At 72.0% G+C, this 115,343-nt stretch carries 89 protein-coding genes, 2 tRNA genes, 1 rRNA gene and 4 pseudogenes (1 of these 96 running past the window's edge); 39 read left to right on the forward strand and 57 right to left on the reverse strand.

What is annotated here, in order from left to right; genetic code table 11:
* Nucleotides 1–84: ribosomal RNA gene (gene rrf / locus ACFVTF_RS23070) — 5S ribosomal RNA — on the forward strand; the annotation flags it as partial.
* 78 nt (nt 85–162) lie between these two features.
* Here the strand turns inward: rrf and ACFVTF_RS23075 are convergent.
* Both ACFVTF_RS23075 and ACFVTF_RS23080 read right to left on the reverse strand, forming a co-directional pair.
* Nucleotides 163–615 (reverse strand): GNAT family N-acetyltransferase, encoded by a 453-nt coding sequence (locus ACFVTF_RS23075; RefSeq protein ID WP_387816099.1) that lies wholly within the window; start codon nt 613–615, stop codon nt 163–165.
* A gap of 101 nt (nt 616–716) precedes the next feature.
* Complete coding sequence (locus ACFVTF_RS23080) at nt 717–1,508, reverse strand: VOC family protein (protein ID WP_371519071.1); 792 nt, start codon at nt 1,506–1,508, stop codon at nt 717–719.
* Between the two features lie 222 nt (nt 1,509–1,730).
* Between ACFVTF_RS23080 and ACFVTF_RS23085 the strand changes: the two genes are divergently transcribed.
* From ACFVTF_RS23085 to ACFVTF_RS23095, 3 genes are all read left to right on the forward strand, one after another.
* A complete protein-coding gene (locus ACFVTF_RS23085) occupies nt 1,731–3,965 on the forward strand; it encodes an ATP-dependent RecD-like DNA helicase (RefSeq protein ID WP_380377808.1) in 2,235 nt (744 codons plus the stop codon).
* Nucleotides 3,966–4,190: 225 nt separating this feature from the next.
* Nucleotides 4,191–5,480: a citrate synthase gene (locus ACFVTF_RS23090; RefSeq protein ID WP_063349392.1), complete on the forward strand. Its 1,290-nt coding sequence runs from the start codon at nt 4,191–4,193 to the stop codon at nt 5,478–5,480.
* 536 nt (nt 5,481–6,016) lie between these two features.
* On the forward strand, nt 6,017–6,736 hold the full coding sequence (locus ACFVTF_RS23095; RefSeq protein WP_350885419.1) for an SDR family oxidoreductase: 720 nt from the start codon (nt 6,017–6,019) through the stop codon (nt 6,734–6,736).
* Between the two features lie 79 nt (nt 6,737–6,815).
* On the opposite strand, the gene ACFVTF_RS23100 is transcribed toward ACFVTF_RS23095, so the two are convergent.
* The 3 genes from ACFVTF_RS23100 to ACFVTF_RS23110 form a co-directional block, all read right to left on the reverse strand.
* Nucleotides 6,816–9,116, reverse strand: coding sequence for a heavy metal translocating P-type ATPase (locus tag ACFVTF_RS23100; protein WP_387816103.1), 2,301 nt, complete (start codon nt 9,114–9,116; stop codon nt 6,816–6,818).
* A gap of 86 nt (nt 9,117–9,202) precedes the next feature.
* The gene (locus ACFVTF_RS23105) at nt 9,203–9,532 is read right to left on the reverse strand and encodes a heavy-metal-associated domain-containing protein (RefSeq protein WP_387816105.1); all 330 of its coding nucleotides are present in this window, start codon (nt 9,530–9,532) and stop codon (nt 9,203–9,205) included.
* A 38-nt stretch (nt 9,533–9,570) separates the two neighbouring features.
* Nucleotides 9,571–10,509, reverse strand: coding sequence for a PrsW family intramembrane metalloprotease (locus ACFVTF_RS23110; protein WP_387816107.1), 939 nt, complete (start codon nt 10,507–10,509; stop codon nt 9,571–9,573).
* Between the two features lie 160 nt (nt 10,510–10,669).
* Between ACFVTF_RS23110 and ACFVTF_RS23115 the strand changes: the two genes are divergently transcribed.
* Nucleotides 10,670–11,842, forward strand: a complete 1,173-nt coding sequence (locus tag ACFVTF_RS23115; protein WP_371519082.1) for a PP2C family protein-serine/threonine phosphatase — start codon at nt 10,670–10,672, stop codon at nt 11,840–11,842.
* Between the two features lie 83 nt (nt 11,843–11,925).
* On the opposite strand, the gene ACFVTF_RS23120 is transcribed toward ACFVTF_RS23115, so the two are convergent.
* Both ACFVTF_RS23120 and dhaK read right to left on the reverse strand, forming a co-directional pair.
* On the reverse strand, nt 11,926–12,621 hold the full coding sequence (locus tag ACFVTF_RS23120; protein WP_387816109.1) for a DAK2 domain-containing protein: 696 nt from the start codon (nt 12,619–12,621) through the stop codon (nt 11,926–11,928).
* Nucleotides 12,622–12,634: 13 nt separating this feature from the next.
* Complete coding sequence (dhaK, locus tag ACFVTF_RS23125; RefSeq protein ID WP_387816111.1) at nt 12,635–13,630, reverse strand: dihydroxyacetone kinase subunit DhaK; 996 nt, start codon at nt 13,628–13,630, stop codon at nt 12,635–12,637.
* Nucleotides 13,631–13,787: 157 nt separating this feature from the next.
* Between dhaK and dhaM the strand changes: the two genes are divergently transcribed.
* Nucleotides 13,788–14,180, forward strand: coding sequence for a dihydroxyacetone kinase phosphoryl donor subunit DhaM (gene dhaM, locus ACFVTF_RS23130; protein WP_371519087.1), 393 nt, complete (start codon nt 13,788–13,790; stop codon nt 14,178–14,180).
* 25 nt (nt 14,181–14,205) lie between these two features.
* Here dhaM and ACFVTF_RS23135 read toward each other — a convergent pair whose 3' ends face one another.
* Nucleotides 14,206–15,933, reverse strand: a complete 1,728-nt coding sequence (locus tag ACFVTF_RS23135) for a bifunctional 3'-5' exonuclease/DNA polymerase (RefSeq protein WP_387816113.1) — start codon at nt 15,931–15,933, stop codon at nt 14,206–14,208.
* Between the two features lie 155 nt (nt 15,934–16,088).
* Here ACFVTF_RS23135 and ACFVTF_RS23140 point away from each other — a divergent pair, with 155 nt between their 5' ends.
* Nucleotides 16,089–18,113, forward strand: a complete 2,025-nt coding sequence (locus tag ACFVTF_RS23140; RefSeq protein ID WP_387816115.1) for a M3 family metallopeptidase — start codon at nt 16,089–16,091, stop codon at nt 18,111–18,113.
* A 27-nt stretch (nt 18,114–18,140) separates the two neighbouring features.
* Here the strand turns inward: ACFVTF_RS23140 and ACFVTF_RS23145 are convergent, their stop codons facing one another.
* Together ACFVTF_RS23145 and ACFVTF_RS23150 are read right to left on the reverse strand one after the other, a co-directional pair.
* A complete protein-coding gene (locus ACFVTF_RS23145; RefSeq protein ID WP_387816117.1) occupies nt 18,141–19,601 on the reverse strand; it encodes a cellulase family glycosylhydrolase in 1,461 nt (486 codons plus the stop codon).
* An 85-nt stretch (nt 19,602–19,686) separates the two neighbouring features.
* Nucleotides 19,687–20,307, reverse strand: a complete 621-nt coding sequence (locus ACFVTF_RS23150) for a TetR family transcriptional regulator (protein WP_387816119.1) — start codon at nt 20,305–20,307, stop codon at nt 19,687–19,689.
* A 127-nt stretch (nt 20,308–20,434) separates the two neighbouring features.
* Between ACFVTF_RS23150 and ACFVTF_RS23155 the strand changes: the two genes are divergently transcribed.
* On the forward strand, nt 20,435–21,661 hold the full coding sequence (locus ACFVTF_RS23155; RefSeq protein ID WP_363588595.1) for an acyl-CoA dehydrogenase family protein: 1,227 nt from the start codon (nt 20,435–20,437) through the stop codon (nt 21,659–21,661).
* Nucleotides 21,662–21,752: 91 nt separating this feature from the next.
* On the opposite strand, the gene ACFVTF_RS23160 is transcribed toward ACFVTF_RS23155, so the two are convergent.
* From ACFVTF_RS23160 to ACFVTF_RS23170, 3 genes are all read right to left on the reverse strand, one after another.
* The gene (locus ACFVTF_RS23160) at nt 21,753–22,355 is read right to left on the reverse strand and encodes a hypothetical protein (protein ID WP_387816121.1); all 603 of its coding nucleotides are present in this window, start codon (nt 22,353–22,355) and stop codon (nt 21,753–21,755) included.
* 208 nt (nt 22,356–22,563) lie between these two features.
* Nucleotides 22,564–23,373: an enoyl-CoA hydratase/isomerase family protein gene (locus ACFVTF_RS23165; protein ID WP_387816123.1), complete on the reverse strand. Its 810-nt coding sequence runs from the start codon at nt 23,371–23,373 to the stop codon at nt 22,564–22,566.
* Nucleotides 23,374–23,408: 35 nt separating this feature from the next.
* The gene (locus ACFVTF_RS23170; RefSeq protein ID WP_387816125.1) at nt 23,409–24,098 is read right to left on the reverse strand and encodes a TetR/AcrR family transcriptional regulator; all 690 of its coding nucleotides are present in this window, start codon (nt 24,096–24,098) and stop codon (nt 23,409–23,411) included.
* Nucleotides 24,099–24,273: 175 nt separating this feature from the next.
* On the opposite strand from ACFVTF_RS23170, the gene ACFVTF_RS23175 reads away from it, so the two are divergent.
* On the forward strand, nt 24,274–25,740 hold the full coding sequence (locus tag ACFVTF_RS23175; RefSeq protein ID WP_387816127.1) for an MFS transporter: 1,467 nt from the start codon (nt 24,274–24,276) through the stop codon (nt 25,738–25,740).
* Nucleotides 25,741–25,889: 149 nt separating this feature from the next.
* Here ACFVTF_RS23175 and ACFVTF_RS23180 read toward each other — a convergent pair whose 3' ends face one another.
* Entirely contained in the window at nt 25,890–26,438 is a 549-nt protein-coding gene (locus ACFVTF_RS23180) for a GNAT family N-acetyltransferase (protein ID WP_387816129.1), read from the reverse strand.
* 118 nt (nt 26,439–26,556) lie between these two features.
* Between ACFVTF_RS23180 and ACFVTF_RS23185 the strand changes: the two genes are divergently transcribed.
* Entirely contained in the window at nt 26,557–27,174 is a 618-nt protein-coding gene (locus tag ACFVTF_RS23185) for a TetR/AcrR family transcriptional regulator (protein WP_387816131.1), read from the forward strand.
* Between the two features lie 365 nt (nt 27,175–27,539).
* Here the strand turns inward: ACFVTF_RS23185 and ACFVTF_RS23190 are convergent.
* Nucleotides 27,540–27,615, reverse strand: a tRNA-Arg gene (locus ACFVTF_RS23190).
* Between the two features lie 643 nt (nt 27,616–28,258).
* On the opposite strand from ACFVTF_RS23190, the gene ACFVTF_RS23195 reads away from it, so the two are divergent.
* The 5 genes from ACFVTF_RS23195 (at nt 28,259) to ACFVTF_RS23215 (ending at nt 33,862) form a co-directional block, all read left to right on the forward strand.
* Nucleotides 28,259–28,858 carry a single-stranded DNA-binding protein gene (locus tag ACFVTF_RS23195; RefSeq protein ID WP_387816323.1) on the forward strand — a complete coding sequence of 200 codons (600 nt, stop codon included), beginning with the start codon at nt 28,259–28,261 and terminating at the stop codon, nt 28,856–28,858.
* 353 nt (nt 28,859–29,211) lie between these two features.
* Nucleotides 29,212–30,705 carry a Cys-Gln thioester bond-forming surface protein gene (locus tag ACFVTF_RS23200; RefSeq protein ID WP_387816133.1) on the forward strand — a complete coding sequence of 498 codons (1,494 nt, stop codon included), beginning with the start codon at nt 29,212–29,214 and terminating at the stop codon, nt 30,703–30,705.
* 213 nt (nt 30,706–30,918) lie between these two features.
* Nucleotides 30,919–32,583 (forward strand): energy-dependent translational throttle protein EttA, encoded by a 1,665-nt coding sequence (ettA, locus tag ACFVTF_RS23205; RefSeq protein WP_079135893.1) that lies wholly within the window; start codon nt 30,919–30,921, stop codon nt 32,581–32,583.
* A 109-nt stretch (nt 32,584–32,692) separates the two neighbouring features.
* Nucleotides 32,693–33,136 carry a thioesterase family protein gene (locus ACFVTF_RS23210; RefSeq protein WP_063349408.1) on the forward strand — a complete coding sequence of 148 codons (444 nt, stop codon included), beginning with the start codon at nt 32,693–32,695 and terminating at the stop codon, nt 33,134–33,136.
* A gap of 33 nt (nt 33,137–33,169) precedes the next feature.
* Nucleotides 33,170–33,862: a hypothetical protein gene (locus ACFVTF_RS23215; RefSeq protein WP_387816135.1), complete on the forward strand. Its 693-nt coding sequence runs from the start codon at nt 33,170–33,172 to the stop codon at nt 33,860–33,862.
* A 35-nt stretch (nt 33,863–33,897) separates the two neighbouring features.
* Here ACFVTF_RS23215 and ACFVTF_RS23220 read toward each other — a convergent pair whose 3' ends face one another.
* The 10 genes from ACFVTF_RS23220 to ACFVTF_RS23265 form a co-directional block, all read right to left on the reverse strand.
* Nucleotides 33,898–34,302: a globin gene (locus ACFVTF_RS23220; protein ID WP_387816137.1), complete on the reverse strand. Its 405-nt coding sequence runs from the start codon at nt 34,300–34,302 to the stop codon at nt 33,898–33,900.
* Between the two features lie 98 nt (nt 34,303–34,400).
* On the reverse strand, nt 34,401–35,549 hold the full coding sequence (locus ACFVTF_RS23225) for an ABC transporter permease (protein WP_387816139.1): 1,149 nt from the start codon (nt 35,547–35,549) through the stop codon (nt 34,401–34,403).
* On the reverse strand, nt 35,546–36,463 hold the full coding sequence (locus ACFVTF_RS23230) for an ABC transporter ATP-binding protein (RefSeq protein WP_387816140.1): 918 nt from the start codon (nt 36,461–36,463) through the stop codon (nt 35,546–35,548). The genes ACFVTF_RS23225 and ACFVTF_RS23230 overlap by 4 nt, the downstream gene beginning before the upstream one ends.
* Nucleotides 36,464–36,606: 143 nt before the next feature.
* Nucleotides 36,607–37,701: an FHA domain-containing protein gene (locus ACFVTF_RS23235; RefSeq protein ID WP_387816142.1), complete on the reverse strand. Its 1,095-nt coding sequence runs from the start codon at nt 37,699–37,701 to the stop codon at nt 36,607–36,609.
* A 229-nt stretch (nt 37,702–37,930) separates the two neighbouring features.
* Nucleotides 37,931–39,289, reverse strand: coding sequence for a VWA domain-containing protein (locus ACFVTF_RS23240; protein ID WP_387816144.1), 1,359 nt, complete (start codon nt 39,287–39,289; stop codon nt 37,931–37,933).
* Nucleotides 39,290–39,411: 122 nt separating this feature from the next.
* Nucleotides 39,412–40,740, reverse strand: coding sequence for a protein phosphatase 2C domain-containing protein (locus ACFVTF_RS23245; protein ID WP_387816146.1), 1,329 nt, complete (start codon nt 40,738–40,740; stop codon nt 39,412–39,414).
* A 3-nt stretch (nt 40,741–40,743) separates the two neighbouring features.
* Nucleotides 40,744–43,377 (reverse strand): tetratricopeptide repeat protein, encoded by a 2,634-nt coding sequence (locus ACFVTF_RS23250; RefSeq protein ID WP_387816148.1) that lies wholly within the window; start codon nt 43,375–43,377, stop codon nt 40,744–40,746.
* A gap of 5 nt (nt 43,378–43,382) precedes the next feature.
* Nucleotides 43,383–44,738, reverse strand: a complete 1,356-nt coding sequence (locus tag ACFVTF_RS23255; RefSeq protein WP_387816150.1) for a hypothetical protein — start codon at nt 44,736–44,738, stop codon at nt 43,383–43,385.
* Nucleotides 44,739–44,930: 192 nt separating this feature from the next.
* Nucleotides 44,931–45,893: a transporter substrate-binding domain-containing protein gene (locus ACFVTF_RS23260; protein WP_387816152.1), complete on the reverse strand. Its 963-nt coding sequence runs from the start codon at nt 45,891–45,893 to the stop codon at nt 44,931–44,933.
* Nucleotides 45,894–45,908: 15 nt separating this feature from the next.
* Complete coding sequence (locus ACFVTF_RS23265; RefSeq protein ID WP_387816154.1) at nt 45,909–47,402, reverse strand: hypothetical protein; 1,494 nt, start codon at nt 47,400–47,402, stop codon at nt 45,909–45,911.
* A gap of 372 nt (nt 47,403–47,774) precedes the next feature.
* On the opposite strand from ACFVTF_RS23265, the gene ACFVTF_RS23270 reads away from it, so the two are divergent.
* Complete coding sequence (locus ACFVTF_RS23270; protein ID WP_387816156.1) at nt 47,775–48,350, forward strand: nucleosidase; 576 nt, start codon at nt 47,775–47,777, stop codon at nt 48,348–48,350.
* A 160-nt stretch (nt 48,351–48,510) separates the two neighbouring features.
* Here ACFVTF_RS23270 and ACFVTF_RS23275 read toward each other — a convergent pair whose 3' ends face one another.
* Entirely contained in the window at nt 48,511–49,431 is a 921-nt protein-coding gene (locus ACFVTF_RS23275) for a sigma factor (RefSeq protein ID WP_387816157.1), read from the reverse strand.
* A 164-nt stretch (nt 49,432–49,595) separates the two neighbouring features.
* Between ACFVTF_RS23275 and ACFVTF_RS23280 the strand changes: the two genes are divergently transcribed.
* Together ACFVTF_RS23280 and ACFVTF_RS23285 are read left to right on the forward strand one after the other, a co-directional pair.
* Nucleotides 49,596–50,126, forward strand: coding sequence for a hypothetical protein (locus ACFVTF_RS23280; RefSeq protein ID WP_387816159.1), 531 nt, complete (start codon nt 49,596–49,598; stop codon nt 50,124–50,126).
* 158 nt (nt 50,127–50,284) lie between these two features.
* On the forward strand, nt 50,285–51,082 hold the full coding sequence (locus ACFVTF_RS23285) for an SDR family NAD(P)-dependent oxidoreductase (RefSeq protein WP_387816161.1): 798 nt from the start codon (nt 50,285–50,287) through the stop codon (nt 51,080–51,082).
* Between the two features lie 126 nt (nt 51,083–51,208).
* On the opposite strand, the gene ACFVTF_RS23290 is transcribed toward ACFVTF_RS23285, so the two are convergent.
* Nucleotides 51,209–51,727: a hypothetical protein gene (locus tag ACFVTF_RS23290; protein WP_387816163.1), complete on the reverse strand. Its 519-nt coding sequence runs from the start codon at nt 51,725–51,727 to the stop codon at nt 51,209–51,211.
* 288 nt (nt 51,728–52,015) lie between these two features.
* Between ACFVTF_RS23290 and ACFVTF_RS23295 the strand changes: the two genes are divergently transcribed.
* Nucleotides 52,016–52,477, forward strand: a complete 462-nt coding sequence (locus ACFVTF_RS23295) for a nuclear transport factor 2 family protein (RefSeq protein ID WP_387816165.1) — start codon at nt 52,016–52,018, stop codon at nt 52,475–52,477.
* Nucleotides 52,478–52,640: 163 nt separating this feature from the next.
* On the opposite strand, the gene ACFVTF_RS23300 is transcribed toward ACFVTF_RS23295, so the two are convergent.
* On the reverse strand, nt 52,641–53,216 hold the full coding sequence (locus ACFVTF_RS23300) for a hypothetical protein (protein WP_387816167.1): 576 nt from the start codon (nt 53,214–53,216) through the stop codon (nt 52,641–52,643).
* 14 nt (nt 53,217–53,230) lie between these two features.
* On the reverse strand, nt 53,231–53,689 hold the full coding sequence (locus ACFVTF_RS23305) for an ATP-binding protein (protein WP_387816169.1): 459 nt from the start codon (nt 53,687–53,689) through the stop codon (nt 53,231–53,233).
* Nucleotides 53,690–53,851: 162 nt separating this feature from the next.
* Between ACFVTF_RS23305 and ACFVTF_RS23310 the strand changes: the two are divergent.
* The 7 genes and pseudogenes from ACFVTF_RS23310 to ACFVTF_RS23340 all read left to right on the forward strand — a co-directional run.
* Nucleotides 53,852–54,601: pseudogene (locus tag ACFVTF_RS23310) on the forward strand (helix-turn-helix domain-containing protein); the annotation flags it as partial.
* Between the two features lie 82 nt (nt 54,602–54,683).
* Nucleotides 54,684–54,893, forward strand: a complete 210-nt coding sequence (locus ACFVTF_RS23315) for a DUF397 domain-containing protein (protein WP_387816171.1) — start codon at nt 54,684–54,686, stop codon at nt 54,891–54,893.
* Nucleotides 54,894–54,911: 18 nt separating this feature from the next.
* Nucleotides 54,912–54,983 (forward strand): annotated as a pseudogene (locus ACFVTF_RS23320) (DUF397 domain-containing protein); the annotation flags it as partial.
* A 138-nt stretch (nt 54,984–55,121) separates the two neighbouring features.
* On the forward strand, nt 55,122–55,361 hold the full coding sequence (locus ACFVTF_RS23325) for a DUF397 domain-containing protein (RefSeq protein ID WP_387816325.1): 240 nt from the start codon (nt 55,122–55,124) through the stop codon (nt 55,359–55,361).
* Nucleotides 55,362–55,382: 21 nt separating this feature from the next.
* Nucleotides 55,383–55,637 (forward strand): DUF397 domain-containing protein, encoded by a 255-nt coding sequence (locus tag ACFVTF_RS23330; RefSeq protein WP_387816173.1) that lies wholly within the window; start codon nt 55,383–55,385, stop codon nt 55,635–55,637.
* Nucleotides 55,638–55,732: 95 nt separating this feature from the next.
* Nucleotides 55,733–55,930, forward strand: a complete 198-nt coding sequence (locus tag ACFVTF_RS23335; protein WP_387816175.1) for a hypothetical protein — start codon at nt 55,733–55,735, stop codon at nt 55,928–55,930.
* A gap of 23 nt (nt 55,931–55,953) precedes the next feature.
* Nucleotides 55,954–56,343, forward strand: coding sequence for a type II toxin-antitoxin system VapC family toxin (locus ACFVTF_RS23340; protein WP_387816327.1), 390 nt, complete (start codon nt 55,954–55,956; stop codon nt 56,341–56,343).
* Between the two features lie 187 nt (nt 56,344–56,530).
* Here ACFVTF_RS23340 and ACFVTF_RS23345 read toward each other — a convergent pair whose 3' ends face one another.
* Nucleotides 56,531–57,073 (reverse strand): hypothetical protein, encoded by a 543-nt coding sequence (locus tag ACFVTF_RS23345; RefSeq protein WP_387816177.1) that lies wholly within the window; start codon nt 57,071–57,073, stop codon nt 56,531–56,533.
* Nucleotides 57,074–57,287: 214 nt separating this feature from the next.
* On the opposite strand from ACFVTF_RS23345, the gene ACFVTF_RS23350 reads away from it, so the two are divergent.
* The gene (locus ACFVTF_RS23350; protein WP_387816179.1) at nt 57,288–58,616 is read left to right on the forward strand and encodes a hypothetical protein; all 1,329 of its coding nucleotides are present in this window, start codon (nt 57,288–57,290) and stop codon (nt 58,614–58,616) included.
* 62 nt (nt 58,617–58,678) lie between these two features.
* Nucleotides 58,679–58,762 (forward strand) — tRNA-Leu (locus ACFVTF_RS23355).
* 229 nt (nt 58,763–58,991) lie between these two features.
* Here the strand turns inward: ACFVTF_RS23355 and ACFVTF_RS23360 are convergent.
* From ACFVTF_RS23360 to ACFVTF_RS23395, 8 genes are all read right to left on the reverse strand, one after another.
* Nucleotides 58,992–59,567: a hypothetical protein gene (locus ACFVTF_RS23360; protein WP_387816181.1), complete on the reverse strand. Its 576-nt coding sequence runs from the start codon at nt 59,565–59,567 to the stop codon at nt 58,992–58,994.
* A gap of 164 nt (nt 59,568–59,731) precedes the next feature.
* Nucleotides 59,732–63,379 carry a hypothetical protein gene (locus ACFVTF_RS23365; protein WP_387816183.1) on the reverse strand — a complete coding sequence of 1,216 codons (3,648 nt, stop codon included), beginning with the start codon at nt 63,377–63,379 and terminating at the stop codon, nt 59,732–59,734.
* Between the two features lie 301 nt (nt 63,380–63,680).
* Nucleotides 63,681–65,348 carry a hypothetical protein gene (locus ACFVTF_RS23370; RefSeq protein ID WP_387816185.1) on the reverse strand — a complete coding sequence of 556 codons (1,668 nt, stop codon included), beginning with the start codon at nt 65,346–65,348 and terminating at the stop codon, nt 63,681–63,683.
* Nucleotides 65,345–66,421: a polyprenyl synthetase family protein gene (locus tag ACFVTF_RS23375; RefSeq protein WP_387816187.1), complete on the reverse strand. Its 1,077-nt coding sequence runs from the start codon at nt 66,419–66,421 to the stop codon at nt 65,345–65,347. The genes ACFVTF_RS23370 and ACFVTF_RS23375 overlap by 4 nt, the downstream gene beginning before the upstream one ends.
* Nucleotides 66,418–67,656 (reverse strand): hypothetical protein, encoded by a 1,239-nt coding sequence (locus ACFVTF_RS23380; RefSeq protein ID WP_387816189.1) that lies wholly within the window; start codon nt 67,654–67,656, stop codon nt 66,418–66,420. The genes ACFVTF_RS23375 and ACFVTF_RS23380 overlap by 4 nt, the downstream gene beginning before the upstream one ends.
* Before the next feature lie 353 nt (nt 67,657–68,009).
* Nucleotides 68,010–69,245, reverse strand: coding sequence for a hypothetical protein (locus ACFVTF_RS23385; RefSeq protein WP_387816191.1), 1,236 nt, complete (start codon nt 69,243–69,245; stop codon nt 68,010–68,012).
* A 314-nt stretch (nt 69,246–69,559) separates the two neighbouring features.
* Nucleotides 69,560–70,114, reverse strand: a complete 555-nt coding sequence (locus ACFVTF_RS23390; RefSeq protein ID WP_387816193.1) for a hypothetical protein — start codon at nt 70,112–70,114, stop codon at nt 69,560–69,562.
* A 692-nt stretch (nt 70,115–70,806) separates the two neighbouring features.
* Complete coding sequence (locus ACFVTF_RS23395; protein ID WP_387816195.1) at nt 70,807–71,229, reverse strand: hypothetical protein; 423 nt, start codon at nt 71,227–71,229, stop codon at nt 70,807–70,809.
* A 368-nt stretch (nt 71,230–71,597) separates the two neighbouring features.
* On the opposite strand from ACFVTF_RS23395, the gene ACFVTF_RS23400 reads away from it, so the two are divergent.
* Nucleotides 71,598–71,792: a hypothetical protein gene (locus ACFVTF_RS23400; RefSeq protein WP_387816197.1), complete on the forward strand. Its 195-nt coding sequence runs from the start codon at nt 71,598–71,600 to the stop codon at nt 71,790–71,792.
* Nucleotides 71,793–71,877: 85 nt separating this feature from the next.
* Here ACFVTF_RS23400 and ACFVTF_RS23405 read toward each other — a convergent pair whose 3' ends face one another.
* The gene (locus tag ACFVTF_RS23405) at nt 71,878–72,519 is read right to left on the reverse strand and encodes a TetR/AcrR family transcriptional regulator (protein WP_387816199.1); all 642 of its coding nucleotides are present in this window, start codon (nt 72,517–72,519) and stop codon (nt 71,878–71,880) included.
* A 114-nt stretch (nt 72,520–72,633) separates the two neighbouring features.
* Between ACFVTF_RS23405 and ACFVTF_RS23410 the strand changes: the two genes are divergently transcribed.
* Nucleotides 72,634–73,686 (forward strand): alpha/beta hydrolase, encoded by a 1,053-nt coding sequence (locus tag ACFVTF_RS23410; protein ID WP_387816201.1) that lies wholly within the window; start codon nt 72,634–72,636, stop codon nt 73,684–73,686.
* A 128-nt stretch (nt 73,687–73,814) separates the two neighbouring features.
* On the opposite strand, the gene ACFVTF_RS23415 is transcribed toward ACFVTF_RS23410, so the two are convergent.
* The 6 genes and pseudogenes from ACFVTF_RS23415 to ACFVTF_RS23440 form a co-directional block, all read right to left on the reverse strand.
* Nucleotides 73,815–74,129, reverse strand: coding sequence for a hypothetical protein (locus tag ACFVTF_RS23415; protein WP_387816203.1), 315 nt, complete (start codon nt 74,127–74,129; stop codon nt 73,815–73,817).
* A gap of 181 nt (nt 74,130–74,310) precedes the next feature.
* On the reverse strand, nt 74,311–74,601 hold the full coding sequence (locus ACFVTF_RS23420) for a hypothetical protein (protein ID WP_371519152.1): 291 nt from the start codon (nt 74,599–74,601) through the stop codon (nt 74,311–74,313).
* Between the two features lie 190 nt (nt 74,602–74,791).
* On the reverse strand, nt 74,792–75,940 hold the full coding sequence (locus tag ACFVTF_RS23425; protein WP_387816205.1) for an alpha/beta hydrolase family protein: 1,149 nt from the start codon (nt 75,938–75,940) through the stop codon (nt 74,792–74,794).
* Nucleotides 75,941–76,199: 259 nt separating this feature from the next.
* Nucleotides 76,200–76,745 (reverse strand): annotated as a pseudogene (locus ACFVTF_RS23430) (IS630 family transposase); the annotation flags it as partial.
* A 386-nt stretch (nt 76,746–77,131) separates the two neighbouring features.
* A complete protein-coding gene (locus ACFVTF_RS23435; protein WP_387816207.1) occupies nt 77,132–77,563 on the reverse strand; it encodes an SUKH-3 domain-containing protein in 432 nt (143 codons plus the stop codon).
* A gap of 21 nt (nt 77,564–77,584) precedes the next feature.
* Nucleotides 77,585–84,745 carry a polymorphic toxin-type HINT domain-containing protein gene (locus ACFVTF_RS23440; protein WP_387816209.1) on the reverse strand — a complete coding sequence of 2,387 codons (7,161 nt, stop codon included), beginning with the start codon at nt 84,743–84,745 and terminating at the stop codon, nt 77,585–77,587.
* A 378-nt stretch (nt 84,746–85,123) separates the two neighbouring features.
* Here ACFVTF_RS23440 and ACFVTF_RS23445 point away from each other — a divergent pair, with 378 nt between their 5' ends.
* The 3 genes from ACFVTF_RS23445 to ACFVTF_RS23455 all read left to right on the forward strand — a co-directional run bounded on the left by ACFVTF_RS23445 (nt 85,124) and on the right by ACFVTF_RS23455 (nt 91,808).
* Nucleotides 85,124–88,921, forward strand: a complete 3,798-nt coding sequence (locus tag ACFVTF_RS23445) for a ricin-type beta-trefoil lectin domain protein (RefSeq protein ID WP_387816211.1) — start codon at nt 85,124–85,126, stop codon at nt 88,919–88,921.
* Nucleotides 88,922–89,137: 216 nt separating this feature from the next.
* Nucleotides 89,138–90,208: an RNA ligase family protein gene (locus ACFVTF_RS23450; protein ID WP_387816213.1), complete on the forward strand. Its 1,071-nt coding sequence runs from the start codon at nt 89,138–89,140 to the stop codon at nt 90,206–90,208.
* A 547-nt stretch (nt 90,209–90,755) separates the two neighbouring features.
* The gene (locus ACFVTF_RS23455) at nt 90,756–91,808 is read left to right on the forward strand and encodes an alpha/beta hydrolase (RefSeq protein ID WP_387816215.1); all 1,053 of its coding nucleotides are present in this window, start codon (nt 90,756–90,758) and stop codon (nt 91,806–91,808) included.
* A 95-nt stretch (nt 91,809–91,903) separates the two neighbouring features.
* Here the strand turns inward: ACFVTF_RS23455 and ACFVTF_RS23460 are convergent, their stop codons facing one another.
* Entirely contained in the window at nt 91,904–92,635 is a 732-nt protein-coding gene (locus tag ACFVTF_RS23460) for a tyrosine-protein phosphatase (RefSeq protein WP_387816217.1), read from the reverse strand.
* A gap of 187 nt (nt 92,636–92,822) precedes the next feature.
* Between ACFVTF_RS23460 and ACFVTF_RS23465 the strand changes: the two genes are divergently transcribed.
* The 3 genes and pseudogenes from ACFVTF_RS23465 (at nt 92,823) to ACFVTF_RS23475 (ending at nt 96,859) form a co-directional block, all read left to right on the forward strand.
* Entirely contained in the window at nt 92,823–93,752 is a 930-nt protein-coding gene (locus tag ACFVTF_RS23465; protein ID WP_387816219.1) for a diiron oxygenase, read from the forward strand.
* A gap of 108 nt (nt 93,753–93,860) precedes the next feature.
* A pseudogene (locus tag ACFVTF_RS23470) lies at nt 93,861–95,465 on the forward strand (FAD-dependent oxidoreductase); the annotation flags it as partial.
* Nucleotides 95,466–95,917: 452 nt separating this feature from the next.
* On the forward strand, nt 95,918–96,859 hold the full coding sequence (locus tag ACFVTF_RS23475; RefSeq protein WP_387816221.1) for a restriction endonuclease: 942 nt from the start codon (nt 95,918–95,920) through the stop codon (nt 96,857–96,859).
* A 54-nt stretch (nt 96,860–96,913) separates the two neighbouring features.
* Here the strand turns inward: ACFVTF_RS23475 and ACFVTF_RS23480 are convergent, their stop codons facing one another.
* The 5 genes from ACFVTF_RS23480 to ACFVTF_RS23500 form a co-directional block, all read right to left on the reverse strand.
* The gene (locus ACFVTF_RS23480) at nt 96,914–101,758 is read right to left on the reverse strand and encodes a DNA repair ATPase (RefSeq protein WP_387816223.1); all 4,845 of its coding nucleotides are present in this window, start codon (nt 101,756–101,758) and stop codon (nt 96,914–96,916) included.
* A 92-nt stretch (nt 101,759–101,850) separates the two neighbouring features.
* On the reverse strand, nt 101,851–103,869 hold the full coding sequence (locus ACFVTF_RS23485; protein WP_387816225.1) for a flotillin family protein: 2,019 nt from the start codon (nt 103,867–103,869) through the stop codon (nt 101,851–101,853).
* Between the two features lie 109 nt (nt 103,870–103,978).
* Nucleotides 103,979–104,704: a hypothetical protein gene (locus ACFVTF_RS23490; protein ID WP_387816227.1), complete on the reverse strand. Its 726-nt coding sequence runs from the start codon at nt 104,702–104,704 to the stop codon at nt 103,979–103,981.
* 156 nt (nt 104,705–104,860) lie between these two features.
* Complete coding sequence (locus tag ACFVTF_RS23495; RefSeq protein WP_387816229.1) at nt 104,861–105,976, reverse strand: PucR family transcriptional regulator; 1,116 nt, start codon at nt 105,974–105,976, stop codon at nt 104,861–104,863.
* A gap of 99 nt (nt 105,977–106,075) precedes the next feature.
* Entirely contained in the window at nt 106,076–106,879 is an 804-nt protein-coding gene (locus ACFVTF_RS23500; RefSeq protein WP_387816231.1) for a GntR family transcriptional regulator, read from the reverse strand.
* Nucleotides 106,880–107,111: 232 nt separating this feature from the next.
* On the opposite strand from ACFVTF_RS23500, the gene ACFVTF_RS23505 reads away from it, so the two are divergent.
* Complete coding sequence (locus tag ACFVTF_RS23505; protein ID WP_387816233.1) at nt 107,112–107,870, forward strand: tyrosine-protein phosphatase; 759 nt, start codon at nt 107,112–107,114, stop codon at nt 107,868–107,870.
* A 19-nt stretch (nt 107,871–107,889) separates the two neighbouring features.
* Here ACFVTF_RS23505 and ACFVTF_RS23510 read toward each other — a convergent pair whose 3' ends face one another.
* Complete coding sequence (locus ACFVTF_RS23510) at nt 107,890–108,753, reverse strand: ABC transporter permease (protein WP_387816235.1); 864 nt, start codon at nt 108,751–108,753, stop codon at nt 107,890–107,892.
* Nucleotides 108,750–109,664 carry an ABC transporter ATP-binding protein gene (locus ACFVTF_RS23515; RefSeq protein ID WP_387816237.1) on the reverse strand — a complete coding sequence of 305 codons (915 nt, stop codon included), beginning with the start codon at nt 109,662–109,664 and terminating at the stop codon, nt 108,750–108,752. The genes ACFVTF_RS23510 and ACFVTF_RS23515 overlap by 4 nt, the downstream gene beginning before the upstream one ends.
* 134 nt (nt 109,665–109,798) lie before the next feature.
* Between ACFVTF_RS23515 and ACFVTF_RS23520 the strand changes: the two genes are divergently transcribed.
* Nucleotides 109,799–110,974 (forward strand): sensor histidine kinase, encoded by a 1,176-nt coding sequence (locus tag ACFVTF_RS23520; protein ID WP_387816239.1) that lies wholly within the window; start codon nt 109,799–109,801, stop codon nt 110,972–110,974.
* A complete protein-coding gene (locus ACFVTF_RS23525) occupies nt 110,971–111,630 on the forward strand; it encodes a response regulator (protein ID WP_387816241.1) in 660 nt (219 codons plus the stop codon). The genes ACFVTF_RS23520 and ACFVTF_RS23525 overlap by 4 nt, the downstream gene beginning before the upstream one ends.
* 66 nt (nt 111,631–111,696) lie before the next feature.
* Here the strand turns inward: ACFVTF_RS23525 and ACFVTF_RS23530 are convergent, their stop codons facing one another.
* From ACFVTF_RS23530 to ACFVTF_RS23545, 4 genes are all read right to left on the reverse strand, one after another.
* On the reverse strand, nt 111,697–112,272 hold the full coding sequence (locus tag ACFVTF_RS23530) for a hypothetical protein (RefSeq protein ID WP_387816243.1): 576 nt from the start codon (nt 112,270–112,272) through the stop codon (nt 111,697–111,699).
* A gap of 129 nt (nt 112,273–112,401) precedes the next feature.
* The gene (locus ACFVTF_RS23535; protein ID WP_387816245.1) at nt 112,402–113,421 is read right to left on the reverse strand and encodes an N-acetylglucosamine kinase; all 1,020 of its coding nucleotides are present in this window, start codon (nt 113,419–113,421) and stop codon (nt 112,402–112,404) included.
* Between the two features lie 153 nt (nt 113,422–113,574).
* Nucleotides 113,575–114,864, reverse strand: coding sequence for a 6-phospho-beta-glucosidase (locus ACFVTF_RS23540; protein WP_371519192.1), 1,290 nt, complete (start codon nt 114,862–114,864; stop codon nt 113,575–113,577).
* Nucleotides 114,864–115,343, reverse strand: the 3' portion of a protein-coding gene (locus ACFVTF_RS23545; protein ID WP_371519194.1) for a carbohydrate ABC transporter permease. 429 nt of this gene lie beyond the right edge of the window; only the last 480 of its 909 coding nucleotides appear in the window; the start codon falls outside the window, past its right edge — the gene reads right to left on this strand; it ends in the stop codon at nt 114,864–114,866. Before ACFVTF_RS23545 ends, ACFVTF_RS23540 begins: the two co-directional genes overlap by 1 nt.

The following is a 115,343-nucleotide window of genomic DNA, read 5'->3' on the forward strand; positions in this document are numbered from 1 at the left end:
TACATTCCGAACCCGGAAGCTAAGCCTTACAGCGCCGATGGTACTGCAGGGGGGACCCTGTGGGAGAGTAGGACGCCGCCGAACAATCATTCACAAAGAACCCCCATCCGGGAAACCGGATGGGGGTTCTTTGCGTTTCCGGGGCTTTGGAACTTCAAGGTTTCAGAGCTGGAGCTTGAATCCGACGTGGGAGGGGACGAAGCCGAGCTTCTCGTAGAAGCGGTGGGCGTCGGTGCGGGTCGCGTCGGAGGTGAGCTGGACGAGGTCGGCACCGAGTTCGCGGGAATGCTCGATCGCCCACTGGATCAGTTCGGTGCCGAGGCCGCTGCCCCGCTCGTCGGCGTGGACGCGGACGGCCTCGATGATGGTCCGGGTGGAGCCCTTCCGGGAGATGCCGGGGATCACGGTCAGCTGCAGGGTGCCGACGGTTCGGCCGGCGCGCTCGGCGGCGACCAGGTGCTGGTGCGGGTCACCGTCGACGCGGGCGAAGGCGGCACGGTACGGCGTGAGGTCGTCGGGGCTCTCGCGGGTGGCGCCCAGGGCGTCGTCGGCGAGCAGGGCCACCAGCGCCGGCAGGTCCTCTGCGGTGGCCCGGCGGATCGTCAGGTCAGTCATGATCAGAGGATAGGCGCGCCCTGCTTCCCCGCACCTCCGCTGCCACTGCCCGTAGCACCCCCTCAGGCCCCTTCTCGGGGGTGATCGGGAGTGATGCGCTGTCACTCCCCGGGCTTGGCACTGGTGATGACGGCGAAGACGGCGCCGTGCGGGTCGTGGAACTGGGCGAGGCGGCCCACGCCGTGGACGTCCATGGCGGGGATCCGCACGGTGGCCCCGAGCTTGTCGGCGATGGCGAGGCTGGCGTCCACGTTGGGGACCTCGAAGTAGGGGAGCCAGTGCGAGGTGGTGCCGCGGGCGGTCTGCTCGGGGCCGAGCTGCATGATGCCGCCGTGGGCGTCGTCGCTGCCGGCGCCCGCGGGGGTGAGGACGGTGTAGGAGGTGCCTTCGAGTGGCACGTCCTGTTCCTGCCAGCTGAAGACGGTCCGGTAGAAGGTCTTGGCGCGTTCGGCGTCGACGCTGTAGCACTCGGTCCAGCAGAGGCTGCCCTCCTCGTTGACGACCTCCAGGCCGCGGGTGTCGTGCGGCTGCCAGACGGCGAACTCGGCGCCGGTCGGGTCGGTGTAGCCGGCCATCCGGCCCGCGGTGAAGACGTCGAAGGGGGTGAACCGGACGTGGCCGCCGGCCTGTTCGACGAGTTCGGTGGTGCGGTCGGCGTCGAGGGTGGCGAAGTACAGCGTCCAGGCGGGCAGGGAGCCCTCCTCCGCGAGCGGGCCGAGGGCGGCGACCGTCCGGCCGTCGAGCTGGAAGAAGCCGTACCCGCCGGCTTCGGGGCCGGCCGGGTCGAAGGTCCAGCCGAACAGGGCGGTGTAGAAGTCGACGGAGGCCCGGGTGTCGGGGCTGCCCAGGTCGAGCCAGTCGGGGGAGCCGGGGCGGTAGGCGGTGTTGAGCATGGACGCTGCTCCTCGGACGGGGCCCGTGCGGGCGCGATCGTGCCCCCCTGCCGGGTCCCAGCCTGGCACCTCGGCGGGGGCGCTGCACGGCGGGGCGCTGCTCGGCAGGGGCCAGGGGGCGGTCCTGCCGCGGGGGTGGTCCGGCGCGGGTGCGGGCTTGTCGTGGCCGGGCGGTACGGTGCGTAACGAAAGGTCCACCCGTACCGGTCGAAGGGGGTCCCGGTGGCCAGGCAGGCGCAGTCGGGGCAGGAGGCGCCGCGCCAGCTCGCGCAGGTCGAGGGCGTGCTGGAGCGGATCACGTACGCCAACGAGGACACCGGGTACACGGTGGCCCGGGTGGACACCGGCCGGGGCGGGAACGACCTGCTGACGGTGGTGGGCGCGCTGCTGGGAGCCCAGGTGGGGGAGTCGCTGCGGCTGCACGGGCGGTGGGGCTCGCATCCGCAGTACGGGCGGCAGTTCACGGTGGAGAACTACACGACGGTGCTGCCGGCGACGGTGCAGGGCATCCAGCGGTACCTGGGTTCGGGGCTGATCAAGGGGATCGGGCCGCGGTTCGCCGAGCGGATCGTGGAGCGCTTCGGGGTGGACACCCTGGAGGTGATCGAGAACGAGCCGGGCCGGTTGATCGAGGTGCCGGGGCTGGGGCCGAAGCGGACGAAGAAGATCGCGGCGGCCTGGGAGGAGCAGAAGGCCATCAAGGAGGTGATGGTCTTCCTCCAGGGGGTGGGGGTGTCGACCTCGCTCGCGGTGCGGATCTACAAGCAGTACGGGGACGCCTCGATCGGGGTGGTGAGGAACGAGCCGTACCGGCTGGCGTCGGACGTGTGGGGGATCGGCTTCCTGACGGCGGACCGGATCGCCCAGGCGGTGGGGATCCCGCACGACAGCCCGGAGCGGGTGAAGGCGGGGCTGCAGTACGCGCTGTCGCAGAGCAGCGACCAGGGGCACTGCTACCTGCCGGAGGAGCGGCTGATCGCGGACGGCGTGAAGCTGCTGCAGGTGGACGTGGGCCTGGTGATCGACTGCCTGGCGGAGTTGGTCGCGGCGGAGGGGGTGGTGCGGGAGTCGGTGCCGGGGGAGGCGGGCGAGGCGATCACCGCGGTGTACCTGGTGCCGTTCCACCGGGCGGAGATCTCGCTGGCCAACCAGCTGCTGCGGTTGCTGCGTTCGGATTCCGACCGGATGCCGTGGTTCGGCGGGGTGGACTGGCCGGTGGCGCTGGAGTGGCTGGCGAAGCGCACCGGGGCCGATCTCGCGCCGGAGCAGGAGCAGGCGGTGCGGCTGGCGCTGACCGAGCGGGTCGCGGTGCTGACGGGTGGTCCGGGCTGCGGCAAGTCGTTCACGGTGAAGTCGATCGTGACGCTGGCGCTGGCCAAGCGGGCGAAGGTGGTGCTGGCGGCGCCGACCGGGCGGGCGGCGAAGCGGTTGGCGGAGCTGACCGGGGCGGAGGCCTCGACGGTGCACCGGCTGCTGGAGCTGAAACCGGGCGGGGACGCCGCGTACGACCGGGACCGGCCGCTGGACGCCGATCTGGTGGTGGTGGACGAGGCCTCGATGCTGGATCTGATCCTGGCGAACAAGCTGGTCAAGGCGGTGCCGCCGGGGGCGCACCTGTTGTTCGTGGGGGACGTGGACCAGCTGCCGTCGGTGGGCGCCGGCGAGGTGCTGCGGGACCTGCTGGCGGAGGGCGGCCCGATCCCGTCGGTGCGGCTGACCAGGATCTTCCGGCAGGCGCAGCAGTCGGGGGTGGTGACGAACGCGCACCGGATCAACGAGGGGAGGCCGCCGCTGACGGACGGTCTGCCGGACTTCTTCCTGTTCGCGGAGGACGACGCGGAGCTGGCGGCCGGCCTGACGGTGGACGTGGTGGCGCGGCGGATCCCGCAGCGGTTCGGGTTCGACCCACGGCGGGACGTCCAGGTGCTGGCGCCGATGCACCGGGGGCCGGCCGGGGCGGGGAACCTGAACACGCTGCTCCAGGGGGCGGTGACGCCGGCCCGGGAGGGGTTGGCGGAGCGGCGGTTCGGCGGGCGCACGTTCCGGGTGGGGGACAAGGTCACGCAGGTGCGCAACAACTACGACAAGGGGCGCAACGGGGTCTTCAACGGCACAGTGGGAGTGGTGACCGCCCTCAGCGTGGACGACCAGCGGTTGACGGTGCTCACCGACGAGGACGAGGAGGTGCCGTACGACTTCGACGAACTGGACGAGTTGGCGCACGCGTACGCGGTCACGATCCACCGCTCGCAGGGGAGCGAGTACCCAGTGGTGGTGATTCCGGTCACCATGTCCGCTTGGACGATGCTCCAGCGAAACCTGCTCTACACCGCTGTGACCAGGGCAAGGAAACTGGTGGTACTGGTGGGGTCACGGAAGGCGATCGCGCAGGCCGTGCGGACCGTCAGTGCAGGTCGACGGCATGCGGCGCTAGATCATCGACTGGCAACTGGATGATTATCCAACAGGATGGTTGCCTCTAATGTTCTCTTGACGTGAAGAGATTTACGGCAGAGCCTAGGGTGGTGCCGATCTTGTCCGGTTCGTACCGGCTGCGGCAGCAGGTTTTGTAGGGGCGGGCCCTTTCGGGCCACCCCGGGTGCGCGGCTGTCCTCCAGATGGGGGATGGTAGAGACAGTCAGGGCACCTTGGAAGAGGATTCATTTCGTCGGTGAGGAAGACGTGAGCGACAACTCGGTAGTACTGCGGTACCAGGACGGCGAGTACGAGTACCCCGTCGTCGAGAGCACTGCGGGCAACGCCGGCTTCGACATCTCGAAGCTGCTCCCGCAGACCGGCCTGGTCACCCTGGACAACGGCTTCGGTAACACCGCCGCGTACAAGTCCGCGATCACCTTCGTGGACGGTGACAACGGCATCCTGCGGTACCGCGGCTACCCGATCGAGCAGCTCGCAGGGCAGGGCGGCTTCATCGAGACCGCGTACCTCCTGATCAACGGTGAGCTGCCCAACGCGGACCAGCTGGCCGAGTTCAACCGCGAGATCACCCAGCACACCCTGCTGCACGAGGACGTCAAGCGCTTCTTCCAGGGCTTCCCGCGGGACGCCCACCCGATGGCCATGCTGTCCTCGGTGGTCGGCGCCCTCTCCACGTTCTACCCGGAGAGCCACAACCCGTTCGACGCCGGCCAGCGCCACCTGTCGACCGTCCGCCTGCTCGCCAAGCTGCCGACGATCGCCGCCTACGCGTACAAGAAGGCGATGGGCCAGCCCTTCGTCTACCCGCGCAACGACCTGAGCTACGTCGAGAACCTCCTGCGGATGACCTTCGCCGTCCCCGCCGAGGACTACGAGCTCAACCCGGTGATCGTCAACGCCCTGGACAAGCTGCTCATCCTGCACGCGGACCACGAGCAGAACTGCTCGACCTCCACCGTGCGCCTGGTCGGCTCCAGCCACGCCAACCTGTTCGCCTCGATCTCGGCGGGCATCTCGGCGCTCTGGGGCCCGCTGCACGGCGGCGCCAACCAGGCCGTGCTGGAGATGCTGGAGAGCATCCAGAAGGACGGCGGCGACGTCGACGCGTTCATCACGAAGGTGAAGAACAAGGAAGCCGGCGTCAAGCTGATGGGCTTCGGCCACCGCGTCTACAAGGCCTTCGACCCGCGCGCCGCGCAGGTCAAGCTGCTCGCGCACGAGGTCCTCGGCCAGCTCGGCAAGAACGACGAGCTGCTGAACATCGCGCTCAAGCTGGAGGAGCACGCCCTCAAGGACGACTTCTTCATCTCGCGCAAGCTCTACCCGAACGTGGACTTCTACACCGGCCTGATCTACCGCGCCATGGGCTTCCCGACCAGCATGTTCACCGTGCTGTTCGCCCTCGGCCGGCTGCCGGGCTGGATCGCCCACTGGCACGAGATGATCAACGACCCGACCAGCCGGATCGGCCGTCCGCGCCAGATCTACACCGGCGTCGAGATCCGCGACTACGTCGCCCTCGGCGACCGCTGACGCTGCACCCGGAAGGGCCCGGTCGCCATCTGGCGGCCGGGCCCTTCCGCGTCCCCGTGCGGTGGGCCCGGGTGGGCGCCCGCGCGGGGACGGAACCGTACGGCGCACGACTCCGGGGCCGGGCCGAAGCCGGGGACGGCCGCTCAAAGCGTCCCTGACCCGCCGCAACCCCGGCGTCGTGCGCGAAGGCCGTCAAGGTCGACGACCGTCCCGGGGCCCGCCGGAGCCCCGTCGGCGGCAGTCGGTGGAAGCACGGGGACGCATTGCCGTTCGTCGCGTCTCCGCCCCTCGGAAAACTGCCGCACTACCAACCTAAGACGTATCAGGGTGCGAGAAGTTACGCCCGGGGGGTGTGAGCTGCCTCTCGCCACGCTCCGTGTGCACGTCGTGCCGAGCCCATATCACACCTTCCCGCGCGCGCGACGTCACCCTCCCCGCAGTCACGGCAACCGAGCGTGATAGGAATCGTGGCATTCCGGTACGGACCGTCCCGCACCCTCGCAGCGTGGCGGCGGAACTGGGGAGGGAGTGCGCAGATGGCCAGGAACGTCGTTGTCACCGGCGGTGGCACGGGAATCGGGTACGAAGTCGCGCGGCGGTTCGCCGAGGCGGGCGAACGGGTCGTGATCGTGGGCCGCCGCCGCGCGGTCCTGGAGAAGGCCGCGGCGGACCTCGGGCCGAACGTCACCCCGCTGGTGTGCGATCTCGCCGACCCCGACGCCGTCGAGGCCGCGCTCGCCGAACTTCCCGAGCGGATCGACGTCCTGGTCAACAACGCCGGCAGCCGGGAGACCGTGATCGGTGCCGGGCCGCACGCCCTGCTGGCCCGCTGGCGCGGCGACTTCGAGCGCAACGTGCTGACCGTGGTGCTGCTCACCGAGTCGATCCGGGACCGGCTCACCCCCGGCGCCGGCCGGGTGGTCACCATCAGCTCGATCGCCGCCCTGCGCGGGGCCGGCTCGTTCGGCGCGGCGAAGGCCTCGCTGCACGCCTGGAACCACTTCCTGGCCGCCCAGTTGGGCACCTCCGGGATCACCGCCAACATCGTCGCGCCCGGGACGGTGGCCGGCACCGAGTTCTTCGGCCCCCGGCTGGACGAGGCCGAGGTCTCCCGCCGGGCGGCCCGCACCCTGCTGGGCCGGATCGGGGAGACCGGTGAGGTCGCGGCCGCGGTCCACTTCCTTGCCTCGCCCGAGGCCGGGTTCATCACCGGCGAGATCCTGCACTGCAACGGCGGCGAGCTGCTCGGGCGCTGACACGGTGACGCCGGCGCGCTGACGCCGGGAAGGGCCCGGACCGGGGCCGGTCCGGGCCCTTCCGTGTCGCGTGGGCGGGTCAGGCGGGCTGGAAGCGGCGCAGGCGCAGGCTGTTGGTGACCACGAAGACCGAGGAGAAGGCCATCGCGGCGCCGGCGATCATCGGGTTGAGCAGCCCGGCGGCGGCCAGCGGGATCGCCGCCACGTTGTAGCCGAAGGCCCAGCACAGGTTGCCCTTGATGGTGCCGAGCGTGCGGCGGGAGAGCCGGATGGCGTCGGCCGCCGAGCGCAGGTCGCCGCGGACCAGGGTGAGGTCGCCGGCCTCGATCGCGGCGTCGGTGCCGGTGCCCATGGCCAGGCCCAGGTCGGCCTGGGCGAGGGCGGCCGCGTCGTTGACGCCGTCGCCGACCATCGCCACGACCCTGCCCTCGGCCTGGAGCCGCTTGACGGTGGCGACCTTGTCCTGCGGCATGACCTCGGCGATGACGTGTTCCGGGGCGATGCCGACCTCGGCGGCGACGGCCTCGGCGACCGCCCGGTTGTCGCCGGTCAGCAGCACCGGGCGCAGGCCCAGCGCGCGCAGCCGGGCGATCGCCTCGGCGCTGGTCGGCTTGACCGCGTCCGCGACCTCCAGGACGGCCCGTGCCTCGCCGTCCCAGCCCACCGCGATCGAGGTCCGCCCGGCCGCCTCGGCCGCGGCCTTGGCGCGGGCCAGGACGGGCGGCAGGTGCTGGGCCCGGTCGGCGAGCAGGGCCTCGCGCCCGGCCACCACCTCCCGGCCCTCGACGACGCCCTGCACGCCCCTCCCGGGGAGGTTGCGGAAGTCCTCGACCGGCGGCAGCGCGCCGGTCCGCTCCGCGGCGGCGGTGGCGATCGCCCGGGCGATCGGGTGCTCGGAGGCGTGCTCCAGGGCTCCGGCCAGGCGCAGCGCCTCGGCCTCGTCGACGCCCTCGGCGGTGTGCACGGCGAGCAGGGTCATCCGGCCGGTGGTGACGGTGCCGGTCTTGTCCAGGACGACGGTGTCCACCCGGCGGGTGGTCTCCAGTACTTCGGGGCCCTTGATCAGGATGCCCAGCTGGGCGCCGCGGCCGGTGCCGACCATGAGCGCGGTCGGGGTGGCCAGGCCCAGGGCGCACGGGCAGGCGATGATCAGCACGGCCACGGCGGCGGTGAACGCCTCGGTGGGGCTGTCGGAGGCCAGGAGCCAGCCGACCAGGGTGGCGAGCGCGAGCAGGATGACGACCGGGACGAAGACGGCGGAGATCCGGTCGGCGAGGCGCTGGGCGGCGGCCTTGCCGTTCTGGGCCTCCTCGACCAGCCGGGCCATCCGGGACAGCTGGGTGTCCGCGCCGATCCGGGTGGCCTCGACGACCAGCCGGCCGCCGGCGTTGACGGTGGCACCGGTGACCTGGTCACCGACGCCGACCTCGACCGGTACGGACTCGCCGGTGAGCATCGAGGCGTCCACCGCCGATCCGCCCTCGACCACCGTGCCGTCGGTGGCGATCTTCTCGCCGGGCCGGACCACGAACCGGTCGCCCACGGCCAGGCCGCCGACCGGGATCCGGACCTCGGCCCCGCCGCGCAGCACGGTGACGTCCTTGGCGCCGAGGTCGAGCAGGGCGTGCAGGGCGGCCCCGGCCCGGCGCTTGGAGCGGGCCTCCAGGTGGCGGCCGAGCAGGATCAGCACGGTGACGGCGGCGGCCGTCTCCAGGTAGAGGGTGGACGAGGCGTCGGTGTCGCCGATCGCCAGTGAGAAGTCGTGGTGCATGCCGGGCAGGCCCGCGTGGCCCCAGAACAGTGCCCAGAAGGACCAGCCGAAGGCGGCCAGGGTGCCGAGCGAGACCAGGGTGTCCATGGTCGCGGCGCCGTGCTTGAGGTTGGTCCAGGCGGCGCGGTGGAACGGCAGGCCGCCGTAGACCACGACCGGGCCGGTGAGGGCGAAGGCGAGCCACTGCCAGTTGGCGAACTGGAGGGCCGGGATCATCGACAGCATGACCACCGGGACGCTGAGGACGGCGCTGATCAGCAGCCGGTCGTACAGCGGGTCGGCGGTGTCGGCACCGGCAGCGCTACTGGCGTCGGCGCCGGTCGGGAGGGCGGGGGCCGGGGGCGGCGGGAGCTCGGCGGTGTAGCCGGTGCGCTCGACGGTGGCGATCAGGTCCTCGACCGTCACCCCGGGGCCGTAGTCGACCCGGGCCTTCTCGGTGGCGAGGTTGACGGTGGCTTCGACGCCGTCCATCCGGTTGAGCTTCTTCTCGATCCGGGTCGCGCAGGAGGCGCAGGTCATGCCGCCGATCGACAGCTCGACCCGGTCCCGGACGACGGGGGTGCCCTGGACACCGGGGGCGGTGGTGACCAGTTCGCTTCGCTCGCTCATGCGGATCGGCTCCTCGGCAGCTCCTCGGTGGGGGAGTACGGCGGGGTCCGCTGCCCGGGCCCCGCCGTACGGGCGTACCGGGAGGCCTAGGCGCTGCGGCCGACCAGTTCGTAGCCGGCCTCGTCGACGGCGCTGCGGACCTGGTCGTCGTCCAGCGGGGCGAGGGAGGAGACCGTCACGGTGCCGGCCTTGGAGTCGGCGGCGACCTCGGTGACGCCGGTGAGGGCGGAGAGCTCCTCGCTGATCGCCTTCTCGCAGTGGCCGCAGCTCATGCCGGTCACGGTGTAGGTGGTGGTGCTGGACATCCGGGCCTCCGGGAGGTGTGGCGCCCCGGGCGTCGGCCCGGGCTCTACTCTGACAACACCATACCCCTCAGGGGTATTTCCGGGAGAGGTGGGTGAAGTGGCACGCGTCACGGACGCGTGCGCCGGTCGAGCGTATGCGCCGGACCGCCTCAGACCGGGGAGGCCGGGAGCTGGGCCGGGATCGGCGCGCGCTCGCGCCGGATCAGCAGCCGTAGCCAGAGCAGCCCGCCCAAGGAGACCACGAGCAGTCCGACCGTGTCGTAGAGGGTGTACAGGTGCACCTGCTCGCTGTTGGGGTGGGGCATGTGGCCGAGCTCGAACAGTGCGCGCTGCCAGGAGCTCGCGGTGGTCTTGGCGACCAGCCAGACGGCGATGCCGCTCGTGCTGTCCCAGAGCGCGTGCAGCACCGATACGCCCAGGTAGGTGACGACGACCGGGGTGGTGAAGCGGAACCGCCCGCCGCGGCGCTCGCTGAACAGCACCCCGCCGATGATCGCCGTCCACAGGATGTGGCCGACCGGTGCGAGGAGCCCGCGCAGGATCTCCGTCTCGACCAGGTCCTCGAGCGAGAGTCCCTGGTTGCTCAGCACGGCGTTGAACGCGTACCCGGCGCTCTCGAACGCGGCGAACCCCGCTCCGACGGTGGCGCCGAGCACCAGCCCGTGCCGCAGCCCGCTGACCCGCAGTCGGCGGCTCACCATGACCAGGGCGCCCAGCTTGGCCGCCTCCTCGATCAGGCCGACGGTGACGTACATCCAGGCCGAGGGCGAGACCAGGTAGCTCTCCAGCACCGAGGCGCCCAGGACGCCGATGATGCCGCCGACGCCGAAGCAGGCGAAGAGCCGGTCCGGGCCGAGGTCGCCGGCGTAGCGCTCGTAGGCCCAGATCACCAGGGTGGCCGGGACCAGGAAGCTGCCGAGCAGCACGATCGTCGGGACGAGGTTGCTGTTCCCGGTGAGGAACGTGACGACGACGGTGGCGCCCCAGAGCAGCAGGCCGACGGCGAAGACCTTCAGCCAGTGGTCGGACGTGGCCGTCGTCCGGCCCGGGGCGTCGGAGATGCGGGGGGTGTTGCGGTAGCCGGACACCGGACGGGGCCTCCTCGGGGTAGCCGCTTTGGTCGAACTGTATGACAAATAGGGCATTTGGGGGCGATCGGGACGCTCGTGCGGCGGGTCGGCGGACGCGGTGGACGGAAACGCGGTAGGCGGGCGGGTGGGCGCCGCGAACGTCCCTTATGTTCGGTATGTGTTCCCGACCCGCCGTGCCCAGTCCCCCTCGGCCCCCAGCGCCGCCGGGCTGCCGCCGGACCGGCGGCGCGGCGCCCTGCTGGCCGCCGACCTCCAGGACGTGCCGTTCTGGCGGCGGGCCAGCCCGGCGCTGCTCGCCGTGCTCCTGGTCGCACTCGCTGACCTCCTCTCCGGCAAGGACCGCTACCTGGCACCGCTGATGACCGTCGTCCCGGCCGCCGCCGCGCTCACCCTCAGACCGGGCGAACTGCTCGCCGTCTGCGCGCTCGGCCTGCTCGCCGTCTTCGGGCTCAGCCACTACGACCAGGTCGACAACATCAACGACGCACGCTTCCTCTACGGTGCGATGGTCAGCTACGCCGTGCTGACGGTCTTCTCCGCTTGGGTCGCCAAGATCCGGATGCGGCGCGCGGCGGCCTTCGCGGCCGTCAGTTCCGTCGCCGAGGCCGCCCAGCGGGCCCTGCTGCGGCTGCCCGGGCCGGCCGTCGGGCCGCTGCGGCTGGCCGTCCGGTACGTGTCGGCGGCCGACGCCTCACGGATCGGCGGGGACCTGTACTCGGTGCTGGAGACGCCGCACGGCACCCGGGTCGCGGTCGGGGACGTCCGGGGCAAGGGGCTCTCCGCCGTGCAGACCGCGGCCGTGGTGCTGGGCGCGTTCCGGGAGGCCGCGTACGACGAGGCCGGGCTGCGGGGCGTCGCGGCGCGGATCGAGGCCAGCGTCGAGCGGCACGTCCCGGACGGGGAGTTCACCACCGCGCTGTTCGCGGAGTTCCGCACGCCCGGGGTGATGGAACTGCTGCAGTACGGGCACGTCCCGCCGATCCGGGTCGACGGCGACGGGCGGGCGCACGTGCTGGACGCCCCCGACCCCTGGGTGCCGCTCGGCCTCGGACGGTTGGCGACGGGCGAACCGGCCAGCTGGGACCAGCCGTTCGGGGCGGAGGACGTCCTGGTGCTCTGCACGGACGGGGTGATCGAGGCACGGCACCGTAAGAGCGGGGAGTTCTACCCGCTGGCGGAGCGGGTCGGGCCGCTGGTGCGGGGCGCCGCGCGGTCGGAGGGGGATCTGGAGGCGGCGGTGGGGCGGGTGTACGCGGACCTGCTCGCGCACACGGGCGGGGAACTGCGGGACGACGCCCTGCTGCTGCTGATCGCGAGGACGGACGGCTGACGGCCGGACGGCTGGGGGCCGGACGGCTGGGGGCCGGATGACCCTCTCCTCGCGCGGGCGCCCGCGCGAGGAGAGGGGGTGCCTCAGGACGCGGTGACGTCGGCGAGGGCGCGGAAGAGCAGGGCGGTGGAGGTGGCGCCCGGATCCTGGTGGCCGATGCTGCGCTCGCCGAGGTAGGAGGCGCGGCCCTTGCGGGCCTGGAGGGGGACGGTGTCGCGGGCGCCCTGGTCGGCGGCGTCGGCGGCCGCCGCGGCCGCCTCGGGGAGGGTGGCCCCGGCGCCGGCCGCGGCGCGGAAGGCGGCGACGGCCGGGGTGTAGGCGTCGACGATGGTCTTGTCCCCGGGCACGGCCTTGCCGAGGGCGCGGACGGCGTCCAGGCCGGCGGCCAGTGCCTCGGCGAGGGTGGCCGGGCCGACGGGGGCGGCGGAGCCGGGCAGAGCGGAGCCGGGCAGAGCGGAACCGGGCAGAGCGGGATCGGACAGGGCCGGATCGGGCAGGGCGGCGCCGATGGCGCGGAAGGCCTTGCCGTAGAGCGGGCCGGAGGCGCCGCCGACCTTGGAGATCAGCGTGCTGCCCACCTTGGTGAGCACGGCGCCCGGGCCGGCCGGCTGGAGGCCGTCGAGGGCGGCCAGGGCGGCGGAGAAGCCGCGCCGGAGGTTGCTGCCGTGGTCGCCGTCGCCGATCGCCGAGTCCAGCTCGGTGAGCCGGTCCTGCTCCTTCTCGACGGCCGCGGCGATCGCGCGGATCCAGGCCTCGGCGAGGGGGGTGTCGAAGTCCATGACGTCTCCCGGCTCAGGCCCGCTTGAGGGCGGGGGTGTCGACGGGCGCGTCCCACAGCTCCAGCAGCTGCGGGTCGGCCTTGGTGAGGGTGAGCGAGAAGCCCGCCATGTCCAGGCTGGTGACGTAGTTGCCGACCAGGCTGCGGGCCACCGTGATGCCGCGCTCGGCGAGCCGGGCGGCGACCTCGCCGTAGGCGATGTACAGCTCCAGCAGCGGGGTCGCGCCGAGGCCGTTGAGCAGGGCGATCACCTCGTCACCCGGGGCCAGGTGGTGGTCGGCGAGGACGGTGTCGACCACCTCGGCGGCCAGCGCGCGGGCCGGGCGCAGCTTCTCGCGGCGGCGGCCGGGCTCGCCGTGGATGCCGACGCCGACCTCGATCTCGTCCTCGGGCAGGTCGAAGCCGGGCTTGCCGGCGGCCGGGGTGGTGGCCGCGGTGAGCGCGATGGCGAAGGAGCGGGAGGCGGCGTTGACCCGCTCGCCCAGGGCGGCCACCTCGTCGAGCGGGGCGCCGCGTTCGGCCAGCGCTCCGGTGGCCTTCTCGACCATGACGGTCGCCCCGGTGCCGCGGCGGCCGGCCGTCCAGGTGGAGTCCTCGACCGCCACGTCGTCATCGACCAGGACGGTGCGGACCGCCAGGCCCTCCTCGGCGGCGAGTTCGGCGGCGAGCTCGAAGTTCATCACGTCGCCGGTGTAGTTCTTCACGATGAAGACGACGCCGGCGCCGCTCTCCACGGCCTTGGCGGCGGCCAGCATCTGGTCCGGCACCGGGGAGGTGAAGACCTCGCCGGGGCAGGCGGCGTCCAGCATGCCGGGGCCGACGAAGCCGCCGTGCAGCGGCTCGTGGCCGGAGCCGCCGCCGGAGATCACCGCGACTTTGGGCCCGGCCGGGCGGGCGGCCCGGGTGATCACCCGGTTGGGGATGTCCACCGTCAGCTCGGGGTGGGCGGCGGCGACTCCGGCCAACGCGTCCTCCAGGACGCTCTCCGGGGTGTTGATCAGCTTCTTCAACGCTCTTCGCTCCCTTGTGCGGGTCGTCGGCCGTGGACGCTGCTGCCCCGACGCTACGCCAGACGGGGGTGGTGGGCACGGGGTGCGACACGCGGGATTCGGGTCACTCTCCCGGAGTAGCGGCGTCGGCCGCGGGGTCGGTCGTAGGGTCGGTCGCATGAGCGAACACGTGGGTATCGTCCTGGTCTCGCACAGCGCCCGACTGGCCGCCGGGCTGCGCGAGCTGCTCGCCGAACTCGTCTCGGGCGGCGTGCGGGTGGTGTGCGCGGCGGGGACGGAGGACGGCGGGCTCGGCACCAGCTACGACCTGATCGCGCGGGCCGTCGCCGAGGCGGACGGCGGGGCGGGCGTGGTCGTGCTGCCGGATCTCGGCAGCTCGGTGCTCACCGCCGTCACGGTGCTGGAGGACGAGCCGCGCCCGGGCGTGCGGCTGGTGGACGCGCCGTTCGTGGAGGGCGCGGTGGCGGCCGCCGTCACCGCCTCGACCGGGGCGGCGCTGGCGGAGGTGGTCGCGGCGGCCGAGGAGGCCCGCTCGTTCCGGAAGCTGTGAGGCCCCGGCCGTGATGCCGGGGCGGCTACTTGGCGTCGGCGTAGCAGTCGACCACCGCCGTGGTGAGCGGGAAGCGGACCGGGGTGTCGCCGAACACCAGGCGGCGGGCCTCGTCGGCCGCCTCGGCGACCGCGGCGGCCACCTCGTCGGCGAGGTTGGCCGGGGTGTGCACGATCACCTCGTCGTGCTGGAAGAACACCAGGTGCGGGCGCTCCGCCGGGCCGGCCACCGGCAGCCCGCCCAGCCGGCGGCGCAGGGCGGCGAGCAGGGCGAGCGCCCAGTCGGCGGCGCTGGCCTGGATGACGAAGTTGCGGGTGAAGCGGCCGCGGGCGCGGGCCTGCCGGCCGCCGGCCTCGCCGGCCGTGTCGGGGGACTCGGTGAGGTCGAGGAACTCGGCCGAGGCGGGCGGGCAGACCCGGCCCAGCCGGGAGGCGACCACCCCGCCGTCCTCGCCGGTGCGGGCGGCGGCCTCGACGTAGCCCATCGCGGCGGGGTAGCGGTGGCGCAGGGTGTTCAGCAGCGGGCCGATGTCGCCGCTGGTCTGCCCGTACATGGCGCCGAGCAGGCCGAGCTTGGCCTTGTCGCGGTCGCCCTGGAAGGCGTGGGCGGCCAGCGCCTCGTACAGGTCGCCGCCGGCGGCGGTGCGGGCCAGCCCGGCGTCCTGGGAGAGGGCGGCGAGCACCCGGGGCTCCAGTTGGGCGGCGTCGGCGACGACCAGCAGCCAGCCCGGGTCGGCGACGACGGCGCGGCGCAGGATGCGCGGGATCTGCAGCGCGCCGCCGCCGCGGCTGGCCCAGCGCCCGGAGACCACGCCGCCGACCACGTACTCGGGCCGGAACCGGCCGCCGCGGGCCCAGGCGTCCTGCCAGGCCCAGCCGTGCGCGGCGTGGATGCGGGACAGCTCCTTGTAGCGGATCAGCAGCGCGGCGGCCGGGTGGTCGACGCCCTTGAGCTCCCAGGAGCGGGTGGAGCCGAGCTGGATGCCGTTCTCGGCGAAGGCGCGCAGCACCTGGGTGTGCGAGTCGGGGTTGAACGGGCGCCCGCCGAGGGCCCGTTGGAGTTCGGCGGCGAGGTCGGCGAGCAGTCTCGGCTGGGCGCCGGGGACGGTCGGGCGGGGGCCGAGGAGTTCGGTGAGCAGCTGGTCGTGGACGTCGGCGCGCCAGGGCAGCCCGTCGTGCGCCATCTCGGCGGCGACCAGCGCGCCGGCGGACTCGGCGGCGACCAGCAGCCGGAACCGGTGCCGGGCGGCCGGGTCGGCGATCGCGGCGATCCGGCGCTGCTGCTCGGCGTGGACGGCGACGACGGCGGTCAGCGGGTCGGCGCCGGGCGGCAGTTGCAGCCGGTCGGGCGCGAACAGGGTGTCCTGCCCGTCGTCGGCCTCGGCGGAGCCGGGCTCGGGCAGGTCGTCCGGGACGGGCAGGCCGCGCAGCCGGGACCAGGCGGCGCCGAGCGAGCGGGGCGCGCCGAACCGGCCCTCGTGCGCCAGCAGCAGGGCCTCGACCAGGCGCAGGTCGTGGCAGCGGGCGAGCCGGTCGGGCAGCCGGGGCAGCAGCGGCGCGTAGGCGCTGTCGGTGGCGGCCCACACCCAGCGGGGCCCCGGCACGTCGCTTCCTGCGGCCTCCCGGGCGGCGACGGCGGCGGCGAGGTCGGGGACCTTCTCGGGCGGGCCGAGCGGGGCGCCGGCGTCGTCGAGCGGCTGGAGCCGGCCGCCGGGGCCGTGCGGGTCGGGGGCGAGGGCCGTCCTGGGTGCCACGGGGGCGTCTCCTCTCCGGCGCGCTGTTCTGGCGTGCGGGTACGGGCACGGGTGTGCGGTCGTTCGGGTGTCCGGGCTCGACGTTAACGGGTGGGTACGACAACGGGGGCGGGGGCGCATAGGCAGGGTGGGTGACACCGCGTATGGTCGGCGAAATGACCGAGAACCCGTTCTTCAAGCCCAGCCCCCTGGTCTACGAACTGCCGCCCTTCGCCGAGATCCGGCCGGAGCACTTCCTGCCCGCGTACGAGCGCGGGATGGCGGAGCAACTGGCCGAGATCGCGGCGATCACCGCGGATCCGCGACCGCCGACGCCGGACAACACCCTGGTCGCCCTGGAGCGTTCCGGGGAACTGCTGCGCCGGGTGGACGCGGTGTTCCGCAACCAGTCGGCCTCGGACACCAGCGAGCCGGTCGACGAGGTGGAGACCGCGGTGAGCCCGCTGCTGGCCGCGCACCACGACGCGATCCACCTGGACCGCGCCCTGTTCGCGCGGATCGAGGAGCTGTACGGGCGCCGCACCGAGCTGGGTCTGGACCCGGAGTCCCTGCGGCTGCTGGAGACCCGGCACACCCGTTTCGTCCGCTCCGGTGCCCGGCTGGGCGAGGCCGAGCAGGCCCGGCTGCGCGAGCTGAACGCCGAACTCGCCGCGCTCGGCACGACGTTCCAGCAGAACGTGAACGCCGCCACCAAGGCCGCCGCGCTGGTCGTGGACGCGGCCGAGGAGCTGGACGGGCTGTCCGCGGACGAGGTCGCCGCGGCTGCGGAGAACGCCCGGGTGCTCGGGTACGAGGGCCGGTTCGTGCTGTCCCTGAAGAGCACCTCCGGCCAGCCCGAACTGGCCCGGCTGACCGACCGGTCGGTGCGCGAGCGGCTGCTGGCGGCCTCGCTCGACCGGGGCCTGGCGGACAACGGCCCGCTGGCGATCCGGATGGCCGGGCTGCGCGCCGAGCGGGCCGCGCTGCTGGGGCACCCGAGCCACGCCGCGTACGTGGTGGAGGACGAGACCGCGGGCACGGTGGAGGCGGTGTCCGGGCTGCTGGCCCGGCTGGTGGGTCCGGCGGTGGCCAACGCCCGCCGGGAGGCCGCCGAGCTGGCCAAGCTGGCGGCGGCGGACGGGATCGACGAGATCGCCGCGCACGACTGGGCGTACTACTCGGAGAAGGTCCGGCAGAGTTCCTACCAGGTGGACGCGGCGGTGCTGCGCCCGTACTTCGAGCTGGAGCGGGTGCTCCGGGACGGCGTGTTCTTCGCCGCGGGGCTGGCGTACGGGCTGACCTTCACCGAGCGGACGGACCTGACGGCCCACCACCCGGACGCGCGGGTCTTCGAGGTGTTCGAGGAGGACGGCGCTTCGCTGGGCCTGTTCGTCGGCGACTTCCACGCCCGGGCGTCCAAGCGCGGCGGTGCCTGGATGGACGAGCTGGTGAGCCAGTCGGGGCTGACCGGCCGGCGGCCGGTGGTGATCAACAACCTGAACATCGCCCGTCCGGCGCCGGGCGAGCCGGTGCTGCTGGCCTGGGACGAGGTGCGCACGCTCTTCCACGAGTTCGGGCACGCGCTGCACGGGCTGTTCTCGGACGTGCGGTACCCGCTGTTCGCGGGCACCTCGGTGCCCCGGGACTTCGTCGAGTTCCCCTCGCAGGTCAACGAGATGTGGATGGTCCGGCCGGAGGTGCTGGCCAACTACGCGCGCCACCACGTGAGCGGGGAGCCGCTGCCGGCCGAGCTGGTCGAGCGGATGGTGGCGGCCGAGGGCTTCGGGGAGGGCTTCCGGACGGTGGAGTACCTCGCGGCGACGCTGCTGGACTGGGCCTGGCACACCGTGCCGCAGGGCCGGGAGATCGCGGACGCCGAGGAGTTCGAGGCACGGGCGCTGGCGGAGGCCGGGATCGCGGTGCCGGCGATCCCGCCGCGCTACCGGACGGCGTACTTCCAGCACGTCTTCGCCAGCGGCTACAGCGCCGGGTACTACGCGTACATCTGGTCGGAGGTGCTGGACGCCGACACCGTGCAGTGGTTCGAGGGCAACGGGCGTGCGGTGCGGGAGAGCGGCGAGCTGTTCCGGCGCGAGCTGCTGGCGCGCGGCTACGGCCGGGACCCGCTGGAGTCCTTCCGCGCGGTGGTCGGCCGGGCGCCGGAGACCGGTCCGCTGCTGGCGCGGCGGGGCCTGCTCTAGCCCCCTCCAGGGCGGCCCCGGTGGCGGTCAGCGCGGTGTGACCGTGACCGTGACCGGGGTGCCCGGGCGGGCGTGCGGGAGGCGGATCCGGACGGTGCCGGCCCGCCCGCCGGCCGGCTGTTCGACGTCGACGCGGGCGGCGGCGGGGGCGACGGTGACGCTGGCGCCGTGCGGGAACGCCGCCGGGGGCAGGACGAGTTCGCTGGCGTGCCGGGTGCCGTCGGCGCTCCAACGGACGGTGGTGGCGTCGGTGCGCACGTCCGTCCCGGCGACGGCCGCCGGGTACGGGCCGAAGGCGGGCTCGTCGCCGGGGGCGGGGTGCCCGGCCGGGTCGAGTGCGCAGTAGCCGCCGGTGCCGCGGCACCAGTACCACATGGTCCAGCCCTCGGCGAAGCCGTCCATCGCGGCGACCTGCCGGCGGACCAGCAGGGTGTTGCCCGGCCTGCGGGAGTCGGGCGGGCCCCATTCGCCGACCAGGACGGGCAGCCGGTGGGCGGCGGGGTAGGCGGTGATGGCGGCGGTGTAGTGCTCGACGAAGCCGCCGGCCGGGTCCCAGTCGGCGCCGTTCTCGACCGCGGTGTCGTAGAAGTGCGGTGCGTAGCCGAGCCGGGGCGGGCCGGGGCGCGGGTCGTCGAAGCCGGGCAGCCGGGTGGGCACGCCCTGGCCGACCAGGACGGTGGGTTCGACGAACAGCCAGGCGCGATGGTCGACCCGGCGCACGGCGGCGATCAGGCGGCGGTACATGTCGGCGAGCCGGCCCTGTTCGAGGGCGGCGGAGGCGGCGGCGAGCACGGCCGGGTCGCTCGGGTCGCCGTCCACCGGGCCGAACGGCTCGTTGAACAGGTCGTAGCCCAGCAGCGAGCGGTGGCCGCGCAGTTCGAGGGCGAGCCGGGTGTAGAAGTCGGCCTGCCAGGCGCGCAGGTCGGGGTCGTCGTAGAGGTGGCGGAAGGCGGCCTGGACGGCGGGCTGGAAGTAGCCGGCGAACCAGTCGTTCGGGTCGGGGGTGAACGGCAGGCCGTCGTCCCGGGTGGCCCAGGGCGGGATGCCGCGGTCGCCGCCGCCGAACGCGGGCCCGTAGACGTCCTGGTGCAGGTCGACCAGGGCGAGCAGGCCGTACCGGTCGGCCGAGTCGAGGAGTTGGCGCAGCCGGTGCAGTTCGGCCGGGTCGAGGCGGCCGCGGACGGGCTCCAGCCTGTTCCAGGAGACCGCCACCCGGATCAGGGTGAAGCCCTGCGCGGCCAGGGACTTGAGGTCGGCCTCGGTGGTCTCGGCGTACTTGTCGAGGTTGAAGCCGCGCAGTTGGAGGCGGCGGCCCCGGGCGTCGGTGAAGGCGGTGCGGCCGTCGGGGCCGGTGGCCGTCGCGGCGGGGAACCGCGCGGGCGGGCCGGTGCGGGCGCCGTCGTGCGCGGCGGCGGGGGTGGCGGGGGCCGCGGTGAGGGCCGTGGTGGCGGCGAGCAGCAGGGCGGCGGCGGTGCGGCGCAGGCGCATCGGGACCTCGTACGGCGCGGGGGTGGGGGCCCGATGATGCCCGCGGTGCCGGGTGTCGCACAAGGGCCTTGCGTGGAGGGGGAGTTCAGTCGGCGTCCGGGGTCGGGGCCGGGGTGGCGGGGGTGGGCAGGTCCGCGGCGGCGGCCAGGCGGCCCCAGAGCAGGTCGGCGAGCGCCTGCACCATGCGGGTGCGTGAGCAGGGTCTGGTCTCCAGCCACCAGTCGCCGGCCGCCAGCACCATGCCGGTGATGCCCCGGCCCCAGGCCTCGGCGAGCAGTTCGCGGTCGGCGCCGAGGTCGACCTGGTTCTGTACGGCCCGGGTGATCTCCGCGGCGATCTGCCGCAGTGCGGGGGCGAGCGCGGTGCCGGCGCCGCTCGGGTCGCCCGGTTCGGGGTGGGTGAGCAGCCGGTAGACCTGCGGGCGGGCCTCGATCCCGGCCAGGTAGGTGTCGAGGACGTGTTCGACCCGGTCGCGGCGCTCCAGCGGTGCGGCGAGGGCGGCCCGGACGGCGGCCAGCAGGCCGCTGGTGTGGCGCTCGGTGAGGGCGGTGATCAGGCCGTTCCGGTCGCCGAAGTGGCGGTAGAGGATCGGCTTGGTGATACCGGCCTCGGCGGCGATGGAGTTCATGCTGGCGGTCGGGCCGTCCCGCTGGATGACCCGGTCGGCGGCGTTGAGCAGCTGCTCGCGGCGGGGCTCTCGGGACATGTGCTGCTCCTCGGGGTCGGGGTCTGACCGGGCGTTGACACCAGTTACCAATCAGTAGCAGACTCCGACGATGTTACCCGAGGTAACCCCCCTGGTCGGCCGTACCCCTTCTTCGGAGGCAAGCACCATGAGCAGCACGTTCTCGCTGGACCCGGGCGCGGACCAGCTCGCCGTACGCGACTGGCTGCACGGCTTCGCCGCCGACGTCGTCCGCCCCGCCGCGGCCGAGTGGGACGAGCGCGAGGAGACCCCCTGGCCGATCATCCAGGAGGCCGCCAAGCTGGGCATCTACTCGCTGGACTTCTACGCCCAGCAGTACTTCGACCCCTCCGGCGTCGGCATCCCGATCGCCATGGAGGAGCTGTTCTGGGGCGACGCGGGCATCGGGCTGTCCATCGTCGGCACCACGCTGGCCGCCGTCGCGGTGCTCGCCAACGGCACCGACGAGCAGATCGGCACCTGGACCCCGCAGATGTTCGGCACCCCGGACGACCTCAAGGTGGCCGCGTTCTGCTCCTCCGAGCCCGACGCCGGCTCCGACGTCTCCGCGCTGCGCACCCGGGCGGTGTACGACGGGGCCAAGGACGAGTGGGTGCTCAACGGCACCAAGACCTGGGCCACCAACGGCGGGATCGCCGCCGTCCACGTCGTCGTCGCCACCGTCGACCCGGAGCTGGGGGCCAAGGGCCAGGCCTCCTTCGTCGTCCCGCCGGGCACCCCCGGACTGAGCCAGGGCCAGAAGTTCAAGAAGCACGGCATCCGCGCCTCGCACACCGCCGAGGTGGTGCTGGACGACGTCCGGGTGCCCGGCAGCTGCCTGCTCGGCGGCAAGGAGAAGCTGGACGAGCGGCTGGCCCGGGCCCGCGAGGGGGTCAAGCGCCCGGGGGGCAGGGGCAACGCGGCGATGGCCACCTTCGAGGCCTCCCGGCCGGCCGTCGGCGCGCAGGCGATCGGCATCGCCCGGGCCGCGTACGAGGTGGCGCTGGACTACGCGAGGACCCGCGAGCAGTTCGGCCGCCCGATCATCGACAACCAGGGCGTGGCCTTCCAGCTCGCCGACATGAAGACCCGGATCGACGCCTCCCGCCTGCTGGTGTGGCGGGCCTCCTGGATGGCGGCCAACAACCAGCCGTTCACCGCGGCCGAGGGCTCGATGTCCAAGCTGTACGCGGGCGAGACGGCCAAGTGGGTCACCGCGCAGGCGATGCAGATCCTCGGCGGCAACGGCTTCACCCGGGAGTACCCGGTGGAGCGGATGCACCGGGACAGCGCGATCTACTCGATCTTCGAGGGGACCAGCGAGATCCAGCGGCTGGTGATCGCGCGGGCGATCTCGGGGATGCCGATCCGCTGAGCCGGCCGAACCTGTCGAGCCCGCTGAACCTGCTGAGCCGGCCGAGCCCGCCGAACCTGCTGAGCCCGCCGAACCTGCTGAGCCCGCTGGGCTACCGGGCCGCCCAGAAGGCGAGTCCGGCGGTGAGCGCCCCCACCACCGCGCCGACGATGGTCTGCGCGGTGGTGTGGTCCCGCAGCACCACCCGGGACCAGCCGATCGCCGCGACCAGCGGCGCGAGCAGCAGCCACAGCGGGCCGAGCGCGATCCCGAGGCAGACCACCGCGCCGGCGGCGACGGCGGTGTGCACGGAGACCTTCCACCAGACGGTGATCACCAGGATCGGGACCAGCGAGGCGAACATCGCCAGCACCATCGCGGTCAGGTCGGCCGGGGCGTCCAGCCAGAGCATCACGGCGAAGCTGGTCGCGACCGAGCCCATGATGAACGGGATGACGGTCAGCCGGCGCTGCCGGTGGCCGACGTGGCGGTCCTCCAGGGTGCCCTTGCGGATGCCGCGCTGGATGAACATGGTCGGGATGACGGCCGCGAACAGGGCCGCGAAGGCCGCCCAGCCGAGGCCCGTCCAGCCGTAGCGGATGACGCCCATCAGCGGGAGCATCGCGATGATGACGTTCTTCGGCTCGACGCCGTCGGTGACCCGGCGGGCCCAGATCGTCCGGCTGGTGGGGGCGGTCGTGGCCTCGGTCGTCATCGGGGTGTGTGCTCCGGGTGCGCAAAGGGGTCGGCGTGAAGGGGCGGTGCGACGGGTCGGCGTGACGGGGACGTCAGGGCGGGGGCATCGGGGCGGGGCGTCGGGACGGCCCGGCACCGATCGGATGATCGTACGCGAGCCCGTCCGCGCGGCCGGTGCCTGGACCTGGGGCCCGGACCTGGGGCCCGGATCTGGTGCCCGGCCCCGGTCAGAACCGCGCCGGGCGGCCCTCCAGGAACGCGGCCAGCCCCTCGGGCACGTCCGAGGTCTCCCGGGAGCGGCGCTCCCAGGGCGCCAGCGCCTGCGCCGCCCGCTCCGCCGGGACGGCCAGCGCGGCCTTCACCGCGCCGATGGTCTGGGCCGAGCGCCGGGTCAGCAGTCGGGCGAACTCCAGCGCGGCGGCGTCCAGTTCGGCGCCCGGCAGGACGCGCTCCGCCAGGCCCAGCGGCAGCGCGTCGCGGCCCGTCACCAACTCGCCGGAGAACAGCAGGTACTTGGCGCGGGCCGGGCCGACCAGCCGGGCCAGCCGTAGGGTCGGCACCGCCGGGTAGACCACGCCGAGCTTGGCCGGGGTGATCCCCAGCCGGGCGTCCTCGGCGACGAACCGCAGGTCGCACGCGACGGCCAGCTGGCAGCCGCCGCCCACGCAGGCGCCCTGCACCACGGCGACGGTCGGGTGCGGGAAGGCCGCCAGCGCCTCCTCGGCGGCGACGTTGACCGCGTGGTAGGCGTCCGCGCGCTCCGGATCGCCGTACACCTCGGCGAGTTCGGCGATGTCCGCGCCCGCGCTGAAGGTGCCGCCGGCGCCGGTGACCAGCAGGGCGCGCACCCCCGGCTGCTCGGCGAGGCGCAGCAGGACCTTCGGCAGCGCCTGCCAGATCTCCAGGGTCACCGCGTTGCGCCGGTGCGGTCGGGCGAACTCCAGGACGGCGACGCCGTCCTCGCCGACGTACGCGTGCAGGCCCTCGGCGTGGGCGGGCAGGGCGGAGCGGTCCCGCGTGAGCAGCGGCTGGTCCATGCGCACCTCCGGGCGGTCGTGGTGCGCCCACTCTCTCAGGAGGCGAGGGCGCAGTAGTCGCCGAGGCCGCCCTCGACCAGGGCGAAGGCCCGCGCGGCCCGGTCGAGGGCGGCGGGCAGGGCGGCCGCGGCGCGTTCGCCGGTCAGCATCCGGCGCTGGTTCTCGGTGGTCAGGGCCAGCCGGGCGGCGAGCAGTTGGGCGGCGGCGATCTGCGCGGTGAGCTCGTCGTGGGCCGGGTCCTGGGCGAGGAGTTCGGTGGTCAGCAGGCCCTGCGCGTGCCGGCCGAAGCCGGCGGTGGCGCGCATCGCCAGGGCCGGGGTGCGGTGGATCAGCCGGACCACGTCGAGCACGAGCGGTTCGTCGCTCAGCCCGGTGGCCGGGTCGTGCTGCTCCAGCGCGGCGAGGTACTGCTCGCGCAGCGCCGTCACCGCCGAGGTGCCGGGGGCGCGTTCGCGGACCACCCGGGCCGGCTCGTCGAGGTGTCGCTCCATGGGGGCCATGACCAGGTCTTCCTTGGTGGGGAAGTAGTTGAAGACGGTCATCTTGGACACCTCGGCGGCGGCCGCGATCTCGGCCACCGAGACCTGGTCGAAGTCCCGCTCGGCGAACAGTCCGATGGCGGTGCGCCAGATCCGGATGCCGGTCTGGATCTTCTTGCGCTCGCGCAGCGGGAGGGCGTCGAGGTCGCGGTCGTCGTCAGGGCCGAAGCCGGGGTGCGTCGCCATGGTTCGACTGTACCAGGATCAAAGATCGACCGGGATGAAGACTGAGCCGAGCTTAAGAATTGACCAAGTATAAAAAAGCTGCCATGGTGAGGACGTGCCGCCGGCCGCACCGGCCCGGCCCGAACTCCACCGACCCTGGGGGGACTTACCGATGGCACCCGCCGCCCCTGTCTTGATGACACCGACCCGGCGCAACCTGGGCATGCTGCTCTGCCTGGTCACGATCGTGCTGGCCGTGCTCGACATGAACATCGTGTCCGCGGCCACCGTGCCGATCGTCCGGGAACTCGACCCCGTCCACGGCGTCGACCGACTGCCCTGGCTGATCAGCTCGTTCGCCCTCGCCGCGACCGCGCTGCTGCCGCTCTACGGCAAGCTCTGCGACCTGTACGGCGCCAAGCGCGTGCTGCTCGGCGCGGTCGGCACCTTCCTGGCCGGCTCGGCGCTCTGCGGGTTCGCGCAGTCGATGGGCCAGCTGATCGCCTTCCGGGCCGTCCAGGGCATCGGCGGCGGCGGGCTGATGAGCGTCACCATGGTGGTCATCGCCCACCTCAAGGACCCGGCCGAGCGCGGCAGCGGCAAGGGCGGCGCGATGGGCGGGGTCGTCGCGGGCATCGGCATGGCGGTCGGCCCGCTGATCGGGGCGCTGTTCACCGACCACCTCGGCTGGCGCTGGATCTTCTACGTCAACCTGCCGCTCGGCCTGCTCGTCCTGGTCGGCACCGCCCTGGTGATCAAGCTGCCGCCGGCGGTCGGCCGCCGCAGCCTGGACTTCCTCGGTGCGGCCCTCGCCGCCGCCTTCGCGACCGGGCTGCTGCTGGTCACCGAGTGGGGCGGCAAGGACTACGCCTGGACCTCCCCGGTGGTCCTCGGGCTCGTCGCCGCCACCCTGGCCGCGCTCGGCCTCTTCGTGTGGCGCCAGGCCACCGCCGCCGAGCCGGTGCTGCCGCTGTCGCTGTTCCGGATCGGCGTGGTGCGCCTCGGCTTCGCGATCCAGGGCCTGGTCGGGATGGGCATGACCGGCTCGATCGTCTACGTGATGCTCTACCTGCAGATCGCCCGCGGCATCGACCCCACCTCGGCCAGCCTCTACCTGATCCCGATGGCGGGCGGGATGACGGCGGTGGGCCTGCTGGCCGGCCGGCTCACCGCCCGCGGCCACGCGGAGCGCACCTTCCTGGTGGCCGGCGCGGGCTGTGCGGCGATCGCCCTGCTCCTGCTCGGCCTCAGCGGCCCGACCACCGGGCTGTGGGCGGTCTGCGGCGAACTCGTCCTGCTGGGCTTCGGGATGGGCCAGCTGATCGGCCAGCTGGTCACGGTGGTGCAGGAGTCCGTCCCCCGCCACCAGCTCGGCGTCGCGACCACCGGGATCCGCTTCTTCCAGACCCTCGGCAGCGCGCTCGGCGCGGCGCTCTTCGGCACCGTGCTGGCCCGGGTCTTCGCGGACGGCGAGCCCGGCCTGCCGCTCGGCGCCGTCCGGACGCTCGGCGGCGCGGCCCGCGAGCACGCGCTGCGCAGCTTCACGGACGCGGTCGACGTGGTGTTCCTGTCGGCCGGCGGCCTGCTGGTGCTGGTCCTGCTGCTCGCGCTGCGGGTGCCCAGGACGGTGGCGGCGGCGGAGCCGCCGGTGCTGGCGGCCTGAGGGCCTGAGGGCCTGAGGGGCCTGAGAGGCCTGACGGACCTGAGCGGTCTGAGGGGTCGGGGCCCGGGGGGCGACGGCCCGGGGAGCGGCGGGGGCCGCGCGGGGTCCGGTGGGACACGGGGGTGTCCACCGGGCCCCGCCGCGTCCGGTCAGGCCCCGGGCGTCCACTCCGGGGCCAGGATCGACCAGATCTGCTTGTCGTGGCGGACCCCGTTGTGCGGGTACCACTCGCGCAGGGTGCCGTCCAGGGTCATGCCGACCCGCTCGGCGACGGCCCGGCTGCGGGCGTTGCCGGCGGAGCACCACCACTCGGCGCGGTGCAGGCCGCGGGTGGTGAGGGCGTAGTCGAGCAGCACCCGGACGGCGGCGGTGATCAGCCCGCCGCCCTCGCCGGCGGGCTCGGTCCAGGCGCCGATCTCGCAGACGCCGCTCTGGGCGTTGAAGCTCACGAACATCACGCCGCCGACCAGCGTGCCGTCCCGCCAGATGCCGTAGATCCGGCCGCTGTCGGCGGCCTGCTGGTCGGCGTAGCGCTGGAGGGTGGCGCGGGCGGAGTCGAGGTCGGTGGAGCGGGTGGCCCAGGGGATCCACGGGTCGGTGTGGGCGCGGGCGCGGTCGATGTGGGCCAGGAACTCGGCCGCCTGCCACGGCTCCAGCGGGCGCAGTTCGGCGTTCTCGGCGAGCGGTACGGCAAACATGGGCTGGCCTTTCACGGGATGCACGGGATGCACGGGATGCGCGTGGTGCACGGTTCACGGGATGCGCGGTGCGCTGGGAACCATACATAACAAACGTTTGGTATGTACGATGATCCCCATGACACCGGCCCGTGGAGACCATGACGCCCGCCGCCTGGAAGTGTCCGAGGGCGTGTGGCGGGTGCTCTCCACCCGCGGCTTCGAGGGGCTGACCCTGCGTGCCGTGGCCACCGAACTGGGCGCCTCCACCGGCCTGTTGACGCACTACTTCCCCAGCAAGCGGGCCCTGCTGAGCCACGCGCTGGACGAACTCGACCGGCGCTCCGGCTCCCGGCCCCGGCGCACCGCCCCCGCCGACGGCACCCCGCCGCCACCCCCCGGACTGGCCCGACTGCGGGCCGCGCTGCTCGACGTCCTGCCGCTGGACGGGGCGGCGGTGGCCGGCAACCGGATCTGGGTCGGCTCCTGGGACGTCGCCCTGTCGGACCCCGCGCTCGCGGCCGCGCACGCGGGTCGTTACGCCCGCTCGCGCGAGGCCCTCGCGGTGCACGTCGCGGATGCCCAGCGGCTCGGGGAGCTCCCGGCCGGGGCCGATGCCGCCGCGCTCGCGACCGGCGCGCAGGCCTTCGTGCTCGGCCTGGTGGTGCAGGTGCTGTTCGCCCCGGCGGAGTTCCCGCCCGAGCGGCAGACCGCCCTGCTGGACGCCTACCTGGCCGGGCTCGCCGCCACCGGCTGACCCGCACCGCCGGCAGACTCGCCACCGCCGGCTGAGCGGCCGGCCGGGTTCGCGATCACGGGTCGAGCGGCCGGTTGGGCCCCGGCCGGGTTCCCGGACCGGGCGGCTCCGGGCCGGGTCGGCGGGGCGGATTGTCCCCGGGGCGTGATTCGCCCGGAATTTCGGTTGTTCGGGTCTTCTTCCGCATCCGGTCCGCAGTGGCGGTCATCCGGATCAGCCGGTTATCGCAGTGCCCATGACACGGATAGTCACGGCTTAGATGCGGTGGGTGCGGGCAATCGGGCGGCGTGCGGGCGGGATTTCCGGGAGCCCGTGACGGCCGGGCAATGCGGCCGCCGGCCTGGCGGCCTGCGGGAATGCCGAGATGGTGCCCCCAGCAGGATTCGAACCTGCGACCTACCGCTTAGAAGGCGGGTGCTCTATCCGCTGAGCTATGGGGGCGGGACGGGCTGCGCCCGGGCGGGCGTGACCGTGGCCGGGTCGGGCGACGAGCGCTGGGGGCGCGCGTGTCCGGCCCCGTACCGTGAGGGTGGGGGTGGGGGTCGGTGGGCCCTCGGCCTGTCGGGGACAGGATAAGGGTGCCCAGTTCCTCGGCCGAGTGTGACGACACCGCCGTTGGTGTGTCGGTTCGGTGGAGCGGTCCGATAATCGCAGGTGAACGCCGTGAGTGCAGCGGTCTGGGAGTGTTCCGAGCCGGACGTTGTGCAGTCGTTACGGGGCTGCCGCCCCACCCGTTATGGATTCGGCACGGAGAATGTGTCGTCACCGGTGCGGGTGGGGGGCCGCATTCGGCTTCCTCCGGTCGGATGACGTGCGCGGACGGTCGGCCGGCGCTGTTCCGGGGCGTGTCGGTTGGGGGCGACGAGCAGCCGGTTTGTTGTCATGGCCGCGATGAGATGGGCGTGAAGGGGTGCCGAAAGGCCGAAATTCACCCCTGCGAGTGACGTCGGTTTTCCGAGGCGTCGAGTTGTCCACAGGATTTCGGAACTCCCTGGCGTGGATTTCCCACGAAGCACACTCTCAACGCGCACCGGTCGATTCCGTACGGTGCATCGGCGAGAACGGAGAGTGTGTCGTGAACGAGATGCAGGTGACGATCGTCGGCATTGTCGCGACGGAGGTGACGTACGGCGAAACGGGCAGCGGGGTGCCGATGGCCAGGTTCCGGCTCGGCTGCACCGAGCGCCGGTACGACCGGCAGCGCGAGTGCTGGGCGGACGGCGAGACGCAGTGGCTGACGGTGACGGCCTGGCGGGGGCTCGCGGTCAACCTGATCGGTTCGCTCGCCAAGGGGGATCCGGTGCTGGTGTGCGGTCGGCTGCGGCTGCGGGAGTGGGCCGACGGCGAGGTGAAGCGGACCGGGGCCGAGATCGACGCCCGATCGGTCGGACACGACCTCACCCGTGGTACCTCGGCGTTCCGTTGGGCGGCGGGGGTGCGCGGGCAGCCGGCGGGCGCCGCCGGGCCGGCCGGGGTGCAGGCCGGCGCAGCGGTGGTGCCGGGGTGGATCGCCGACGCGCTGGAGGCGCGGAAGGCCTCGGCGGCGGCCTCGGCGCCGCGCCCGCCGGAGCCCCCGCCGCCGGTGCGGCCGGTGCCGGGTGGGGCGTCGGAGGCGGAGGTGGGGGAGTGGGGCCGGGTGGCCGAGGGGGATCGGGGAGGTGGCGAGCAGGCTGCGCTGATCTGACGGGTCGATGACCTTAACTGTCGACAAATATGTTGATCGAGACTGTTGTTGCCCCCTCGCGCGCAATCTCGCCCGGATAACGGAAAGTCGCGAGGAGATTCTGGCTGCTCGTCAGCTTGTGTCGAAACTGAGGGGGTTGATAACGATCCAGATACGGAATCGTCCTGATTTCGCATGGGGGTTTCGGGGCCTGCGGGGCTCAATAGGATTCGTCTGGTTCATACCCGCAGCAGCGCCACAGGGGGCGCGCGCGGCACGGCAAGTCGGCGGGCTGTCCATCGGTGCGGCCCGGCCCGGAGGGATCCCAGATGTTCCAGAGGCAGGCGCGGAGTCTCCCCCGCATAACCACTGTCATGCTCACGACCAGCCTGGTGTTGGGCGGGGGCCTGTTCGCGGCCGGTGCGGCGGCTGCGGCGGACACCCCGGGTGCGGGCGTCAAGGCCGTCCTCCAGAACACGATGTTGGGCGAGAAGATCGACGTCGAGGGCAAGGGGACCGTCGACGGCGGTCTGTTCACCCTCAAGACGTCCAACGGCGAGATCCAGACCTACTGCATCGACTTCGACAACCCGGTCTACCTGGACAGCGCCGCGAAGTACCAGGAGTCGGACTGGAAGTCGAGCTCCCTCGGCGGCAAGAACAAGGTCGAGGCGGCCTCCAAGATCCGCTGGATCCTGGAGAACTCCTACCCGCAGGTCAAGGACCTGACGGCGCTCGGCAAGACCGTCGGCGTCGACGGCCTGACCGCCGAGGACGCGGCCGCGGGCACCCAGGCCGCGATCTGGAAGTTCTCGGACAACAAGAACGCCACCCCGCGCAACGCCAAGGCCAAGAAGCTGCGCGACTACCTGCTCAGCGACGCCAACAAGGGCATCGCCGCCGAGCCCAACCCCTCGTTGACCCTCAACCCGGACTCCGTCTCCGGGAAGTCCGGCAACAAGCTCGGCCCCTTCACCCTCAAGTCCAGCGCGGCCGAGGTGAAGCTCACCGTCACCGGTGACGCCGCCGACAAGGTCAAGGTGGTGGACAAGGACGGCAAGCCGGTCGGCGCCACCCTGACCGGTCCGATCAAGGACACCCAGCTGTTCCTGGACGTGCCGGCCGGCACCCCGGACGGCTCGGTCGCCCTCGCCGCCGCCGCCGACACCGTCGTGCCCAGCGGCCGGGTCTTCCTCAGCGAGGGCTACGACCCGAAGCGGCACAGCCAGAGCATGATCCTGGCCGGCTCCAGCAAGCTCAGCGTCTCCGCCGGCGCCAAGGCCACCTGGAAGCAGGGCGCGGGCGCGCTGGTCGACAGCACCGCCCAGGTCGAGTGCGAGAACAACGGCGTGCGCGTCACCGTCACCAACGGCGGTGACGAGGCCGCCACCGTCACGGTCAAGCCGGGCAAGCAGCTGACCGTCCAGCCGGGCAAGACCGAGAACGTGCTCGTCCCGGTCGCCGAGAAGGCCGCCTACGACATCAACGTCACCGGCCCGAACGGCTTCGCCAAGGAGTTCAAGGGCGTCCTGGACTGCAAGACCGGTGTGACCCCGCCGACCTCCGGCCCGTCGACCCCGGCCGCGAGCGGCACCCCGAGCACCGCCCCGAGCACCGCGCCGACCGGCACCCCGAGCGGCACCCCGAGCCAGGCCGGCACCCCGTCGGCCGGTGCCAGCACCGCCGCCGGTGCGCACCCGAGCCCGGCCGCGACCAGCTCCGCCCCGGGCACCGGTGGCCTGGCCCAGACCGGTGCCAGTGACTCGACCCCGATCCTCGCCGCCGTCGCCGGTGGCCTGGTCCTGGCCGGTGGCGCCGCGGTCTTCGTCCTGCGTCGCCGTGGCCGCCACGGTCGCACCGCCGCCTGAACCGCCCCGCAGGCCCGGAGGCGCTGACCTCCTGAGGCCCTGACGGCACCCGGCCCGGCCCCTGCACCCGCTGCGGGGGCCGGGCCTCCGTCGTTCAACCCCGCGCTGCGGATACCCCCGTGGGGCACACCGGGCGGTCGGGGCTCCCGGCCGGGTGCGGCACAATGGAAGGCTGCAAGCCGAATACTCCCGACGACGCCGGAGCGATCTCACGTGGCGGAATACATCTACACGATGCGCAAGGTGCGCAAGGCGCACGGAGACAAGGTCATCCTTGACGACGTGACGCTCAGCTTCCTCCCCGGGGCGAAGATCGGCGTCGTGGGCCCCAACGGCGCGGGCAAGTCCACCGTGCTGAAGATGATGGCCGGCCTGGAGCACCCCTCCAACGGCGACGCCTTCCTCTCGCCCGGTTTCACCGTCGGCATGCTGCTCCAGGAGCCGCCGCTCGACGAGACCAAGACCGTCCTGGAGAACGTCGAGGACGGCGTCAAGGAGATCAAGGGGAAGCTCAACCGCTTCAACGAGATCGCCGAGCTGATGGCGACCGACTACTCGGACGCCCTGCTGGACGAGATGGGCAAGCTCCAGGAGGACCTGGACCACGCCAACGCGTGGGACCTGGAGGCCCAGCTGGAGCAGGCCATGGACGCCCTGGGCTGCCCGCCCGGCGACTGGCCGGTCACCAAGCTCTCCGGTGGCGAGAAGCGCCGCGTGGCGCTCTGCAAGCTGCTGCTGGAGTCCCCCGACCTGCTGCTGCTCGACGAGCCCACCAACCACCTGGACGCCGAGTCGGTGAACTGGCTGGAGCAGCACCTGGCCAAGTACCCCGGCACCGTCGTCGCCGTCACCCACGACCGGTACTTCCTGGACAACGTGGCCGGCTGGATCCTGGAGCTCGACCGCGGCCGCGCCATCGGCTACGAGGGCAACTACTCCACCTACCTGGAGTCCAAGCAGTCCCGCCTCAAGGTCGAGGGCCAGAAGGACGCCAAGCGCGCCAAGCGGCTCCGCGAGGAGCTGGAGTGGGTCCGCTCCAACGCCAAGGGCCGCCAGGCGAAGTCCAAGGCCCGTCTGGCCCGCTACGAGGAGATGGCGGCCGAGGCGGACAAGATGCGGAAGCTGGACTTCGAGGAGATCCAGATCCCGCCGGGCCCGCGTCTGGGCAGCATCGTCATCGAGGTGGAGAACCTCTCCAAGGCCTTCGGCGAGAAGATCCTGATCGACGACCTCAGCTTCACCCTGCCGCGCAACGGCATCGTCGGCATCATCGGCCCCAACGGCGCCGGCAAGACCACGCTGTTCAAGATGCTCCAGGACATGGAGACCCCCGACTCCGGCGTGGTCAAGGTCGGCGAGACCGTCAAGATCAGCTACGTCGACCAGAGCCGCGCCAACATCGACCCGAAGAAGACGCTCTGGGAGGTCGTCTCCGACGGTCTGGACTGGATCAACGTCGGCCAGGTCGAGATGCCGTCCCGCGCCTACGTGTCGGCCTTCGGCTTCAAGGGCCCGGACCAGCAGAAGCCGGCCGGCGTGCTCTCCGGCGGTGAGCGCAACCGCCTGAACCTGGCGCTCACCCTCAAGCAGGGCGGCAACCTGCTGCTCCTCGACGAGCCCACCAACGACCTCGACGTCGAGACGCTCTCCTCGCTGGAGAACGCCCTGCTGGAGTTCCCCGGCTGCGCCGTGGTCATCTCCCACGACCGCTGGTTCCTGGACCGGGTGGCCACCCACATCCTCGCCTACGAGGGCGAGAGCAAGTGGTTCTGGTTCGAGGGCAACTTCGAGTCGTACGAGAAGAACAAGATCGAGCGGCTCGGCGCCGACGCGGCCCGCCCGCACCGGGCCACGTACAAGAAGCTGACCCGCGGCTGACACCCAGCCGTCACGGCGGCCCGGCAGACTGCCCCTCGGGGCGGCCTGCCGGCCGCCGGCCCGCCGCCACCGCACGGCGGCGGGCGACCGGACGTCGAGGAGAACACCTGTGGCCCGCCACATCTACGCCTGCCCGCTGCGCTGGTCCGACATGGACGCGTTCGGCCACGTCAACAACGTGGTCTTCCTGCGCTACCTGGAGGAGGCCCGGATCGACTTCATGTTCACCCAGGCCGCCGAGGCCGGGGCGGGGGAGTTCGCGGGCGGCTCGGTGGTGGCCCGCCACGAGATCGACTACAAGCGCCCGCTGGTGCACCGGCCGGAGCCGGTCACCGTCGAGACCAGGGTGACCCGCATCGGCGGCGCCTCGCTGACCGTGTCCTACGAGATCAAGGACGTCGCCGAGGACGGCACCGAGACGGTGTACGTCCAGGCCTCCACCGTGGTCGTGCCCTACGACCTGGCGGAGGGCCGGCCGCGCCGGATCTCGCCCGTGGAGCGGGAGTTCCTGTCCCGGTTCATGGACGAGGAGCCCGCCGTAGTCGCCGCCTGAGCACCCACCTCCGACGATTCGAGCTGACCCGCGTTGACCATCACCGCCCGCCTCGCCCTCACCGACGCCGGGGAGGCCGCCGACCTCTCCGCGTTCCTGCTGCGCCTGCTGCGCTTCGACAAGGCGGCGGCCGTCCGCTTGCAGGCGGTGGCCCCGGCCGGGGACGACGGCGTGCTGGCGGTCTTCGGCCGGCTGCCGCTGGGCGGTTCGGGCGCGCTGGCGATCCGCACCGCCCGGCTGACCGGTCCGGCCGAGCCGACCGACCTGACGGTCTCGGCGGGCCAGCTGCTGGAAGGCGTGGACGCCGGGACGGGTGCCGTCGAGCTGCCCGCCCCGGTGACCGGGCCGGCCTGGGCCGGGCTGCTGCCGCCGCGCACCGGCTGGCGGCCGGTCGGGGCGCCGCCGGCGGCCGAGGTGTACCCGGAACTGATGGCCGGGGTGCGGGAGTTCCGTGAGCGCAGCGAGGCCGTCCCGGCGCACCACCGCGGCCGCGCGGTGCTGGACGCGCTGGCCGACGAGATCTGGTCCCGCCCGGTCTCCGTGCTGCCGGAGCTGCCGCTGCGGGCGGTGCACGCGGCGTACGTGATCGGCTTCCTGAAGCCCGGGGCCCCGCTCACCGTGCACCGGGCGGGCGGCTGGCTGCGGCTGAGCGCCCCGGCCGGTTCGGTGGCGGTCCGGACGGCGGCCGCGCCCGGCGCGGGGCTGGGGCTCAGCCCGCTCCGGTAACCGGAGCCAACCGGGCCAGGCCCGGCCGCGGCGGCTCAGCCCGGGGTGTTGATCATCGAGGCGGCGGCGTAGGTGAGGTAGTCCCAGAGCTGCCGCTCGGCCTCGGCGGGCAGGGCCAGGTCGTCCACGGCCACCCGCATGTTCCTGAGCCAGGCGTCGTGCGCGGCGCGGTCGACCTTGAACGGCACGTGCCGCATCCGCAGCCGCGGGTGGCCGCGCTGCTCGCTGTAGGTGCGCGGGCCGCCCCAGTACTGCATCAGGAAGAGGGTCATCCGCTCCTCGGCCGGGCCGAGGTCCTCCTCGGGGTACATCGGCCGGAGCAACTCGTCCTCGGCGATGCCCTGGTAGAACCGGTGGACCAGTCGCCGGAAGGTCGGTTCGCCGCCGACCTGGTCGAAGAAGGTCTCCTCGCTGAACGTTCCTCGCCGGATCTCTTTCACCCGACCATGGTCGCAGACGCCGACGGGGTCGTACACCGGGACCAAAGGCGTACGACCCCGCGGGGCGTGTGTCGGGGCTCAGGCGACCGGGGCGGCGGTCACACGTCCTCCCACTTGAACAGCTTCCAGGCGACGCCGGTCAGCACGGCCGCGAAGAGCAGCAGCCCGCCCATGGTGGGCAGGGCGTCCATGACGCCGCCGCCGCGGGTCAGCACCGACTGGGCGGCCGTCACCAGGTAGCGCAGCGGCATGACCTTGGAGACGGTCTCCAGCCAGCCGGGCGCGCTGTCCAGCGGGATGAACGCGCCGGACAGGAAGGACATCGGCAGCACGATGATCTGCGAGATGCCGTTGGCCGCCTCCTCGGTCTTGGCGACCGAACCGGCCAGCAGGCCGATCGACATGAAGGCGAGCGTCGCGCAGGCCACCAGCGGGATGACCAGCCACCAGTTGCCGGTGAGCTTGAGCCCGAAGAAGTTGGTGGCGACCGTCAGGAAGACGGCGGTCTGGAGGAGCGAGGTCAGCAGCGAGACCAGGATCCTGGAGCTGATGACCGTGCCCGCGCTCACCGGGGCCAGCCGCAGCCGGCGCAGCACCTTGCTCTTGCGCCACCCGACCAGGGTCAGCGCGGCACCGAACACCGCGCCGGTGGCGACGGCCCAGCCGAGCAGGCCGGGGGTGAGGAACTGGATCGGCTTGAGCGACTGGTCCTCGACCTGCTGGGCCTCCAGCACGTAGGCCGGCTTCTGGCCGGTGGCGGCCTGGTTGGCGCTCTGGACCACCGAGTTGACGATGCCCTGCAGCGCGCCGGCGCGGACGGTGTCGGCGGCGCTGAAGCGCAGCTCGACCTTGCCGTCCGGGCCCTGCTCGATCATCGCGTCGAAGTCGCCCTTGCGGACCTTCTCCAGCGTGGCGGCCGCGTCGTCGGTCCTGGTGATGGTGAGGACCTTGTCCAGGTCGACCCGGCCCTCGCCCTGGATCGAGTCGAACAGCTTCACCGCGCCGACCTGCGCCACCTTGGCGTGCGGGCTGCCGGAGCCCTTGCCCACGGTGCCGAAGAACACCAGGAACACCAGCGGGAAGAGCAGGATGAAGAAGGTCGCGGTGCGGTCGCGCTTCATGCCGAGCAGCATCGCGCGGGACAGGCTCCAGAACGCGCTGACCCGCTCCCGCTCGGCGCTCGCGCCGCCGCCCGACCCGTCGCGCCGGGCGGGGGTCTTCGGCTCGGTGGACGTGCTGGCGGTCATGCGCGGTACTCCCGTCCGGTCAGCTGGAGGAAGACGTCCTCCAGGGTGGCGCCGCGCACTTCGAGGCCGCGCAGCGCGTTCTGCTCGGCCAGGACGCTCAGGACCGGGGCCGGGAGGCGGGTGGAGACGGAGAGCGAGACGCTGTCGTCCTCCAGGGCGGCGATGTCGGCGCCGGCCGCGGTGAGCAGGTCACGGGCGCGCTCGACGGACAGCTGGCCGGACGCGACGCTGATCCGGACGGTGTCGTCGATCTCGCGGATCAGCGTCGCCGGGGCGCCGGTGTGCAGGATCTTCCCGTGGTCCATGATCGAGACCCGGTCGCAGAGCACCTCGGCCTCGTCCAGGTAGTGGGTGGTCAGGACGACCGTGCGGCCCTCGCCGTTGATGTCCCGCAGGAGGTCCCAGAGGTTGCGCCGGGCCTGCGGGTCGAGGCCGGTGGTGGGCTCGTCCAGGAAGACGATCTCCGGGTCGTGGGCCAGCGCGCAGGCGATCGACAGGCGCTGCGCCTGGCCGCCCGACATCTGGTCGGTCATGACGTCGGCCTTGTCGGTCAGGCCGACCCGCTCCAGCATCGCGTCGGCCCGCTTGGGGCCGACCCCGTAGAACGACGCGAAGGTGCGGATGGTCTCCCGGGCCGTCAGTTTCCGGAAGAAGGCGGAGGCCTGGAACTGCACGCCGATGCGCGGCAGCAGTTTCGGATTGCGCGGCCAGGGCGCCAGCCCCAGCAGTTCGACCCGGCCCTCGTCCGGCTTGCGGACGCCTTCCAGGATCTCCATCGTGGTGGTCTTCCCGGCGCCGTTGGGGCCCAGGATTCCGTAAAATTCGCCGGCCTCGACGGTGAGGGACACCCCGTCGACGGCCTGCACGTCCCCGTACCGCTGACGGATGCCGTCGGCGGATATAGCTGCAGTCATGTGGCCTGAGCCTAGGGCTTGCGGAGGTCCCTGTGTACGCCGGGGCCGACGAATTTGTGGATCGTTTGAGGAATCGGGAACAAATCGGGCCGGACGGAAGTTGAATTCCGCCCGGCCCGGCCGGAGTTGTCGCCGACGGTCTTTCAGGCGCGGTGCACCGTGATCGTCGTCCAGGCTCCGATGTGGATCCGGTCGCCGTCGTTCAGCGGCACGGCGGTGTGCGGGGCGATCGGCTCCGCGCCGCCGTTCACGGTGGTGCCGTTGGTCGAGTCCTGGTCCACCAGGACCCAGCTGCCGTCCGCCTGTTCGGCGAGCATCGCGTGCTGGTGCGAGGCGCCCGGGTCCTCCGGCGGCACCGACAGGTCGATCTCCGGCACGGTGCCGCGGTGCTGGCTGCGCCGCCCGATCCGCAGCTGGCCGCGGCCGGTCAGCGGGATGCGCCGCTCGGGGCAGTACGGCGGGAAGAACAGGCCGGCCGCCTCGGGGCCGCTGCGGGCCATCATCTCGGTGAAGTACTCGCGGTCGGCCGAGACCACCGCGATCCAGTTGGCCCGGAGCGGCTCCGCCGGGGCGGCCGCCGGCTGCGGCTGCTGCGGCTGGGGTTGCTGCTGCGGCGGCTGCTGCTGATGCGGCGGGGCGAGGTGGAACGAGGTGCCGAAGTCGCCGCCGCGGTTGTTCGGGCCGGGCGGGTCGGCGTACACCGGGCCGGAGTCCTCGCGGACGGGGGACTCGGGGAACGCGGCCTCCGGCGCGGGCCCCTCCTGCCCGTTGGCGGGCAGGGAGGGAGGGTAGCCGTAGGTGTGCGCGGGCGCGGCGGCCTGCTGCGGGTGCTGCGGGTGCTGGGTGTGCTGCGGCTGGGGCTGCTGCGGGAGGGGCGGTTGGCCGTACGGCGGCTGGCCGTATGGCGGCTGGGCGGCCAGCGCGCCGCCGTACGACGCCGGGATGTTCAGCGGCGGCTGGCGGCGCGAGGGGGTGGAGAGCTCGTAGTCGTACCCGCACTCCTCGCAGAACCGTCCGGTCTGCGGGCTGCGGCAGATCGGGCAGACCGTCAGGCCCTCGGTCAGGTTGGGGTAGCCCTGGGCCGGTGGCGGCGGCATCGCGCCGGGCTGCGGCGGGACGCTCCCCGGCGGCATCGGCGGAGGCGACAGCGGCGCGCCGTAGGGCGTGCTGCGGCGGTCCGGGTGCTTGGACTGCTCGAACGAGTCGGGAGCCTCGGGCGAGGCGGGTCCCCCGGGCACCGGGTGGGAGCCGTACGCCCCCGGGTGGGTCCCGTGGGCCCCGTGGGCTCCCGGGTGGGCTCCGGGCGGCGTCGGGGCCGGCGGAGTCATCGGGAAGCCACAGAAGTCGCACCAGTCCTCGGCCTGCGACTCGTGGCCCCTCGGGCAGATCGGCATCAGTTCCCCCTCACATCGAGCCGGCTTGGGGCGGCGTCGCACCGGGTCGTCGGCCCGGTCACGTCTTCAGCGGTCACTTCTTCACACGCACCGTCTTGGTCGACCGGGTCTCAAGGGTCATCGAGTCGGCCTCGCTCACGTTCTTACGGAACCGAACCGTACCCTCCTTCGGGTCCACCACGTCCACCACCTTCTGCAGCAGTTTGTAGGTGCCCTCGTTGCCGGTCGCGTGCGCGATCCGGACGGCGGCGCCCAGTTTGGAGGTGGCGGTGTCGACGTCCCCGGCCCGGTGGGCCTCCAGGCCCTCCTGGATGGAGGAGGCCAGCTCGGCCTGCCCGGTGTAGTGGGCGACCTGCGGGCTGATCCGGGTGGAGGAGGCCAGGTCGTCGGTCCACACCGCCTTGACCAGGCCCTGGGAGAGCACCTCGGGGGTGCCGCTGCCGACCTGCGGGGGCAGCACCAGGCTGATCCGGGCGGCGAGCATCTCGTTGCCGATGGAGGCGGCCGGGACCTCGACGCAGACGTGGTAGTCGCGGCTCTCGTCGCCCCAGGAGCCGGTGGGGTAGTCGCCGGCCCGGGGGCCGGCCTCGGCGCGCCGGGCGGTGAGGTCCTCGACCGCGGGGGCGACCTGCTTGACGAACTTGACCGCGGCGTTGGCCGGGGTCCAGATCCGCAGCGCGACGTCGGCGACCTGCTTGCCCATGGCGCCGGCCATCATCGAGCGGAAGTCCTCGGCCAGGCCGGAGGGTTCGGCGACGATGTCGACGGTGCCGAGCAGTGCCGAGGAGATCTTGCGCAGCTCGTCGATCCGCCAGTCGGTGCCGACACCGCGGCAGTCGGCGGTGAAGTGTCCGCTGACCCGCTCGACGGCGCGTTCCAGGTCGACCGCCGACTCGTGCTCGTTGTTGCCGTCGGTGAGCAGGACGGCGTGCCGGATGGCGATGTCGCGGCGGGTCAGGAAGAGCTTGTCGGCCTTGGCCAGCCAGGTGCCCATCGCGGTGCCGCCGGCGGCGGTGAGGCGGCGCAGGGACTCCTTGGCGTGGCCGCGGGTGGTGGCGGAGGCGGTGGCGAGGGTGCCGTCGCCGGGGTAGATGTCGCGGGCCTCGTGGGTGCCGGCGACCACGGCGAAGGCGGTGCCGTCGCGCAGCGCGTCGATGGCGGCGGCGGTGGCCTCGCGGGCGCCGTTGATCTTGGTCTTGGGGTAGTCCATCGAGCCCGAGCAGTCCACCAGGATCACCACGGCCGCGGCGGTGTCGGCGCTCTGCGGGCCGCCCGCGTCGGCGATGCCGAGCGGGCGGCCGCCGGAGGTGCCGCCGCCGGTCGCGGTGACCGTGACGATGGCGTTGACCTCGCGGGCGCCGTCGGCAAGGTACTCGTTCTGGAAGATCTCCACGTCGAACCTGGGCAGGTTCGGCTTCGCCAGTGTTGCCATGGGCCGGTGGCTCCCGTCGGAAGGGTCGTCGGTACGGATCGGTCGGTGGGGGCCGGCCGCGTCGGGGGCGGGCCGGCGGACCGGGTGACCGCCGGGGTCGGCCCCGGGCGGGCGGCGTCCGGTCAGGCCGTCGGCGGGTGCGGCGGCTGCGGGGGGACGGTGGGTGCGGCGGGAGCGGTCGGCGGTGCGGGGGGAGCCGGCGGGGCGGCGGGGGGCATCGGGGCGGCGGGGGAGCCGATCACCGGGAGGTCCGGCAGGGTCGGCTCGTAGTCCTCGTCCTCCTCGGCGGCGCGCCTGGCACCCGCCGCGGTGATCAGCGGCAGGTCGAGCGCGGTGGCGGTCCGGGGGTCGTCCTCGTCCTCGTCCTCGCCCTCGCTCCGGCCCTCGGCACCGGCGCCCGCGGCCGGCGGGTCGATCGGCAGGACGGCGACGGTGATGTTGTCGTGGCCGCCGGCGGCGATCGCGAACTTCACCAGGGTCTGCGCCGCCGCGAGCGGTTCGGCGCGGGCGTCCGGCCGGACGAAGTACGCCAGGTCGGTGGCGGCCTCGGCGTAGTTCCACAGCCCGTCGGTGCAGATCAGCAGCACCCCGGGGACGTGCGGCGTGAAGTCGAGGGTGTGCGGGACGACCTCCTCGGCGTCGGCGCCGAGCCACCCGGTGATCGCGTGGGCGCGCGGGTCGGCGTACGCCTCGGCCTCGCTCATCAGCCCGGCCTCGACCATCCGGGCCGCCCAGGAGTCGTCCTGGGTGAGCCGGAAGGGCTCGGCGCCGGCGCGGTCGTCCGGGATCCAGTAGGCGCGGGTGTCGCCGACCCAGCCGATGGTGATCCGGCCGCCGGAGGCTATGGCGCTGACGTAGGTGCAGGCGGGCGCGTTGAGGTCGGGCCGGGCGGGCCCGGGGCCGTCCTGGGCGAGGTCGGCGACGGCCCCGGCGGCGTCGGCGATGGCCTGGCGCATGGCGGCGGTGGGTTCGCGGCCCGCCTCCAGGGCGCTCAGCAGCGACTCGGAGGCGGCGTCGACGGCGGTCTCGGAGGCCTCGTCCGGCCGGTCGGAGGAGGAGACGCCGTCGCAGACCACGGCGATCACGACCGGCTCGCCGCCGGGCAGCGAGGTGGCGGCGATGGTGAAGGAGTCCTCGTTGCGGTGGTGGCGCACGCCGCGGTCGCTGACCCCGGCGACGCCCGCGAGGGACTTCTCCATGTGGTCGCGCGGGCGCGGCTGGGCGCCGCCGCACGCCTCGCAGTAGCCGTCCGCGGTGACCTGCGGCAGCCCGCAGTGCGCGCAGACCGGCCCGTGCTGGGGCGGGGCGCCCTCGGCCCGGGCGGCGGCCCAGTTCGCGGGCATGGCGCCCGGGGCGGTCCGGCCGTCCCGGCTGGCGCCGCAGGCGCCGCAGTAGGCGTCCTCCGGCTCCAGCGGTTCGGAACAGCTCGGGCACACGGTCTGCTGCGGCATCGGCTACACCCACGTCCTGGGGCGGGCGCGGTTGGCCCGCTCCACCATCTCGATCCTGGTCTCGGCCCGGTCGGCCAACCGGGCGAGTACCCGGTAGGACTGTTCCAGGGCGAAGCGCAGTTCCCGCTCCACCGCAGGTCGTCCGAGCACCGTGGTGCCGCCGCCCTGCTGGGCGCCGGTCGAGCCCGCGGTGACCCAGCCGAGGGCGGCGCCGAGCAGTTCGACGGCGAGTTCCTCGCGGCGGCGGTCGTCCAGGCGCAGTGCGGTCAGCTGGTCGGAGCTGGCGCCGAGGTCGGCGGCGAGCGGGTCGGTGGCGGGTCGTTCGCGCAGCCGGGCGCGGACGGCCGCGATCCGGGCGGCGGTGTACTGGTTGGAGGTGGCCGGGACGGACTCCAGGACGCGGATGGCACCGGGCCGGTCGTCCTCGGCCAGCCGGACCCGGGCGAGCCCGAAGGCGGCGCTGAGGTAGGCCGGGTCGGTGGTCCAGACCAGTCGGTAGAACTCGGCGGCGTCGCCGCCGTCGCCGAGGAGCTCGGCGCAGATGGCGAGGGCCAGCTTGGGGGCGGCCTCGCCGGGGAAGGCGTCGTAGACCGCGTCGAAGGCTTCGGCGGCGGCGCGCAGCCCGGCCTCGTCGGGCGAAGCCGGGCCGTCAGGGCCGTCCGGGCCGTGCGCGGCGCCGACGAGGGCGACCGAACTGCCGGGGCCGTCCGGGCCGTCCGGGTTGTGCGCGGCGCCGACCAGGGCGACCAGGCCGCGGTACCAGACGACCCGCCAGTCGTCCGGGTACTCCCGCTCCAGGGCGTCGAGGGCTTCCTCGGCGGCGGCGCGGCGGCCGAGTTCGAGCTGGGCGCGCAGTTCGCGCAGCCGCCGTTCGATGGAGAGGGCGGGCGCGCCGGCCAGGGCGGCGAGCGCCTCCTCGGGGTCGGTGGCGAGCAGGGTGGCGAGGAAGCCGGCGTTGGGGTCGCCGGGGTCGACGCGCGGGACGGGCAGCGCGAGGGCGGCGGCGGCCGGGTCGAGGGCGGTCACCAGGAGCTGTCCGGGCTGCTCGGTGGGCATGACCAACTCGGTGTCCACGACGCGTAGTTCGGGGCCGAAGAGGGTGGACAGGGCGGGCCGGGCCCGGCCGTCCTGGAGGGCGAGGATCTCGCGCAGCACGCCGGTGAGCTGGTCGGCCATCTCGTCGGCGGAGGAGAACCGGCGGGCCGGGTCCGGGTCGGTGGCGCGGACCAGGAAGCGGTAGTACGACTCGTAGCGGGCGAAGACCTCGACGTCCTCGGGGCCGGGCAGGGTGTCCCGGTAGGTGGTGCCGTAGCCCTGGAAGTCGAAGGTGAGCACCGCGAGGGTGCGGGCCACGGTGTAGAGGTCGGAGGCGGGGGAGGGGCCGTGGGTGGCGATCTCCGGGGCCTGGTAGCCGACGGTGCCGTAGATCGGGCCGTCGTGGTCGAGGCGGCAGACGGCGCCCATGTCGATGATCTTGAGCGCGTCGCCGCTCTGGATCACGTTGTCGATCTTGAAGTCGCAGTAGATCAGGCCCCGGCTGTGCAGGTACCCGAGCGCGGGCAGCGCCTCCAGCGCGTACGCGATCGCCTGCTCGACGGGCAGCGGCTCGCGCCGGCCGTCCGGGGTGCGGCGGTCGTTGGCGATGTCCTTGAGCGACTTGCCGCCGACGTACTCCATCACGATGTAGCCGTCGGTGGAGCCGGAGCCGACGTCCAGGTGCTCGGCGAAGTTGATGATCCGGACGATGTTCGGGTGGTCCACCTCGGCCAGGAAGCGGCGCTCGGCGACGGCCACGGCGAGCGCGTCCTCGTCCCCGGTGTCCAGCAGGCCCTTCAGGACCACCCACTTGTCGTTGACCCGCCGGTCTATCGCCAGGTAGATCCAGCCGAGGCCGCCGTGCGCCAGGCAGCCCACCACCTCGTACTGCCCGCCGACCAGGTCGCCGCGGCGCAGCTTGGGCGTGAACGAGTACGGCGTGCCGCACTTGGTGCAGAAGCCGTCCGGGCGGCCCGGCCGGCCGTTCTTCTCCCGGCCCACCGGGGTCTCGCACTTGGAGCAGAACCGCTTGCGCTCCGGGACCTCCGGGTTCTCCAGCACCGCCAGCGACGGGTCGGCCGTCTCGACGGTCGGCACCGTCACCAGGCCGGCGCCCAGCCGGTTGCGGGTGCCCGCGCTGACGCTGCCGCGGGTGCTGCGCACCGAGACCGAGCGGCTGCTGCCGGTGCGGGTCGAGCGGTGCGAGCGGGAGCGGCCGGACATCGAGCGGGCCGAGCCGGTGCGGGTCGAGCGGATCGAGCCGCTGCGCGCCGAGTCGCCGGAGACCCGGGAGGACGGGACGTAGGGCTGGGTGACGCCGGTGTCGCCGCCGGGCGGGGTGAGGCCGCACTCGTCGCAGTAGCCGTCGGCGTCGATGGTGCCGGAGCAGTCCCTCGGGCAGGACGCGCCGGGGCCGGCGGCCGGTGCCCCGGCGGCCTTGGAAGCCCCGGTGGCCCCGGCCCCGGAAACCCCGGAAACCCCGGAAGCCCCGGAAGCCTTGGAGGACACCGCGGCCGGGGCGAGCCCGCACTCGTCGCAGTAGCCGTCCGCGTCGATCCTGCCGTTGCCGGAGCACTCCGGCCGTACGCACGTCCCGCCCATCAACCTCAGCCCCCCTGGACCTGTCCGTCGACCGGCGTCGGGCCGGTCGTCTCCTGTGCGGCCTCGGCCTGCGCCGGCCGCAGCGACTGCTGGAAGCGGGCCACCGCGGCGGCCGCCGCCCGCAGGTCGCAGGGCGCGCTCCACAGCAGCCAGCGCGCCTTCTCGTACCGCTCGATCACTTCCGGGTCCTCGGAGACCCGCAGCCGGGCGGCCATCGCCTTGTACGCGTCCAGCCGGCCGCGCAGTTCGGCGCGGACGGCCAGCGGCTGGGTCACCTCGGTGAGCGACTGCCGGGCCCGGGCCAGCTCCTTGGCGGCGGCGTCCTCCAGCGTGTCCAGCAGCGGCGCCAGCCGGCCCCACTGCCCGCCCTGGCGCAACTCCAGTGCCGTCACGATCCGTTCGCGCAGCGCCGAGGCCGGCCCGGGCACCGCCGGGACGTCGCTGGAGGCTATCTTCGCCAGCACCTCGCCGCGGGCCCGGCGGGCCTCGGCCAGGGTGGCGTCGGCCCGCTGGAGCAGGTCGCCGACGCCCTGGAGGCGCTCCTCGGCGTCGTCGCGCAGCCGCAGCAGGTTCTCCAGTTCCACCCGGACGCCGTCCAGCGCCCGCCCGGCCCGGTCGAACCGCTCGGTGTCCACCACCCCGGCGGGGGTGGCGAAGGCGCTGCCCTCCGGCACGGTGCCGCGCTGGGCGGGCACTCGGGCCGGGCGCCACAGCGCCAGCGGGTCCTCGCGCACCTCGGCGCGCAGCTCGGTGAGGTCGGCGTCCAGCCCGGCCAGGTCGTCGGCGAGCGGGTGGCCGCCGGCCCGCACGCCGAGCGAGGCGGCGAGGTTGCCCACCCGGTGGAGTTCGGCCAGCAGCAGGTCGATCCGGGCCGGCAGCGCCGACCAGACGGCGTCGGCGGCGCTGACCACCTCCAGCACGGTGGCGTACCAGGAGTTCATCCGGGTCATCAGCGTGTCCAGGCTGATCCGCTCGACCAGCCGGGCGGGCGCGCCGAGCAGTTGCGGGCCGTCCGGCAGCGCGCCGCCGGGGACGGTCACCGCGTCGCCGGTGAGCAGTTCGCTCAGCTCGGCGAGTTCGGGCGCGCCGGGCTTGGCCTTGCGGGCCCGTACCGCGCGCGCCGAGGCCAGTGCCTCCGCGTAGCGGTCGAACAGCGCCCAGAGCAGCGGCAGGCCCTTCCCGGCGACGGACCAGCGCTCCAGCGTGCGCCCGGCCAGTTCGGCGCCGTCGAGCAGCCGCAGGCCCGGATGGTCCTGGAGGGCGAGCAGCGCCGACTCGACCGCGTCCCGCTCCGCGCCGAGGCGCGCCAGCGCGCGGTCCACCTCCTCCCGGCTCAGTACCGGGCCAGCCGAAGCCGCCAACGCCGTGTCCTTCCTTTCTCGCGTGCGATCCCGACGTACGTGACGTGCGATCCCACGACATCCCCCGTGCCCACCACCGGTCTCCCCGTGGTGATCGTCCCGAACCCTAGCCGGTGGCCGTTCGGGCGGAGCGGGCGGTGGGCGTCAAGACCGCGTCAACGGCGGGCTGACGCCCGTGCGCCGCCCGGTGCGTCAGCGGGCCGGCCAGTACAGGCCGGGGTCCTTGGAGTTCTCGGGCAGGTAGGGCTGGACCCACTGCTCGAACGACTTCTGCCAGCCCTTGTTCGCGTAGTAGTCGGAGATCACCTGGTTGACCCGGGCGGTGAGGTCGGTGCTGTTCTGACGCATCGCGACACCGATCGTCTCCGGCTGCTCGAAGCCGTCCACCACCTTCACCGTCTGGTCCTGCGCGGCCTGGCCGACCGCCAGTTCGTCGTCGGTCATGGTGGCGTCGACCTTGCCGAGCTGCATGCGGACCAGGCAGTCGAGCTGGTTGGTCACCAGGACGAGCTGCTTGGCGGTCTTCTTGGCGTTCAGCACGTCCTTGGCCACCGAGCCGTCCGCGGCGCAGACCGTCTTGCCGCTGATCGCCTCGTCGAGGTTCTTGACCGTGGACGACCGGGGCACCAGGACCCGCTGCTTGATGTTGAAGTACGACCGGGAGAAGGCGACCTTCTTCAGGTTGGCGCAGCTGATCGTCATGGTGCGGACGATCAGGTCGACCTGGTTGCCCGTGAGGGCGTCGGCCCGGCCGGCGGTCGACACCGGCTTGAGCACCACCTTGGTCGGATTGCCCATGATGGCCACGCCGATCGTCCTCGCGAGGTCGATGTCGAAGCCTTCGAGCTCACCGGTGTTCGGGTTGCGGGCGCCCCAGCGGTAGCTGTTCTGGTCCACGCCGATGATCAGGGTGTCCTTGGCCTTGATGGCCTTCACCGCCGGGCCGTCCACGGTGCTCGGCGGCACGGTGCTGGTCAGGTCGCAGGACTCGGCCTGGTCCTGTCCGGCCTGTTCCTGCCCGGTCGACCGGACGGCCTGCGGTGCGCCCGTGGCGGCCGCGGCGCCGGACGGCCCGCCCCCGCCGAGTACGGCCGCGCCGGTGGCCAGCAGCGCCAGCACGGCGGCCGGCCTGGTGCCTGCGGTTCTCCTGCGCATGTGTCCGTTCCCCCTCTACCGGTACTCGGCCAGTCGGCGGCCCAGGCCGCGCAGTGCGGCGGCCGCGGCCACCACGCCGAGCAGCGCGGCCGCGAGGGCGGCGAGCCGGAGGTCGCCCTCGGTGTCCTTGGCGGAGCGCTTGAAGTGGTCCTGTTCGGTGGTGGCGGCCTGGTCGAGCGCCTTGTCGGTGGCCTTGAAGGCGCCGTCCGCGGTGTTCGCCTCGGCGGCCGGGTCCGCCGTCACGGTCGCCTGGAGCGCGCCCTGGTAGTCGGCCTGCTGGGTCTCCATGGCGTATGCCGCGTCGTGCCGGGTGCGCCACGTCTCGTACTGCCGGTCGGCCTCGCCGATCTGCTGCCGGGCGTCCGCGGGGGCCAGGTCGAGGGCCTGGCGCAGCGAGCCGGAGTGCTGCTCCATCGGGACGTTCGCGGGCTCGCCCCCGGCGAGCTGCTGGGTGATCGCCTTCCACTGGTCCGCGTACGCGGTGGTGGAGCCGCGGGCGACGAGGTTCAGGTTCTCCGCCAGCCGGGCGGAAAGCACCTGCACCCGGGAGGTGTTGAGCGCCCGCAGCGGCTGCGCGCCCTGCTTCCAGCTCTGCTGGAGCGCGGCGTTGGTGGTCAGGCCGGTGACGGCCAGCCAGAGCGCCCCGGCCAGGACGGCGGCGGTGGCCCCGAGCAGGCCGGGGTTGAACACCCGGTTGGTGCGGCGGAACAGCGTCACCTGCACCCAGACCAGCGCGCCGAGGGTGAGCACCCCCAGGCCGTACGCGGCCCACGGGCTGGACTTCGCCTCGGCGTAGTCCTTGTCCAGCTCGTCGTTCTCGATGGCGGTCAGCTCGGCGGCGCGCTGCAGCAGGATGCCCTGCATCTGCTCGGAGGCGTACCGCAGGTAGGCGCCGCCGAGCGGCAGGCCCAGCCGGTTGTTCGCCCGAGCCGTCTCCACCAGGCCGGCGTAGACGGGGAGTTGATTGTTCAGCTCGGTGAGCTTCTGATACGCGGGGGAGCCGATGGTGGTCTGCGCGGCGGCCTTGGTGATCAGGCCGGTGGCCGAGGCCAGATCGCCCTCGTAGTCGCGGCGCACGGCCTCCGTCTCCTCCCCGGCGAGCAGGAAGCGGGTGGCCGCGGTGGTGTCGGCGTGGGCCAGCAGGCGGTGGATGTCGGCGGCGTCCTTGCTCAGCGGCTGGCTGTGCTGGACCACCCGGTTGGCGGCCTCCGCCTTGGTCTCCAACTGCCAGGCGGTCAGCGCGCCGAAGGCCACGGTCAGCACCGCGAGCACCGCCCCGGCCAGCCGCAGCCGGCCCGGCGCCGTCCGGGTGGCGTTCGCCAGCCGGGCCCGCAGGCCGGACAGGCCGCGCGGCGCGGGCCCGGCCGACGGCCGCCGGGCCGGCGCGGCACCGGGTCTGGACGCCGGGACGCCCCGGACGCCCGGCACGGCCGGAGCCGTGCCCGGCGGGCCGCTCGGCCGTGCCGGGACCACGGTGCCCGGTGCGCCGTTACCTACTGGTGTTGCCACCCGCCTCATCCTCCCCAGGGGCCGGGCCCGCTGTCCGGGGCCCGGCCGATGCCAGCAGTATGGCCGTGACTCCCCGTGGCCACACCCGAATTGCGCCGATCTTGAGCTTGCCCCGCACATGCCGCGCACGGGCCCCGCACGCCTCCGGGGCCCCGCCTCCCGGCGGCCGGCGGTGAACCGTCCGACGCGGGATGCACCCTATGCGGTTCCTCGGACAGGCCGGAGCGTCGAGGTCCGGTTGTCACGTCGGCGCGCAGGGAGCCGGGGACGGGCCCCGGGGCCGGCGGCGGGGGCGATCCCGCCGGGACGCCACCGGTCCCGGCACGGTCGGTGCACCCGGTTTCGGCGGACACCCTCCGTACGATGGGCAGCATGCGCCTGCTTGGAACGATCACGCCCGACCGCCCGCTGCTCGTCGTCGCCGTGCGCGAGGAAGCCGCCCACCTCGACGACCGGCTGCCCGTCCTGCTCACCGGAATAGGGAAGATCAACGCCACCGCCGCGCTGGCCACCGTCCTCGCCCAGGGTGAGAAGCCGTCCGAGGTGATCAACCTCGGCACGGCCGGCGCGCTGCGCCCCGGCTGGGAGGGCACCCACCACGTCGTCCAGGTCATCCAGCACGACCTCGACACCCCGGCCCTGCTGGCGCTCACCGGCCGCAGCTACGGCGCCCCGCTGGTGGTCGGCAAGGGCGACGGGCCGGTGCTGGCCACCGGCGACCTCTTCGTCTCCGACCCGGCGGCCCGCGACCGGCTCGCCGAGCACGCCGACCTGGTCGACATGGAGGGCTACGCCGTCGCCGCCGTCGCCCACCGCTTCGGGCTGCCGGTGCGCCTGGTCAAGCACGTCAGCGACGAGGCCGGCGAGGGCGCGAGCCACACCTGGCGCGAGTCGGTCGACGCCTGCGCCCGCCACCTCGCCGACTGGGTCGTCGCGCAGGGCTGGTGACGGCGCGTCCCGAGGACGTGCGGCGCCGACCGGCGCGGGCGGGTGAGAGGGCGGTCGGCCTCCCTCTCGCCCGCCGCGTTCGGTCGCGGAACCTCGCCCGCCGGGTTCGGTCGCGGACCGTCGCCCGCCGCGTTCAGCCGTGGATCGTCACCCGCCGCTTTCAGCCGTGGAACGCCGAGAGGTCCAGCGCCGCCAGCCGCTCCGGCTCGGTGAGCATCTCGATCGCCGCGATCGCGCCGTCCACCACCGTGAACGCCATGACCGACAGCGGCCGCCCGCCCTCGCCGATCGCCACCGCGCCCGCGGCGCCGTTGACCAGTGCCGGGCGGGCGAACGGCGACAGCCCGCCCCACAGCACCGGCTGGTCGGCCACGGCGGCGGCGCCCGCCAGCACCACCGGGTGCCCGGCCCGCACCGCGCCGCCGTCCGAGCGCAGCACCACGCCCGGGGCGAGCACGGCCACCAGCGCGCCCAGGTCGCCGGCGCGGGCGGCCGCGAAGAAGGCGTCCACGGCGGCCCGCTGACGGCCCGGGTCCGGATCGGGCGCGGGCGCCTGGTCCTGCACCCGGCGGCGGGCCCGGTCGGCCAACTGATGGGTCCCGGCCGCCGTCCGCTCGATCAGCGGGGCGATCTCGGCGAACGGCACCGCGAACAGGTCGTGCAGCACGAAGGCGATCCGCTCGGCCGGGGCCAGCGACTCCAGCACCACCATCAGCGCCAGGCCCACCGAGTCCCCGAGCAGCACCTCCTGCCCGGGGTCGGCCACCCCCTCGCGCCGCAGCAGAGGGTCCGGGATGCGCGCCGGGCCCGGCTCACCCGCCTCGGCCTCCGGCGGCTCCTCGCGGCGCAGCTCCCGGCCGCGCAGCAGGTTGAGGCAGACCCGCGAGACCACCGTGGTCAGCCAGCCGGGGAGGTTCTGCACGTCGGAGGCGTCGGTGCGGTCGTAGCGCAGCCAGGCCTCGTGGACGGCCTCCTCGGCCTCGCTCACCGAGCCGAGCATCCGGTACGCCACGGCCCGCAGCCGGGGCCGCTGCGCCTCGAACAGTGCGGCCCGCTCGTCCGGAGGTAATTTCTCGTCCACCGTGTCACATTCCTTCGCCGCTGGGGGTCAGAGCAACAGGAGCCACCCAACAACGGCTGCGCCGTGGAGATCAACTCCCCACCCGGGCCGAGTCGGAGACGAGCGGTGGCGAACACCCCCGATCGGCTGCCGTCGTGAGTGTCACCGCCCCTAGGCTGGCCGCCATGCCGACGACCCCGCTGCTCGACGCGATCCGCGCCAACCCCGCCGCCCTCGACTACCTGGCCTGGCCGGGCGACCTCAGCCTCGACCACTACCCGCACGTCGAGGAGGTGGTGCTCGCCTCCGGGGAGTCTCTGGAGCCGGTGGCCAAGGACGGTGCGGGCGGCACCTTCTTCCTGTGCGGGGAGGGCGGCGAGGAGCGTCCCGTCCTGTACGCCGACTCGGAGGGCGGCGCGGCGGTGCTGGCCGTCGGGCTGCCGGAGCTGGTCCGGCTGTTGCTGGCCGTGCCGTGGTGGCGGGACTGCCCGGGGCTGACGGTGGAGGAGAGCGCGCGGGCCGCCGAGGAGTACCTGGAGGACGAGCCCGGCCTGTACGCGGAGCGGGACGCGGCGGCCGCCACGCTCGGACTCGAAGTCCCGGGCGTGGCGGTGGCTTTGGCCCGGCTGCGGGAGGTCGCGGGCGGGCTCGGGCCCGGGTACGTGCTGCTCAACGCCGAGGAGGGCAACGCCTACGAGCCCTTGTTCCGGGCCTGAGCGGGTGGTCGTGCGGGCGGTCGAGTGGGTGGTCGTGCGGGCGGGCGGCATCAGCTCTCCGGCCCCGGGCATACATGAAGGGTTGTCCGGCATCGGGTCGTGACGGCGGGAGACCGGCCCCGGATCCGACCGGGGGCGGCACGAGGGAAGAGGCGATCGTGGGCGAACTGGACGGCAGGACCGCACTGGTGACGGGCGGCTCGCGCGGGATCGGCCGGGCGGTGGCGCAGCGGCTCGCCGCTGACGGGGCACTGGTCGCGGTCCACTACGGCGGCAACGAGGCGGCCGCGGCGGAGACCGTGGAGCTGATCGCCAAGGCCGGCGGCCGGGCGTTCGCGGTGCGGGCCCGGTTCGGCGAGAGCGGTGCGCTGGACCAGTTGTTCGAGGGCCTCGCCGCCGGGCTGGCGGAGCACGGCGAGCATGGCGGGGACGGCGGGCCCGGCCTGGACATCCTGGTCAACAACGCGGGAATCCACCTGGCCGGGTCGATCGGGCAGATCACGGAGGAGGAGTTCGACCGGTTGATGGCGATCAACGTGCGCACGCCGATCTTCGTGATCCAGCGGGCGATCCCGCTGCTGCGGGACGGCGGGCGGATCGTCAACGTGGCCTCGGCGGCCGCGCGGATCGGCTCCCCGGTCCAGCTCGGCTACACCGTCAGCAAGACGGCACTGGTGGCCCTCGCCGCACCGCTCGCCAACGAGCTCGGCCGGCGCGGGATCACCGTGAACACCGTCAACCCCGGGGTGATCCTGACCGACATGACGTCCCAGTGGACGGGCGTCCCCGAGGCGATGGCCGGGCTCGAATCGATCACCGCACTCGGCCGGATCGGCCAGCCGGAGGACGTCGCGGACGTGGTGGGCTTCCTGGCGGGCCCGCAGGGCCGCTGGGTGACCGGCCAGACCATCGACGCCTCCGGCGGCACCTACCTCGGCCCGATCCCGCCCGCGTGATCCCTCGGGGCGCCGAGAAGTCGATGGGGTGGCAGCCCTCAGCGCCGCCACCCCGTTCGCTTCTCGGCACGGAAGGTGGGGTTCATTGAGCCAAACCCCACGTTGGGGTGATGTGTTGAGGTAGCGTCAGAACGCCGACGGGGGCTGAAGGGTCAGATCGAGGACGGACGCCCAGTGCTCGTCGGGTGCGGTGACGATCACGTAGCCCTCCTGGTCGGGGAGGCGGGGGATCAGGGCGCTGCGGCAGCCGAGGCTGTGGTGGATCTCGACGGGGACGGGCTCGCCGTCCAGGTGGATCTCTCCGGCGCTGATGGATTCGGGGTCGAGCGGGCCCAGGTGGTGGCGCGGGTCGATGCGGCCGGAGTTGCCGAGGAAGTTGAAGAGCTGCGACCCCGGGGTGGTCAGGGACTTCACCCGGAAGCCGTCGGGGACGGGCCGGGAGGTCTGGACGATCGCGATGAGCTCGTGGTTCAGGTGGTAGTTCAGGTCGATGTGACAGAGGTAGCCGTCGCTGCCCATCCGCCCGAGGAGGACGAACCACTCGGGCGGCACGTCGCGCAGGACGGCGATCCGCCCGCCCCATTCTTCGGCGGTCTCGCGGTCGGTGGGGATGTGGAACTTGCGCGGCTCGCTGCTGCGGAACACAGGGATCCCCCAACTGATCGGTGAAAAAAGGTTCTTGGGTCACCAGTAGACCCGACCTGCCCGCGCACGAGTGAATTCCCGCCCGGCGCCCGCCCCGGGGCGGTCGTCCCATCCATCGCGTTCCTCCGATCCCGTCGTCGACCTTCACGTAAGGTGCGGTCAAGCGGGCCCCCAAGCCGGGTGTCACAAGCGGATCTTGGAGGCCATGGCCGCATCCGCACGCCCGAAGTCCCGGCCCATCGCTCGAAAGACCTCAGCCCTGCGTTGACCGAACGGAGCTCAAGCGCCATGTCGGATACAGCCTCCGCCAGCCCTGGCCCTCGTGAGGTCCTGGCCCGCTACCAGCGGGCGATGCTCGACAAGTCCGCGGACGACCTGGCCGATCTCTACACCGTCGACGCCGTCCACGAGTTCCCGTTCCTCTCTCCCGGCATGCCCGCGAGCTACCAGGGACGCGAAGAGGTCCGCGCGGGCTACCGGGCGGCCTGGGGTGCCAGCCCGGCGCAACCGCTGGAGATCCGCGAAGTCGCCGTACACGAGAGCACCGACCCCGAGGTGATCACCGTCGAGCAGGTCGTCACCGGGACCGTGACCACGACCGGCCAGGCCTTCAGCATCCCCGGCCTCCTGGTGATCCGGGTCCGCAACGGCCGGATCGTGCACGTCCGCGACTACATGGACGGGCTCGGTGTGGCCCACGCCATGGACCGGCTGGCCGCCGTGGTCGCGAGCCTCGGCGACCGCCACTGAAACCCTGAGTGCGGACTCGTTCGCCTGGGGTTCGTCGGTGACCGCCTTGAGGGCGAGGGGCCGCAGCGGGGCCAGGGCGACGACGCCGGAGGCCGGGTAGCCGGGCGCGGCGTCGGGGGCGGTCGATTTTGTGCCGGAAGTCGGGTGGGTCGACTTGCTGTGCCTACGGGTGGGTTGTGTGGGAGGCCAGGGCTTGGGCTTGGGCTTGGGTGCGGCAGTGGGTGAGGGCGGGTTTGAGGCGGGGGTCGGGGGTGGTGGTGAGGAGGAGTTCGCCGGCGGTGGTGAGGGTGGTCCAGTAGTGGGCGGGGTCGCCGGTGGTGGGGCGGGGGCGGGCGGCCGCGAGGGAGAGGTAGGCGGCGGTGAGGTTCCCGGTGGTGAACCAGCGGGCCAGGCCGTGCTGGTGGCCGGCGCGGATGCCACCCATGGCGTCGATGGCGGCCAGGAAGAGGTCGACAACGGCGAGTTCGGTGGCGTCGAGAGGCTTGGGGACATCGAAGACGCCGAGGGCTTCGAGGAGTTCGCCGGTGTCGTTCTCGGTGCCGGGGCGGGGGTTGGCGAGGAGGGCGTCGTAGCAGTCGTCGAGGCGTCGTTGGGTTTCGGCGGCGGGGATGCCGAGGGCGGTGCAGACGGCGCGGGCTGAGCGGAGGGGTTGGCGGGTGCGGCGGGCGAGGGTGGCGTAGGCGTCGGCGGGGGTGGAGCCGGTGTCGAACAGGTGGCGGGCGGTGAGGGGGAGTCGCATGGTGGGTGCCTTGTTCAGACGGTGAGGAAGGTGGCGGGCGTGGGGGCGGGTGCAGGGGCGATGAGGGCCCAGACGAACTTGCCGATGCCGCCGGCGCGGGGGCAGCAGCCCCATTTCTCGGCGAGTTCGTTGACGAGGAGCACACCGCGTCCGTGTTCGTCGTCGGGTGTGGGGGTGTGGAGGGAGGGGCGGCCGGTGCCGGCGTCGTGGACTTCGAGGCGTAGGCGGTGGTCGGGGGTGAGGGCGAAGCGGACTTCGATGAGGCGGTCGGTGGGGGCGTCGGCGGTGTGTTGGACGGCGTTGGCGAAGAGTTCGCCGAGGAGGAGTTCGGCGGTGTCGCGGTAGCGGTCGCCGGTGGGGAGTGCGGCGAGGTAGGCGCGGAGCAACTGCCGGGCGATGGGGGTGGATTCGGTGCGGGAGTCCAGGCGCGCGGCGAACGTGCGGGGGCGGTGGGCGGTACGGATTTTGAGCATGGCGGGGCACCTCAAGGGGGCGGATGGGGGAGCGCGAAGGTAGTGCGAAATCACGCTGTGCATGCGAATGATTGCGCTCTGGTGTCAATCATCGAGGTTCCAGAGGTACGGTGATGGCCGAAATCGGGTGCCAGGGGCACGTGGTGCGTGAGGGGGCCGGCTGTGGCACATCGGCGGTTCAAGCGGGAGTTGACGGCCAGCTCGGCCGAACTGTTCGGCGAGGAGCTGCGGTTCTACCGGGAGCTGGCCAGCTACACCCAGGAGGAACTGGGCAAGCTGCTGCACTGCAGCCGGACGAACATCACCCGGTACGAGACCGGTCAGCGCCGCATGCCGCCGGAACTGGTGGAGAAGGCCGACGAACTGCTCAACACGGGCGGTGCGCTGAAGCGGCTCTGGGGGAGGGTGGACTGGAACGCCGGGATTGAACATCCGGACTGGTTTCAGAGCCACGTCGACATGGAGTCCGAGGCCCTGGCCGTCAGGGCCTTCGAGGTTGGGGTGATGAACGGGCTACTGCAATGCCGCGAATACGCCGAATCAGTGCTGGCGGTCAGTGATGCGGCTGGAAAGCCCAAAGTGATCGAAGAGCGAGCAACAGCTCGACTGGCGAGGCAGCGGCGGTTCCTGGAGTTGGATGGCCCGACTCTGCTGGTGATTCTGGACGAGAGCGCCATCCGGACTGTCGTCGGCGGCCCGAAAGTGATGAGACGTCAGATGCAGCACCTGCTGAACATCTCGAGGCTTCCGAATGTGATCATCCAGGTTGTGCCATTCACGCGTCGACCGGCCAACGCCGACAAGTCCATGGTGATGTTGGAGATGCCCGATGGTCGCACCTGCGTGTACTCCGAGAGCCTCGATCGCGGGCACTCGAGCGATGATCCGGCGATCGTTGCACGGCATCGCTGGAGCTATGATCTGCTCCACGAGGCGGCACTGCCAGTAGCTGACTCGCTCGCGCTGATCGCCGATGCGCTGGAAGGGTTCAGAAATGACGAGGGACGAGCTCGATGTGACCGCCTGGCGCAAGAGCAGCTACAGCGGAAGCAACGGAGGCAACTGCGTCGAGGTGGCCCCCGGATTCCCCGGCCTCGTCCCCGTACGTGACTCCAAGGACCCGCACGGTCCGGCCCTTGTTTTCCCTGCGGCCGCCTGGGAAGCCTTCGTGTCGGCCGTCCGTGCGGGCGACTTTCCGGCGTAAGTCTCCAAGGAGACAGCTGTGTTGACCTGGCGTAAGAGCAGCTACAGCGGCAACAACGGCGGCGACTGCATCGAGGTCGCCCTCGCATCCCTTCCGGGCGCCGTCCCGGTGCGTGACTCCAAGGACCCGCACGGCCCGGCTCTTGTTTCCCTGCGGCCGCCTGGGAAGCCTTCGTGCGGGCAGTCAGCGAGGGCGACTTCCCGACGTAAGACGTCCGAGGAGCTGGCGATGGTGACCTGGCGTAAGAGCAGCTACAGCGGCAGCAATGGAGGCGATTGCGTCGAGGTGGCCCTCGCCTGGCGCAAGAGCAGCTACAGCGGCAGCTGCATCGAGGTGGCCCCCGGGCTCCTTCCCGACACCGTCCCGGTGCGTGACTCCAAGGACCCGTACGGCCCGGCCCTTGTTTTCCCGGCCGAGGCCTGGGAAGCCTTCGTGTCGGCCGTCCGTGAGGGCGACTTTCCAGCGTAAGTCTCCAAGGAGGCAGCCGTGTTGACCTGGCACAAGAGTAGCTACAGTGGCGGCAACGGCGGCGATTGCGTCGAGGTCGCCCTCACCTGGCGTAAGAGCAGCTACAGCGGCAACAACGGTGGTAACTGCATCGAGGTGGCCCCCGGGTTCCTTCCCGACACCGTCCCGGTGCGTGACTCCAAGGACCCCGACGGCCCGGTCCTCGTCTTCCCCACCGCCTCCTGGGACTCCTTCATCGCCGCCGTGCAGGCGGGCGGCTTCCCCGTCGATAGCTGATTCGTTGCGATCGGTGCCGGTGGTGTCACCTAGTGTGATGGGGTCCTATTATGGTTCTCATCGCCCCCTAGTCGATCGCCAACGGGAGGCCACCCATGAGTGCCTCGGAAGTTGAACGTCCGATCTATCCGCCCGTGCGTCCCCGGGTCACGGTGGAGGAGCTGCTGGCTGCCAAGAACACGCAGCCGATCCGCTCCCTTGACGATCTCCAGGCCGACACCTTCGAGTCGGACGAGGAGCTTGACGAGTTCCTGGCGTTCGTCCGCGCCGAGCGCCAGCGGAACGTGGCCTGAAGGAGCATGGTGCAACCGTCATCCTGGACACCGATGTCGCATCGCTGACCCACAAGCGCAGGCTGGCCGATCCGCTGGCGAGTCGGCTCGTGGGCCGGCGTCCTGTGGTTACCTTCGTGACTTTTGGCGAGCTTGCGAAGTGGAGTGAAGTCCGCGACTGGGGCGGAGGGCGCCGTCAGGAACTGGCGGACTGGCTGTCGGGCATCCCCGTTCTCCCCGGCGACGAAGCGGTGGCGGCGACATGGGGGAGGCTGTCGGAGTCCGGCATGAAGGCGGGCTTGCCGCGTCCCGTCAATGACATGTGGATCGCGGCCTGCTGTCTCACCTACGATCTACCGCTCGCCACCCTGAACTTGAAGGACTATGCGTACTTCAGGGAGGAACACGGTCTTCGCGTCCTGGGAGAGGAGTAGCGCCTCTCTCGCCAGGGGGTTCCTGCTGACTCCCTTCATCACCGCCGTCCGCACCGGCGACTTCCCCGTCGAGGGCTGACCTGACCCCCCAAGGCACTGGTGCGGGCGCCAGTTGGATCCCGTCCCAGCGCATCTGTCGGCCGCGTCACCCCGCTGGCGGTGCCGGGACTCGCCTGCCAGGTCCGTTTCACCGCGCGCGGAAGGCCCGTGGCTCCGACCAGTCGGTGCCGGACCCGTGCGCGGCCTGTTCCCAGAGGTCCAGTCCCGCGCGGAGGAGTTCGCGCACGGCCGCGGCCTCCTCGTCCGTCCAGGCTCCCTCGCCAGCGGTCGGGTCGAGGGCTTCGCCGCCGAAGATCTTTTCGTAGGCGGCGTCGTGGATCGGTCCTTGAGGGGGGAGGCGGGGGAGAAGTGGGCGGGCCTTCAGGCTGTGGGCGAGATCTTCGAAGAAGTTCCACGCGTCCAGCAGCTCTCCCGCCGGCGCCGAACCGAGGCCAGGGTGCTCGACCCGCCGCCGTACGACGGCCAGATCGAGCGTGGCTTCGCCCTCCCGGACGAGTTCCGAGCCGTTGCGATCACAGTGTTCCTGCAGTGTTTCGAGGTCATGGAACGCGATGAGCCTCCCGAGGTCGTCAACGGCGAGCTCGGCCGGGGCGTCGCCCTCTCCGGGCCGCCAGATCACCGTCAGGTCCCCTCTCCGGGTGGCGATTCGGTACGGGTAGCAGTCAGTCACGTGGATCTCCCCGGTGCTGCGGCGGCGCTCGCCGTGTGGGCCATCCTGCCTGCAAATGATCAGCCGATCCGCTCACTTGATGCCGATCAACCGGCACCGCAATCGAGCGATTTCGATCAGCCCGGTGCGGCGACAGTGCCGTGAGTAACCGAACCACTACGGTCCATCACTGTGCGCACGTGATCCTGCTCGCATCGACCGAGGCGGTACCTCCATGGCACAAGAACCCCGTATCGACGTAGCTCTGACGGCTCTCAAGGAGGGCCAGTCCGAGCCTAGCAAGGCCGAGTTGGCGGAGATCGCCAAGTCGATCTCGCCCGGCGCCTGGTTCACCAGCGCGCTGTCGGGTGAGCGGGCCGGCCGCGATGCCGACGTGACGTGGGAGCTGACCGGTTCGCCGTACCAGGGGCAGGTGGCGACCGGACAGGCGGCGGTCTACTACGCCAACCCGAAGTTCGGCCTGCGGAAGCCCTTCGTCTTCGCGGACGGCTTCAACTACGGCCCGAGCGACCTCCCCGGCCTCTTCGCCTACTTCAGCACCGCCGCCGACGGTGGGCCCGGCCTCTTCGACCAACTGCTCGGCCGGGGCTACGACATCGTCCTGGTCGGCTTCACCGAGCGGCACACCCACATCCAGGCCAACGCCGAGGTCGCGATCGCGGCCATCCTGCGGGCCGTCGCGGAGCGCAAGGGCGACGAGCGGCTGACCGTCGGCGGCGTGAGCATGGGCGGCATCGTCACCCGCTACGCGCTCGCCAAGCTGGAGTCCGCAACCGTGGACCACGAGACGGGGACGTACCTGTCCTTCGACTCGCCGCACAACGGCGCCTGGATCCCGCTCGTCCTCCAGCAGATGGCGTACTTCTTCGAGGACTACACCCCGGCCGGGCCGGACGGCGCCAAGCAGGCCGACCTGATCCGCAGCCCCGCTGCTCAGCAGCTGCTCTGGGCGTGGGTCGAGAACGCCAAGTACTCGGGCCCGGTGGCCACCTCCAGCGACCTGCGCAAGGAGTTCCTCGCCGACCTGGAGCGGGTCGGCAACTTCCCGCAGATCCCGCGCAAGCTCGGCGTCTCCAACGGCCGGCGGGACGGCGTCGGCCTCCCGCTGCCGGTGGGCGAGGTGGCGTTCGACTGGCAGGCGCTGATCGCCAGCGCCACGGCCCGCTTCCAGCCGAACAAGGGCGAGAAGCAGCCGGTCGGCGGCATGCACCTCGGCCTGGCCGTCCGCCGCAGCACCACCAGCGACGTCCCGGCGCTGGACGCCGTGCCCGGCGGCACCCTGGACTCCTTCGGCAAGGTCGCGGACGCGCTCAAGGCGAAGATCTCCGAGGACTACCGCAGCGGCACCTTCGTGCCGGCCGTCAGCGCGGCGGCCCTCGCCTTCGACCCGGTGAAGTGGGACGTCGACCCGGCCGCCGCGATCACCGACGCCGCCCTGGCGAGCGGCCACCTGGACGCCGTGAAGTTCGACGACGCCAACACCGAGCACAGCCACGTCTCCCGCGTGCTGGTCGACTGGCTCGTCGAGCAGCTCGCCCACTGACCCCTCCCACCTGGTTCGGAGCACCCCCGCGGATGGGCTAAGCTATTCCACATCACCCAGATGCGCGGGTGGCGGAATAGGCAGACGCGCTGGATTCAGGTTCCAGTGCCCGAAAGGGCGTGGGGGTTCAACTCCCCCCTCGCGCACATGTGAACGGCCGGTCGACTCAACAGTCGACCGGCCGTTCTGTTGTCCGGATACGCCGAGGGTCCCTCACGGTTGCGTGAGGGACCCTCGGCGTTTGTGCTGGTCGGGCTGGGTGCGTGGGGTGGGGTGGGGGTCAGGGTTCGGTGCTGTGCCGCCGGGCGCATCCGTGCGACAGCGCGGCGGCGTGGCGCTCGACCGGGGTGCATCCGGTTGTTCGGGCGGTGCACGTCACCGACAGTTGGCCTGGTTCTCGTGCGAGTCGGCCACCGTGGGGCCGAGCTTGTAGACGGTGACCACGTTCCGGGTGATGGTGTTGACGATCATTCGCCAGTTCTGAGTGGCGGCGGTGTTGGCGGCCGTGTATTCGTCGTTGGTAGCGGTGGACGGGGCGGGTACGGCGGTGGCGAGGTGTTCCAGGCAGAGGAAGAGGTCGGTCAGGTTGACCGCGGCGCCTGGCATGAAGGCGGCGACGTCGGGGGGGTTGAAGTCGACGTGCCGGTAGTTGATGTGTTTGAGCCCGAATCCTCGGTTCTCCTTGCCTACGGTCGTGTCCTGGAAACCGCACAGGAGGAAGAACTGAACTCCGGCAGCGTCGACGATCGGGTTGGTGTGGCCGGCCGGTGCCGTGACGTGTGCCGGATCGAATCGTGGCAGCGGGGTCCCGCACTGGGCTGTCGGGAGGACCTTGGTGTGCGGGGTGTTCGGCTGGGCTGCGGCGGTGGTGGTGGCGAGGACGGCCGTCAGGACCGTGAGGGCCACGGCGGTGCGCTGCCGGGCGGTGGGCCGTGGCCTGGTGGTGTGCATGGGGTGTCGTCCTTGTGGTGCGGCGGCAGGGCGTCTGCCGGGGGAGGCGGCCTGAGGGGTGCCGGATGGTCGGCCGGGGGGTCGCGGGCGGGTGTTTGGGTGGGTGGGGCGAGGGTGGTGGCGTTCGTCGCAGCGGGCGGGGGCGCCGTGGTGGCGCGGGCGTGTCAGAGCTTGCCTTCCGCGGTGTTGACCGCGCAGTTGCCGATGTCCTCGGCGAAGTTGCCGAGTTGGTCCCAGATGAGGCTCGGGGTGTTCTTGAAGTACTGGAGGACGTCGTCGAACTTCGTGATGCCGAGGTCCTTGACGCTCAGGTCGATTGCGGGCAGGTCGGAGCCGGCGAGGGTGACCGCGGCTTTGAGGCTGGCGGAGACGGTGGTCTTGTCCTTGGTGAGGTCGAGGTCGAGGGTGCCCTTCGCATCGATGCCCAGCACGCTCGTGGTGGGCAGGTGCCAGTCCGGGGGGGTGCCGATGTCGAACTGGAGACGGATCTCGGCGTGGGCGGTGAGGCCTTCCTTGAGGTCGAGGGTGCAGGAGAACGTGGTACTGAACCCGAAGATCTTCTCGGTGATGGTGAACTCGAAGCCCTTCTTGCCCAGGACGACGTCCACGGAGGCGGAGACGACGTCCAGGAGCGTGACCTTCCCGGACAGGACGAGGACCTTCTCGGCGATCGAGTTGGTTCTGATGTCGATGAGGCACTTGGGGCCTTTGCTGCCGCCCGCGTCGGAGATGGTGAGGAAGCCGCCGATCTTCAGGGGCTGGTCGATCTCGCTGTTGATGTAGAGGCTGGTCTTGTTGATCTGGACCTTGAAGTTCCAGGTGTTGCCGAAGAAGCCGATGTCGCCGGCGGCATAGAAGCCCTGGTCCCAGTGGCGGGCAGGTGTCGTGAGGTTGTTGGTCCAGCCGTTGGGGTCGGTGACCATGCAGAGCATCAGGTTGTGGATGACGATCTTCTTGAGGAAGTCGAGGAAGTCGGGCGGGGTGAACAGCAGTGAGGCGATGGCGTGCAGGGACACGCCTTTCTCCTTGTTGTGGGGTGCCAGGTCGAAGTAGAAGACGCTGACGGTGGGCGGTTCGAGGGCGCCCTCGACGGCCAGGGCGAGTTCGACGGCCCCGTCGCCGCTGCCGACGGTGATGCTGCCGCCGCCGCCGAGTACCAGTTCGCCGCTGCTCAGGCGGATGTCGAGGTAGAAGGCGTTGATGTTCAGGCCTTTGATGCCGAAGGCGTCCTTCCAGGCCGGCTTGGAGTCGAAGTACACCGGTGCGTGCCCTGGTCCGGCGGGGGGCAGGGGCACGAGGAGCGCGTAGCCGAGCGGCACGGGCAGGGGCAGGTTGGAGGCGGAGTCGGCGTCCTGCGGCCAGGGAACGAGGGCGGGGGTGTGGCCGGGCGCGGCGGGGTTGCGCAGGAACACCTCTGCGGCGGGCGGGACGCTCCAGGGGTGCTGCGCGGCGGGCGGGGCGGGCAGCAGGGTGTAGCCGGGGGCGTCGAGGGCCAGGGCCAGGCGCTCGCGCGGGACGGTGCCGGCCTTGTAGCCCGGGGCGGGGCGCAGGAGGAGGGTGAGGGCGAAGCTCCAGCCGGTGCTGGACTTGCCGGCGGAGCCTTCGACGTTGAACTGGGCGGGTTCGCCGTCGCCGGTGAGGCTGGGGAGCGTGACGGTGAAGCCGGCCTGTACGGCGATCTCGGGGACGGCGGGTCGGACGATGAGCTTGAGGCCGGTGAATCCCTTGAGCGCGCCGGCGTCGGCGATCAGGGCGGTGAACTCGCTCTTCTTGAGGTCGCTGCCGAGGTGGGCGGTGACGGTGATGCCCTCGGCGGTGGGGAAGAGCTTGGTCAGAAAGGTCAGGTCCTTGCCGAAGCCGAGGGTGGAGAAGAAGGTGAGGCCCTTGTCCACCGTCGCGGGCAGTCCTTTGGGGCGGGGGGTGACGGTGATGTTCTGTCCGTCGGCGGTGCTGACGGCGAGGCCGGAACCGGTGAAGGTGAGGTCGCCGAGCAGGGGCAGGTCCTTGGCGTCCTGGCTGACGTCCGTGAGGGAGAACGTCCCGCCGGCACCCTGCCACAGGGCCGCGACCAGCGCGGTCGTTCCGGCCTGGGTCTTGAAGGCCTTGCCGTAGACGTCCAGTTCGACCGTGTTGAGGGAGACGGCACCGGACAGCATCAGCTCCCAGTTGCCCTGGCCGGCCTGCACGCTCGCGACGGTCTTGCTCAGGACGATGTCGGGCATGCCGCTGGGCAGGTCGAGGCCGGTGTCGGCGGCGAGCTGGCGCAGCAGATCGGTGAGGGAGACCTTCTTGTCGAAGGAGCCGGTCAGGCGGAACGGCCCGGGGATGGTCCAGTCGGCGGTGAGGGTGAGGCCGTCGGTCAGCGGTTTGCCCGTCGGGGCCACGACGGCGGTGGCGTGCAGGTTCGCGGTGGTGTTCGTGCCGCTGTCGGCCTTCTGGCGTTTGAGGGTGAGTCCGGCCCGGGTGAGGGTGATGGTGGCGGCGCCGAGTTCCAGGGGGATGTGGGTGTCGGCCTCGGCCGTCACCTGGTAGGTGCCCTGGGTCGGGGTGAGCTGCCCGCCGAAGGTGGTCAGGGTGATCTGCGGCGCGCCGGAGAGGTCGCTGCCGGGCATGAAGTGGTGCAGGACGTCGGCCAGGGTGACGTGGGTGTCGGGGTCGAGCGCCAGGACGAGCGTGCCGGGCGGGAGGAGTCCCGCGACGGCCAGGTTGACGCTGTCGGCGATCTGGAAGACGCCTTGGGCGTAGAGGGTGGCGGTGCGGCCGGACCGCAGGGGGTTCCTGACGGTCAGCAGCGCTCTGAGCGCGGTGACGGTGAGTTTCGCGCCCGCCACGTCCCAGGACCGTCCGGGGTCGGCGGCGATGCCGACGCTGACCGCGGTCACCGCCGCGGCGAACCCCTTGCCGATCTGTGCCGTGTCGATCGCGACACTGAGGTGGTAGAGGCGGAGGTGGTCCCCCAGTTTGAACCCGTTCGTTTCGCCGGTGTCGAAGGCCTCCCCGAGTCCGCCCCAGCTCTTCAGGGCGGTGGCGGGGATCGGATCGGTGGGCGGGGACTCGGCGGTGAGGAACACGACGGTCTCGCCGAGACTGGTCGAGACATCGATCTGCAGGGCGTCGGAGAGGCGGACGGTGCCGCGCAGTTCGACGTCGTAGAAGAGCGGGCTCTCCTCCATGCTGCGGGATCCGGCCCACAGGAAGAACGAGATTCCCAGGTCCGATCCGGTGTCGTGGGCGGCGGAGCGAAGGTCGACGCCGAGAATGCCGTCCTTGTCGGCGGGCGTGAGGGGGCCGGTGAGGGCGAGTGTGCCGTCGGTCAGGGGCAGCAGGGTGGTGAGCGGTCCCGCGTCGGCGGGGGGTTTGGTCCCGGCGGCGTGGAAGGTCATGCCGGGCTGCAGGGCCGGCAGGGCGTCGGCCGCCTCGCGGGCGGTGGAGGTCAGCAGCAGAAGGGGTGAGGCGCTGTAGGTGAGGCGGTCGATCGCGGAGCCCTTGATCTTCGGAAACGCGGCGCCGAACGTCCAGGTGACGGGCAGGACCAGCTGCGCGTAGAGGGAAGGGCTCTGGTCGGCGGGGTCGATGCCGAAGTCGACGGTGGCCTTCACCGCGTCGGGGCCGGACCACCCGGTGAGGGTGCCGGTGGCGGTGACGCCGGCCGGGGTGTTCTCCAGTGTGGCGTCGGTGAGGACGAGGTTCTTGGGGAACCAGGCGGCCAGCTGCCGGGAGGCGGCCTGGGTGTCGAGGTTGGCCGGCGCCACGGTCAGGGTGCCGTCCTTGAAGCACGACGTGATCCGGTCCTGGAGGGCCTTGGTGTCCATGGTCTTCCTGTCCGTGAGGCCGGGCCGGCGCCGGCATGTGTGGGTGCTGCGGTGCGCGCCTCTTATGACGGATCCGCAGGACGGGGCCAGGGTTTTGGCTTCGCCGATGGCTGCGAACGGGCTCGGAAGGGCGTGTGCCGGTACCGGGCGGGCGCCGTGACGCCTCGGCCGCCGCCGGCTTCGTGCCGGAAGACGGCGGATCTCGCAGGTCCCAGGGCCCGCTGCCCGCGGACTGGCCGCGCGCAGCCGTGCGGTCGTGGCGGCCCGCGCCGCACCGGTGGCCTTCGGGAGCGCTATTCGGCTATTCGGGCTTGTCGAGGCGCTTGGTGATGCCGGTACGGGCGGCTTTGGCCAGGGCCCTGCCGATTTCGGGGCGCTTGTCGGCCAGGGCGATGTTGAGGCTTGTGAGGACGAGGTCCTTCACGGAGGACTGCTTGAGGGCCTCGTTGACGAAACCGGTCACGAGCTTGCCGTCGGTGATATCGACGGTGATGGTCAAGTCCTCGTGCTTGACGTCCAGGTGGGCGGATTCGACGGTGACGGTGAGGTGGTCGAGGTCCTTTCCACCGAAGGACAGCTCCGTGTGCAGGGTCGCGGGCGCGGCGTGGACCTTGTAGGTTCCGGTGACGGGAAGGTTCTTCCACTCTGCGGTGAGGTTCCCCTCGGCTTTCCACGGCGGGCCGGGCACGGGCGGCTTGCCCGGCAGGGTCGCCAGGTGGACGGAGGCGCTGATGCGCCCGTCCTTCAGCGTCGCCTCGGAGACGGGGACGATGGCGTTGGAGAAGCCCGTCACGGTGCCGTCCAGCGTCATGTTCTTCAGCGGGTCCTTGCCCTTGATGGGGATCTCGCCGATGTCGAACTTGCCGAGCTTGTAGGGCTCGAGGACCGGGTCGTCGGCGCCTGTGATCAGGGTCGGCAGGTAGAACGGGGAGGTGTGGTCGGCGAGCGCGGTGCGCAGCCGGTCGAAGAGGTACTGGTCGACGGCGGGGTTGGTGGCGGTGGTGTCGTGGGCGAGGGTGCCGGGAGCGAGCGGGCCCATGACGTGGTCGAGGGCGGTGGCAAGCTGTTCGGTGAGGGTCGTGGAGACGGAGTCGCGGGTGTTGGGGGTGTTGAGGGCGTTGGTGAGGGCTTTGGTGAGTTTGTCGCCGCCGATGTCCTTGTTGGCGAAGGCGTCCAGGGCCATGGCGCGCCAGATGCTCTTGAAGTCCTCGTCGGTGTTCTGGTCGATGGTGAGGGTGGCGGGGTCCAGGGCGTAGGTGGGGTAGGCGGAGGTGCGGCCGCGGGCGGTGATCTTGTCGATGGTGACGGTGAGGGTGCGCTCGGCGGCGGTGTTGGTGACGGCGACGTGGAGGTCGATGTCGGCGGCCAGGTCGCTGACGGCGAGGCTGAAGGTGCCGGTGCCGGTGACGTGGTCGACGGGCCACTTCAGGCCGTCGGGCAGTTTGCTGGGGGTGTCGGCCTGTTTGCCGGTGGTCTTGTCGACGCCGCACACGTCCTGGTCGAGGCGGTAGTGGCCGGCGATGACGGTCTTCTGCGGCAGGGCCGGGTCCGTGAGGGTGCCGAAGACCAGGGGGACGGTCATGCTGTAGCCGTTGGCGGTCTCCGTCAGGTGCGTGAGTTCACCGGCCTCGGCGTTCTCGAGCCCGCTGATTGTGGCCGAGGGGATCGCCAGCGAGGGGTGGGGCGAGGCCGGCAGCGGGGCGCCCTTGTACTTGCTGGCGTCGATCGGAGGGTCGGCCTTCTTCGCCACGTCCACGACCGCCTGGTACCACTGGATGGCGATGTTGTCGGAGGTCACGCCGGCGTCGAAGGTTCCCGGGTTCCAGTCGGTGGCGTGGACGGGAAGGAGCTTCGCGCCGTCCTTGGTTGTCGCCTTCGTCAGGAGTTTGGGCAGGCTGTGCGGGTGGGCTGGGTTGTTCAGGCGCGGGATCATCGTCGCCGCGATGAACTCGATGAGGGCCTTGCTCATACCGGGGTCCGATCCGTTGCGGGGTGCTGGTACTGGGGAGTGGGGGCGCGGTCGACGACGTCCAGGGCGATCTCGGCGAGGGCGTCGCGGTAGACGCTGGGCGGGAAGGGCCGCAGGTAGGTGAGGGCGTCCAGAACCTGCGTGCGGGCCTGGGCGTAGGCGGTGGCGCAGGCGCCGGTGGCGCGCACCGCGGCGGCGGCCTCGCGCAGTTGCGCGTCGTCGTGGCCGGCGCCGCGCAGGATCCGGGTGGCCGGGTGGCCGGGTCCCAGCTCGTGGGCGGCGTGGATGAGGGGCAGCGACCAGCGGCCTCGGGCGAGGTCGGTGCCTTGGGGTTTGCCGGTGGTGTGCTGGTCGTGGGTGAGGTCGAGGATGTCGTCCATGACCTGGAAGGCGCGTCCCAGGCGGCGGCCGTAGAAGCCGGCCCGGCGGGCGTCGGCGGTGCGGCCGCCGGCCAGGGTGATGCCGGCCTCGCAGGCGAGGCCGAACAGGACGGCGGTCTTGCGTTCGACGGTGCGCCAGTAGTGGGCGAGCAGGGCCTCGGTGTCCCAGGTGGGGTCGGTGCGCAGTTCGTCGAGTTCGCCGCAGCAGACGCGGAACGCGGTGTCCAGGACGGTGCGTACGAGGTCGATGTCGCGCTGGGCGTCGATGCCGTCGACGAAGCCGCGGATGGCCTGGACGAACTGCAGGTCACCGATGAGGACCGCGGTGTGGGTGCCGCGCGCGGCGTTGACCGACGGCAGGCCCCGGCGCAGGCTCGAGTCGTCGACGACGTCGTCGTGGATCAGGGTGGCCACGTGCAGCATTTCCAGGCTCACCGCCCCGTTGACGACCTTGTCCGGCAGTGGCCCGGCGCCGTGGACCATGCGAGCGGCCAGCAGCAGCAGCATCGGGCGCAGTTTCTTTCCGCGCCGGTGCAGGGCGTACTCGGTGGGGGTGAGGTACTCGGCCTGCGGGCGCAGCACTTCCTCCAGGACCTGCTGGTAGCGGGCCAGGTCCTCGGGCAGCAGGTCACGCCACAGCCGCTCCAGGACATCGGCGCGGGCAGCGGGCGGGCCCTTGGGGGCGAGGATCACTGGCCGTCCTGCGTCTGGTCGTCGCCGGTTTCGGTGGGCCGGACGAAGGAGGGCTGCCCGGTGCGGGCTGCGACCGCGACGCGTTCGGCGATCGCCTCGCGTAGCAGGACGGTGATGAAGCGCATGGACGCGATGCGGGCCCGCGCGACGTCGGCGACCTCGCCCTGCCATGCGCTGTCGTCGAAGTCGACGGCCGGCTCCGGCACATCGGCCTGCACCCACCCCGGCCCGCCGTCCTCGCCGTCCCTGTCTCCGGCGGGAACGGCGGTCACGGTGGCGCCCTCGATCAGGGCCTGGAACGAGCCCTGGTAGTAGACCTCGCCGACCGGGGCCGACGCGGCGGCGTCCGCGGCCAGGATCACGGCGCGTCGGAGCTGGAGGTGGCGCAGGTCCTCCACGTCCAGGCCCGGCGGCAGCGCCCCGGGCCCCTCGCGCTCCACCCGCTCCAGGTAGCGGTCGGGGTCGAGGTAGACGTCGTCGTCGACGCCGACCACCTCCGCCTGGCCCTTCACCGGTGCTGTCTTGACCGTCTCCCGGATCTGCGGCGCGGTCCTCGGCGTGGTCTTCGACTTGGTGTTGTCGGTGTCCTCGACGTGGCTCTTGAACGCCTCGGCGGCCGATTTCGCCCGGGCGTAGCGGTCCTTGTCCCCCTCGGCCGCGTTCTTCTTCAGATAGACCAGGGCGGACATCAGGGAGGAGTGCTGGGTGAACGCGTTCTCGTTGTAGGTGACCTGCTTCCCGCCGGTGTCCGTGTACGCGGCCGTGCGGTTCACCACCTGGGTGGTGGAGGCCATCGCCGTGTGGGTGTCGGAGGCCATCTGGGCGGTCACCCCGTTGGCGTCCCAGCCGTTCATGTAGGACGAGTTCATGGCTTCGTCGAACGTCTCGTTGTGCTGGTAGTAGGTGCTGACGAGTCGGAAACCGTTCGGGCTGCCCTTGGCCAGCTTGGCGCGTTCCGCACGCGCGGTCTTCAGGTGTTCCTCGTGGGTCTTCTCGTCCAGCTTGCGCGGCACGGCGTGGCCGGGCGAGGACGGCGCCTGGCCCAGCGGGGCCAGGTCGCCGCCGGTGTCGAGCGGACTCGCCCGCTCCGGGCGCACGTCCAGGCTGTACCGGCCGTGCAGCAGCAACGGCGCCAGCGAGTAGGACACGGCACCGTCCCGCGCGGCGGGGGTGGTCGCGCCCGGCTCGCCCTGCGGGGTGAGCGTCATGTCCCCCAGACGCAGGCTCAGCACCACGGTCGGGGCGAAGCGGTGCCCGGCTGGCAGCGCAACGCCCGAGGCGAGCGGATAGCCCGGTGTATCGGGAAGACGCAGTACAGCTGGCGTGACGGGCACGAAGTCTCCCACTGGGATCGAGGATCGGAAGGGTTCGGACAGTCCGACGGGCGAGCCGCGGGTGCACGGGGGCGGCCGCACAGAGGGAGCGGCTTTCTGCGGGCGCGTGGTGTCAGGAACGTCCGCAGGGTCACTGTGGTCCTCGTCGCGGCGGGACCTCTGCGGGTGTGCCCTTGCCTGGTCCGACCTGGCAGGCGGCCCGCAACGGTGAACGCCGCGTCACGGGAACCCACGAGAGCGGCAGGCGGGCCGGATCAGGCCGCCTTGAGATCAGCCCCGAGCACCAGGTACGAGGTCTGGCCGGAAATCTCCAGGGGCTTCAGTCGGACGCTGATCTCCTTGGATTTCATCTCCAACGGCAACGAGAACGGGAAGGTGTACGTCTTGCCGTCATATCTTTCCTTTACATTCTTCCACGGATCCCAGTTGTGTTCGTTATTGAGTTTGTTTTCGACCGCACTGAAGAGATCGGTGCCGGACACGTGCTTGTACCTGGTCTCGAACTTTGGGACCACGAGCTTGACCTTGACTTCCGTGTCGGTCAGGTCGGCGAACTCGCACTGGATCTCGATGGGGTCCGGAGAAGTTGTTGCGCTGAATTTCGGCCATTCCACCGCGCATAGGACGGTGACTTTGAAATCCTGAAGCGCGACGTAGGCGGAAAAAACAGGGTCTACCAGCGTCCGGAGCATGGCAACTCCCTTGAGGGCTACGAAGAACTCGGCGCCGGCGTTGCTCTCACTGAAGGTCTGTTTGGTGTTCAGCCCCAGTTCTCCGGCTTTCCCCATGATGGCCTTAGCCAGCATGGGCTCGGTCAAGCCGGGACCGATCGCGATCACGCAGGGGTGGTTCTTCTTCCAGATCACCTGGCCTTTCTCACTGATATTGAGGTTGTCGAGAAACCCGTGTTCCGTCGAGGTGCCTTTGGTCCGGTTGGCGCCCAGGGCCAGGTAGGTGTTGTCCACGACTCCGCGGCTTGCCGCGATCAGATCGGAACTCCCGATCTTGGGGAGTTCGAACTCCGGCAGCGAGTTGTTCGCCGTCTCGAGGATCACCGGAAGGAGCTCGAGCAGCGCTTCGCGGTCCAATGCACTGAGCTTGCCGCCCAGGTCGGCCGCGAGCGCGAACGGTTTGAACGCGACGTAGTTCCGCTTCACGTCCATGTACACCACGACATCCACTCCTGAGGCGCTGTTCTTGGAGTCGCTGCCGACCTGGACGGTGATCGAGGGCAGGGTCACCTGGAGGACCGTCGTATCTGGGGACGCCGGCGGCGTGCGCCCGGCGGCATCCGTCGCCTTGTCCCACTTGGCCTTGTCGGGCGGCCCGACGACCACGGTGGGAGCCTTGGTGACATCCCAGGACACGGATACTCCGCTCTGGGTCGTGGTTCCCTTGAACCACTTCGGGTGCGACTTGTAGACCGCACCGATGCATTGGTTGAATCCCGCAGCCGTGATGCCGAGGATGAGGTCGTTCGGATAGGGCATGACGCCCACGATGGCTCCCGGAGGGTGACTGCCGCCGGGCCTGCCCCACGCGGCGACCCATCCATCCCTGGGGCGGCCTCGCGTCACACTGCTCCGTATTCGAACCACACGGAAGGTGGCACCGCCTTCACTCCAGCAGTGCACACGATCGGACCGGTCCTGCGCGGCATGGTGGAGGCCTTTCCGGCGCCGCTGAGGGGGAGTGGTGCTGCACCACAACGGCGGTCGGGCCTGGAAGGAGCGGCGGCCGTGCGGATGCAGGCGGAGTCGGCGCCCGGAGCGCCTGGGCCGCCCGTGGCATCCGACAGACGTTGCTACGAGGCGGGCGGGCACACCAGCCTGGTCGCGGCGGCCGGGCTGGAGTCCTCGGCGCCCTGGTGGGTGCCCTGGCCGTGCTCGTAGTAGAAGTAGTACACGAAGAAGCGCACGCCGGCGCCCAACGTGCAGTCCACGCCCGGGGCGTAGCGGAAGGACAGCGTCACGGTCCGGCTGTCCCCCGGCGCGACGGGCACCGCGGGCGTGGTCAGGTTGTAGCGGAGGTAGGACGTCTGCCAGGTGTCGCACCAACTGGCGCCGACGCAGCCGGAGAAGTCCTTGGCCAGCCCGGTGGTGCCCACCGGGCCGGTGTCGGAGGCGATCACCGCTGCGAAGAGGAAACTCACGGGGGTGGCCTGGCGGTTGGTGAATGTGACGGACACCGCGGCGGCCTCGCCCGGGACGACGGTCGACCGGTCAACGGCGATCGCGAAGCTCGCCGGCGGGGGATCCGCGGCGGCGAAGGCCTGCCGGCCGAAGCCCAGCAGTGTGAGGAACAACGTCAGTGCGGCGATGAGGCGTACACGCCTCATCGCCGAGGCGGGGATAGGCATGGTCGACCAGCCTAGGCGGCTCCGCCCTGCCCGTCTGCCCCGCGTCCCGGAAACCGGCCATGATCGAACGCACCCGAACACCCGAACACCCGGACGTCCGGAGCCCCTGCCGCCGTCCGCGCCCGTGCGCGCTCCTCGTGCGCCTCCGCGTCCCGCTTCCGCCACCCCGGTCCGAACGGCCAGAACGGACGGCGATGTCCGGCACACGGGAGGAGTCGCCGGTGGGAGCGCACGAGAAACCCCAGTCTCCAGCGCGGGAACGGCTCGCGCCCAGCGACTGGAGGAGTCCGGGCCCTCCGGCCAGGAACACCTCCAGGGTCGGTACGCGGCACCGGTGGTGCACAACCCCACCACGCGCCGCATCCCGTCGACATTCACGGGGTTCGGCCGCTCATAGGGCGCGGCCAGATGCGCCGAGGGGTCGCTGTGACGGGCCGTCTCCATCCGCTGCGCCACACGTCGTCCGGCCAGTCACGCGCCCGCTGCACTGCCACCCCGGGACCCGGTACGGGAACCGATCCTCGAAGTCCTGGGGACGGTAGGTCCAGCGCTATGGCATCACTGCAGGCCAGGCCAATTCTGTCGGTTGGCCACACTTGAACGGCCGGTCGACTCAACAGTCGACCGGCCGTTCTGTTGTCCGGAGACACCGTTTCGGCGCTCGTGGGCCCAGCGACCGTCCCCGTGTTTCTTCAGGCCGCTTGTTCGAGATGGCCGGTGGGGGCCGGATGTCGAGAGCTTGGTTTTGCGCCGTCGGGTTGGGCGGCGGCGTGGCGGTTGGTCGCCGACGGCCGCCAGATCGCACCGGTCCACGACGCCGGCGTGCGCCGGAACTGGGTGCGGACGACGTAGGCCGGCGCAACCACAGAAGCGACGCAAAGGCCTCGTTTTTCTAGAACAGGACCAATCATCTGATTTCGGATGAGTATCTCTGCGGATAGAGATCGGCCGATCACCGAAATGAGTTTCTTGCTGACCGAAGGTTGTCGGGAGGGGGGAAGCCAGTGGGCGATCTCAAGGTTGACCCGGGCGAGATATACAAGTCCGCAGGTGTGGCGCGGGCCATCGGCGAGGGCTTCTCGAAGCCTTGCCAGGCAGTCGTCGCTGCCACCCACGCGGCTGTCAGTCAGCTGACGGGTTGGTCGGTGGCCGCACGCGGTGTCGGAGCCCGAGGTCTGGGCGCTGCCGCGTTGGCGCTCTGCCTGCCTCTGATCCTCGGAGGATGCGCGTCCACGCCAGGCCCCAGCGATCCTCTTCCGGTCAAGGCCCGCCAGGACGCCCAGGACTGGGCCCAACACATGACCGAGGACATGGCGCAGACCGCCGGAGCAGCCCTCGACCCAGGCAGCGCCAAGCCGATCTTCAGCGACTGCGTCGGCAAGAACGACGAGGCCGGGAGGGCGGCCGGTACAAACTGATGTACGCGGTCTACAGCTCCGCCCCACTCGAACAGCATCCTGAGGCCGTCCGCAAGGTCCGCACGATGCTCGAACAGCAGGGCTTCAAGATCGACGGTTACCGGGAGAGCGTCAACGGCAAGGTGGACACAGTCCTCGACGCGTCCCAGGCATCGAGCCGGTACCTGATCACCGTCGAGACCACGAAGGGAGGACTTCTCCTCTTCCTGGTCAAGACCCCCTGCCTGATGCCCCCCGCAGCAACGGAGACTCCTCGCTGACACCACCTCGCCCTGGCCGCGCCGACACCGGCGGTCAACCGCGAACCCTGGTGACGCCGCGGGGTGGTTCCCTGGCTCGTCTCTCTCAGGCCGTCCCTCGGAGGCCGTTCAGCACCATGTCCGTCAGGCGCTCCGGCAGATCCGGCTCGATCGGGCGGTGGCCAAGCAGGCAGCGGGTCTGGAGCGGGGCGCAGAGCAGTTCCAGGGCCAGGGCCGTGTCGGTGCCCGTCGGGAGTTCCCCCCGTTCGACGGCCCGGCTGACGATGACGCCGGCCTGGTCGAGGCGGGACTGCCAGAAGGTCTGCCAGGCCTCGGCGAGGTCGGGGTCGTCGGAGCTGAGCGCGGCCGCCCGGGCGACGGAACGGCCGGTCGGGGTGGCGAGGTACTCGGCCAGTGCGCGGGCGAAGGCGGCCAGGTCGGTGCGGACGGCTCCGGTGTCGGGGACGGGGATGCCTTCGTTGCTGCCGGTGAGCATGGCGTCCAGTACGAGCTTCTCCCGGCTGCCCCAACGCCGGTACACCGTAGTCTCGTTGACCCCTGCGCGGGCCGCGACCCCGGCGATGCTGAGCCGGTCGATGCCCTCCTCGGCCAGCACCTCCGTGGCGGCCGCCAGGACGGCCTGGCGGACGCGCGCGGCACGGCCGCCCGGGCGGCGGCGGATCGGCTCCGGCGCTGGCTCCTGCGCCGGTGCTGGCTCCTGCGCCGGCTCCGGCTCTTCGTCGGTCATGTGTTGATCACCTCGGCCACCACATTAACGCAAGAGCGCTTGCATTAGGTGCTGCCCGGGCGCATAGTCGTTAATGCAAGCGTCCCGGCTTTAAGTGCAGCAGGAGGCACCACTATGTCCTTCACCTGGCCCCTGGACCCGCAGGACCTGTTCGTCGAGCGCTACCCGCAGATGACCCTCGGCCTCCCCGCCGACGAGGTGGACGCCGTCCGCGCCGCCGTCACCGAGATGTGGCCTGACCGGCCCGGCAGCTGGGTGCACGAGTGGTCCGCCCTCGCCGCCCGGCACGCCGAGGCCGGGCGCCACCGTCTGGCCGCGCAGGCGTACGGCTGGGCCAAGTTCCCCTCGCTCGCCGACGAGCCGAAGCGAACCGCGCTCGCCCGCCAGGTCGAGCAGTACGTCCTCGCGGCCCCCGGCTTCCCGGTGGAGTTCGAGCGCCGCACGCTCACCGTCCCGTACCGCGGCGGCGACGCCACCCTGCCGATCCACCTGATGGCCGCCCCGGGCCTGCCCGCCGACGCGCCGGTCGTGCTGGCCAGCGGCGGCGTGGACTCCTGGAAGACCGACCTGCACGGCATGTGGGAGCAGCTCGCGTTCACCCTGCCGGCGCGGCTGCTGCTGTTCGACCTCCCCGGCACCGGCGAGACCGCCCACCTGCCGATGACCCCGGACGGCGGGGCCGAGGTGATCGCCGGACTGGTCTCCTTCGCCCGCGCGGCCGGTAACGGGAAGGTCGGGCACTTCGGCATCTCGATGGGCGGCTACTACTCCGCCCGGACCGGACTGACGGGGGCGGTGGATGCCTCCGTGGTGCTCGGCGGCCCGGTGGAACGCTCCTTCGCTCCCGGTCGCGGCTTCGCCTTCGGCATGGACGGCATCGTCGGCAACGCCCTGGGCTTCGACGCCGCGCCGAGCGGGGCCGAGCTCGAGAAGGCCTTCGCGGCGTTCGACCTGCGCCCGCTGCTGGACCAGGACGCCAACGGGCCGATGCTGGTCGTCAACGGCACCGAGGACGTCCACGTCCCGATGGACGACACCCTGGTGTTCGAGGGGCGCCGGGACACCCGGGTCGAACTGATCCCGGACACCGGCCACTGCGCCATCTCGCGCTTCGGCGAGGCGATGGCCGTGATCGTCCCCTGGCTGAAGGACACCCTGGCTGGCTGATCCGGCTGATCCGGCGCTCGGGTGGATCGCTGCTGGTCAAAGGATTGTGCCGGTTCGCCGCACGTGAACGGCCGGTCGACTCGACAGTCGACCGGCCGTTCTGGTCCCACAGCGGCGACGGGCGCCGATCAGGCGGGGATGGGGCGACAGTTCTGGCCGTTCACCCACAGGGAGCCCTCGGCCCAGCCGCTCTGACACTGGTACCCCGCGCGTGTCGTGCGGTCCATGATGACGAAGTTCTCCAGCGGCCCCCAGGTGGTGCTGTCGCAGGAGCGGCCCATCACGTTCGGCCCGTCGGCGTTCACCTCATCGCACCGGATCACTTCACCGACCCGCTTGCTGGGGACGCCGTGCGCGCTCCCGTCGGCCGCACCGGCGGCGCCGACACCGGTCAGGCCCAGGATGGCGGTGGCCATGCCGGCGACGAAGAGCAGTCGTTTCATGAGGAAACCTCCTTGGTGGGGGATGGGGCTCCGCAGACAGTTCCCTTGCAGTCCACCCGCGTATCGACCCATTCGCATGAACACGTCATCCCGTTGCGCACCCTGGCGGCGGCAGCTAACCGAAGAGGCCGGCCGCCCCGACATCACGTCGGATCGACCGGCCTCTTCACCGTCCGGAGGGTCAGGCGATTCTCACGCTCGCGCCGAACTCGAACGTCTTGGTCTCGCCCGGGTTCACCACGCCGATGACGGGCCCCTCGCAGCCCGGCCGATCGTGGACGTCGGCGGGCTTGTCGGTGAGGTTCTCGACGATGAGGGGCCAGATGTCGCTCTGGTAGCAGCCCGAGGGGTTGTTGTAGGTCTTGAACCCGACCCGCAGCTGACCGGTGGCCGCCTGGGCCGAACCGGGCACCGCCACTGCCACCGCCGCAGCCATGGCCACCGCGCCGAGCGCCTTGCTGATCCGTCGCATGTCGTCACTCCAGAGTGTCCGGGGAGCCGCCGCGGATGGCGGCTGCGCCGGAGGACTGCCCCGATCCGCCGCAGGTCACAGCCCTGCAGCGGCCGAATCACCTGATCGGGCGCCCCGGGCCGCCGCCGTCCGGTCGGCGGCCCACTCGCCACTCCTTACCTGCCACTCGCTACTCGCCGATCGCCACCTGCTACTTGGCGAAGCGGACCTCCGGGAAGGCCGCCGAGGGGCCGTCCAGCAGTCGGCTCGGGCGGTTGAGCAGGTGCCGGTCGAAGAACGCGCCGAGGTACGCCCGGGTGGCGGCGAGCGCGCGGTCGCCCTTGATGGTGCCGTACTGCTCCGGGGTGGTGTCGGGCGGCAGCTGGTCGCGGACGCCGAGGGAGTCCACCAGCCAGTGCATGTCGCAGAACGACAGGTGGCCGGCCTCCGGCAGGTCCAGCCAGCGCTTCCAGCCGGTCAGGTGCTGCCAGGTCTCGTCCCAGTTGGCCGTCGCGGGCCTGTCGGCGTGCCGCTGGGCGCCGAGCAGCAGCACCGGGCGGGCGAGGCCGTCGGCCGGCAGCGGGGCGAAGAAGTCGCCGTCCAGGTTGGCGGCGGCGCGGATCCGCCGGTCCTCGCTCATCGCCTCGACGGCGCTCGCGCCGCCGATCGAGTGGCCGGCCGCGCCGATCCGGGAGCGGTCGACCTGCAACCCGCGGACCAGCCCGGGCCCGGGCGCGGTCAGCCGGTCGATCAGGAAACTGATGTCCTTCGCCCGACTGCGGGTGACCTCGGCCGCCCGCTGGTCGTCCACGTGATCGCAGATCAGGCAGGTCTCCACCCGCCCGTCGGGGAACTGCACGACCGTCTCGTAGGTGTGGTCCAGCGCGGCCACCACGTAGCCCCGGGCCGCGAGGTCCTCGGCGAGGGCGGTGAGCGAGGTGCGGCTGTAGCCGTAACCGGGGGAGAGCACCACCACCGGGTGCCGCCCGGGCGCGGGCACCGTACGGGCCTTCACACCCGTCCGCACCTCACTGACAGCCGGGGTGCCGAACAGCGCGGACGACACCTCGGGCGAGACGTACGGCAGTTGCTCCCCGTGCTCCCCGCGCGCGGGCTGCGCCGGGTACCAGAGGGTGGCCATCAGCTCGCGACTCGCGGCGTCCGCCCGCCAGGGGTCGTGCCGCGTCTTGTCCACCAGGTGCACCGACGCGGCACCGATCGTCCGCCGCGTCGTCGGCGCGGGCACCTGCGGTACCTGCGGCACCTCCGTCGTCGCACTCAACGAGAGCGTTCCGACCGTCGGGGAAGCCGCCAGCGCGGCCTGCGGACCGGCCAGCGAAATCAGGACGGCAATGGGCACGGCGAGCAGAACAGCACTCCGCCACCGAGAAGTTGTCGACATACCGCCACGCTAGGCCCGCCCCCACCCCCACCGCGTCCTGCCCACGACCTAACCCCCTCCACCCCAGGTCGCACCCGCCACGCCGCCCCCACCCCCCTCCCGGACGACCCCACCTCCACCTGCCCGCCCTTGCGCAAATCGCCCATCTTTGCGCACAGTTGGCCGCCCCACCGGGCGATGGCTTGGTTGACGGTTGCCCGGAGTCCGGCGATCCAGGCTAGTGTTCTGCGCCGGAGATCCGTCGGCAGAATCGGGCGAGGGATTCGAGGATCTCGTCGGCGGTCTTGGTCCAAGTGAACGGTGTGGGGTCTTCGTTCCAGTTTTTGACCCAGGTGCGAATGTCCCGTTCGAGGGCCTGGACGTTCCTGCGGGCTCCGCGGCGGATCATCTGGTCGGTGAGGAAGTCGAACCAGCGTTCCACCTGGTTGATCCACGAGGATCCGGTCGAGGTGAAGTGCATGTGGAACCTGGGGTGTTGGGCCAGCTAGGACCTGATCGCCGGGGTCTTGTGGGTTCCGTAGTTGTCACAGATCAGGTGGATGTCGAGGCAGTCAGGGACCTCCTGGTCGATCTTGACGAGGAACTTCCTGAACTCCGCCGCGCGATGCCGGCGGTGCAGGGAAGTGATGGCCTTGCCACTGTCGGCGTCGAAGGCGGCGAACAGCATGGTCAGGCCGTTGCGCACGTAGTCATGGGTTCGGCGCTCGGGCATCACCGGCAGCACCGGATGGGGCCGGTTCAGGGCCTGGATCTGTGCTGCCTGATGCGCGCCCGGATCGCCGACTCCGCTGATCCTGGCGTGGCTCCTAACAGCGGGCTGTATCGATCAAGTAAAGAACCTCCGAACAACTCCAAAATCCATGTCCAGCTCCGATTTCAGTGCGACGCTATCGAAATCCTCGGCCGTACGCTTAACGTCCCTGCCGAGCCAGCCAGCCAGGCGATGGCGAACCGCCGCTTTGTGTAGCTCGTGTTCGCTGAAATTGACGTCGGCTACTGCCGTCAAACACCACAGCGGCCCCACCGGAAATAAATCCGCTGGGGCCGCTGAGCCTTACTTGGCTGCTAACTCTTGCTGGTCTCTAGCCGCTAGTTATCGGGCCACTAGCGCAGTTGTCATCCCTACTGTCGCGCACTGGGTTGACGCGGTCACGGGGTGGATTTTGTCGGCAATGTTAGCCTTTCCGCTGCAATCCCCATAATGAGATTCTCCAGCGCCGAATCCCCGAAACCCAGCCTAAGCGCCCAAGACCCAAGGAGATAGATGACGCCCTCTTCGTCGATCGCCAGGAAGAACTCGCCCTGTCCTGCTTCCCCTAGCGGGAAGAAGTCGTGACCAAATGTTTGGGAGAGCTCCGAAAATCTCTCCTCTTCTCCGATGGCGAGTTCTGGATCGAACTCGAACGGTTCCTGCGCGCGTGTGATTCCAGGGCCACTGATGTCGACTCGGATACCGCCAAACTCTTGAAGAAACTCCTCGGCCTTGGCATGCCAGGAGAAGTCCGGTAGTGCAAACTTCCATGATGTGAGATCGGCTCGGCGGTGGGGAGACCAGCCACACCGCCGGAGTGTCATCTCCACTTCGGGTGAGAATCGAGACACCTATTCCCCCATCTTAAAGTTAATTCCGAAGTGTTTTACAAGTACCTGGCAGCTGGGGCATGGACCAATGAGTTTTTGGAAGTTCTTGTTCGTCCTTGTGCGCCCCAATGTGGCTGCGGCGGTGGATCCAGTAGGATCGAGGCCGGAGTCCAGGGCTTCTGTCAAGCATTGAACCAAGCCGCAACCTCCGTGGTTATTTCCGTGTGCATCGGTCGGGATGGAGTCGAGAATTCCCTGTACGGTTGGATGTACGCGACGAGTACCTGCCCCGCCATCGCTATGAGCCACGATGGGAGAATATCCTGGAACTTGCAGGCCTTCAATCACCTGCGGGCGCTGAGAGCCTGAAAGGTCCGCAACGGCTTCTGCTTCCGCACGGACTGCGTCAATGACTTCGTCACAGTTATGGACGAGTACTGGCGTAGCCCCCGCCAGCACATAGTACGTGTGGAGGTCGGCGATGGTGAGGTCGTAGGCGGCCTGAGGGGCGGTGTCGTAGTTCCTTACCGCTTGGACAGTGATGGTTCGGCCGTTTGCTGCGCGGACTTCGTCGCCGGGGTGAAGTTCTGAGGCGTTGGTCCAGCGGTGGGTGGTTTCGTTCCAGAACGGGTGGTGCTGGGTGCTGGTGAGGTTCTCCGTCTTCCCGGAATCGCTGACCCGCAGAGTCAGTCCGGTGAATTGCTCGTCATCCGGCGTGAGGATAGTGCGGGTGACGGGCTTGGACTCCGTGTTCCCCGTTGTTGGGTCCGTTGCCTGGACCTGGTCGCCGGCCTGGAGATTCTCAATGGCTTGAGTCGTGCCATCGGCCAGGAGCACTCGCGTGCCTGGGGGGAAGCTGTGCGCAGTGTTGAGCAGATTGGTGATGTCACATGCCGCGTTCGCGACGTCTTCGACTTTTTGCTCGACGGCATAGGCCTTTTCCACGGCCTTTGCGGCCTTCCCGGCAACGCGTGCACCGGGGATGAGGCCTGCGGCGTTCTGGGCGGCGCTCAGGTAATTGCCGTCGTAGACGTCCATGGCGGCGGATCCGACGGCGCCTATGGCGTTCAGCCCGGGGATGTACTGGGCGGTTTCAAAGGCCTCCTTGATGGCTCCCTTGACCGTGCCGCCGCGGTAGATGATGAAGACGTGCTTGCTTACGACATTGGGATGGTCCCTGCTGCCGCTCCACTGGTTCCAGTAGGTCTCAGTCCAGGAGCCGTCTCTTTCGAGTTTGAACGTCTCGGTGGTGACGTTGCCCTTGTCGTCCGTGCAGGTGCCGAATCCACCGCAGACGCCCTCAGGGCGAAGGCCGCTGGGGTCGGAGAGGTTGACAGGGTTGTTGTTGCTGTAGGCGTAGCCGTTCCACTGCTGGGGGTCGGCTGCGTCGAGGATGGGGTCGGGGCTGATGAAGCGTCCGCGGATGGGGTCGTACTGGCGGGCGCCCAGGTTGGTGAGTCCGGTGGTGTCGTCCTTGCTGCCGCCGACGAAGCCCTTGGTGCCAGCCCACTGATTAGCGGTGGGCTGGGCGCCGCGGGGGTTGCCGAACGGGTCGGTGGGGCGGCGGGTGACGGTCTGGGTTGCGTTGGTGTTGACCTGGAGGCCGCTGGTGCCGTGCGGGTCGGCGGCCTGGATCAGGACGGTGCCTCCGCCGATGGCGGCGGTGACGCGGGTGTAGGTCAGACCGCCCGGGGCGGTGATGGAGCGGACGTTGCTCGTGGACCCGCTGGCCGTGTCGAGGGTGAGCTCGTCGGTGGGCAGGTTGAGCGTGGTCTTGCCGGGGTTGCGGCGGATGAGCTGGTTGCCGTCGGCGTCGTACAGGTAGGTGGTGGCGCCGGCCTGGCCGGTCTTGGTGACGGAGTCGAGCTTGTCCTCGCCGTTCCAGGTCAGGGTGGTGGTGCCGCCGGTGTCCGTGATGGCGGTGGTGTTGCCCTTGGCGTCGTACTGGTAGCTGACGGCCTTGGTACCTGCCGGCCCGCTGGTGGTGGAGCTGAGCAGGGCGTGGGGCCCGCCGGTTCCGCCGCCGGTGTTGGGGGCGCTGGTCGGGGAGTTGGTGCTCTTGGCGGCTCCGAAGGTCTGGGCCGTGGTGATGTCGTTGAGGCTGTTGCCGGTGATGTCGTGCTGCACGAGGCCGGTGCGGTTGCCGGTCGCGTCGTAGGTGTAGGTGTTCCAGTAGGGCGCCGGTCCGCCGACGGTCCGTCCACCGGGGTTGACGGTGGCCGGGCCGTTCGCGTTGTTGCAGCCGCCGACGCCGGGCACGGTGGTGGAACTGCCGGTGCCGTGGACCTCGCCTGAGGAGTCGGTCCAGTCGGCGGTGGTGAAGGTGCCCGCGGTGTCGGTCCAGGCGCCGGTCAGCCGGCGGAGGTGGTCATAGGTGAAGCACTGGGTGTCGGTCGCCGAGGCGTCCTGGATGGTGGTGGCCGAGGTGATCTGGCCGGACTGGGTGTAGGTGTAGCTGGTCTGGTCGACCGAGACGGTTCCGACCTGGCGGTCGGTGAAGTTGTTGATGACCCGTCCGGTGGCCCAGTCGTACTGCTGGGTGGAGACGACCTGCTTGCCGTACTGACCGACCGTCGTACGCACCGGGCGTGCAAGGGCGTCGTACTCGACCTTGGCGATGACGGCCTTGCTGAGGCTGGCGGCCGCGGTGAGCAGGCCGGTGATGGTCCGGCCATAGCTGACGGTTTCGGCCGGCAGGCCGCCGGCGGCGGGAATGCCGACCTTCGTCAGGGAGCCGATGACCGGGCTGTAGGTGTTGGTCGTCGTGTAGGTGCCGGCGAGCGCACCCTCGGCGGAGGGGATGGTGATCGATGAGCCGAGAGGTCGGTAGGCGGTGTCGTAGTCGGTGACGGCCTTGGTGTAGGCCGTGCCGCCTGCTCCGCCCACGTAGCGGGTCGAAGAGGTGGGCTGGCCCTTGACGAGGGTGTCGTACGTCCAGGAGGCCAGCTGGTTCGCGGGCGCCGCGGCGCCGTTGAACGTGCCGGTCTTACGGCCGAGCAGGTCGTAGGTGTAGGAGAGGGTGTTGTTCTTGGCGTCGACGGTGTGGTCGATACGCGAGTTGACGTCGTAGAACGTCCGGGTCGTACCGGCGTCCGGATCGGACGTCGAAGTCTGGCGTCCGCGCAGATCGTAGGAGTAGCTCCACGCGTTGCCGCTGCTATCGGTCCGGGACGTGGTGAGACCACCCGGCGTGTATCCGTAGCTGGTGAGGTCCGCGTCGGCCAGGTTGCCGGTCGCGGTCGGCGTCCGGTACTGCCCCAGGGCGGTGGTGCGGCCTCGGGCGTCAACCACGGTCGAGGTCGGTGTGGAACCCGAGGGCGGGGTGACGTCGGTGCGGTCGGCGCCGGGGTAGGCGGTGTTGGTGGCCCACTGGAGGTTGCCGTAGGAGCGGAACTCCGAGCGCACGACGCGTCCGTTGCCGTCGTAGGTGTTCCACGTCTGGCCGGGGACCTGGCCGTCGGCTGCCGGGACGAAGACGGACTCGGTGGGGAAGGAGCCCTGTTCGTAGTACGGAGCCGAGGTCTTGATCACCCAGCCGTGGGTGTCGTAGACGGTGTCGGTGATCAGGCGCCCGGTCGGCTTGGCGGCGCTGGTGCTCTGGGTTTGCCGTGGCCGTGCCAGGCCGTCGTAGATGTCGATGCTCGCGGAGTAGGTGACCGCGTCGTCGTTGATCGATTCGGTCTTGACGGTGGACGGTGCCTTGGAGCCGTTCAGAAGATAGGTGAACTTCCGGCTCGGCAGTTCCTCGGTCGGCCGGTCGGGCGCCCAGACCGCGGTGATGCGACCGAGGGCGTCGTACTGGGCGGTGGTGACTCGGCCGTTGATGTCCTTACTGACCAGAGGTGAGCCGCGGGCCGGATCCTGGGTGACGGTGGTGGTCCAAGCGGCTCCCATCGGTCCGGTGGTGCGGACCTCCGTCGGCAGCTGTCCGGCAGCCGGGGTGCGGGCGAGCGACGTGACGGCAGGCGTGACCGACGGCCCGCTCAGCTGGGCGCCGTTGCGGTCGTAGGTCGAGCCATCGGTTGTCGCAGTCGTGACGGACCGGCCGTAGGCGTCGAAGGTCGCACTGCCGTCATGGGTGTAGACGGGGTTGCCGGCCTGGTCGAAGTGGTCGAGGACCTCGGTGCTGGTGGGGTCACCGGTCGAGCCGGCCTGCTGGAAGGGCTTGCCGTCGTAGACGATGCGGCTGCTGGACTGGGTGTTGGCTGCCGTGGCCGTCGCGCTGCAAGACCCCTGGAAGGTGGTCATTCCCGACGCCAGGGTCAGGAGCTGGGGGTTGTCGCTGACCGCGTAACCGGTGGTCGTGCAGGTCTCGGGGGTGGCGGCGGTGCCGTCGCCCTTGTCGTCGACCTTGATGACGCGGTTGCCGTTGGCCGGCTCGGTGGTCGTGACCGTCGTGGTCGTGCGCCAGCTGCCGTCGGAGAGCCTGGCCTTGGTGATCGCGGTGGTCTCGGAGTCCGAAAGCCACGCCTGGATCTTCGGCGCGCCCGCGCTCTGGGCGTGGGTCGCGGAGCTCGTCTGCCCGTTGTAGGTGTTCCCGGAGACGGCCGTGACCGTCCCGCCGGCCTGGTCGTAGACCTCGGTGGCGACGACGCGGCCGGACAGCTGGGCGCTGTCGGTGACGGTGCCGCCGAGCGGGTTGGGGACCTGGACGCTGCGGGTCTTGCCGTTGGCGAGGTAGTCGTCGTTCATGCCCCGCAGGTAGGTGACCTTCTGCTGGGTCTTGGGGGCCTCGCTGGAGCCACCGCCGCCGGTGGTGGTGGTGACGGACTGGTAGCCGCGGAACTGGTCCCAGGTCCGGGTCTTGGAGTCGGTGAACTCCGCGTTGTTGCGGTGCCAGGCGGCCTCACCGTCGTAGGTGTACTCGGTGGTCTTGCCGACATTGGGTGTGCTGACGAGGTCCAGCTCGACGACGGTCTTGACGAGGGGCTTGTCGAACCAGTCGTTGATCGGGTCCTTCGAGGACAGGAACGTCGGGTACCACTTGACGGGCATGCAGGCCATCGTGTTGCCGTCCTCGGAGGACGGCATGTGGTTGTTCACCCGGGAGCATTCGGGGTCGGCGTAGACGACGCCGATCCGCCCGCCGGTCTCGGTGGTGATCTCCTGGATGCGCGGGCGCATGTACATCTTCTCGGCCGGGACCAGGCCGTCGACGCGGTTGGCGCGCATCGTGTACTTGAACTGGACGGCGGGCAGGTCCTCGATCGCCGCCTGGCCGTTGCTCGGCACCCGCTGGACGGAATCCAGCTGCAGGATTCGCTTGGTGGCGTCCCCGGGGTCGGCGAGTTCCTGGTTGAGGTTCCAGGTGTCGACGGTGCGGTAGGCGGAGCCGGCCATGACCTGTGTCGAGATCCCGGTCAGGCGCTTGGTCGTGAAGAAGGTGGGTGCCGAGTTCACGCACGAGCCGTCGGTGCAGATCTGGTCGATCGGCGTATCGGGCCAGGCCTCCGCGTTGGCCGCGGTGCGCTGGGACTCGGAGCAGGTGATCGAACCGCCGGGAATGCAGCGCTCCGCGACGGTGAACAGGACCTTCGCCGCCGGGTTCGCGCCGCCCTTGGCCGCCTTCTGCTCGTCCAGGCGCTGGCCGTAGGCGATCTCCTTGAGGTAGCCGGCCCGCTGGTAGTCGGCGAGGGTGCCGGTGCCGCCGCTCTGGACGCGGCCGCGGTTGTACTTGTTGCCCTCGGCGGCGTACTTGTACGTGGTCAGGTTGCCGTGCGGGTCGACCACGTAGTCGAGCTGCCAGCGCCAGGCCATCTGGCACCAGGAGTTGTTACCACTGCCGGAGTTGTAGCAGGGGTCGCCGCTGTTGGGCGAGTACACCGGAAGAGTCAGGACGGAGTTTGCCGCAGGGTCGCTGCCGTCACCGCCCGGCAGGTGGTTGAGGCCGTAGTAGTACTGGACACCGTCGGGCGTGGTGATCCGCCAGTACTCCATACCCTGGTAGTCGACATCACCCGCCGCCTTCGGAGCGCCGGTGAGTTGCTCGACCTTGGTGCCGTCGTCACTCTCCAGGTGCCAGACGTGGGTGTCGTCGTCGCGCACGATCGCACCGGCCCGGCCGCCGAGGGAGAAGGTGGCGTTCTGCCCGGCCCAGCACTGGTCGCCCGAGCCGGTGATGCCAGCCTTGTCGCAGCTGCGGTAGGACCGCTCGATGTAGCCGGGCTCGTAGCCCCAGCCGTCGCCGATCCACGAGGGCTGCGCGTTCGTGGAGGACGTCTTGCCGTCCACGTTCGCCGAGTTGTAGCTCAGCGCCACGGTGGGTGCGGCGCCGCCGAGCGCCGGCGGCGTCTGGATCGGGTAGCTGTAGGTGAAGCCGCCCGTGTTGGAGCCCGCGGACCAGGCCACCGACGACGACAGCGGCGTCGCGGTGAAGTTGCCCAGGGGGCCCGACGGGGAGGCCGCGGGGGCCAGGACCACGGAGCCACCGGTTCCCCCGGTGCTGCCGGCGTTCAGGGCCTGCGCAGGTGCCTGGGCGGTCGACTTCGCCGTGGTGAACGACGCCTTCACCGCACCGCCCTGGGCGTTGCCAGGTGCCGCAGGGGGAAGGGTGACATCCGCAGTGATCGTGCCGGAGCCGTCGTTCTTCACCGGAACCGGAGTCTGCGTACGGCACTCGGGGCGTTCCGGCGTGGTCAGTGAACAGGCCGGGAGCGAGACGAGGCCGGCACGGTCCGACCACCCGCCCGCCTGTAGGGCCTTCAGGTCCAGGGTGACGCTCGCCTGCCGTCCGTCGCCACCGACCGACGCCTTGGCGTCGGCCAGCGCCACCAGCGGCCCGTTGACGCCTGCGGCCTTGCCCTTGTCCTGTCCGGCCACCTCGACGGTGACGGCGTGCGCGCTCTCACCCTGGCCGGTTCCCGGTGCGACCCGGACGGCCAGATCCCCGGCCTTGGTTCCGGTCATGCCACCGGAGGCGGGTGAAGCCCCACCGGTGGCCCTGCGGGCTGCCTCGGCCTCGGCGCTGTCGGAGCCGAGCACGACCGTTGCGGTGCCGGTGACGACCGGCGGAGCGGTCTCCGGCTTCCAGTCCGCTGCCTTGACCGCCGTCTTGGCGCCCGGCGGCTGGGCATCGTGTCCCTTGACGGAGGGGGCCGCGCTTCCCAGGGGCGTGTTCGGAGGAGCCCAGACCTCCCCCTCGGGCTCGGGGTAGGTCCATGCCACCGCCGGCGGCACGCTCACCCCGGTCAGCGTGAGAGCGACCAGGGCCGCCACAGCCGGCGACCGCCATCGGCCGCCTATTCGTTTTCCGGCCCGTTTCCGGGCAGGCCAAACCACCACAGTGGTGTCTCCTCAGTCATTGTCGACACAGCGTCATATGGACATGGGTGTGTCAGGATCGAGGTGACGATATGTGCACCCACTGACACGCCACCAGGTCGCGCCGGTGCTGTGCATGAGATGTTTATGAAGTCTTGATCTCGCGATCCGCGGCTTATCCGGACACATCGGCACGTACCGACAAAGGGTTTGACCGATCCACAGGCCAGCGCGCATCGTTCCCACCCGAACGCATCCCATCGAGGGTGCGGCCCGACCGGGAGGGACCCCGCAATCCGCATGACCAGCACTCCAGGCGCAATCGCGCACACACCGCCAACACCGTCCATACGCAGGCGCATACTCGCGCTGACCGCCCTCGGCACCGGCTGCGCCCTGAGTCTGGCCCTGCTCAGCGCGCCGGCAGCGATCGCGGCCGACACTGCCCCCGCCCCGCCGACCCACGGCCCTGTGGGCGGACTGGCGCCGATCGTCCCTTCGTCACCGGCCCCCGCCCGCACCCCCGCGCAGCAGGCCATGCTGGACGCGCTTGCCAAGGCCAAGACGACCGGAAAGCCGGTCACCGTCGAGACCTTGACCAATGAGGCCTCCAGGACCATCGCCAACCCCGACGGCACGCTGACCAGCACCGACAATGCCCAGGCCGTACGGACCAAGCGCGGAGGTGCCTGGGCGGACATCGACTCGACGTTGCGGGTCAACGCGGACGGCACGTTCAGCCCGCTTGTCGCGACTACCGGGCTGAAGTTCTCCGGCGGCGGGGCGGGCCCGATGGCCACCGTGACGACCGACGACGGCAAGAGCCTTGCGGTGAACGCCCCGTTCGCCTTGCCCAAGCCGTCCGTGACCGGCGCCAACGCCACCTACACCGACGTCCTGCCCGGCGTGGACCTGCAGTTGACCGCGCTGTCCCAGGGCGGTTGGCGGGACGCCATCATCGTGCGGACCAAGGAGGCAGCCGAGAGTGCGGCACTCAAGTCGCTGACCTTCCCCGTCTCCGCCCAGGGCCTGTCGATGGCCAAGGACCAGTCCGGCGGCATCACCGTCGTCGACGACAGCGGTGTCACGCGCTTCCGCGCCCCGGTGCCGCTGCAGTGGGACTCCAGCAAGCCCGCGCCTTCGACCGCTACCGCCGACCGGTCTTCCAGGGGCTCGGTGCGTGCGGCGTTGGGGGCCGCCCCGACGCCCGCGCCCACGGGGAGTGCGAGCGGGATTCCGTCGACCGCCGAGGAGCCGGGTGACGGTGCGAACGTGGCCGCCATCACGACCAAGATCACGCCCGCGGCGATCGAACTGACACCGGACCACAACGCCCTCGGATCCGGTGACGGTCCCTGGTACCTCGACCCGTCCCTGGTGGCGGCGACGAGCTCGGTCCAGGGCTCGGTGGAGGTCCAGGAGAACCACAAGAAAGCGGAGAACTTCAACAAGAAGAGCAATCTGGCCACCGGCTACTGCGGCTACCACAGCAGTGACCCGAGCCTGGACTGCGGTGACCTGGGCCGCCAGCGCGCCTACTTCCAGTTCGGCATCAACCCGGTGCTCTACACCAAGCCCGGCGGCGCCGAGAGCCCGCCGAGCATCCAGAGTTCCACCCTCAACTTCCAGGTCACCGGCGCCTCCAGCCCAGGCACGAACTCGCCGCTCGTGGTGTACTCGGCTCCCAAGCCCATCCATGAGCACACCAGTTGGAACGATCAGCCCTGCGGCACCAACGGCAACGTCGCCATGGAGAACTGCCCGACGGTCAACGGCCAGTGGATCACCGGCACCGGCCCGCTGGCCGTCGACGTGACCGACATGATGAAGCAGGCGATCGCCGGCCAGTGGCCCTGGTGGACCGTCGGCATCGCCCCGATGGGCAACGAGTGGGAGAAGCTCTATCGGCACTACATAGCCAACAATCCCTCCATCACCACCACTTACGACATCACTCCGACCGTCTGGTACCCGCGCACCAGCCCCGCCCCCGGCTTCGCCTGGAACAACAGTGTCGCCGAGTGCACCACCGGCGGCGCGCACCCCTGGGACAATCCCGGCTGGATCGGCGCCACCCAGAACATCAACCTCACGGCCAACAGCTACTCGCCCGCCGGGCAGACCCTCCACACCGACTACCAGATGTGGGACGACAACGACGCCAACTTCAGCTGGACCCAGGGACGCTGGGGGACCAGCTACAACGACCCCGGCCCCTCCGTGGGCGTGGGATCGCTGTCGGACGGCCACCAGTACGGTTGGACCGCCCGTGCCACCGACGAGATCCTCACCTCGCCCATGACCCCGTGGTGCTACTTCCGCGTCGACAGGACCAACCCGCGCGTCAGCATCAGCTCGACCGACTTCCCGCCGTCGGGCACCCCCAACCCCACCCCGGACAAGTACATGAACGACCCGGGCGCCTTCACCATCAACGCCGAGGACCCCGCCCCCGGCGCCGGGCTCCAGGCCTCCGGTGTCGCCTGCGTGCGCGTGAGCACGGACCCGACACCGGTCGTCGGCTGGCGCTGCGGCCAGAACGGAACCCTGCCCCCCGGCCAGCCGTACACCTACAAGCCCAGGGACTGGGGTACCAACACCCTGTACGCCTGGGCCATGGACAACGCCGGCAACTACAGCCAGCCGGCCGTCTACAACTTCTACGTTCCCTGGAAGCCCGACACCCAGCCCCTGTTCGGCGACGTCGACAACGACCAGAAGCCCGACGTCATCACCGTCGACAGGAACGGTGACCTGCGCGTCATCGGCGGCACCATCGACCCCACCACGTCCCTGGCCGCCCCCGCTGCCGCCGCCCCGGGAAACCGCGACTTCGGCGCCACCTGGTCCGACTACCAGGTCAGCCACCACGGCACCTTCGCCGTCGGACAGGCCGTCGACGAGATCCTCGCCCACTACACCAAGGACACGACCTCCAAGCTGCGCGAGGCCCTCTACCTGATCCCCAACAACGGCACCGGGCGCTTCGACACCCTGACCCCGATCGCCCTCAACCGCCCGGCCTGCACGACCTACGAGACCGGCAAGCCTTGCTCCGGCTACAACCAGAAGAACTGGAGCGGCGCCTCGCAGGTCATCGCGATCGGCACGCCCGACGGCGAGGCCGTGGGTGGTGAGCCGGGCAACGAGGCCCGCAAGGTCATCATGACCCAGACCTCTGTTCTCTCCCTGGAGAACAACAACCTCTACCTCTTCCAGCCCAACGGCCTCGTCGACTCCCTCGACGCCGCGACCTACCTCCCGGCCGTCTCCGGCAGCTGGGCCGACCTGGAACTGCTCAACCCGGGTGCGGCCAACGGGGCGACCGCCGTCTCCGGCACCACCGACCCCACCTACCAGACCACCATCTGGGCGCGGAACCGCACGACGGGCGACCTCTTCGCCTACCCGCTCGGCTACAAGGCCGACGGAACGGTCGACTACTCCGCCCTCACCAAGCCCGACCAGGGGATCAAGCTGAACGTCGGCCAGCCGGTCAAGGCGGGCGACTACCCCCGGATCGGCGCCGGAGACCTCAACAACGACGGCACCCCCGACCTCTGGGTCATGGACAACAGCAACGCGCTCTCCATCTTCGCGGGCAAGAGCAGCACCGGCACCAAGGGCAAGGTCGACGGCTTCGTCCCGCCGGCCTTCGCCGGCTTCTCCGACTCCAGCGTCACCATTCACTCCCAGCTCGTGAACTGGCTGTGCGCCGACTCCATCGGCGGACCCAACGAAGGCACCGAGGTCGCCGCCTACGCCTGCTGGCAGACCATCAACCAGCGGTTCAACTTCGCCACCGACGGCACCATCCGTTCCGGCAGCTGGTGCGTCTCGACCAAGGGCAACGCCCTCGGTAACGGAACCGGCCTGATCCTGTCCCGCTGCGTGGGCAACACCGGTCAGAAGTGGGCCGTCCGCCCGGACGGCCGGATCTACCTCCCCGCCACCGTCACCGCGGACAACCCTGGCGGCCGCTGCCTCGAGCTGCCCGGGTGGGCCACCGAGCAGGGCACCCGGCTCGGTATCTGGAACTGCCCCGGTCTGCAGGCCAACCAGCAGTGGAGCCTCAACTACGAGCAGCACGCGCCCTGATGTCGCTCGCCGTGGGGCGAGCTGAACCGATCCGAAGAACGTGAACAGCCTGTAGACAGGCCGGTGGGCCTCGACGTTGCGTCGAGGCCCACCGGCCTGTGGTGGCCCGTCTGGTGCGGGCGCTCTGCGACGGTTGGGGCTGCGCGTAGCCGGGGGTTGTGATGGGAGGTGAAACTCCGTTGTCCGGGGGTGGGGCTCGCGGCGATGATTTCGGGTGTGGCTGACACCAGGTTCGAAGGCTCCGCGTTGCGGCCGTACCCCAAGATCTCGGCGAGGGGGCGGCTCTCCGCGTCCGGGAACCGGGAGTGGGTCGCCGTGGAGAAGGTGCACGGGGCGCACTTCGCGGTGGTCTGCGAGGGGGGTGCGGTTCGTCCGGCCAAGCGGCGGGAGCTCCTGGGGGAGGACGCGCTGGACGGCTTCTTCGGCGTCAGCCGGGTCTGGCCGGCGCTGGCGGTGGCGGCCGCCCGGTTCGCCTCGGCGGTGCGTGAGGCGGTGGGCGGGGGCGCGGGTGCGGGCGCTGTGGTGACTGTTTACGGTGAACTGGCCGGTGGTTGCTACCCGCTCCCCGATGTGCCCGCCGTCACCGGGGTCGAGCCCGTGCAGACCGGCGTCTGGTACGCGCCGGGGCTGGAGTGGCTGCTCTTCGACGCCACCGTCGACACCGCCGAGGGCCGGTTCTGGATCTCCGACCATGACTTGCGTGACGCTGCGGGCGCCGCCGGTCTCGCCTGCGCCCCCGCGATCGGGCGCGGTGCGCTCACCGCGCTCCAGGAACTGCCGGCCGCCTTTCCCACCCTGGTCCCCGCGCTCCTCGGGCTCCCCGAAGTCGCCGACAACCTCGCCGAGGGCTACGTCCTCAAACCCGCCGGCACCTGGCGGGAGACGGGTCCCGAGGGGGTCGGCGCGCGTCCGGTGGTGAAGGTGAAGCAGCAGGCCTTCGCCGAGGACGAGCGCTACGACGGCGCCCGCCCGTACCTGCCGCCGCCGCAGGGTGCGGCCGGGGTCCCCGCCTGGCTCCTGGTCCAGGCCGCCGCACTCCTCACCCCCGCCCGCGCGGCCGCCGCCGTCAGCAAGCTCGGTCCGCGTGCGCCCGAGGAGGTCGTGGCGGCGGAGCTCACCCGGGACGTGGCGGAGGAGCTCGCCGAGGCACTGGGGGGATTGGACGGTGACGTCCTGCGCGCGCTGGAGGCCGCCCTCGAGTCCGGAGCGCGCTCCCTGGCGGCGTTCGACGCCGAGGACCGGCGCTCGCTGACGAGCCGGGCGGGACTGGCGGGCCGGTCGGGCTGACGGGCTGACGGGCCTGAGTGGTCGGGCTGGTCAGGTCGGTCGGGCGCGGAAAGGTTCCTGAAGAAAGTCGCCCGCCCATGTGGAGGGCCCGTCGCCGACTCCGACCGAAGAGTGACAGCGCAAGGGCGGGCGGGCCGTGGCTGCGGGAGGGGCGTTCGGGAAGAATATGTCGGTCGGTCTACTGATTTTGCGACGAGCTGGCGCGTGCACAGGAAGTCGATTCGGTCGACTTTCTGTGCGGCCGTAATGAGTGCCCGCAGCAGAATATGTCGGTCGGTCTACTGATTCCTTGCCGCCGTCCGAGTGGTGCCCGCACAGGAAGTCGGCCTGGTCGACTTCCTGTGCGGATGGAGGTGGTGCAAGTGGCAGCGATGGAGAGAATGTAGACCGGTCTACATATTTCTTGTCGGAGAGGGCGTCGGCGGTCGAGGGTGGGTGAAGGGGGCGTCGAGGGGGGCTTCCGTCGGGGGTGGGTCGGGCCCATCATGGGCTCCCGGTCCGAGCCCCCGGTCGAGGGCTCCGGGTGAGGCTCCAGGAGGCAGCAGAGATGGCGATTCCCTTCCCTGTCCGGATCCAGTCCGCCGTCGTCCGGGGCGCGTACGCGCTGCCGGAGGGGCTGCGGCGGGCGATCGCGGGCGCGCCGGTGGTGCGGGACGGTCAAGTGCTCTCGCTGGACGCGCAGTTGATCCTCAAGTTGCAGCGCCTGTCGAAGGCCGCCCTGGTGCTGCCCGCCGGGGTCGGGCCGTCGCGGGAGGCGATGGAGCACGCGCGGTACCTGGTGGGCGGGGCGACGATCCAGCCGGTATCCGTCCGGAACGTCGGAATCCCGCAGGAGTACGGCGAGTTGGCGGCCACGCTGTACACGCCGGGCGGGCTGGCGGCGGGTTCCGGGCTGCTGGTGTACCTGCACGGCGGGGGCTGGGTGGTCGGCAGCCGGGCCAGCCACGACCACGTGGTGCGGTTCCTGGCGCAGCGGGCGCAGGTGCGGGTGCTGTCGGTGGAGTACCGGCGCGCGCCCGAGCACGCGTTCCCGGCGGCCGCGGACGACGCGCTGGCCGCGTTCGACTTCGCGTACGCCAAGGCGGCCGACCTGGGCGCGGATCCGGAGCGGATCGCGATCGGCGGCGACAGCGCGGGCGGGAACCTGGCGGCCGTCACCACGCAGGCGGCGGTGCGGCGGGGCGGTCCGGCGCCGGTGTTCCAGTTGCTGCTGTACCCGGCGGTCGACGCCTCCGTCCGGCGGCCCTCGCGCGACCTGTTCACCGACGGGTTCTTCCTGACCAGCGCGGACATGGACTGGTTCCTGGACCGCTACGCGCCCGCGCCGGCCGACCGGACGGACCCGCGCCTGTCGCCCCTGCTCGCCGCCGACCTGTCCGGGCTTCCGCCCACGTACGTCGGCACCGCGGGCTTCGACCCGCTGCGGGACGAGGGCGAGGCGTACGCCGAGGCGCTGGAGGCGGCCGGGGTGACGGTGCGCCTGAGCCGGCAGCCGGACCTCATCCACGGCTACGCCAGCTACCTCGGCATCGGCCACCGCTTCCGGGAGGCGACGGCGGAGGCGGCCGAGGCACTGCGGCAGGCGCTGGGCGCCGCGTAGCGCGCAACCAGGTGCGGTACAGCTCGGAGGCGCTCGGCGCAGCACCGGGCGGGGGCTCGTTCGGAGGACTCGACGGCCCCTGCCCGGGCGCTCGTTCAGGCCGGGATCCGCCGTGCCGCGGCGAGCTCCGACGCCCGCGCGCCGTGCGCGAGGAAGTACTCCGCCACCGATCCGTGGTGACTCCGGATCGACAGCAGCGCGCGCCGCAGATGCACTTCGCGTACGGGCAGGGCGTTGTGCGCGGCCCCGGCCGGCGGCGGGTCGGTCAGGCCCAGTTCGTCGTTCGAGCGCAGGAAGTCCTGGAGGACCTCCGCCTCGGAGGCGCCCAGCAGCGTCTGCAGGACGGCGACGACGACTCCCGTGCGGTCCTTGCCCGAGGCGCAGTGGACCAGGACCGGCGCGGCCTCGCCTCCGTCGGCGAGCAGACGGCGCAGGACGGCGACCGCCGCCGTGCCGGCGCGCTCGGCCATCAGCGGGTACAGCTCCAACTGATCGGCGGGCCAACGTCGTTCGGCGAAGACCGGTGCGTGCAGGTACCGGGCGTCGACGAGGTCGACGGCATCCGGGCGCTCCGCCACCTCCGGGTCGCTGCGCAGGTCGACGACCGTCCGCAGGCCGAGGCGCCGCAGCGTGTCCGTGCCCTCCGCCGAGAGGCCGTGCAGGCCGTGCAGGCCGTGCAGGCCGTGCAGGGCGTGCAGGGCGTGTAGGGCGGCGGAGCGGTACAGCACGCCGCGCGGCAGGGAGCCGACGCCGCCGGCGTCGCGGAAGTTCCGTACGCCGGTGGGGGCGACGCGCTCCGGACCCGCGCCGGGCTGGTTGGTGATCACGCCTCACTGTATTCGGGGGGTGGAGGGGGTGGCCGGGCGGAGGCCACGGACGGGAAGGGGCGCGGGAGTTATGGTCGTGCGCCGTCCGGTGCTGCGCAGGGGGTTCTCGGCGGCGGGCTCTTATTGTACTGTCCGTCTAATAAGCGGGTGAGCGGGCACCCGTAGGGGCAGGCATCTGGAGGCAGCCATGGCTCTCACCAACGCGGCGGCAGGGCGGGCGTCGGGTGCGCACGGCCACACCGCGGCCGACGACGACGTCTCGAAGCGGCTGCTGGAGTCCGCCGCGACCCTCTCCTACGACCCCTCGACCGAGATCGACTGGGACGCACCGCTCCCAGCCGACCACTACGGCCTCAACCCCGAGTGGAGCACCCTCTACGGCACCCGACTGTGGGACGAGATGACCGAACAGCAGCGGGTCACCCTCACCCGGCACGAGGTCTGCTCGATCATGAACACCGGGATATGGTTCGAGATGATCCTCCAGCAGATGGTGCTGCGCGATCAGTACCTGAAGAACCCCGCCAACGCCGAGTTCCAGTTCGCGCTCACCGAGATCGCCGACGAGTGCCGCCACTCGATCATGTTCGCCCGCGCCTGCGAGAAGATGGGCGTCCCCGCGTACCGGCCGAACAAGGTCATCGCCCAGGCCGGGCGCGCGTTCAAGGCCCTGGCGAAGGGTGAACTCGCCTACGGCGGCATCCTGGTGGCCGAAGAGGTGCTCGACGTCATGCAGCGCGACTGGATGCGCGGCGAGAACGTCCTGGAGATCGTCCGCGGCACCTCCCGGATCCACGTCGTCGAGGAGTCGCGGCACATGAAGTTCGCCCGGCAGGAGATCCGCGAACGGGTGCGCCACGCCGGCCCCGCCCGCCGCCGCGCCTCGGCCACCGGCATCGCCGTCGGCGCGTACGTCATCGTCTCCAGCATGGTGCACCCCGGGGTCTACCGGGCCGCCGGCCTCGACACCCAGCGGGCGATCGCCGAAGTGCGGGCCAACGAGCACCGCAAGGCGATGATGCGCACCAGCTCCCGGCACCTGATCGCGTTCCTCGCCGAGACCGGACTGCTCACCAGCCGCTCGGCCGCGATCTACCGTCGCATCCACATGCTCTGACGAAACGTCAAAGGTGTTGCGTCAAAAGCGATAAGCCAAAGGCGACACGTCAACAAAGGCTCCGATTCCCGCACTTCACCACCTGTAGCGAGGGACCCCACCCCGGCCATGGCCTACGCGATCACCCGGACCTGCTGCAACGACGCCTCGTGCGTGTCCGTCTGCCCGGTCAACTGCATCCACCCGACCCCGGACGAACCGGAGTTCGGCACCACCGACATGCTGTACATCGATCCGGCGGCCTGCATCGACTGCGGCGCCTGCGCGGACGCCTGCCCCGTGGACGCGGTGTTCCCCGTCGACCGGCTGCGCGGGCCCGACACCGTGTTCGGCGACCTCAACCGCGACTGGTACCGCGACCACCCCAACGACCACGCGTGGGGCGCGCCCACCTTCCCGCGCAGCCTGCCCGACGGGATCGGCACGCTGCGCGTCGCCATCGTCGGCACCGGCCCGTCCGCCGGGTACACCGCGCAGGAACTGCTGCGCAGCACCGGCGCCGAGATCACCATGATCGACCGGCTGCCCGTCACCGGCGGCCTGCTGCGCCACGGGGTCGCGCCCGACCACCAGTCCACCAAACGCATCGCGGACAGCTTCGCCGGCGTCTTCCACGACCCCCGGCTGCGGATGCACCTCAACGTGGACGTCGGTACCGACCTCACCCACGAGGAACTCGCCGCCCACCACCACGCCGTCGTGTACGCCGTCGGCGCGGCCGCCGACCGGCGGCTCGGCATCCCCGGCGAGGACCTGCCGGGCAGCCTGCCCGCGACCACCTTCGTCGGCTGGTACAACGCCCAACCGACCGTGCCGGCCGACGCGGTGGAGCTGTCCGGGCCCGGCGCCGAACGGGTGGTCGTCATCGGCAACGGCAACGTCGCCGTCGACATCGCGCGCATCCTGCTCACCGACCCCGACCGGCTCGCCACCACCGACATCGCCGACCACGCCCTCGCCGCGCTGCGCCGCAGCCGGGTGCGGGAAGTCGTGCTGCTCGCCCGGCGCGGGCCCGCCGAAGCCGCCTGGACCAAGGCGGAGTTCCTGGCGCTGCGGCAACTGCCGGGCGTCGAGGTGGTGGTCGAGGACCACCCGGAGGTGCGGGCGGCGGTCGATGAGGCGGCCGGGACCACCGCCGCGCCGACCGCGTCGGAGTCGCGGGCCGCGCTGCTCGCCGGGCTGCCGCTGGTGTCGTTCGACGGGGCCGCCGAGCCGGCGCCGGGCCGGCGGATCGTGCTGCGCTTCCTGTCCGCGCCGACCGCGCTCACCGCGTCCACCCCGCCTGGCGAGCCTGGCGAGCCCGGTGAACCCGGTGAACCCGGCGAACCCGGCGAACCCGGCGCGTCCACCGGGAGCGGGCGGGTGACGGGCCTGACCGTCGCCCGGACCACCCTCGCGGGCGGCCGGGCAGCCGAGCCGACCGGCGAGACGGACACGCTGCTGGCCGGCCTGGTGGTGCGCTCCATAGGACACCGGGGCGTACCGGTGCCCGGGCTGCCCTTCGACGAGCGGACGGCGACGGTCGCGCACCGGGGCGGACGGGTCGTCGACCCGGCGACGGGGCGGCCGCTGCCCGGGACGTACCTGGTCGGGTGGGCCAAGCGTGGGCCGTCCGGCGGGATCGGCGCCAACCGGGCGTGCGCCCGCGAGACCGTGGACGCGCTCCTGGACGACGCGGCGGCCCACGCGCTGCCCGCCCCCGCGTCAAGCTCGCCACCGTCCCCGCCCTGCTGGCCGCCGCCCGCCGACGGTAGGCGGGCAGCGGGTCGGCACTGGTCAGCGCGAATGAATATGTCGGTCGGTCTACTTAATCCTGGCGAGCTGCGCACAGGAAGTCGGACAGGCCGACTTCCTGTGCGCCGTTCCAGCAAGCATTGGAATGTAGACCGGTCTACATATTTCTTTGCTCGCTTCGGCTGCTGGCGATCCGATCAGCTGCGTAGCCGGATCGCCGGCCAGCCGGTCGAACGGCGCCGCTCGCAGTGTCGGACCCGTTGCCTAGGCTGCCCCCGGTGGCTCACGGGAGGGGCGGAATGTACGAGTACGAGGACGACGAGCACGGCGACCTGCGGTGGTTCGTGGACCAGGCGGTCGAGGCCCTGGAGCGGTGGCTCTCGTACGAGCGGGACCGTGACCGGTTCGGCGATCGGTACCGCAGTGAGTCGATGGTGCTCGTCCGGCACACCGTCGGCGCGAAGGGGTTCCGGCGGTCGCTCCGCGACACCGTCGATCTGGTCGAGACGGTGATCGACACCGTGGACCTGGTCGAGCGGGCGGCCGTGCGGGCCGAGGAGCTCAGCCTCTTTCCGGCGCCCCCGGACCTGGACCGGTGGTTGGGATCGCTGGCGCTGCGGATCCACGGGTGGCAGCGCGACCTGTGCGGCCTGCGGAGGACTCTCGGCGGCCTTGAGCGCCACTACTGGGCCGAGCGCCTGGGCGAGGCGGCGGCGGAGGGCGGTGGCGCGGCCGTGCCCCCGGGGGACGCGGACGGCCTCGGCCTCGGTGAGATCGACCGGCAGGCGCGGGCCGTCGCCGCCGAGGTGGTCGCGAAGCTCGGCCGCCGTCAGTGGCACATGGACGTGGACGAGGGCGGGACGGCGGACGGAAGGACGTTCGACGAGAGGATGCTCGACGAAAGGATGTCCACCGAGGCGTTCTCCAAGCGCAGCACGATCACCCTGGGGCAGATCGACGACGGTCACTTCACGACCTTCGAGCACACCGTCGCGGCGCTGCTGGAACGGGACGGGTTCACCGTCACGCGGGTGCAGGGCGGCGCCGGTGACATGGGCGGCGACGTCCTCGGGGTCACCGACCTGAACGTCCCGTTCATGGTGCAGTGCAAGCACTCCGGTGACCCGAGGGCGACGGTCGGCCAGCCGGTCGTGCAGCACGCGCTCGGCGGCGCCAGGGCGGTGTTCCAGGCCGGGATCATCCTCATCGTGACGAACCGGGGGTTCTCGAAGCCGGCGCGCGAGTTCGCCGCCCTGCCGACGGTGGGCGCGACCTTGATCGACCGCGAGATGCTGGTGTCCTGGGCGGAGCAGCGGACCCCGCTGGCCAAGGTGTTGGCCCCCCAGCGCGGTGCCGAGGTGTCGATCCCCTAGCGCGGCGAAGAGGGGCCGGACCGGCCCCTGGTGCGGGGAGCGCCGCCGGGCCCGTCAGCCCCGCCGCGTGTGCTTGAGCTCCTCCCAGCGGGTGGCCTGGGCGGGGGTGAGGCAGCCTCGGAGTTCGGCCAGCTTCAGCAGCTGTGCTTCGGCGTCGGCGCCGAGGGGTTGGGCTTCGGCGCGGTAGTGGTCGGTGAGGAGGGCGTCGAGTTCGGGGCGGGTGAGGGCCGGGTCGAGGCGCTGGGCGAGTTTGGCCATGTTGCGGTAGGAGCCCTGGAGGAGGAACGGGGGTTCGGTGCGGGTGCGGTCGTCCTGGGCGGCGGAGGCCAGGTAGGCGCGGTTGACGGCGAGGACGGTGCCGTGCAGGTGGAGCAGTCCGGCGAGGACGGCGGTCATCCGTTCGACTTCGGCGGCGGGCCAGGCACCCGCGAGGGTGCCGCCCGGGGTGCCGGTGGCGCGGGCCAGCAGGGTGTCCAGGTCGGCGCGGTCGGCGGTGGCGAGCGGGGCCAGGTGCGGGTTGGCGGGCAGCGCGTTCTCGACGAAGCTGAGCGCGAAGAGGTCCTCGCGCCCGGCGATGACGTCGCCGAGGTTCCAGACGTCGGCGCGGTTGGCGAGCATGTCGGGCAGCCGGAAGAGGCGGCCGGACTCGGTGTACGGGTTGGCGGCCATGACGACGGCGAAGCGCTTGCCGCGCAGGTCCCACTCGCGGGCCTCGCCGTCCCACACCCCGTCGATCCGGCGCTGGGCGTCGCAGAGCGGGATGAAGCGCTGGAGGAACTCGGGCGAGGTGTGCTGGACGTCGTCGAGGTAGAGCAGCACGTTGTCGCCCGCGTGCAGGGCGAAGTTGAGCTTCTCGATCTCGCGGCGGGAGGTGGCGTCGGGGGCCTCGGCGGGGTCGAGGGAGGTGACCCGGTGGCCGAGTGCGGGGCCGCTGACGGTGACCAGCAGCAGGCCGAGCCGTTCGACGAGGTACTCGACGAGGGTGGTCTTGCCGTAGCCGGGCGGGGAGACCAGGAGCAGCAGGCCGCTGCGGTCGACCGGTCCGCCGGCGTCGGCGGTGCCGAGCTGTTTGGCGAGGTTGTCGCCGACCAGCGGCAGGTAGACCTGGTCGATGAGCTGGTTGCGGACGAAGCCGTTGAGCGGGGCCGGCCGGTACTGGTCGAGTCGCAGCCGGGTGTGCTCGGCGGCCAGCAGGTCGGCGCGCAGTCGCTGGTAGGCGCGGTATCCGGGGGCCTCGGTGGCGGCGAACTCGGCCACGCGGGCCAGGAGTTCGTCGAGGCGCAGGTCGAGCTCGCCGCCCGGGAGCCGGGGGTGGTCGCCGAGCAGGCCGGTGAGGCGGGTGGTGGTGGCGCCTTCGGCGGGCCGACGGGGCAGGGACGGGCAGAGGAGCGCGGCGGCGGCCTCGGTGAGGTCGCCGGGGTCGGCGTCGACGGCGCTGGACTCCAGCCAGGCCTGGGCGAGTTGGCGCCGGGCGGGCAGCAGGTCGGGCTCGTCGGGCAGCGCGGCCAGCGCTTCGGTGAGGCCGGCGGACTCGGGTGCGGCGTGGAACTTGTCGAGCAGCGCGGCGGCCCCTGGTGCGTGCGCGAACGTGGGTGTGACGGCAGCGAGTTCGGCCACCAGGTACGGGCCGGCGGGCTGCGGGCACGAGGTGAACTCCGTGACGGCGGAGCTCAGTTCGTCGGCCAGCGAGTCCAGGGCTGTCAGGGCCGCCGGCGCGCCCGAGTCCGGTGCGCCGCCGAAGGCCTGTCGGGTGAGGGTGAGCGCGAGGGCGAGCGAGCGGGCCCGGGTGTGCCAGACCAGTCGCTGCCGCTCGTCGGCGCCGTGCGCCCAGTACAGCTGCGCGGCCGCCCGGGCGGCCGCCGGGTGGCGCAACAGCCCGGCCTCGGCGTGGAGTTCGAGCAGGGCGCGGAGCAGCAGTGCCGCGTCGTGGTCGTGGACGCCGCGCTGGTAGCCCTCGTCCGGGCGCTGTTCGGCGGCGCGGCGGACGAACTCCAGCAGGTCGCCCTCGGCGCGCAGGGCGTCCAGCCCGTCCGGTTCGGCGGCCAGCAGCAGGCCGGCGGCGAGGTATTCGGACCGGTAGAGCGCGGGGGTCTCGGAGGGCAGCGGCCGGCCCCAGTAGCGCTCGGTGGCGGCGAACGCCGGGTCGGTGACGGGGGAGCGGTAGTCGGTGCCGGTGAGGGTGAAGGCGGGGCGGCCGCGCCAGGGGACGAGGGTGAGTTCGGGCCGCTGGGTGGTGACGGCGAACAGGTGGCGGCCCAGCCGCAGGGTGCCGGGGCCGTCGCCGGCGAGTTCGGCGCGGTCGCGCCGGGCCCGGTGGGCGCGGCTGCGGGCGGCGCGCAGCCGTCCGGTCAGCTCCTCGGCCCGGACCCGGTCACCGAGCGCGGTCAACTGGGCGGCGAGGTCGCGGAGTTTGACGGCGGTCGGGTCGGCGGCGAGGGCGGTGTCGATCTCGGCCGCGGTGTCGAGGGCGGTGAGTCGCCGGTGCAGGGTGTCGAGGATGCGTTCGGCGGAGGCGGCGATCCGGTCGGCGCGGCGGGCCCGTTCCTCCAGCAGGTGCTGGCGGCGGGCGGTGAGGGCGTCGTGGATCGCGGTGCGCCGGTCGGTGAGTTGTTCGCCCAGCGCCGGGTCGGCGTCGGCGAAGCGGGTCTCCAACTGCTCGATCCGCAGCAGGAGTCGGCCGAGCTGGTCGTCGCAGGCCTCGGGGGTGTCGGCGGCGGCGAGCGCGGCGGTGGTGGCCTGGGCGAGCAGGGCGGTTTCGGCGGCGAACTCGGCGGCGGCCTCGCGGGTGCGCAGGTCGCGGCGGCGGACGGTGAGGGCGGCGCGGGCGCGGTTGAGCAGTCCGAGGACGTCGGCGAGCCGGTCGAGGATGGCGGTGCGGGTGGTGGCGTCGGCCAGGTCGAGGGTGCCGACGAGTTCCGAGACGGTCTGCAACGCCTCGCTCTGCTCGGAGATCCGCAGGCCCAGCGGCTCGGCCTCGGCGGCGGTGGCGAGGGCGGCGCAGCGGTCGGCGAGTTCGCCGGCGCGCCGGCGGTGCGGGGCGAAGGCCTCGGGTTCGGCGAGGTGTCCGACGGCGCGGGCGGCGGCCTCGGTCAGGCCCTCGGCGAGGTGGGCGGCGAGCGCGTCGATCCGGGCGGGGTCGGCGCGCGGCAGGTCGCGCAGCGCCTCGACCCGGCCCTGGGCGCGGCGCAGCCCGGCGAGCCGGTCGACCCATTCGGCGGCGTCGGCGAGGGTCTCGCCGCGGGCGGTGCGCAGCAGGCCTTCGACGTGTTCGGTGGCCTGTTCGGTCTGCCGGGCGGCGTGCGCGGTGAGTTCGGCGACGGCCTCGTACTCGGCGATGACCTGCCGGGCGGTGTCGCGGATCTCGGCGAGCGGGGCGGCGAGGTCGCCGAGGCCGGGCTGGCCCAGCCAGTGGTGCCGGTCGGCGGTGCGGGTGCAGGCGGCGAGGACGGCCTGGTGGCCGGCCGGGGTGTCGGCGCCGGCGGCGGCGAGCCGGGCCAGGGAGAGGCAGTCGGCGAGGCCGCGGACGAGGTCGGCGTTGCCGATCCGGGCGAGCGGGCCGGTGCCGGGCGGCTGCGCGGCGGCGTGGCGCTCGCTGGTGAACGGGGTCTGCCACAGCTGGACGGGATGCAGCCGGGTGGGCCCGTCCTCGGCCGGGCGGAGGGCGATCAGGGTGCCGTCGGCGAGCAGCGCGTAGCCCTGGCAGGGCAGCGGGGCGGCGGCCTCCTGGCGGACGCTGTTGTACGGCTGGAGCAGGGCGCGGCCGTCGGCGGGGGAGCGGAACTCGTACAGCACGTCCTCGCCGTTGGGGGAGACGAGGGTGCGCTCGTAGGCCAGGCCGTCCACCGGCTGGTCATAGCTGCGCACGGTGCCGTCGGCGAGGTGGCAGCCGCCGGGGAAGGCCACGCCCTGGTCGGCGGGGAGCCGCAGGCAGGCCTGGCCGAGCGCGTCGATCCGGGTGACCCGGCCGGTGGGCAGGTGGCAGACCAGGTGCCGGACGGTCTCCTCCTGGTACGGGCGCACGCGCACCAGCAGCAGGGTGCCGAGCCGGGCGTGGGCGATCTGGGCGTCGGCGAGGGTCTGCAGGGCCTCGGCGAGGGGTTCGTGGTGCAGTTCGCGGCCGTCGGGGGCGGTGATGGTCAGCCGGCCGCCGTCGATGCCGAGCCGGAGTTCGCCGCCGAGGTCGGCGCGCGGCGGGCTGCCGGGGGCGGCGGGCAGCTGGTCGTCCCGGGTGAGGGCGGTCCAGGCGAGCTGCTGGCCGTCGGCGGCGGTGTGGTCGCGTTCGCCGCGCCCGTCCTGGTAGGCGGGGTGCCCGTCGTCGGCGAGGTCGTCGACGGGGCGCCAGCGCAGCACCCGGACGTCGGCGGCGGCGGGGCCGGTGCGGAAGACGGCGAGCAGGCGGCCGCCGACGGGGCGCAGCCGTTCCAGCCGGGCGTCGCGGAAGTAGCGGTGCAGGTCGGTGAGGTCCTGGCGCAGGCGCGGGTCGTCCAGCAGGGTGCCCTCGGCGGGGGCGGGGGTGAGGTCGGGGTGGTGGACGCTCAGGACCTCCCCGAGCGGTCCGGCGCCCGGGGAGCCCAAGGCTGGGGAGCCCTCGGACGGGGAGCCGCCGGAACCGGAACCGGAGGCGGAGGCGGTGGAGCCGGCGGTGTCGGGCGCGCTGCCCGGGCGGGTGCCGAGCAGCAGCAGCCCGCCGGCGGCGGTGAGGTCCTGCGGGAGGCAGGCCCGGCCGGTGGTGAGCCGGCCGGTGCCGACCAGCCGTAGCTCCCCGCCGCCGAACTCCTCGACCCGGCGGGCGTTCAACGCCTGCGCGCGGTCGGCGAGTTCGGCGGCGGACCGGGCGAGTCGGCCGCGCAGGACCTCGTAGGTGCCGGCATCGAGCCGGGCGTCGACGGCGTCCACCACGTCAGTTCCTCAACTACTCGGTTTCTCGACTGCTCAGGAGATCGGGCACTCGGGCGCGTCAGGCGCGTCAGGCACTCGGGCGCGTCAGGTGCTCACTTGGAGCCGTTGACCGACGCCAGCGCCCCGATCGACGTCTCGGCGATCCCCAACTTCTGTGCCGAGGTGAGCAGTTGCCGCAGCTGCCCGGCCTGCTCGCCGCCCCCGGCGCCGATCATCCGCATCAGCAGCGCGGACACCGTCAGGTTCTGCACGTCCGCCGTGGACACCGAGGACAGCACCCGGGTCAGGTCCTCGGTGAAGCTGGCGCTGCCGTCGAGCCAGGGCCCGGCCAGGGCCTGGGCGGTCTGCGAGTGCCCGACGAAGGCGTCGACGCTCTTGGCGGCCGTCACCGACTGCACCAGGCGGTCGAAGAACACCCCGTCCCCGCCGACGATGTCGATCTTCGCCTTCTCCAACCCGGCCGCGACCAGCGCGGACTGCGCCTCGGCGATCTGCCGCTGGGTGTCCAGCCCGGCCAGCCGGACGTCCTTCTCGGCGGCCAGCCGCAGCCGGTACTCCTCGTGCCCGCGCGAGGCCTCGTCCAGCTTCGCCATCGCCGCGGCCTTCTCGGTGAGGCCCTCGGCCTCGGCCTTCAGCTTGGCGCCGATCTCCAGCGCGGCGGCCTTCGCCTTCTCGGCCTGGACGGTGGCCTCGGCGCGGCCGACCTTCTCCACCGCCGCGGCCTCCTGCTCGCGCACCTGCACCTGGGCCAGTCCCTCGGCGGCGGCCTCCGCCCGGATGCCCTCGGCCATCCGGATCTTGGCGGTGGCGTCCAGTTCGGCGGCCTTCTGCCGGGCCTCGGCCAGCACCAGCGACTCGCGGGCCTTGTGCGAGGCGGCCTGCTCGGCGGCCTCGGCGGCCTTGATGTCCTTGACGAGCTTCTCCTGCGCCTGCGCCTCGGCCTGGATGATCACCGCGCGGCGGGTGCGCTCGGCGTCCTCGGTGGCGCGCAGCGTCTTGACGGCCTCCTCCTGCTCGGCGACGGTCCGCTCCACCGCCACCCGCTCGCGGACCACATCGGCGACCTCCCGCCGGCGGGACTCGACCTCCTTCTGCTTGGCCATGGTGGCGAGTTCGGTCTCCCGGTCGCGGCCGATGACCTCCAGCAGGCGGTCCTTCTCGATCCGCTCGTTCTCCACCGCGATCACCCGCTCGCGGTTCTTCTGCGCCACAGCGACCTCGCGGGCCTGGTTCTCGCGCTGCACGCCGAGCAGTTCCTCGGTCCGGAGGAAGGCGGTCTGGGCGTTCAGCCGCTCCTCCTCCTGGACCCGGGCGATCACCGCGTCCTCGGTGGCCCGCAGGGTCTCGATCTCGCGGCGCTGGCGGATCTCGGCGTCGGCCTGGCGGCGCTGGAGTTCGAGGACGGCCTCCCGGGCGTCCACGTTCTGCCGGGTGATCTCCTTCTCCTCGGTGCGCTGGTACTCGTTGGTGCGCACGTGCTCGATCGCCGTCAGTTCGGTGATCTTGCGGATGCCCTGGGCGTCGAGGATGTTGTCGGAGTCCAGCTGGTTCATCGGGGTCTGTTCGAGGTGGTCGATGGCCGCGTCCTCAAGGGTGTAGCCGTTGAGGTCGGTGCCGATGACCGCGATGATCTGGTCCCGGAACTCGTGCCGGTGCGTGTAGAGGTCGGTGAAGTCGAGCTGCTTGCCGACGGTCTTCAGCGCCTCGGCGAACTTGGCCGCGAAGAACTCCTGGATCGCGGACGGGTCGCTGGCGCGGGCGGTGCCGATGGCCTGCGCGACCTTGATGACGTCCTCGACGGTCTTGTTGACCCGCACGAAGAAGGAGATCCGGATGTCCGCCCGGATGTTGTCCCGGCAGATCAGCCCGTCCCGGCCAGCGCGGTGGATCTCCACCGTCTTCACCGAGATGTCCATCAACTCGGCCTTGTGCAGCACCGGGAGGACGATCGCGCCGGTGAAGGTGACGTCCACCTTCTTGGTGCGGGAGACGATCAGCGCCTTGCCCTGCTCGACCTTCTGGAACAGGCGGCCCACGAACAGCAGCATGGCGAGCACGATGAGCAGTACGACGGCGACGAGAATGCCGAAACCCACGGCGATGGTGTCCATCACGGAGTCCTTTGACGAGATGACGAGATGGTGCGAAGTCGAGCGGATGAAAGCGGAACGAGTGGGACAAAGGGGGAGGAAAGGGGGGGGGAGGGGACGCCCGGGGGAGTCAGCCGCCCGGTAGCGCCGGGTCGAACGGCGCCACCAGGAAGTGCTCGCCGTCGGCGTCGTAGTCGAAGATCAGGGCGGTGCGGCCGGCCGCCAGCCCGGGCTCCTCGGTGAGCGTGCGGACCTGGACGGTCGCGGTGGAGCCGTCCTCGGCGGTGACCTCGGCCTGCCCGAAGTCGGCCGTCACCCGGCCGGTGCGGATCACGCAGACCCGGCCGACGAAGTCCCCCCGGGTCGCCGGACGGTCCTCGGGGAACAGCCGGGACAGCGGCCGGACCAGCAGTCGGGTGCCCGCCCAGGAGGCGACCAGCGCGACGGCGAACACGCCGCCGCGCGCCGGTGCCCCCGAGGTGAGGACGGTGCCGGCCAGGCTGACGAACCAGGCGAGCGCGACCAGCAGCGACACCGCCACCGTCACGGGCACCCCGCCCAGCCCCAGCGCGTCCAGCACGCCTCCGTGGTGGTGGGCGCCCCCGCCGTCGGCGCCGTGCCCGTCCTGGGCCCCTTGCCCCCCGTGGGCCGTGTGCCCCCCGGCACCGTGACCCAGGTCGCCCGTGTGACCGGCATGGCCGACGTGACCGGCATGTCCGACGCCGTGCCCCCCGTGCAGGGCGTCGAAGCCCAGGCCGCCGACCAGCATCAGCAGCCAGTACCCGACGACCACCACCAGCGCGAAGCTGAAGAGCGCCGTCGGAAAAGCCAGCGCGGCCGCGACGAATCCCCCCATCCCGGCCACGCTCCCCCGCTGTTCCCACGGCGCCGCACTTCGGCGCCATGGAGATCGTGACAGCGGAGGGGGTGTTCGCACATTGCCAGGATCCGGCAATCTTTACGGCCCTTTGACACCCTGGAACGCACCGCCCGGGTGGCGTTCGGCCGCCGCCTACAGCGGCTGCTCCGGCCAGTTCAGCAGCCGGGCCCCCATCGCCGCCGTCTCCAGGGTGAACCGCTGCAGGGCGTCCGACGGGTCGTAGCCGGTCAGCGCCTTGATCCGCTCCAGCCGGTAGCCGAGCGTGCGCACGCTCAGCCCCAGCCGCCGGGCCGCCTCCGCGTTCACGTACGCGGCCTCCGCCTGCACCGCGATGGTGTCCAGCAGGGGGCGGGCGCCGCCGCGCGCCTCGGTCAGCGGGCCCAGCACGCTGCGCACCAGGTCGGCCATCGCCGCCCGGTCGCGCATCAGCACGGGGAAGACCAGCAGTTCCTCGGCCTTCAGCTGCCGCGCCGGCAGGTCCAGCCGGTCCGCGTAGTCCAGCGCGCCCAGCGCCTCCTCGTAGCTGCGCAGCACCCCGCTGGCCCCCGAGTGCCGGCGCCCGGTGGCCACCCGCAGCACCGGGCGGTAGCCGGGGCCGGGGCGCAGCGTCAGGTCGGCGAAGGCCTCCAGGACGGCGCGTTCGGTGTCCGGGGCGATGCACACCAGCCGGCCGTCCTTGCCGGCGAGCAGGACGTCCCGCTCGCCGAACCGCCCGACCAGCTCCCGTTCCACCCGGTTCACCAGCGGGTGGACGTCCGCGAACGGCGTGTCGCCGACCGCCACCGCCACCGCGTACGCGCCCGCCAGCCGCAGTCCGAACCGCTCCGCGCGCTCGGCCAACAGGCCCAGGTCGCTGCGGCCGTACAGCAGGTCGTCGATGAACTCGCGCCGCGCGGACTCCTGTTGGCGCACGGCCATGCGCTGCGCGCGCTCGTGTCCCTCGCCGAGTGCGGCCAGTGCGGCCTCGGTCGCCGCGAGCACGGCGTCGCCGATCCGGCGCAGTTCCCCGACGCCGCCCGCCGCGGTGATGCCGGGCAGCGTCTGCCAGGCCCGCCGGGTGGCCGACAGGCAGTGCGCGACGACGTCGCGCAGCCCGTACCCGGCCTCGGCGCAGTGCTCGCCCAGCGTGCGCAGGCACTCCAGTTCGTCCCGGCGCAGCAGCCTCCCGGTGCGGGAGGCGTCGGCGAGCAGCCCGAGGTAGGCCTCGGCGAGTTCGGTGGGTATGTCGTGTTCGGTCCCCTCGGACATCGCGGTACTCCGCCCCCCGTGACGCGTGATGATCCGGCGCGGAACTTTAGCAGGATCGATACGGCGCCGAACGGTGCGGGGTGGGCGGCTGACCTGGCGCTATCGCGAATCCGGCGGGGTGTCTGCCGCGGGGCCGGACGGCGCCTCCGGCCGGGGCTCGCGGAAGTTCAGGACGAAGCGCGCGCTGCTGCCGTCGATCCGTCGCCGGACGTACAGCGCCGGGGCGCCGTCCGGGGTGCAGCTGACCCCCTCCCGGACGAGCAGCGGGGTGCCCGGCGGGACGCCCAGCAGCTCGGCGTCGGCCAGATCCGCGCCGATCGCGCCGAACGCCCGCCAGTCGTACTCCAGCTCCACCCCGGCCGCGCGGGCCAGGTCCAGCACCAGGTTCCCGGGCCGGCCGGGCCGCACCAGGGCGTCCGGCAGCGGGCCGAACGGCACCCAGTAGCTGCACACGGCCCTGGCCTGCCCGCCGAGCCGGATCACCGTGTCCACCCGGGACAGCTCGGCCGGCGCCCGGCCCAGCTGCCGGGCCGCCTCCTCGTCCTCCACCGATCCGGCCACCGGCGGGGTGCCCAGCACGAACTCGCCGTCGCCGGTGTCGGGGAGCGCGGCGTGCACGCTGCCCAGGTCGAAGCGCTGGCTGCGCGGATCCACCGCGATCGAGACGCGGACGGCCGGCGGGCGGACGAACGTGCCCACGCCCCGCCGGATCTCCACCACGGCGGCCCGCTCCAGCTCCGCCACCGCCTGCCGGACGGTCAGCCGGTTCACCCCGAACTCGGCGCTCAGCTCGGGCTCGCTCGGCAGCCGGGCGCCCGCCGGGTACGCGCCGGCGTCGATCCGTTCCTGGAGCTGCCGGGCCAGCCGTCGGTAGAGCGGGGTGCTGGGAGGGTTCGTCGCCACACGCCCGATCCTACGAACCCCGGGCCCGGGGCCCGTCCACCCCCGGGCCTGAGGCCCCGCCCACCCCGTGCCCTCCTCCGGTCGACGGGGCCGGTCGGCGGGGGTGGGATGGAGGGGTGCGGGCGACCGTGGTTTGCCTCGCACCCCGGGGAGGGACTAGACATCTAGATGTCTCGATGCACGTCTGGATGTCCGGCCCCTCCCCCCACGGCCCCACCGAAAGGCCCCGCGCATGTCCCTGGTCAACTTCCGCGACTCCGCCGTCCTCGGCGACCCCGAGGGCCTGCGGATCCGCCCCGGCGTGCTGTACCGCTCCGCCCAGCCGTTCCCGGCCGCCGACGAGGCGACCGTCGCCCAGCTGCGCGCCTGCGACATCCGCACCATCGTCGACCTGCGCGACACCCGCGAGACCGACCCCGCCGACTGGGCCGCGGCCGAGGCCGCCGGGATAGCCGTCGTCGCGGCCCCGGTGAACCCCACCGGCGACGGCCTCGCCGCCCGGATGCGCACCATGGCCACCGCCGCCGACCTCGGCGACTACTACGTGCTGCTGGCCGAGTCCGCGCCCGGGGCCGTCACCGCCGCCGTCGAGGCCGCCGCCCGCCCGGGCGCCGTCCTCCTGCACTGCGCCGCCGGCAAGGACCGCACCGGCCTGCTGACCGCCCTGCTGCTGGACCTCCTCGGCGTGCCCGCCGAGCGGATCGTCGCCGACTACGCCCGCACCGCCGACGCCCTGCCGCAGATCTTCGCCGGCCTCTCCGAGCGCCACCGCACCGCGCTCAACGCCCGCGGCGCCCGGGTCACCGACTCCGAGGGCCGCGAACTCGCCATCCCCGCCCCGCTCCTCGACGCCCCGGCCGAGGCCATGGCCGTCTTCCTCGACCGCGTCCGCACCCGCCACGGCGGCGCCGGGGCCTTCCTCCCCGCCTGCGGCGTCCCCGCCGCCGCCCTCGGCGCCTTCCGCGCCAAGGCGGCCGCCGCGGCCGCCTGACGCCCCGGCTCCGTCGGGCTCAGACGTCCCGGCGCCGCATCAGGACCACCGTCGCCGCCAGCGCGACGGCCGCCCAGACGCCCAGGGTGATCCAGGAGTCGAGCACGCTCGGCGCGTACCTGCCCATCGTCGTCGAGGAGTTGGGGTTGATCGTCAGCCTCCCCTCGGCGGCGAGCGGCAGGTGGTTGCCGATCTCCTTCAGCCAGCGGTAGCGGTCGCCGCCGAACAGCATCGGCACGATGAACAGCAGCATGACGAGCGAGACGATCGAAGCGGCGGCGTGCCGCAGCAGGGCGCCGAGGGCCATCCCGATCAGCGCGCAGACGGGCACGATCGCCGCGTAGCCGAGGACGGCCCGCAGGCAGCCCTGGTCGGTGACGGAGAGCCCGACGTGCCGGGAGGCCAGCATGGCGTTGCTGCCGAAGAAGGACACCGCGGACACCACCGCCCCGGCGAGCGAGGTGAGGCCGGCGACCAGCACCACCTTGGCCACGGCCACGCCCCGCCGGTCGGGCACCGCGGCGAAGGTGGTGCGGATCATGCCGGTGGTGTACTCGCCGAACACGGTGATCGCGCCGAGGCTGCCGGCCGCGACGGCCATCAGGGCGCCGGAGATGCTGCTGAGGCCGTGGAAGAGCGGGTCGTACCGGTACGGCGGGAAGCCGGGCACCGGCGGGCGGGGGTGGTCGATGTAGGTCAGGTCGGTGTGGACGGCGTTCAGGTTGACCACGATCGCGGCCAACGAGGCCAGCGCCAGCACCCAGTACGTGGACCGCAGCGAGCGCAGTTTGATCCACTCGGCGGCGAGCAGGTCGCCGAACCGGGGCCGCGGCTCGGCCGGGCCGGTGCGGGGGCGGGCGGGGGCGAGGGCGGCGGTACTCATCGGGCATCTCCTGCCAGGTATTCGACGCTGTCGGCGGTCAGCGACATGAACGCCGACTCCAGGGACGAGGTACGGGTGGCGAGCTCGTGCAGCACCAGGCCGTGCCGCAGGGCGAGTTCGCCGATCCGGGCGGCGGGCAGCCCGGTCACCATCGCGCCGTCCGGCTCCTCCGCCTGCCGTACGGCCGCCCCTTCGGCCCGCAACACCTCGGCGAGCGACGGCAGTTCGGGCGTCCGGACGGCCACGCTGGTGACGGCGTTGCGGGCGGAGAACTCCGCCAGGCTCTCGTCCGCGATCAGCCGGCCCCGCCCGATCACCACCAGCCGGTCGGCGGTGTGCTCCATCTCGGCCATCATGTGGCTGGAGACGAAGACCGTCCGCCCCTCCTCGGCGAGGCGGCGGAACAGGCCGCGCACCCACAGCACGCCCTCCGGGTCGAGGCCGTTGAGCGGCTCGTCGAACAGCAGCACGGGCGGGTCGCCGAGCAGCGCGCCGGCGATCCCGAGCCGCTGCTTCATGCCCAGCGAGTAGCCGCCGATCCGGCGCCCGGCGGCCTTGCCGAGGCCGACCTCGGCCAGCACCTCGTCCACCCGCCGGAGCGGGATGCGGTTGCCGCGGGCGAGCGCCGACAGGTGGGCCCGGGCGCTGCGCCCGCCGTGCACGTCCTGGGCGTCCAGCAGGGCGCCGACGTGGCGCAGTCCGCGCGGCCGGTCCGCGAACGGCACGCCGTCCACGGTGACGGTCCCCTCGGTCGGGGCGTGCAGCCCCAGGATCATCCGCAGCGTGGTGGACTTGCCGGCGCCGTTGGGGCCGAGGAAGCCGGTGACGGTGCCCGGCCGGACGGTGAAGGTCAACTGGTCGACGGCCGTGGTGGCGCCGTACCGCTTGGTCAGTCGCTCGATCTCGATCACGGGGACAACGGTGCCGTCCGGGGCCCCGGCCGGGCATCGGGCCGCGGGCCACAACCGCCGGCCGCCGCACTGGCCCGGGGGATTACGCCCCCGGGCCGATGTGCCGCCGTACGGGCCGCCGCTACCATCGGGCGATGATCACCAACCCGCGTCCGCCCCTGCTCAGGCGCCTGCCGCCGGGCGTCTGGGTGGCGGCGTTCTGGGGGGCCGTCATCACGTTCCGCGGCTTCCAGCGGAGCAACGAGCTGGCCCACCTGTTCCGCTACAACGGCAACTTCGAGGACATGCCGTTGCTGGTCACCGCGGTGGTCACGATCCTGATGGCGTCGCTGCTGGTCCGGCTGCCGCTGCTGGCGGTGGCGATCCCGCTGGCGGCGTGCGTCTTCACGATCGGCATGCGGATCCAGGAGACGGCCGTGGTGCAACTGCTGCTCGCCGAGGTGGCGATCGGCTACTGCACGGCCACCCGCTCCCGGGCCGTTTCGCTGTGCGCCGCCGCGATGCCGGTCGCCATGGTGGCCGTCCTCGCGGTCTGGCGGGTGGCGAACGACTACCACACCGACTTCGTCGCCCAGGCCGCGTTCGCCTCGACCGCCGCGATCGCCTGGCTGGTCGGCAACACCGTCCGGCAGAACCGCGTGCACGCCGAGGCCCTGCGCAGCCGCGTCACCGAGCAGGCGATCACCGCCGAACGGCTGCGGATCGCCCGCGAGTTGCACGACATGGTCGCCCACAGCATCGGCATCATCGCGATCCAGGCCGGGATGGGCAGCCGGGTCATGGACACCCAGCCCGCCGAGACCCGCAACGCGCTGAACGCCATCGAGGCGACCAGCCGGGAGACCCTGGCCGGGCTGCGCCGGATGCTCGGCGCGCTGCGCCAGGGCGAATCGGAGTCCGCGCCGATGGAGGTCGCCCCGGGGCTGGGCGAGTTGGACCGGCTGGTCGAGCAGACGGCCGGCGCGGGCGTGCGGGTCGCGCTCACCCGCCTCGGCGAGCCCCGCCCGCTGCCGCCCGAGGTGGACCTCGCCGCCTACCGCATCGTGCAGGAGGCGGTCACCAACGTGGTCAGGCACTCCGGCACCCGGGACTGCCGGGTCACCGTCGACTACGGCCCCGAGGAGGTCTCCGTCACCGTCGTCGACCTCGGCGCCGGAGCCGCCGGGCCGTCCGCCGGCTCCGGGTACGGCATCGCCGGCATGCGCGAGCGGGTCGGCCTGCTGCACGGCGAGTTCAGCGCCGGCCCGCGCCCCGCGGGCGGCTTCCAGGTCGCCGCCCGACTGCCGCTCCCCGTGGAGGTCTCCCCGTGATCCGTGTCGTCCTGGTCGACGACCAGCCGCTCATCCGCACCGGTCTGCGCGTGCTCATCGCCGACACCCCGGACCTGGAGGTCGTCGGCGAGGCCGGCAACGGCGCCGAGGCGGTGGAACTGGTCGCCCGACTGCGCCCCGACGTCGCCGTGATGGACATCCGGATGCCCGGCATGGACGGCATCGAGGCCACCCGCCGGATCACCGCCGACCCCGGCCTGCCGACCCACGTCCTCGTCCTCACCACCTTCGACGACGACGACTACGTGTACGGCGCGCTGCGGGCCGGGGCGGCCGGCTTCCTGGTCAAGGACCTCGCCCTGGAGACCATCCTCGACGGCGTCCGGGTGGTCGCCGCGGGGGACGCCCTGATCGCGCCGAGCATCACCCGCCGGCTGATCGGCGAGTTCGCCGCCCGCCCGCAGCCCGCCGCCCGGTCCGGCCGGGCGACGGTCGACGGGATCACCGACCGCGAGCGCGAGGTGCTGACGCTGGTCGGCCGCGGGCTGTCCAACGGCGAGATCGCCGAGGAGCTGACCATCAGCGTGGCCACCGCCAAGGCGCACGTGGCCCGGCTGTTCACCAAGCTGGACGCCCGGGACCGGGTCCACCTGGTCATCCAGGCCTACGAGTTCGGCCTCGTCGCCCCCTCCTGAGCCGGTCCCGAAGCGGTCCTGAACCGGTCCTGAGCCGGTTCCGCGCCCAGCCGGTCCACGGCGGGATCACGGTTCGAACAGCTCCCCGATCCGCATGATCCGCCCGTGCGAGTCCAGCACCACGTCGTACACGTTGCCGTAGCACCCGTACGGCGCGTCGGGTTCGTGCTCGGCCAGGCAGTCCTCCAGGTGCCCGAGCACGTCCTCCAACCGGACGGTTCTGGTCGGGTCGCCGTGCGGGCGGTCGACGAGCGTGGCCTCGACCCCGGCGGTCGCGAAGCCGTAGCGGGCCGGCGTCCCCGTCCCCTCGTAGCGGGCCTCGTCGCAGGAGTAGCGGGCGGGCTGCGCGGTGACGTCGCCGTCCTCGGTGGCGAGGAGCACGAGGACGGTGTGTCCGGGGCGTTCGGTCGGGGTCGGGGTGGCGCAGTCGGCGGTGGGGGCGGGGGAGGTGTCCATGCTGGGCTCGGGGTCGGCGAGGTCGTCGTCCAGCAGGTCGTCCTCGTCGTCGTACGCCCCGTCGGCGACGGCGGCGGCGGAGGCGGCGGCGACGGTGGGCGCGGAGTCGGCGGGAGTGCAGGCGGCGAGGGCGGCTGCGGCGGTGCAGCAGAGCAGCGCGGCGATGAGGGTTCGGGGCACGGCCATGGCACTAGTCTCCCCGGACAGCGGCGGAACTCGTCACACAGCTACACGACTGGTGCACGGGCTGTGGTTCCCGCCGCCGCCGGATGTGCGGATCCGGCGGCGGCGGGAGTCTGGGGGGCGGCGTAACGGTCAGGCGGCGACGGGCCGTTGTGCCTCGTACGCCTCGCGCAGCCGGGCCTGGGCCTCGGGGCCCGCCCCGAGGTGGTCGAGTCCGAGCAGCGCCGCGCCCAGGACGGGCGGCGCGACGACGACCCGCGGTTCGGCGAGCGGCGCGGCCTCGGCCAGACGGGCGGTCAGGTTGTCGAGCAGCAGCGGCTGCCGGGAGGCGAGCACGCCGCCGCCGAGCACCAGCGGGGTGGGCGCGTCGAGCAGTTCCAGCCGCCGCAGGGCGACGACGGCGAGCCGGACGATCTCGTCGGCCTGGCGGTCGATCAGCCCCAGGGCGACCTCGTCGCCCTGCTCCGCGACGGCGAACAGCACCCGGACGATCTCGTGCAGCCGGCTGGTCGGCAGGTGCCCGAGGTGGACGGCCTCGGCGACGGCGCCGGCGCTGGGCAGGCCGAAGTGCTCGGCGATGGCGCGGGAGAGCCCGGTGGGGCCGCCGCGGCCGTCCTCGTGGCGGACGGCGTGCCACATGCTGGTGACGGCCAGGCCCCCGCCGCCGCCCCAGTCGCCGGTGAGCTCGCCGAGGGCGGGGAAGCGGGCGGTGCGGCCGTCGGGCAGCAGGCCCACGCAGTTGATGCCGGCGCCGCAGACGACGGCGACGCCGCGCGGGCCGTCGGTGCCGGCCCGCAGCAGGCCGAAGGTGTCGTTGACGACGGTGTTGCTGGCGCCCCAGGGGTGGGATTCCAGCGCGGCGCGCAGGGCCTCCTCCTCGACGGGCAGGTCGGCGTTGGCCAGGCAGGCGCTGACGTGGCTGGTGAGGACGCCGCTCCAGGCGGGGTGGCCGGCCGCGGCGGCGGCCTGCTCGACGAGCGGGGCGAGGCCGGCGACGGCGGCGGCGCCGCCGATCTTCTGGGGTGCGAAGCCGCCGCCGCGGGCGGTGCCGCGGACGGTGCCGTCGGCGCCGATCAGGGCGACGTCGGTCTTGGAGTTGCCGGCGTCGATGGCGAGGACGCCGGGCAGGATCGGTTCGGGCTGGTGGGTCATCAGGTCCCCGCGGCTCGTACGTGGCCCGGCCGTGGCGTTGTCCCCGGCCGGGGGTGATCGGTCTCCTCGCAGTGCCCGGCCCGCGACACCCTCATATCGCGGGCCGGGCAGCTTTCCGGACGGGGCCCGGGTGCGAAGCCGGGCCCCGGGCCGTCAGGCCCAGGCGAGGTGCTCGCGGTTGTGGGCGAGCAGCCGATCGGTGAGCTGGTCGGCGAGTTCGAGCTGGCCGACCAGCGGGTGGGCGAGCAGGGCGTCGAAGACCCGGTCGCGGCCGCCGTGCAGGGCGGCGTCGAGGGCGAGGTGCTCGTACGCGGTGACGGCGGCGATGAGGCCGGCGTACAGCGGCTCGACGGGCCGCTGGGGGAGCGGTCGGACGCCGTTCGCGTCGACCTCGGCCGGGACCTCGATGACGGCGTCGTCGGGCAGGAACGGCAGCACGCCGTTGTTCGGCGCGTTGACGACCTGCACGGACGTCCCGCCGCCGGTGCCGAGCAGCGCGGCGATCAGCTGGACCGCCGCCTCGGAGTAGAACGCGCCGCCGCGCTGGCCGAGGAGTTCCGGCTTGGTGTCGAGGGCCGGGTCGGCGTACATCTCCAGCAGCTGCCGCTCGATCTCGGCGACCTGGGCGGCCCGCGAGCCCTGCACCTTGAGTTCCTCGACGACGGCGTCGTGCTGGTAGAAGTAGCGCAGGTAGTAGGACGGTACGACGCCGAGCCGCTCGATGACGGGCTGCGGCAGGTGCAGGTCCTCGGCGATCGCCTTGCCGTGCGCGGCGAGCAGCTCCGGCAGCACCTCCCGGCCCGTCGCCGATCCCGGGGCGTCGAGCAGGGTGACGCCGCGCTCCCAGGTGAGGTGGTTGAGGCCGACGTGGTCGAGCCGGACCAGCTCCGGGTCGACGCCGAGGTGGGTCGCGAACTTGCGCTGGAAGCCGATGGCGACGTTGCACAGGCCGACGGCCTTGTGGCCGGCGTTGCGCAGCGCGCGGGTGACGATGCCGACGGGGTTGGTGAAGTCGACGATCCAGGCGTCCGGGTTGGCGCGCCGGACCTTCTCGGCGATGTCGAGGACGACCGGGACGGTGCGCAGCGCCTTGGCGAGGCCGCCGGCGCCGGTGGTCTCCTGGCCGACGCAGCCGCACTCCAGCGGCCAGGTCTCGTCCCGGTTGCGGGCGGCCTGCCCGCCGACGCGCAGTTGCAGCAGCACGGCGTCGGCGTCGGCGACACCGGCCTCGACGTCGCCGGTGGTGGTGACGACGGCACCGTGCCCCTGCTTGGCGAAGATCCGCCGGGCGAGCCCGCCGATCAGCTCCAGCCGGTCGGCGGCCGGGTCGATGAGCACCAGCTCGCCGATCGGCAGGGTGTCGCGGAGCCGGGCGAAGCCGTCGATCAGCTCCGGGGTGTACGTCGAACCGCCGCCGACGATTGCCAACTTGAGAGCGGACATCAGCCCTTGACCCCTGTCAGTGTCACGCCTTCGATGAAGGCCTTCTGTGCGAAGAAGAAGAGGATGATCACCGGTGCCATCACGAGGAGGGTGGCGGCCATGGTGAGGTTCCAGTTGGTGTGGTGGGCGCCCTTGAACGACTCCAGGCCGTACGAGAGCGTCCAGGCCTCGTGGTTGTTGCTGGCGTAGATCTGCGGGCCGAAGTAGTCGTTCCAGCAGTAGAAGAACTGGAACAGGGCGACGGCGGCGATGGCCGGCTTGGCCATCGGCAGCACGACCTTCAGCAGGGTGCGCAGGTCGCCGCAGCCGTCGATCCGGGCGGCCTCGATGTACTCCTTGGGGATGGTCAGCAGGAACTGGCGCAGCAGGAAGATCGAGAACGCGTCGCCGAAGGCCATCGGGATGATGAGCGGCCAGAGCGAGCCGCCGAGGCCGAGCTGCTTGGCCCAGAACAGGTACATCGGGATGACGGTGACCTG

Source organism: Kitasatospora sp. NPDC057940 (genome assembly GCF_042887425.1).
Classification (GTDB): domain Bacteria; phylum Actinomycetota; class Actinomycetes; order Streptomycetales; family Streptomycetaceae; genus Kitasatospora.

Bases quoted from the DNA above. Each gene is read 5' to 3' on its own strand.
- ACFVTF_RS23075 (WP_387816099.1), bottom strand. From the start codon at position 615: ATGACTGACCTGACGATCCGCCGGGCCACCGCAGAGGACCTGCCGGCG.
- ACFVTF_RS23080 (WP_371519071.1), bottom strand. From the start codon at position 1,508: ATGCTCAACACCGCCTACCGCCCCGGCTCCCCCGACTGGCTCGACCTG.
- ACFVTF_RS23095 (WP_350885419.1), top strand. From the start codon at position 6,017: ATGGCCAGGAACGTCGTTGTCACCGGCGGTGGCACGGGAATCGGGTAC.
- ACFVTF_RS23100 (WP_387816103.1), bottom strand. From the start codon at position 9,116: ATGAGCGAGCGAAGCGAACTGGTCACCACCGCCCCCGGTGTCCAGGGC.
- ACFVTF_RS23120 (WP_387816109.1), bottom strand. From the start codon at position 12,621: ATGGACTTCGACACCCCCCTCGCCGAGGCCTGGATCCGCGCGATCGCC.
- dhaM (WP_371519087.1), top strand. From the start codon at position 13,788: ATGAGCGAACACGTGGGTATCGTCCTGGTCTCGCACAGCGCCCGACTG.
- ACFVTF_RS23140 (WP_387816115.1), top strand. From the start codon at position 16,089: ATGACCGAGAACCCGTTCTTCAAGCCCAGCCCCCTGGTCTACGAACTG.
- ACFVTF_RS23145 (WP_387816117.1), bottom strand. From the start codon at position 19,601: ATGCGCCTGCGCCGCACCGCCGCCGCCCTGCTGCTCGCCGCCACCACG.
- ACFVTF_RS23150 (WP_387816119.1), bottom strand. From the start codon at position 20,307: ATGTCCCGAGAGCCCCGCCGCGAGCAGCTGCTCAACGCCGCCGACCGG.
- ACFVTF_RS23155 (WP_363588595.1), top strand. From the start codon at position 20,435: ATGAGCAGCACGTTCTCGCTGGACCCGGGCGCGGACCAGCTCGCCGTA.
- ACFVTF_RS23160 (WP_387816121.1), bottom strand. From the start codon at position 22,355: ATGACGACCGAGGCCACGACCGCCCCCACCAGCCGGACGATCTGGGCC.
- ACFVTF_RS23165 (WP_387816123.1), bottom strand. From the start codon at position 23,373: ATGGACCAGCCGCTGCTCACGCGGGACCGCTCCGCCCTGCCCGCCCAC.
- ACFVTF_RS23170 (WP_387816125.1), bottom strand. From the start codon at position 24,098: ATGGCGACGCACCCCGGCTTCGGCCCTGACGACGACCGCGACCTCGAC.
- ACFVTF_RS23175 (WP_387816127.1), top strand. From the start codon at position 24,274: ATGACACCGACCCGGCGCAACCTGGGCATGCTGCTCTGCCTGGTCACG.
- ACFVTF_RS23180 (WP_387816129.1), bottom strand. From the start codon at position 26,438: ATGTTTGCCGTACCGCTCGCCGAGAACGCCGAACTGCGCCCGCTGGAG.
- ACFVTF_RS23185 (WP_387816131.1), top strand. From the start codon at position 26,557: ATGACACCGGCCCGTGGAGACCATGACGCCCGCCGCCTGGAAGTGTCC.
- ACFVTF_RS23195 (WP_387816323.1), top strand. From the start codon at position 28,259: ATGCAGGTGACGATCGTCGGCATTGTCGCGACGGAGGTGACGTACGGC.
- ACFVTF_RS23200 (WP_387816133.1), top strand. From the start codon at position 29,212: ATGCTCACGACCAGCCTGGTGTTGGGCGGGGGCCTGTTCGCGGCCGGT.
- ACFVTF_RS23225 (WP_387816139.1), bottom strand. From the start codon at position 35,549: ATGACCGCCAGCACGTCCACCGAGCCGAAGACCCCCGCCCGGCGCGAC.
- ACFVTF_RS23230 (WP_387816140.1), bottom strand. From the start codon at position 36,463: ATGACTGCAGCTATATCCGCCGACGGCATCCGTCAGCGGTACGGGGAC.
- ACFVTF_RS23240 (WP_387816144.1), bottom strand. From the start codon at position 39,289: ATGGCAACACTGGCGAAGCCGAACCTGCCCAGGTTCGACGTGGAGATC.
- ACFVTF_RS23245 (WP_387816146.1), bottom strand. From the start codon at position 40,740: ATGCCGCAGCAGACCGTGTGCCCGAGCTGTTCCGAACCGCTGGAGCCG.
- ACFVTF_RS23250 (WP_387816148.1), bottom strand. From the start codon at position 43,377: ATGGGCGGGACGTGCGTACGGCCGGAGTGCTCCGGCAACGGCAGGATC.
- ACFVTF_RS23260 (WP_387816152.1), bottom strand. From the start codon at position 45,893: ATGCGCAGGAGAACCGCAGGCACCAGGCCGGCCGCCGTGCTGGCGCTG.
- ACFVTF_RS23270 (WP_387816156.1), top strand. From the start codon at position 47,775: ATGCGCCTGCTTGGAACGATCACGCCCGACCGCCCGCTGCTCGTCGTC.
- ACFVTF_RS23280 (WP_387816159.1), top strand. From the start codon at position 49,596: ATGCCGACGACCCCGCTGCTCGACGCGATCCGCGCCAACCCCGCCGCC.
- ACFVTF_RS23295 (WP_387816165.1), top strand. From the start codon at position 52,016: ATGTCGGATACAGCCTCCGCCAGCCCTGGCCCTCGTGAGGTCCTGGCC.
- ACFVTF_RS23300 (WP_387816167.1), bottom strand. From the start codon at position 53,216: ATGCGACTCCCCCTCACCGCCCGCCACCTGTTCGACACCGGCTCCACC.
- ACFVTF_RS23305 (WP_387816169.1), bottom strand. From the start codon at position 53,689: ATGCTCAAAATCCGTACCGCCCACCGCCCCCGCACGTTCGCCGCGCGC.
- ACFVTF_RS23315 (WP_387816171.1), top strand. From the start codon at position 54,684: ATGACGAGGGACGAGCTCGATGTGACCGCCTGGCGCAAGAGCAGCTAC.
- ACFVTF_RS23325 (WP_387816325.1), top strand. From the start codon at position 55,122: ATGGTGACCTGGCGTAAGAGCAGCTACAGCGGCAGCAATGGAGGCGAT.
- ACFVTF_RS23335 (WP_387816175.1), top strand. From the start codon at position 55,733: ATGAGTGCCTCGGAAGTTGAACGTCCGATCTATCCGCCCGTGCGTCCC.
- ACFVTF_RS23350 (WP_387816179.1), top strand. From the start codon at position 57,288: ATGGCACAAGAACCCCGTATCGACGTAGCTCTGACGGCTCTCAAGGAG.
- ACFVTF_RS23360 (WP_387816181.1), bottom strand. From the start codon at position 59,567: ATGCACACCACCAGGCCACGGCCCACCGCCCGGCAGCGCACCGCCGTG.
- ACFVTF_RS23365 (WP_387816183.1), bottom strand. From the start codon at position 63,379: ATGGACACCAAGGCCCTCCAGGACCGGATCACGTCGTGCTTCAAGGAC.
- ACFVTF_RS23370 (WP_387816185.1), bottom strand. From the start codon at position 65,348: ATGAGCAAGGCCCTCATCGAGTTCATCGCGGCGACGATGATCCCGCGC.
- ACFVTF_RS23385 (WP_387816191.1), bottom strand. From the start codon at position 69,245: ATGCCCTATCCGAACGACCTCATCCTCGGCATCACGGCTGCGGGATTC.
- ACFVTF_RS23390 (WP_387816193.1), bottom strand. From the start codon at position 70,114: ATGCCTATCCCCGCCTCGGCGATGAGGCGTGTACGCCTCATCGCCGCA.
- ACFVTF_RS23400 (WP_387816197.1), top strand. From the start codon at position 71,598: ATGCTCGAACAGCAGGGCTTCAAGATCGACGGTTACCGGGAGAGCGTC.
- ACFVTF_RS23405 (WP_387816199.1), bottom strand. From the start codon at position 72,519: ATGACCGACGAAGAGCCGGAGCCGGCGCAGGAGCCAGCACCGGCGCAG.
- ACFVTF_RS23410 (WP_387816201.1), top strand. From the start codon at position 72,634: ATGTCCTTCACCTGGCCCCTGGACCCGCAGGACCTGTTCGTCGAGCGC.
- ACFVTF_RS23415 (WP_387816203.1), bottom strand. From the start codon at position 74,129: ATGAAACGACTGCTCTTCGTCGCCGGCATGGCCACCGCCATCCTGGGC.
- ACFVTF_RS23420 (WP_371519152.1), bottom strand. From the start codon at position 74,601: ATGCGACGGATCAGCAAGGCGCTCGGCGCGGTGGCCATGGCTGCGGCG.
- ACFVTF_RS23445 (WP_387816211.1), top strand. From the start codon at position 85,124: ATGACCAGCACTCCAGGCGCAATCGCGCACACACCGCCAACACCGTCC.
- ACFVTF_RS23455 (WP_387816215.1), top strand. From the start codon at position 90,756: ATGGCGATTCCCTTCCCTGTCCGGATCCAGTCCGCCGTCGTCCGGGGC.
- ACFVTF_RS23465 (WP_387816219.1), top strand. From the start codon at position 92,823: ATGGCTCTCACCAACGCGGCGGCAGGGCGGGCGTCGGGTGCGCACGGC.
- ACFVTF_RS23475 (WP_387816221.1), top strand. From the start codon at position 95,918: ATGGTGCTCGTCCGGCACACCGTCGGCGCGAAGGGGTTCCGGCGGTCG.
- ACFVTF_RS23485 (WP_387816225.1), bottom strand. From the start codon at position 103,869: ATGGACACCATCGCCGTGGGTTTCGGCATTCTCGTCGCCGTCGTACTG.
- ACFVTF_RS23490 (WP_387816227.1), bottom strand. From the start codon at position 104,704: ATGGGGGGATTCGTCGCGGCCGCGCTGGCTTTTCCGACGGCGCTCTTC.
- ACFVTF_RS23495 (WP_387816229.1), bottom strand. From the start codon at position 105,976: ATGTCCGAGGGGACCGAACACGACATACCCACCGAACTCGCCGAGGCC.
- ACFVTF_RS23505 (WP_387816233.1), top strand. From the start codon at position 107,112: ATGTCCCTGGTCAACTTCCGCGACTCCGCCGTCCTCGGCGACCCCGAG.
- ACFVTF_RS23510 (WP_387816235.1), bottom strand. From the start codon at position 108,753: ATGAGTACCGCCGCCCTCGCCCCCGCCCGCCCCCGCACCGGCCCGGCC.
- ACFVTF_RS23520 (WP_387816239.1), top strand. From the start codon at position 109,799: ATGATCACCAACCCGCGTCCGCCCCTGCTCAGGCGCCTGCCGCCGGGC.
- ACFVTF_RS23530 (WP_387816243.1), bottom strand. From the start codon at position 112,272: ATGGCCGTGCCCCGAACCCTCATCGCCGCGCTGCTCTGCTGCACCGCC.
- ACFVTF_RS23535 (WP_387816245.1), bottom strand. From the start codon at position 113,421: ATGACCCACCAGCCCGAACCGATCCTGCCCGGCGTCCTCGCCATCGAC.
- ACFVTF_RS23540 (WP_371519192.1), bottom strand. From the start codon at position 114,864: ATGTCCGCTCTCAAGTTGGCAATCGTCGGCGGCGGTTCGACGTACACC.